This is a genomic window from Streptosporangium sp. NBC_01469 (genome assembly GCF_036227305.1).
Classification (GTDB): Bacteria; Actinomycetota; Actinomycetes; order Streptosporangiales; family Streptosporangiaceae; genus Streptosporangium.
Genome location: NZ_CP109465.1, coordinates 1 through 115,343 on the forward strand (window position 1 = coordinate 1; position 115,343 = coordinate 115,343).

Annotated in this window: 98 protein-coding genes, 2 tRNA genes and 3 rRNA genes; 37 read left to right on the plus strand and 66 right to left on the minus strand. The window is 69.7% G+C overall.

All coding sequences use genetic code 11. The annotated features are described in order from the left end of the window. Position 1 precedes the first annotated feature (1 nt). The 3 genes from rrf to OG587_RS00015 all read right to left on the minus strand — a co-directional run bounded on the left by rrf (position 2) and on the right by OG587_RS00015 (position 5,278). Positions 2-118: ribosomal RNA gene (gene rrf, locus OG587_RS00005) — 5S ribosomal RNA — on the minus strand. 82 nt (positions 119-200) lie between these two features. After that, a 23S ribosomal RNA gene (locus OG587_RS00010) occupies positions 201-3,327 on the minus strand. Between the two features lie 427 nt (positions 3,328-3,754). Next, positions 3,755-5,278 (minus strand): 16S ribosomal RNA (locus tag OG587_RS00015). Together the 16S, 23S and 5S rRNA genes form the textbook arrangement of a ribosomal RNA operon. Before the next feature lie 650 nt (positions 5,279-5,928). Here OG587_RS00015 and OG587_RS00020 point away from each other — a divergent pair. Together OG587_RS00020 and OG587_RS00025 are read left to right on the plus strand one after the other, a co-directional pair. After that, entirely contained in the window at positions 5,929-6,339 is a 411-nt protein-coding gene (locus OG587_RS00020; protein WP_329085624.1) for a hypothetical protein, read from the plus strand. A 53-nt stretch (positions 6,340-6,392) separates the two neighbouring features. Further along, positions 6,393-6,626, plus strand: coding sequence for a hypothetical protein (locus OG587_RS00025; RefSeq protein WP_329085625.1), 234 nt, complete (start codon positions 6,393-6,395; stop codon positions 6,624-6,626). Between the two features lie 122 nt (positions 6,627-6,748). On the opposite strand, the gene OG587_RS00030 is transcribed toward OG587_RS00025, so the two are convergent. The 8 genes from OG587_RS00030 to OG587_RS00065 form a co-directional block, all read right to left on the minus strand. Then, positions 6,749-7,177, minus strand: coding sequence for a PH domain-containing protein (locus tag OG587_RS00030; protein WP_329085626.1), 429 nt, complete (start codon positions 7,175-7,177; stop codon positions 6,749-6,751). 165 nt (positions 7,178-7,342) lie between these two features. Next, positions 7,343-7,419, minus strand: a tRNA-Met gene (locus OG587_RS00035). Positions 7,420-7,498: 79 nt separating this feature from the next. Continuing rightward, on the minus strand, positions 7,499-7,834 hold the full coding sequence (locus OG587_RS00040) for a hypothetical protein (protein WP_329085627.1): 336 nt from the start codon (positions 7,832-7,834) through the stop codon (positions 7,499-7,501). Between the two features lie 405 nt (positions 7,835-8,239). Further along, positions 8,240-8,313, minus strand: a tRNA-Met gene (locus OG587_RS00045). A 74-nt stretch (positions 8,314-8,387) separates the two neighbouring features. Continuing rightward, a complete protein-coding gene (locus tag OG587_RS00050) occupies positions 8,388-11,333 on the minus strand; it encodes a UPF0182 family membrane protein (RefSeq protein WP_329085628.1) in 2,946 nt (981 codons plus the stop codon). Between the two features lie 300 nt (positions 11,334-11,633). After that, a complete protein-coding gene (locus OG587_RS00055; RefSeq protein ID WP_329085629.1) occupies positions 11,634-12,680 on the minus strand; it encodes a YlbL family protein in 1,047 nt (348 codons plus the stop codon). A 68-nt stretch (positions 12,681-12,748) separates the two neighbouring features. Further along, positions 12,749-13,174: a molybdenum cofactor biosynthesis protein MoaE gene (locus OG587_RS00060; RefSeq protein WP_329085630.1), complete on the minus strand. Its 426-nt coding sequence runs from the start codon at positions 13,172-13,174 to the stop codon at positions 12,749-12,751. A 117-nt stretch (positions 13,175-13,291) separates the two neighbouring features. After that, complete coding sequence (locus OG587_RS00065) at positions 13,292-14,365, minus strand: NAD-dependent epimerase/dehydratase family protein (RefSeq protein WP_329093680.1); 1,074 nt, start codon at positions 14,363-14,365, stop codon at positions 13,292-13,294. Positions 14,366-14,444: 79 nt separating this feature from the next. On the opposite strand from OG587_RS00065, the gene OG587_RS00070 reads away from it, so the two are divergent. From OG587_RS00070 to OG587_RS00080, 3 genes are all read left to right on the plus strand, one after another. Then, entirely contained in the window at positions 14,445-15,767 is a 1,323-nt protein-coding gene (locus OG587_RS00070) for a zinc-dependent metalloprotease (RefSeq protein ID WP_329085631.1), read from the plus strand. Then, on the plus strand, positions 15,764-16,309 hold the full coding sequence (locus OG587_RS00075; RefSeq protein ID WP_329085632.1) for an NUDIX hydrolase: 546 nt from the start codon (positions 15,764-15,766) through the stop codon (positions 16,307-16,309). Before OG587_RS00070 ends, OG587_RS00075 begins: the two co-directional genes overlap by 4 nt. A gap of 160 nt (positions 16,310-16,469) precedes the next feature. Continuing rightward, positions 16,470-17,474 (plus strand): endonuclease/exonuclease/phosphatase family protein, encoded by a 1,005-nt coding sequence (locus OG587_RS00080; protein ID WP_329085633.1) that lies wholly within the window; start codon positions 16,470-16,472, stop codon positions 17,472-17,474. Between the two features lie 126 nt (positions 17,475-17,600). On the opposite strand, the gene OG587_RS00085 is transcribed toward OG587_RS00080, so the two are convergent. The 3 genes from OG587_RS00085 to OG587_RS00095 all read right to left on the minus strand — a co-directional run bounded on the left by OG587_RS00085 (position 17,601) and on the right by OG587_RS00095 (position 19,639). Beyond that, positions 17,601-18,182 carry a hypothetical protein gene (locus OG587_RS00085; protein WP_329085636.1) on the minus strand — a complete coding sequence of 194 codons (582 nt, stop codon included), beginning with the start codon at positions 18,180-18,182 and terminating at the stop codon, positions 17,601-17,603. Between the two features lie 14 nt (positions 18,183-18,196). Continuing rightward, on the minus strand, positions 18,197-18,712 hold the full coding sequence (locus tag OG587_RS00090) for a M48 metallopeptidase family protein (RefSeq protein WP_329085638.1): 516 nt from the start codon (positions 18,710-18,712) through the stop codon (positions 18,197-18,199). Positions 18,713-18,853: 141 nt separating this feature from the next. After that, positions 18,854-19,639: an enoyl-CoA hydratase/isomerase family protein gene (locus OG587_RS00095; RefSeq protein ID WP_329085640.1), complete on the minus strand. Its 786-nt coding sequence runs from the start codon at positions 19,637-19,639 to the stop codon at positions 18,854-18,856. A gap of 199 nt (positions 19,640-19,838) precedes the next feature. On the opposite strand from OG587_RS00095, the gene OG587_RS00100 reads away from it, so the two are divergent. Continuing rightward, entirely contained in the window at positions 19,839-20,939 is a 1,101-nt protein-coding gene (locus OG587_RS00100; RefSeq protein WP_329085642.1) for a ThiF family adenylyltransferase, read from the plus strand. 63 nt (positions 20,940-21,002) lie between these two features. Beyond that, the gene (locus OG587_RS00105) at positions 21,003-22,340 is read left to right on the plus strand and encodes an ABC1 kinase family protein (RefSeq protein WP_329085644.1); all 1,338 of its coding nucleotides are present in this window, start codon (positions 21,003-21,005) and stop codon (positions 22,338-22,340) included. 347 nt (positions 22,341-22,687) lie between these two features. Here the strand turns inward: OG587_RS00105 and OG587_RS00110 are convergent, their stop codons facing one another. From OG587_RS00110 to OG587_RS00130, 5 genes are all read right to left on the minus strand, one after another. After that, complete coding sequence (locus tag OG587_RS00110) at positions 22,688-22,882, minus strand: hypothetical protein (protein ID WP_329085646.1); 195 nt, start codon at positions 22,880-22,882, stop codon at positions 22,688-22,690. 89 nt (positions 22,883-22,971) lie between these two features. Beyond that, complete coding sequence (locus tag OG587_RS00115) at positions 22,972-23,241, minus strand: WhiB family transcriptional regulator (RefSeq protein ID WP_329085648.1); 270 nt, start codon at positions 23,239-23,241, stop codon at positions 22,972-22,974. 128 nt (positions 23,242-23,369) lie between these two features. Continuing rightward, a complete protein-coding gene (locus OG587_RS00120) occupies positions 23,370-23,669 on the minus strand; it encodes a hypothetical protein (protein WP_329085649.1) in 300 nt (99 codons plus the stop codon). 115 nt (positions 23,670-23,784) lie between these two features. Next, a complete protein-coding gene (gene tesB, locus OG587_RS00125) occupies positions 23,785-24,651 on the minus strand; it encodes an acyl-CoA thioesterase II (RefSeq protein WP_329085650.1) in 867 nt (288 codons plus the stop codon). Beyond that, a complete protein-coding gene (locus tag OG587_RS00130) occupies positions 24,648-26,720 on the minus strand; it encodes an ATP-dependent DNA helicase UvrD2 (protein WP_329085651.1) in 2,073 nt (690 codons plus the stop codon). The genes tesB and OG587_RS00130 overlap by 4 nt, the downstream gene beginning before the upstream one ends. A gap of 176 nt (positions 26,721-26,896) precedes the next feature. Between OG587_RS00130 and OG587_RS00135 the strand changes: the two genes are divergently transcribed. Both OG587_RS00135 and OG587_RS00140 read left to right on the plus strand, forming a co-directional pair. Beyond that, positions 26,897-28,072, plus strand: a complete 1,176-nt coding sequence (locus OG587_RS00135; RefSeq protein ID WP_329085653.1) for an alpha/beta hydrolase — start codon at positions 26,897-26,899, stop codon at positions 28,070-28,072. Positions 28,073-28,130: 58 nt separating this feature from the next. Continuing rightward, on the plus strand, positions 28,131-28,385 hold the full coding sequence (locus OG587_RS00140; RefSeq protein WP_329085656.1) for a glutaredoxin family protein: 255 nt from the start codon (positions 28,131-28,133) through the stop codon (positions 28,383-28,385). A 397-nt stretch (positions 28,386-28,782) separates the two neighbouring features. Here the strand turns inward: OG587_RS00140 and nudC are convergent, their stop codons facing one another. From nudC to OG587_RS00175, 7 genes are all read right to left on the minus strand, one after another. Further along, on the minus strand, positions 28,783-29,760 hold the full coding sequence (gene nudC, locus OG587_RS00145; protein ID WP_329085658.1) for an NAD(+) diphosphatase: 978 nt from the start codon (positions 29,758-29,760) through the stop codon (positions 28,783-28,785). 355 nt (positions 29,761-30,115) lie between these two features. Next, entirely contained in the window at positions 30,116-30,724 is a 609-nt protein-coding gene (locus OG587_RS00150; protein ID WP_329085659.1) for a class F sortase, read from the minus strand. A 2-nt stretch (positions 30,725-30,726) separates the two neighbouring features. After that, positions 30,727-31,446 (minus strand): hypothetical protein, encoded by a 720-nt coding sequence (locus tag OG587_RS00155; RefSeq protein ID WP_329085661.1) that lies wholly within the window; start codon positions 31,444-31,446, stop codon positions 30,727-30,729. A gap of 219 nt (positions 31,447-31,665) precedes the next feature. Next, positions 31,666-32,328, minus strand: a complete 663-nt coding sequence (locus tag OG587_RS00160; protein ID WP_329085662.1) for a response regulator transcription factor — start codon at positions 32,326-32,328, stop codon at positions 31,666-31,668. A gap of 76 nt (positions 32,329-32,404) precedes the next feature. Further along, positions 32,405-33,793 carry a sensor histidine kinase gene (locus OG587_RS00165; protein ID WP_329085664.1) on the minus strand — a complete coding sequence of 463 codons (1,389 nt, stop codon included), beginning with the start codon at positions 33,791-33,793 and terminating at the stop codon, positions 32,405-32,407. Then, positions 33,790-33,951, minus strand: a complete 162-nt coding sequence (locus OG587_RS00170) for a hypothetical protein (RefSeq protein WP_329085667.1) — start codon at positions 33,949-33,951, stop codon at positions 33,790-33,792. Before OG587_RS00170 ends, OG587_RS00165 begins: the two co-directional genes overlap by 4 nt. Further along, positions 33,941-34,342, minus strand: coding sequence for a hypothetical protein (locus OG587_RS00175; protein WP_329085669.1), 402 nt, complete (start codon positions 34,340-34,342; stop codon positions 33,941-33,943). The genes OG587_RS00170 and OG587_RS00175 overlap by 11 nt, the downstream gene beginning before the upstream one ends. Positions 34,343-34,518: 176 nt before the next feature. Here OG587_RS00175 and OG587_RS00180 point away from each other — a divergent pair, with 176 nt between their 5' ends. Genes OG587_RS00180 through OG587_RS00190 form a run of 3 tightly spaced genes read left to right on the plus strand, consistent with a single transcriptional unit; the run spans position 34,519 to position 38,986 of the window. Next, positions 34,519-35,676: an ATP-grasp domain-containing protein gene (locus OG587_RS00180; protein ID WP_329085671.1), complete on the plus strand. Its 1,158-nt coding sequence runs from the start codon at positions 34,519-34,521 to the stop codon at positions 35,674-35,676. Next, a complete protein-coding gene (locus tag OG587_RS00185; protein WP_329085673.1) occupies positions 35,673-37,385 on the plus strand; it encodes an IucA/IucC family protein in 1,713 nt (570 codons plus the stop codon). The genes OG587_RS00180 and OG587_RS00185 overlap by 4 nt, the downstream gene beginning before the upstream one ends. Then, a complete protein-coding gene (locus OG587_RS00190; protein ID WP_329085675.1) occupies positions 37,382-38,986 on the plus strand; it encodes an IucA/IucC family protein in 1,605 nt (534 codons plus the stop codon). The genes OG587_RS00185 and OG587_RS00190 overlap by 4 nt, the downstream gene beginning before the upstream one ends. 201 nt (positions 38,987-39,187) lie before the next feature. On the opposite strand, the gene OG587_RS00195 is transcribed toward OG587_RS00190, so the two are convergent. Both OG587_RS00195 and OG587_RS00200 read right to left on the minus strand, forming a co-directional pair. After that, complete coding sequence (locus OG587_RS00195; protein ID WP_329085677.1) at positions 39,188-42,445, minus strand: penicillin acylase family protein; 3,258 nt, start codon at positions 42,443-42,445, stop codon at positions 39,188-39,190. 113 nt (positions 42,446-42,558) lie between these two features. Continuing rightward, entirely contained in the window at positions 42,559-43,362 is an 804-nt protein-coding gene (locus tag OG587_RS00200; protein WP_329085678.1) for an ATP-binding protein, read from the minus strand. Between the two features lie 712 nt (positions 43,363-44,074). Between OG587_RS00200 and OG587_RS00205 the strand changes: the two genes are divergently transcribed. Together OG587_RS00205 and OG587_RS00210 are read left to right on the plus strand one after the other, a co-directional pair. Then, positions 44,075-44,950, plus strand: a complete 876-nt coding sequence (locus tag OG587_RS00205; protein ID WP_329085680.1) for a helix-turn-helix domain-containing protein — start codon at positions 44,075-44,077, stop codon at positions 44,948-44,950. A 26-nt stretch (positions 44,951-44,976) separates the two neighbouring features. Further along, positions 44,977-45,177 (plus strand): DUF397 domain-containing protein, encoded by a 201-nt coding sequence (locus tag OG587_RS00210; RefSeq protein ID WP_329085682.1) that lies wholly within the window; start codon positions 44,977-44,979, stop codon positions 45,175-45,177. Positions 45,178-45,307: 130 nt separating this feature from the next. Here OG587_RS00210 and OG587_RS00215 read toward each other — a convergent pair whose 3' ends face one another. Genes OG587_RS00215 through OG587_RS00225 form a run of 3 tightly spaced genes read right to left on the minus strand, consistent with a single transcriptional unit; the run spans position 45,308 to position 46,918 of the window. Next, on the minus strand, positions 45,308-46,171 hold the full coding sequence (locus tag OG587_RS00215; RefSeq protein ID WP_329085683.1) for a helix-turn-helix domain-containing protein: 864 nt from the start codon (positions 46,169-46,171) through the stop codon (positions 45,308-45,310). 14 nt (positions 46,172-46,185) lie between these two features. Beyond that, positions 46,186-46,632 (minus strand): DUF6879 family protein, encoded by a 447-nt coding sequence (locus OG587_RS00220; protein ID WP_329085684.1) that lies wholly within the window; start codon positions 46,630-46,632, stop codon positions 46,186-46,188. Between the two features lie 40 nt (positions 46,633-46,672). Next, on the minus strand, positions 46,673-46,918 hold the full coding sequence (locus OG587_RS00225) for a hypothetical protein (RefSeq protein ID WP_329085686.1): 246 nt from the start codon (positions 46,916-46,918) through the stop codon (positions 46,673-46,675). Between the two features lie 372 nt (positions 46,919-47,290). On the opposite strand from OG587_RS00225, the gene OG587_RS00230 reads away from it, so the two are divergent. Continuing rightward, a complete protein-coding gene (locus OG587_RS00230) occupies positions 47,291-47,803 on the plus strand; it encodes a DUF6879 family protein (protein WP_329085687.1) in 513 nt (170 codons plus the stop codon). A 37-nt stretch (positions 47,804-47,840) separates the two neighbouring features. On the opposite strand, the gene OG587_RS00235 is transcribed toward OG587_RS00230, so the two are convergent. Both OG587_RS00235 and OG587_RS00240 read right to left on the minus strand, forming a co-directional pair. Then, on the minus strand, positions 47,841-48,752 hold the full coding sequence (locus OG587_RS00235) for a hypothetical protein (RefSeq protein WP_329085688.1): 912 nt from the start codon (positions 48,750-48,752) through the stop codon (positions 47,841-47,843). A 384-nt stretch (positions 48,753-49,136) separates the two neighbouring features. Then, positions 49,137-49,766 carry a pyridoxamine 5'-phosphate oxidase family protein gene (locus tag OG587_RS00240; RefSeq protein WP_329085690.1) on the minus strand — a complete coding sequence of 210 codons (630 nt, stop codon included), beginning with the start codon at positions 49,764-49,766 and terminating at the stop codon, positions 49,137-49,139. 258 nt (positions 49,767-50,024) lie between these two features. Here OG587_RS00240 and OG587_RS00245 point away from each other — a divergent pair, with 258 nt between their 5' ends. Further along, positions 50,025-50,828 (plus strand): SAM-dependent methyltransferase, encoded by an 804-nt coding sequence (locus OG587_RS00245; RefSeq protein ID WP_329085692.1) that lies wholly within the window; start codon positions 50,025-50,027, stop codon positions 50,826-50,828. Between the two features lie 117 nt (positions 50,829-50,945). On the opposite strand, the gene OG587_RS00250 is transcribed toward OG587_RS00245, so the two are convergent. The 5 genes from OG587_RS00250 to OG587_RS00270 form a co-directional block, all read right to left on the minus strand. Then, on the minus strand, positions 50,946-51,740 hold the full coding sequence (locus OG587_RS00250) for an SAM-dependent methyltransferase (RefSeq protein WP_329085694.1): 795 nt from the start codon (positions 51,738-51,740) through the stop codon (positions 50,946-50,948). 268 nt (positions 51,741-52,008) lie between these two features. Then, positions 52,009-53,202: a cytochrome P450 gene (locus tag OG587_RS00255; RefSeq protein WP_329085696.1), complete on the minus strand. Its 1,194-nt coding sequence runs from the start codon at positions 53,200-53,202 to the stop codon at positions 52,009-52,011. A 32-nt stretch (positions 53,203-53,234) separates the two neighbouring features. Beyond that, on the minus strand, positions 53,235-53,942 hold the full coding sequence (locus OG587_RS00260; RefSeq protein ID WP_329085699.1) for a TetR/AcrR family transcriptional regulator: 708 nt from the start codon (positions 53,940-53,942) through the stop codon (positions 53,235-53,237). Between the two features lie 113 nt (positions 53,943-54,055). Continuing rightward, a complete protein-coding gene (locus OG587_RS00265) occupies positions 54,056-55,501 on the minus strand; it encodes an MFS transporter (RefSeq protein WP_329085701.1) in 1,446 nt (481 codons plus the stop codon). A 249-nt stretch (positions 55,502-55,750) separates the two neighbouring features. Then, entirely contained in the window at positions 55,751-56,392 is a 642-nt protein-coding gene (locus tag OG587_RS00270; RefSeq protein WP_329085702.1) for a TetR/AcrR family transcriptional regulator, read from the minus strand. Positions 56,393-56,502: 110 nt separating this feature from the next. On the opposite strand from OG587_RS00270, the gene OG587_RS00275 reads away from it, so the two are divergent. Then, positions 56,503-57,126: an NADPH-dependent FMN reductase gene (locus tag OG587_RS00275; protein ID WP_329085703.1), complete on the plus strand. Its 624-nt coding sequence runs from the start codon at positions 56,503-56,505 to the stop codon at positions 57,124-57,126. Positions 57,127-57,202: 76 nt separating this feature from the next. Here the strand turns inward: OG587_RS00275 and OG587_RS00280 are convergent, their stop codons facing one another. Continuing rightward, positions 57,203-57,418, minus strand: a complete 216-nt coding sequence (locus tag OG587_RS00280; protein ID WP_329085705.1) for a hypothetical protein — start codon at positions 57,416-57,418, stop codon at positions 57,203-57,205. Between the two features lie 154 nt (positions 57,419-57,572). Between OG587_RS00280 and OG587_RS00285 the strand changes: the two genes are divergently transcribed. Genes OG587_RS00285 through OG587_RS00295 form a run of 3 tightly spaced genes read left to right on the plus strand, consistent with a single transcriptional unit; the run spans position 57,573 to position 61,848 of the window. Beyond that, entirely contained in the window at positions 57,573-58,652 is a 1,080-nt protein-coding gene (locus OG587_RS00285; RefSeq protein ID WP_329085707.1) for a glycosyltransferase, read from the plus strand. Further along, a complete protein-coding gene (gene asnB, locus OG587_RS00290; protein WP_329085708.1) occupies positions 58,640-60,547 on the plus strand; it encodes an asparagine synthase (glutamine-hydrolyzing) in 1,908 nt (635 codons plus the stop codon). The genes OG587_RS00285 and asnB overlap by 13 nt, the downstream gene beginning before the upstream one ends. Then, positions 60,544-61,848 carry a lipopolysaccharide biosynthesis protein gene (locus OG587_RS00295; protein ID WP_329085710.1) on the plus strand — a complete coding sequence of 435 codons (1,305 nt, stop codon included), beginning with the start codon at positions 60,544-60,546 and terminating at the stop codon, positions 61,846-61,848. The genes asnB and OG587_RS00295 overlap by 4 nt, the downstream gene beginning before the upstream one ends. Here the strand turns inward: OG587_RS00295 and OG587_RS00300 are convergent. The 13 genes from OG587_RS00300 to OG587_RS00360 all read right to left on the minus strand — a co-directional run bounded on the left by OG587_RS00300 (position 61,756) and on the right by OG587_RS00360 (position 82,184). Then, positions 61,756-62,673, minus strand: a complete 918-nt coding sequence (locus OG587_RS00300; protein ID WP_329085711.1) for a class I SAM-dependent methyltransferase — start codon at positions 62,671-62,673, stop codon at positions 61,756-61,758. The two genes, OG587_RS00295 and OG587_RS00300, sit on opposite strands and share 93 nt — an antisense overlap. Positions 62,674-62,685: 12 nt before the next feature. Then, positions 62,686-63,255 (minus strand): hypothetical protein, encoded by a 570-nt coding sequence (locus OG587_RS00305; RefSeq protein ID WP_329085713.1) that lies wholly within the window; start codon positions 63,253-63,255, stop codon positions 62,686-62,688. A gap of 398 nt (positions 63,256-63,653) precedes the next feature. After that, entirely contained in the window at positions 63,654-67,589 is a 3,936-nt protein-coding gene (locus OG587_RS00310; RefSeq protein ID WP_329085715.1) for a UvrD-helicase domain-containing protein, read from the minus strand. Between the two features lie 132 nt (positions 67,590-67,721). Continuing rightward, complete coding sequence (locus tag OG587_RS00315) at positions 67,722-70,940, minus strand: ATP-dependent helicase (protein ID WP_443075377.1); 3,219 nt, start codon at positions 70,938-70,940, stop codon at positions 67,722-67,724. 397 nt (positions 70,941-71,337) lie between these two features. Then, positions 71,338-74,238, minus strand: a complete 2,901-nt coding sequence (locus OG587_RS00320; RefSeq protein ID WP_329085717.1) for a CDP-glycerol glycerophosphotransferase family protein — start codon at positions 74,236-74,238, stop codon at positions 71,338-71,340. A 147-nt stretch (positions 74,239-74,385) separates the two neighbouring features. Continuing rightward, a complete protein-coding gene (locus OG587_RS00325; RefSeq protein WP_329085718.1) occupies positions 74,386-74,694 on the minus strand; it encodes an MGMT family protein in 309 nt (102 codons plus the stop codon). Beyond that, positions 74,682-75,032, minus strand: a complete 351-nt coding sequence (locus OG587_RS00330) for a hypothetical protein (RefSeq protein WP_329085720.1) — start codon at positions 75,030-75,032, stop codon at positions 74,682-74,684. The genes OG587_RS00325 and OG587_RS00330 overlap by 13 nt, the downstream gene beginning before the upstream one ends. Before the next feature lie 129 nt (positions 75,033-75,161). Next, a complete protein-coding gene (locus OG587_RS00335) occupies positions 75,162-76,475 on the minus strand; it encodes a S8 family peptidase (RefSeq protein WP_329085722.1) in 1,314 nt (437 codons plus the stop codon). Next, positions 76,469-77,437 (minus strand): hypothetical protein, encoded by a 969-nt coding sequence (locus OG587_RS00340; protein ID WP_329085724.1) that lies wholly within the window; start codon positions 77,435-77,437, stop codon positions 76,469-76,471. Before OG587_RS00340 ends, OG587_RS00335 begins: the two co-directional genes overlap by 7 nt. Before the next feature lie 254 nt (positions 77,438-77,691). Further along, a complete protein-coding gene (locus OG587_RS00345) occupies positions 77,692-79,095 on the minus strand; it encodes a S8 family serine peptidase (RefSeq protein ID WP_329085725.1) in 1,404 nt (467 codons plus the stop codon). Continuing rightward, positions 79,089-79,823 carry a hypothetical protein gene (locus tag OG587_RS00350; protein ID WP_329085726.1) on the minus strand — a complete coding sequence of 245 codons (735 nt, stop codon included), beginning with the start codon at positions 79,821-79,823 and terminating at the stop codon, positions 79,089-79,091. Before OG587_RS00350 ends, OG587_RS00345 begins: the two co-directional genes overlap by 7 nt. Positions 79,824-80,016: 193 nt before the next feature. Continuing rightward, positions 80,017-81,198, minus strand: coding sequence for an adenylyltransferase/sulfurtransferase MoeZ (gene moeZ, locus OG587_RS00355; protein WP_329085727.1), 1,182 nt, complete (start codon positions 81,196-81,198; stop codon positions 80,017-80,019). Positions 81,199-81,275: 77 nt separating this feature from the next. After that, complete coding sequence (locus OG587_RS00360) at positions 81,276-82,184, minus strand: alpha/beta fold hydrolase (RefSeq protein ID WP_329085728.1); 909 nt, start codon at positions 82,182-82,184, stop codon at positions 81,276-81,278. Between the two features lie 458 nt (positions 82,185-82,642). Here OG587_RS00360 and OG587_RS00365 point away from each other — a divergent pair, with 458 nt between their 5' ends. The 6 genes from OG587_RS00365 to OG587_RS00390 all read left to right on the plus strand — a co-directional run bounded on the left by OG587_RS00365 (position 82,643) and on the right by OG587_RS00390 (position 87,093). After that, positions 82,643-82,978 (plus strand): hypothetical protein, encoded by a 336-nt coding sequence (locus OG587_RS00365; protein WP_329085729.1) that lies wholly within the window; start codon positions 82,643-82,645, stop codon positions 82,976-82,978. A 667-nt stretch (positions 82,979-83,645) separates the two neighbouring features. After that, on the plus strand, positions 83,646-83,966 hold the full coding sequence (locus OG587_RS00370) for a hypothetical protein (protein WP_329085730.1): 321 nt from the start codon (positions 83,646-83,648) through the stop codon (positions 83,964-83,966). Between the two features lie 751 nt (positions 83,967-84,717). Next, a complete protein-coding gene (locus tag OG587_RS00375) occupies positions 84,718-85,083 on the plus strand; it encodes a hypothetical protein (RefSeq protein WP_329085731.1) in 366 nt (121 codons plus the stop codon). Positions 85,084-85,693: 610 nt separating this feature from the next. Then, positions 85,694-85,990: a hypothetical protein gene (locus OG587_RS00380; RefSeq protein WP_329085732.1), complete on the plus strand. Its 297-nt coding sequence runs from the start codon at positions 85,694-85,696 to the stop codon at positions 85,988-85,990. Between the two features lie 60 nt (positions 85,991-86,050). Then, positions 86,051-86,680, plus strand: a complete 630-nt coding sequence (locus tag OG587_RS00385) for a TetR/AcrR family transcriptional regulator (protein ID WP_329085733.1) — start codon at positions 86,051-86,053, stop codon at positions 86,678-86,680. A 182-nt stretch (positions 86,681-86,862) separates the two neighbouring features. Continuing rightward, on the plus strand, positions 86,863-87,093 hold the full coding sequence (locus OG587_RS00390) for a DUF3107 domain-containing protein (RefSeq protein ID WP_329085734.1): 231 nt from the start codon (positions 86,863-86,865) through the stop codon (positions 87,091-87,093). A 664-nt stretch (positions 87,094-87,757) separates the two neighbouring features. Here OG587_RS00390 and OG587_RS00395 read toward each other — a convergent pair. Then, positions 87,758-88,408: a ferritin-like fold-containing protein gene (locus OG587_RS00395; RefSeq protein ID WP_329085735.1), complete on the minus strand. Its 651-nt coding sequence runs from the start codon at positions 88,406-88,408 to the stop codon at positions 87,758-87,760. Positions 88,409-88,778: 370 nt separating this feature from the next. Between OG587_RS00395 and OG587_RS00400 the strand changes: the two genes are divergently transcribed. The 3 genes from OG587_RS00400 to OG587_RS00410 all read left to right on the plus strand — a co-directional run bounded on the left by OG587_RS00400 (position 88,779) and on the right by OG587_RS00410 (position 92,640). Further along, on the plus strand, positions 88,779-90,683 hold the full coding sequence (locus tag OG587_RS00400; RefSeq protein ID WP_329085736.1) for a DEAD/DEAH box helicase: 1,905 nt from the start codon (positions 88,779-88,781) through the stop codon (positions 90,681-90,683). Between the two features lie 112 nt (positions 90,684-90,795). Beyond that, a complete protein-coding gene (locus tag OG587_RS00405) occupies positions 90,796-91,668 on the plus strand; it encodes an alpha/beta fold hydrolase (RefSeq protein ID WP_329085737.1) in 873 nt (290 codons plus the stop codon). A 54-nt stretch (positions 91,669-91,722) separates the two neighbouring features. Further along, a complete protein-coding gene (locus OG587_RS00410) occupies positions 91,723-92,640 on the plus strand; it encodes an oxygenase MpaB family protein (RefSeq protein WP_329085738.1) in 918 nt (305 codons plus the stop codon). Positions 92,641-92,681: 41 nt separating this feature from the next. On the opposite strand, the gene OG587_RS00415 is transcribed toward OG587_RS00410, so the two are convergent. The 3 genes from OG587_RS00415 to OG587_RS00425 all read right to left on the minus strand — a co-directional run bounded on the left by OG587_RS00415 (position 92,682) and on the right by OG587_RS00425 (position 95,154). After that, on the minus strand, positions 92,682-93,587 hold the full coding sequence (locus OG587_RS00415; RefSeq protein WP_329085739.1) for a RecB family exonuclease: 906 nt from the start codon (positions 93,585-93,587) through the stop codon (positions 92,682-92,684). Next, positions 93,588-94,313 carry an MBL fold metallo-hydrolase gene (locus OG587_RS00420; protein ID WP_329085740.1) on the minus strand — a complete coding sequence of 242 codons (726 nt, stop codon included), beginning with the start codon at positions 94,311-94,313 and terminating at the stop codon, positions 93,588-93,590. Between the two features lie 142 nt (positions 94,314-94,455). Beyond that, positions 94,456-95,154 (minus strand): DUF6758 family protein, encoded by a 699-nt coding sequence (locus OG587_RS00425; RefSeq protein WP_329085741.1) that lies wholly within the window; start codon positions 95,152-95,154, stop codon positions 94,456-94,458. A gap of 17 nt (positions 95,155-95,171) precedes the next feature. On the opposite strand from OG587_RS00425, the gene OG587_RS00430 reads away from it, so the two are divergent. Further along, the gene (locus tag OG587_RS00430; protein ID WP_329085742.1) at positions 95,172-95,591 is read left to right on the plus strand and encodes an NUDIX hydrolase; all 420 of its coding nucleotides are present in this window, start codon (positions 95,172-95,174) and stop codon (positions 95,589-95,591) included. Positions 95,592-95,628: 37 nt separating this feature from the next. Here the strand turns inward: OG587_RS00430 and OG587_RS00435 are convergent, their stop codons facing one another. Beyond that, complete coding sequence (locus OG587_RS00435; protein WP_329085744.1) at positions 95,629-98,871, minus strand: hypothetical protein; 3,243 nt, start codon at positions 98,869-98,871, stop codon at positions 95,629-95,631. A 798-nt stretch (positions 98,872-99,669) separates the two neighbouring features. Here OG587_RS00435 and OG587_RS00440 point away from each other — a divergent pair. Together OG587_RS00440 and OG587_RS00445 are read left to right on the plus strand one after the other, a co-directional pair. Further along, a complete protein-coding gene (locus OG587_RS00440) occupies positions 99,670-100,338 on the plus strand; it encodes a hypothetical protein (RefSeq protein ID WP_329085746.1) in 669 nt (222 codons plus the stop codon). Beyond that, the gene (locus tag OG587_RS00445; protein WP_329085748.1) at positions 100,338-100,904 is read left to right on the plus strand and encodes a DUF6529 family protein; all 567 of its coding nucleotides are present in this window, start codon (positions 100,338-100,340) and stop codon (positions 100,902-100,904) included. The genes OG587_RS00440 and OG587_RS00445 overlap by 1 nt, the downstream gene beginning before the upstream one ends. Here the strand turns inward: OG587_RS00445 and OG587_RS00450 are convergent. Beyond that, a complete protein-coding gene (locus OG587_RS00450; RefSeq protein ID WP_329085749.1) occupies positions 100,894-101,835 on the minus strand; it encodes an HpcH/HpaI aldolase/citrate lyase family protein in 942 nt (313 codons plus the stop codon). The genes OG587_RS00445 and OG587_RS00450 overlap by 11 nt on opposite strands. A 330-nt stretch (positions 101,836-102,165) precedes the next feature. Here OG587_RS00450 and OG587_RS00455 point away from each other — a divergent pair, with 330 nt between their 5' ends. Both OG587_RS00455 and OG587_RS00460 read left to right on the plus strand, forming a co-directional pair. Then, complete coding sequence (locus OG587_RS00455; protein ID WP_329085750.1) at positions 102,166-102,741, plus strand: biotin transporter BioY; 576 nt, start codon at positions 102,166-102,168, stop codon at positions 102,739-102,741. Between the two features lie 60 nt (positions 102,742-102,801). Continuing rightward, complete coding sequence (locus OG587_RS00460) at positions 102,802-103,164, plus strand: hypothetical protein (RefSeq protein ID WP_329085751.1); 363 nt, start codon at positions 102,802-102,804, stop codon at positions 103,162-103,164. Between the two features lie 106 nt (positions 103,165-103,270). On the opposite strand, the gene OG587_RS00465 is transcribed toward OG587_RS00460, so the two are convergent. Beyond that, positions 103,271-104,215 carry an EamA family transporter gene (locus tag OG587_RS00465; protein WP_329085753.1) on the minus strand — a complete coding sequence of 315 codons (945 nt, stop codon included), beginning with the start codon at positions 104,213-104,215 and terminating at the stop codon, positions 103,271-103,273. 139 nt (positions 104,216-104,354) lie between these two features. On the opposite strand from OG587_RS00465, the gene OG587_RS00470 reads away from it, so the two are divergent. Further along, positions 104,355-105,599, plus strand: coding sequence for a magnesium transporter MgtE N-terminal domain-containing protein (locus tag OG587_RS00470; protein WP_329085754.1), 1,245 nt, complete (start codon positions 104,355-104,357; stop codon positions 105,597-105,599). Further along, a complete protein-coding gene (locus tag OG587_RS00475; protein WP_329085755.1) occupies positions 105,592-106,071 on the plus strand; it encodes a DUF1003 domain-containing protein in 480 nt (159 codons plus the stop codon). The genes OG587_RS00470 and OG587_RS00475 overlap by 8 nt, the downstream gene beginning before the upstream one ends. A 150-nt stretch (positions 106,072-106,221) precedes the next feature. Here OG587_RS00475 and OG587_RS00480 read toward each other — a convergent pair whose 3' ends face one another. Together OG587_RS00480 and OG587_RS00485 are read right to left on the minus strand one after the other, a co-directional pair. Then, positions 106,222-108,141 (minus strand): Xaa-Pro dipeptidyl-peptidase, encoded by a 1,920-nt coding sequence (locus tag OG587_RS00480; protein ID WP_329085756.1) that lies wholly within the window; start codon positions 108,139-108,141, stop codon positions 106,222-106,224. 579 nt (positions 108,142-108,720) lie between these two features. Next, complete coding sequence (locus tag OG587_RS00485) at positions 108,721-109,206, minus strand: MarR family winged helix-turn-helix transcriptional regulator (RefSeq protein ID WP_329085757.1); 486 nt, start codon at positions 109,204-109,206, stop codon at positions 108,721-108,723. 265 nt (positions 109,207-109,471) lie between these two features. On the opposite strand from OG587_RS00485, the gene OG587_RS00490 reads away from it, so the two are divergent. Continuing rightward, positions 109,472-110,614 carry an Mrp/NBP35 family ATP-binding protein gene (locus OG587_RS00490; protein ID WP_329085758.1) on the plus strand — a complete coding sequence of 381 codons (1,143 nt, stop codon included), beginning with the start codon at positions 109,472-109,474 and terminating at the stop codon, positions 110,612-110,614. A 162-nt stretch (positions 110,615-110,776) separates the two neighbouring features. Here the strand turns inward: OG587_RS00490 and OG587_RS00495 are convergent, their stop codons facing one another. The 5 genes from OG587_RS00495 to sigE all read right to left on the minus strand — a co-directional run bounded on the left by OG587_RS00495 (position 110,777) and on the right by sigE (position 115,247). Further along, complete coding sequence (locus OG587_RS00495; RefSeq protein ID WP_329085760.1) at positions 110,777-111,133, minus strand: sec-independent translocase; 357 nt, start codon at positions 111,131-111,133, stop codon at positions 110,777-110,779. Between the two features lie 104 nt (positions 111,134-111,237). Continuing rightward, complete coding sequence (locus OG587_RS00500; RefSeq protein WP_329085762.1) at positions 111,238-112,869, minus strand: S1C family serine protease; 1,632 nt, start codon at positions 112,867-112,869, stop codon at positions 111,238-111,240. 95 nt (positions 112,870-112,964) lie between these two features. Then, complete coding sequence (locus tag OG587_RS00505; RefSeq protein ID WP_329085764.1) at positions 112,965-114,035, minus strand: sigma-E factor regulatory protein RseB domain-containing protein; 1,071 nt, start codon at positions 114,033-114,035, stop codon at positions 112,965-112,967. Beyond that, positions 114,032-114,562: an anti-sigma factor family protein gene (locus OG587_RS00510; RefSeq protein ID WP_329085766.1), complete on the minus strand. Its 531-nt coding sequence runs from the start codon at positions 114,560-114,562 to the stop codon at positions 114,032-114,034. Before OG587_RS00510 ends, OG587_RS00505 begins: the two co-directional genes overlap by 4 nt. A gap of 52 nt (positions 114,563-114,614) precedes the next feature. Continuing rightward, the gene (gene sigE, locus OG587_RS00515) at positions 114,615-115,247 is read right to left on the minus strand and encodes an RNA polymerase sigma factor SigE (protein WP_329085768.1); all 633 of its coding nucleotides are present in this window, start codon (positions 115,245-115,247) and stop codon (positions 114,615-114,617) included. Positions 115,248-115,343: the final 96 nt, after the last annotated feature.

The window sequence follows — 115,343 nt, forward strand, 5'->3', positions numbered from 1 at the left end:
TGTCCGGCGGTGACCTACTCTCCCACACCGTCCCCGGTGCAGTACCATCGGCGCTGAAGAGCTTAACTTCCGGGTTCGGAATGTAACCGGGTGTTTCCCCTTCGCCATAACCGCCGTAACCCTATGAAACACACAAACCAATGTTTGTTGTCTCAGAATTGCGTAGTGGACGCGAGCAAGACATGCAAGCATGTTGCTTTGTGGTCAAGTCCTCGGCCTATTAGTACTGGTCAGCTCCACACATTACTGCGCTTCCACTTCCAGCCTATCAACCCGGTCGTCTACCGGGAGCCTTACCCACTCTCATGGTGGGAGACCTCATCTCAAGGCGAGCTTCCCGCTTAGATGCTTTCAGCGGTTATCCCTTCCGAACGTAGCCAACCAGCCGTGCTCCTGGCGGAACAACTGGCACACCAGAGGTTCGTCCGTCCCGGTCCTCTCGTACTAGGGACAGCTCCTTTCAAGTCTCCTGCGCGCGCAGCGGATAGGGACCGAACTGTCTCGCGACGTTCTAAACCCAGCTCGCGTACCGCTTTAATGGGCGAACAGCCCAACCCTTGGGACCTACTCCAGCCCCAGGATGCGACGAGCCGACATCGAGGTGCCAAACCATCCCGTCGATATGGACTCTTGGGGAAGATCAGCCTGTTATCCCCGGGGTACCTTTTAGCCGTTGAGCGACGGCGCTTCCACATGCCACCGCCGGATCACTAGTCCCAGCTTTCGCTCCTGCTCGACCCGTCGGTCTCACAGTCAAGCTCCCTTGTGCACTTACACTCGACACCTGATTGCCAACCAGGCTGAGGGAACCTTTGGGCGCCTCCGTTACTCTTTAGGAGGCAACCGCCCCAGTTAAACTACCCACCAGACACTGTCCCTGATCCGGATCACGGACCGAAGTTAGACGTTCAAAACGACCAGAGTGGTATTTCACCAATGACTCCACCACCACTAGCGTGATAGCTTCACCGTCTCCCACCTATCCTACACAAGACGTTCCAAACGCCAATGTCAAGCTATAGTGAAGGTCCCGGGGTCTTTCCGTCCTGCTGCGCGTAACGAGCATCTTTACTCGTAGTGCAATTTCGCCGGGTCTGCGGTTGAGACAGCGGGGAAGTCGTTACGCCATTCGTGCAGGTCGGAACTTACCCGACAAGGAATTTCGCTACCTTAGGATGGTTATAGTTACCACCGCCGTTTACTGGCGCTTAAGTTCTCAGCTTCGCACACCAAAGTGCACTAACCGGTCCCCTTAACGTTCCAGCACCGGGCAGGCGTCAGTCCGTATACATCGTCTTACGACTTCGCACGGACCTGTGTTTTTAGTAAACAGTCGCTTCCCCCTGGCCTCTGCGACCCCCACCAGCTCAGAGCGCGAAGCTCATCACCAGCGAAGGCCCCCCTTCTCCCGAAGTTACGGGGGCAATTTGCCGAGTTCCTTAACCACAGTTCACCCGATCGCCTTAGTATTCTCTACCTGACCACCTGAGTCGGTTTAGGGTACGGGCCGCCACGACACTCACTAGAGGCTTTTCTCGGCAGCATAGGATCACCCACTTCGCCACAATCGGCTCGGCATCACATCTCAGGATACATGAACCGCGGATTTACCTACGGTTCTCCCTACATGCTTACCCCAGGACTACCATCGCCTGGGCTGGGCTACCTTCCTGCGTCACCCCATCGCTTACCTACTACCAGTTCAGGCCAGGCGTTCACCCTCACCCCAAGCCCGAAGGCTCAAGGGGGTTAAGGACCCTTAGTATCACTGGATTCAGTATTGGCGCATCGTAGCGGGTACGGGAATATCAACCCGTTGTCCATCGACTACGCCTGTCGGCCTCGCCTTAGGTCCCGACTTACCCTGGGCGGATTAGCCTGCCCCAGGAACCCTTGGTCATCCGGCGCAGAAGTTTCTCACTTCTGATTCGCTACTCATGCCTGCATTCTCACTCGCACAGCCTCCACAGCTGGATCACTCCGCTGCTTCCCCGGCCGCACGACGCTCCCCTACCCATCCACACACCTAAACCACAAAGGCTCGGTACATGTGTGAATGCCACGACTTCGGCGGTGTACTTGAGCCCCGCTACATTGTCGGCGCAGAATCACTTGACCAGTGAGCTATTACGCACTCTTTCAAGGGTGGCTGCTTCTAAGCCAACCTCCTGGTTGTCACTGCGACTCCACATCCTTTCCCACTTAGCACACGCTTAGGGGCCTTAGTCGGTGGTCTGGGCTGTTTCCCTCTCGACTACGGAGCTTATCCCCCGCAGTCTCACTGCTACGCTCTCACTTACCGGCATTCGGAGTTTGGCTGACGTCAGTAACCTTGTCGGGCCCATTAGCCATCCAGTGCTCTACCTCCGGCAAGAAACACGTAACGCTGCACCTAAATGCATTTCGGGGAGAACCAGCTATCACGGAGTTTGATTGGCCTTTCACCCCTAAACACAGGTCATCCCCCAGGTTTTCAACCCTGGTGGGTTCGGTCCTCCACGCGGTCTTACCCGCGCTTCAACCTGCCCATGCCTAGATCACTCCGCTTCGGGTCTACAGCATGCGACTCAAACGCCCTATTCAGACTCGCTTTCGCTACGGCTCCCCCACACGGGTTAACCTCGCCACACACCATAACTCGCAGGCTCATTCTTCAAAAGGCACGCAGTCACATCACAAACAAGGCGAACCTCGTTTACGCTCCTACGGCTTGTAGGCACACGGTTTCAGGTACTATTTCACGACCCCTCACCGGGGCGCTTTTCACCTTTCCCTCACGGTACTTGTTCACTATCGGTCATCAGGGAGTATTTAGGCTTACCAGGTGGTCCTGGCAGATTCACACAGGATTTCTCGGGCCCCGTGCTACTTGGGATCCCCTCAAACAGTCCAACCAATTTCGCCTACCCGACTCTCACGGTCTACGGCGCAACTTCCCAGAAGCTTCGACTATCGGAAGGATTTCTAACTGTCTGGAGAAACGGCAGTTCCTCCCAGAGGGTCCCACAACCCCGCAAACGCAACGCCTGCCGGCTATCACACGCCTACGGTTTAGCCTGATCCGCTTTCGCTCACCACTACTCACGGAATCACTAAATTGTTTTCTCTTCCTACGGGTACTGAGATGTTTCACTTCCCCGCGTTACCACCAACCGCCCTATACATTCAGGCGGAGGCAACACCACATGACTGGTGCTAGGTTTCCCCATTCGGACATCCCCGGATCAAAGTCTGGTTGGCGACTCCCCGGGGCTTAACGCAGCCTCCCACGTCCTTCATCGGCTCCTGATGCCAAGGCATCCACCGTGTGCCCTAAAAAACTTGGCCACAAAGATGCTCGCGTCCACTATGCAAATCTCAAACAACAAACAGCGACCAAACCACACCCGCCACCAACACCCACCACCACACACAAAACATGCGCAGCTGTGAACTGGTCTGACAGGAGGTCGGCCCCGCACGAGGCAAAACAGACACCCACCCCGAACCCGGGGCAGGCACCAGGGCCACCACCAACCGGCAGCAGCCCCGAACATGGTCCGTTTCCTCAGGACCCAACAGTGTGTTCAACCAGTCCCACCCGCGCGGCACCCCGTTCCCACTCCCTCCAAGGAGGGCGGTACTAGCGGTCCCGGCCGTCAGGCCCGGTTGAGTAGCCAATGCTCCACTAATGAGCGTGCCGAGCGTGAGACGTTCGCTCACGAACACGGCGTAGACCCCCACAGCTTGCGCCATGGAAGCCGGTGCTCCTTAGAAAGGAGGTGATCCAGCCGCACCTTCCGGTACGGCTACCTTGTTACGACTTCGTCCCAATCGCCAGCCCCACCTTCGACCGCTCCCCCCAGACAAGCTGGTTGGGCCACGGGCTTCGGGTGTTGCCGACTTTCGTGACGTGACGGGCGGTGTGTACAAGGCCCGGGAACGTATTCACCGCAGCGTTGCTGATCTGCGATTACTAGCGACTCCGACTTCATGGGGTCGAGTTGCAGACCCCAATCCGAACTGAGACCGGCTTTTAGGGATTCGCTCCACCTTGCGGTATCGCAACCCTCTGTACCGGCCATTGTAGCATGTTTGCAGCCCAAGACATAAGGGGCATGATGACTTGACGTCATCCCCACCTTCCTCCGAGTTGACCCCGGCAGTCTCCAATGAGTCCCCACCACCCCCGAAGGAGCGTGCTGGCAACATTGAACAAGGGTTGCGCTCGTTGCGGGACTTAACCCAACATCTCACGACACGAGCTGACGACAGCCATGCACCACCTGTCACCCAGTCCGAAGAGGCACCCATCTCTGAGTGTTTCCGGGCGATGTCAAGCCTTGGTAAGGTTCTTCGCGTTGCGTCGAATTAAGCAACATGCTCCGCCGCTTGTGCGGGCCCCCGTCAATTCCTTTGAGTTTTAGCCTTGCGGCCGTACTCCCCAGGCGGGGCGCTTAATGCGTTAGCTACGGCGCGGAAACCGTGGAAGGTCCCCACACCTAGCGCCCAACGTTTACAGCGTGGACTACCAGGGTATCTAATCCTGTTCGCTCCCCACGCTTTCGCTCCTCAGCGTCAGGTAAGGCCCAGAGAACCGCCTTCGCCACCGGTGTTCCTCCTGATATCTGCGCATTTCACCGCTACACCAGGAATTCCGTTCTCCCCTACCTACCTCTAGCCAGCCCGTATCGAATGCAGACCTGGAGTTAAGCCCCAAGCTTTCACACCCGACGTGACAAGCCACCTACGAGCTCTTTACGCCCAATAATTCCGGACAACGCTTGCGCCCTACGTATTACCGCGGCTGCTGGCACGTAGTTAGCCGGCGCTTCTTCTGCAGGTACACGTCAACTTCGTCCCTGCTGAAAGAGGTTTACAACCCGAAGGCCGTCATCCCCCACGCGGCGTCGCTGCGTCAGGCTTTCGCCCATTGCGCAATATTCCCCACTGCTGCCTCCCGTAGGAGTCTGGGCCGTGTCTCAGTCCCAGTGTGGCCGGTCGCCCTCTCAGGCCGGCTACCCGTCGTCGCCTTGGTAGGCCATTACCCCACCAACAAGCTGATAGGCCGCGAGTCCATCCCCAACCGAAAAACTTTCCACACACCAACGATGCCGTCATGTGTCATATCCGGTATTAGACCCAGTTTCCCGGGCTTATCCCAGAGTCAGGGGCAGGTTACTCACGTGTTACTCACCCGTTCGCCGCTCGAGTACCCCGAAGGGCCTTTCCGCTCGACTTGCATGTGTTAAGCACGCCGCCAGCGTTCGTCCTGAGCCAGGATCAAACTCTCCAAACAATGTCTGAACAGTCCTTACCCAGCTGAAAGCACCCACCACACATGGTGGATGTAATCAACCAAAGGAATCCATCCCCCACCCGAAAAGAGTGGTAGGACGGGGTTGTGCTTCATGCACTGGCTTTTAACACACTGTTGAGTTCTCAAGAAACGGACGCGTACACCATCACCCTGACCCGACCAACCGGCCGACCAGAACTCCGGGGCGTTCCATTTCGTATTACTATCTTATCGGGAGTGCCGGTTTCGTGTCAAACTGTCGGATTTTCCGACCCTCGACTCGAACCCGCCGAACCCGCTAGGATTGCGACCACCCCGTTTCCAGGGCAACCCCTCTAACTTACTCCAACATCCGGTCGCTGTCCAATCGTGCGGACGCGCCCGGCTTGCCGGGATGGAGAGAGGGTTTTGCCGGGCAGTTCGTCCGCCCCTGGAGGTTTAAACCTGGGGGTTCGTTGCCCTGCGGAAAGAACACTACCAGGACTCTCACGTCACAGAGACAACTTGCCAACCATCCCAGCGGCTCGCGCGTCCCAAACAGTCATAGGAAGTCGAAGCGCGCAACCAGACGTCAAGCCATTCGCAATCGACTCTGGATACGAAGTAGGCGCGAGGGTCAGATTCCTGACTCCGCCGTGGAGGTGAGCACCATGACCCGCTCGGAGTTCGACGACATCCGCGCGCACATCGACGCGGAGGCCGACCACCCAGGTGACCTACTGAGGGTTGCCAGGTCTCTGCTGAACGACCTTGAAGACGCACGTATGAGAGAGGCGACCCTCCGCGCCTACTATCTGCGTCTCCTCACCGCGGCTCGGGCAACGGTCGCCGCGGAGGCGGCCGGCTACCCGGAGCCCTTGACCTTCCTCACCGACGAGCTCGCCAAGCGCGGCCAGCTCCCGACATCCGAGGACGAGGTGAACCGGATCCTCGCCGACGCCCACACCGCGGCGGCACTGCTGGCCTGTCTCGAGGAGAATCCTCTTGGAGCGACCCCGATGCACACCGGCGGGGCTCGCGCGCGGAGGTGTGCCGGCACAAGCCGTAGCCTCCCACGATGAGGCGTTCCGCGTCATTGACCTGGGCTTGAACCAAGATCTGTAAGACTCCAGGCATGTTGCAGCGAGGGCTGAATTGGGCTGCGGCGACCCTCGTGGGCGTCTTCGGCTTTGTCTGGACCGGTGTAGTGATGTTCGCGGCCGTCGAGACCTCGACGTGGACCTGGGTCGGGCAGGTCTGCTTCGGGGCCTTCCTCACCTTCTGGGCTTTCTACAAGGCGAGCCTGCTGGTGCGCCGCACCAAGCCCAGTTTCGTCCCGAGACATCGCCGGGTGAGGGTCAGAGCCTGAGATACGCATCGCGGGCCGGGGCCCGGCGGCCGCCCACCGGCGCCGGGCCCCGGCCCGGAGCCTGAGGGCACAGCCGGGGACGGGCCCGGGAACGGGCCCCCGGCCGCCGAGGGCCGGACAGGCTACGAACCCGTCCGGAACGAGCGGAGCTCGTCGGCCACCTGCCGGCACGGCACCCCCAGGTCGAACCGGCTGAGGAGGTGGACGCCCTCCCCCGTGTCGATCTCCAGGAGTTCCGTACGCGAGGTGAAACGGGTCCGCGTGTCCACCCGGATGCGCTCGACGGATCTCCACGGCACCCGTTCGGATCCGGCGAAGCCCCTCACCACGATGAGGCCCTCGCCGTCGGCGGTCAGCCGTACCGGAGCGAGGACGTCGCGCACCGCCAGCGCCGCCAGGATCGCGGACGCGGCACCCGCCAAGATCGCCCCCCGAGGGTCGCCGAGGGTCAGGACCGTGAGCACCGCGAAGGCGAGCGCGCCGACGATCTTCATGATGAGGAGGTCTCGGCGCACGCGCCAGCGCAGGACAGGTTCGGATGTTTCGGCCACAGCGGCACGCTACCTCTCGGGCTCGGGCACCTTTCGCGCTCAGGCACCTCCCGTACGCCCGGCGCGTACGACTTGCCTTTCCCGCGCGTACGACGGTGTGATGCCCGGCGCTGGAGGCCGGAAATGCGGAAGGCCCTGATCTCTGGGAGATCAGGGCCTTCCGATTGGTAGCGGGGACAGGATTTGAACCTGCGACCTCTGGGTTATGAGCCCAGCGAGCTACCGAACTGCTCCACCCCGCGTCGGTGTGTGTTTGAACAGTATCCGGAATCCCCCTCCGGCTGCAAATCGGCCCGGGAACGCGGGGTGGCGCGCCTCGCGCTATCCCGCCCGGGGGGACTCTGGCCGCGGTGTGATCACCCAGACCAGCATGCCCACGGTGAGGGCGATGAGCCCGAGGGCCAGGGGCACGTGGACGACGGTGATGCCCCCGCCGCCGGTCATCGACTGCGCGAAGCCGCCGACGAAGAGGACGAGGCTGGCCAGGGCGGGCCAGACCGGGCCGCGGCCGGGCCGCCAGAGCAGCACCGCGGTCACCAGCTGGACGAGCCCGAGCACATGGACGGGCAGGGAACCCATGCCGTGCAGGCTCAGGGCGTCCGTGGCGCCACCGAGGACCTGCCCTGCGGTCAGGCCCTGCAAAACGATCACAAGCACCTGTAGGGCCAGTACAGCCCCGAGGACGACTCGTGTCCTGGACCCGCGGGGTCCGGACCGGCCAGGCTCGGGGCCGGCCTTGCCCCCGGTCGAGGTGCCGTCGGATGTGGGATCCGTGTGCATTCCATCTGCCTTTCGCCGCTCGACTCAAGTCTGGAATCGGCGGAAGAGGCGGGTGAGACCCCCGCCGTCTCCCGTACGGCTCAAGAGTTGTCCCGGACACGTGGCCGGGTCGTCAGACCGTGGGCGGTGAATGCCCTACACCCGTCGGCGTAGGCGGCGCCCGGTGAGAGGCCTGACGGGCCTTTCAGAGACGGGCATTTGAAAGGAGACGGGCACTTGATAAGGAAAAGGGCAACACAAAAGGCCCCGGTCGCCGTTTCCGGCGACCGGGGCCTTCTTTTGTAGCGGGGACAGGATTTGAACCTGCGACCTCTGGGTTATGAGCCCAGCGAGCTACCGAGCTGCTCCACCCCGCGTCGGTGTATGTCTTAACCATACCCGGCTTTGGTGATGGACGCGAATCGGATGCCCCTGGGCCCCCGGACGTCTCCTAGGGATTCGGTGTGGGCGTCGGTGTGACCGATGGGACCGGTGTGGCGGACGGTGTCGCCGACGGCGCCGGGGATCCCGACGACGAGGGCGACGGGGTGGGCGTGGGGGCCGACGTCGCCTCGGTGCCCTTCAGCTTCGACAGCGCCGCCTGGAGCTCCTTCTGGGCGTTGCCGTAGTCGGTCCAGTTCGGCGGGTTGGCCCGGAGGGCGGCCTGCGCCTTGTCGTACGCCTTCTGCGCCTCGTCGATGGCCTGGGCCAGCGCGGTGGCGGGCTTGGCCTCCTCCGGCTTGGCCTCGCCGGGCTTGGTCTCCTGCTGCGGCGCGGTCTGGGTGCCGTCGCCGAAGACCTGCTCCAGCGCGCCCTTGAGCGTGTCGGCCGAACCGACCTTGCTGCCGTAGGCCACCAGGACGCGGCGGAGGATCGGGTACGGCTCCTGGCCGGAGGCGGCCGCGATCTCCACGTAGACAGGTTCGACGTAGACCAGGCCGTCGGCGAACGGCAGGGTCAGCAGGTTGCCGTAGCGGACCTTCGCCTGACCGAGTCCGAGCAGGTTGAGCTCGCCGGAGAACTTGTTCTGGAAGTTGTTCTGCACCTGGCCGGGACCGGGGATCGTGGTGTTGGACGGCATGCGCAGGATGCGCAGCTTCCCGTAGTCGTCTCCCGGGGTGGCGTCCACGGCCATGAACGCGGCCAGGTTGGGCCCCTGGCGCGGCACGAACGTGGTGGTCAGCGAGAACGAGGGCGCCATGGTCTTCGGCATCTTGACCGACAGGTAGTACGGCGGCTGCTTGGTGTCGCGGTCGCCGGACGGGTCGTTCGGGACGTTCCAGAAGTCCTGGCCGCTGTAGAAGGCGTTCGGGTCGGAGATGTGGTACTGGGAGAGCACGTCACGCTGGACCTTGAACAGCGCCTCCGGGTAGCGAAGGTGCTGCCTGAGCTCGGTCGACATCTCCGTCTGCGGCTTGATGACGCCGGGGAAGGCCTTGCGCCAGGTCTGCAGGATGGGGTCCTTCTCGTCCCAGGCGTACAGGCTGACGGTGCCGTCGTAGGCGTCGACCATGGCCTTCACCGAGTTGCGCATGTAGTTGATCTGGTCGCGCGGCTGCGGGACCACCAGGCGCGGGTCGGTGATGGTGTCGCGCGTCATCGCCTCCAGGCTCTTGCTCTGGGAGTACGGGTAGGCGTTGGACGTGGTGTACGCGTCGGCGATCCAGACCACCCTGCCGCCGACGATGGCCGGGTAGGGGTTGTCGTCCAGGCTCAGGAACGGCGCCACCTTGGCGATCCGCTCCTGCGGGTTGCGCTCGTAAAGGATCTTGGAGTTCGCGTTGACGTCACCCGACAGCAGCAGGTTGATCTCGCCGTACTTGGCGGCGTAGAGCATCCGGTTGAGGAAGGACCCGACCGGGACCCCGCCCTTGCCGTCGTAGGTGGTGTTCTTCTGGCCGGTGCCGCCGCTCTCGGGGTAGTCGAGCTCCTGCTTCTGCTGGCCGGTGCCGCCGACGACGACGTACTCGGTCGAGCCGGGTGCCTCGCCGAAGTAGATCCGCGACTCCTTGAGCTTTGTCCGGTCCACCAGGGCGCCGGTGACCGGCATGTCCTTGGCGTCGAAGTTGGGCAGGCCCTCGGAGTCGACCTCGTTGCCGGGCGCGGCCACGAAACCGTTGCCGTGGGTGTAGACGAGGTGCCGGTTGATCCAGTTGTTCTGCTCGGCCGGCGGTCCGGTGAGCTCTCGCACGGCCACGACGGTGTCGCGCATCGTGCCGTTCGCGTCGGGGTAGCGGTCGACGTCGAGCGGCTCGTGGAAGTCGTAGTAACCGCGGATCCGCTGCTTCTGCTGGTAGGTCTTGGCGACCAGGCTCGGGTCGAGCAGGCGCACGCCGGAGATGGAGCTGTCGGCGGTGACGCTGACCTTGCTCGGGTCACCCTGAGCCGTGTAGTCGATCACCTCGGCGTCGTTGACGTCGTAGGCTTTTCGGGTCGCGTCGATGTTGCGCTTGATGTACTCCTGCTCCTTGCCCTGCTGGTTCGGCTTGACCTGGAACTGCTCGACCAGGGCCGGGTAGACCCCGCCGATCAGGATGGCCGAGAGCACCAGGAGGCCGAAGCCGACGCCGGGCAGCATGCCGCCGGATCGCACGACCCCGGCGAAGAACAGGACCGCGCAGATCAGGGCGATGATCGCCAGGATGCTCTTGGCGGGAAGCACCGCGTTGACGTCGGTGTAGGAGGCTCCGTGCCGGAATCCCCGGTCGGAGAAGACCAGCCCGTACCGGTCGACCCAGTAGGCGATCGCCTTCAGCAGCACGAAGATGCCGAGCAGCACCGACAGGTGCGCCCTGGCGCCGCGCGAGGCGTGCACGCCGGGCGACTGGAGCCGGAACCCGCCGTACAGGTAGTGCACGACCGCCGCCAGCAGGGCGGAGAGCACCACCGCGACGAACAGGAAGTTCAGCACCATCCGGATGAATGGATAGGTGAACATGAAGAAGGAGATGTCCATCTTGAACTGCGGGTCGGTCTCACCGAACGGCGTCGCGTTGATGAACTCCAGCCAGGTCTTCCACTGGCCGGAGAAGGACGATCCCGAGAACAGGCCGAGCACCGCCACGCCGACCAGGAAGATCAGCTTGCGGTGCGGGTCGAGGGCCATCCGGTACCGGTCGGCGCCGCTGGCGCCGCCGAACATCCCCGGACCGAACATCGGCCTCATGCGGTACGCCATCAGCATGTTGCCGCCGACGATCCCGACCATCAGCAGTGCGCCGACGGCGAACAGCAGGATCTGCGTGACGACCACACCGGAGAAGACGGCCGTGTAATTGACCGATTCGTACCAAAGGTAATCAGTGAAAATACCGGCAAAAAGGAAGAACAAGGCAACTATTGCGACCAGCGCGATCGCGACGGGAACTAGCAGTCGTGGCCGGCGGGGCAAGCGCATTGCCCTGCCGGCTCCGGGGGTCCGGAAGCTCAAGGCCAACCCCTTGTCGTAAGAGCACGGTCCGTGTCTGGCAACCTACACCGGCGAGAGTTGGGTCGCGTTCAGCCTTTCGGGCACGGTCCGGCCACAACACCCGCTGGTCTCGGGTCCACAGGTCCAACGTACGAGAGCCCTGATGAGTGCCCCGTGACGAGGTCCGGGACCGGAAAACCAGATCTTTTTACCTAATCGGATGCCGCGTCCCGCTTTTCGGGCTTCTTCTTCCGCCCGATTCCGGGGTCGGCCCGCCCGGTTCGGGGGTCAGCCGGCCGGGCAGCTCGGCACGGAACCCGAGCCGGTGCGGATCGCGTCGACCGCCTGGACGGCCTCGCGCAGGGTCGCGACCTTGACCAGCCTGAGGCCGGACGGAATCGCCTTGACCGCCTCGGCGCAGTTCTCCGCGGGGGTCAGGAAGACCGTCGCCCCCGCCTTCCTGGCGCCGACCATCTTCTGCTGGATGCCGCCGATCGGGCCGACCTGGCCCTCCGCGGTGATCGTTCCGGTCCCGGCGATGGACCTGCCGCCGGTCAACGCCCCGGGGGTGAGCTTGTCGACGATGCCCAGGGAGAACATCATCCCCGCGCTCGGCCCGCCGACGTCACCGACGTTGATCTTGACCTGGAAGGGGAACTTGTAGCCGACCCGCATGGTGATGCCCACGATGGGGGTACCGTCCTTGCCCGCGGCGGTCGGGACGGCGACGGTCACGCTCTGGGCGCCCCGGTTGACGACGAAACTGACCTGCTCACCCGGCTTGTGCCTGCGGACCGAAGCGGAGACGGTCTCGCGGTCGGACACGGGCGTGCCGTCCACCGAGACGATCTCGTCGCCGATCTTGAACTTCCCGTCGGCCGGCAGGCCCTTCTCGGTGGAGGCCACGGTCACGACCGAGCTGTAGGGGATCTTCAACTCCGTCAGCGCCGCCGCGGTCGCGTCGTCCTGGGAGTTCGTCATCTCCTGGGTGTTCTGTTCCTCGACCTCCTTCGCGGTGGTCGCCGGAGGGAAGATCGTCTCCTCGGGCACGACCGCGATGGCGGGATCGATCCATCCCTTGAGCGCGCTGAAAAGGTCGATCCTGGTGCCGGGGCCGCCCTGGTAGGCGACGGTGACGAGGCTGAGCTTGCCCTCCGTCGGGTACGTCTGGTGCCCCTCGACGCTGATCACCGGCTTGCCGTCGACGTCGCCGATGGTGTTCTCGGTCGGCCCGGGGCTCAGCACGACGTACGGCACCGGCAGCAGGCCGCCGACCAGCGCGAACATGAGCGTGAGGAAGCCCGCCACCATGAGGGTCAGCGCTCGTCGGGACATGGACAAAGCCTATGCCGTACGACAGGTCATGAAACCGCACCCGGACGCCGCCGCGCCGACGGCCGATCTCACTCGCAGGCCCCCACCCACTCGGAGGAGCCATCGGTGAAAACCTGGTTCTTCCAGATGGGGACCTGGCTCTTGAGGTCGTCGATCAACCTGCGGGAGGCCTCGAACGCCTCGCCCCGATGTGGCGCGGCGACCGCCACGACGACCGCGACGTCACCGAGTTCCAGGTCGCCGACCCGGTGGACGGCGGCCAGCGCGGTCACGGGGAAGTCCGTGGCGATCTTCTCGGCCACCCGGCGAAGCTCGTCCACGGCGCTCGGATGCGCCGAGTAGGACAGGCTCGTGACCGGCTTGCCGTGGTCCTGTTCGCGTACCGTGCCGACGAAGACGGTCGTGCCGCCCGCGGCATGGTCACCGACGGCGGCGAGCACCTCGTCGACGGACAGCGCGCTGTCGCGAATATCGAGCAACCGGATGACATCCACGCCGCAAAGCGTACCGCCAGGGAGAAACGACCTCCGGCCGCGTACCTGCTTGGGGGCGGGCCCCGAGGTTCCCCGCCCTCCGCCTGGACGTACGAGCCCGTACGCCCCGCGCGGACGTCAGGTGCGGCGCTTCTTGCGGGCGGCGCGGACGATCGCCGCGGTGCCGAGGACGGCGACGGTGGCGCCGGCCGCGGTGAGCGTGGCCTCCTTGCCGGACAGACGGCGGCCCACGACGGCGTGCTTGCCCTCGCGCAGCTCCAGGAGCTGCTCGAACGCGGCCTCGTTGGTCCACAGCGGCTTCCATCCGGCCTCGCGCAGCGCGGTGCAGTCGACCACCCACGGGTAGACGACGTAGTGCAGATCGGCGGCCGGGGCCGGGGTGACGCCGAGGCGGTGCAGGCGCTGGGCGGTGCCGAAGGTCAGCCCGGCGGGCAGCTCCAGCCTGCGCAGCCCGGAGATCTCCTCCACCTGCTCCTGCTCCAGCCAGCCCTCGCCACCGACGGCCACCACCCCCGAGACCGTGCCGAGCGCCGCCATCTCAAGGGCCGAGACGAGGTCGTCCACGTGGCAGAACTGCCAGCGGGGGTCGCATCCCTTGACGGTCAGCAGCCGGGGCGCCTCGAAGTGCCGGGTCACCACGCTGTCGACGCCGGGGCCGACCACGGCGGCGGGCCGGACCACGGTCACGCCGAGACCGGGGTGGCTGCGCAGGGAGCGCCGGGCGAGCGCCTCGATCTCCAGATGGTCGCCGACCATGCCCGTGTCGGGCTCGGCGGCGACCGGCGACCCCTCCGGCAGCGGGACCGGATTGTCGGGAACGGCGCCGTACACCATCGCGCTGGTGACCAGCACGACCCGCCGCACCCGGGCGGCGGCGCTGGCGGTGAGCACCGTCTGGGCCGCTCGCAGATTGTAGGCGCGCCGCTCCGCAGGGTTGGCGTCGAGCGCGTAGTCGGCCGCCAGATGCACGAGCACGTCAATATCAGATATGCGGTTCGCCAAGAGCGGATCTCGGACATCGAGGACCCGCCAGGTGACGTCGGGAACATCACCACGCTGCTCGTCGATGGCCACGACCCTGCGGAAATCCGCAGACGAGGCGACCTTCGCGAGGAAGGCACGGCCTAGGCCCGAGGCGGCGCCGGTGACGGCGACGACGGGGGGCCGGGAGCGTTTCGAGGTAGGCACCAGGTCCTCACTTTGCACTGACCCGCCATGCGACGGATAACGTGGCGGATGTGGACTCCTCCATCCTGCACGAGGTAGAGCGGTGACTGACTTGCCAGGTCGGGAAAACGACCCCAACGAGAATCCGTTCGCCATGTTCGGCAACCCGGAGCAGATCGCAGCGGCAATGCGCCAGTTCGCCGACATGCTCTCCGCTCCGCCGACCTCAGGTCCCGTCAACTGGGACATGGCGAAGAACATCGCACGGCACGTGGTGGTCGCCGAGGGCGATCCAAGTGTCATGGAAGGCGAGCGGCGCCAGATCGTCGACGCCCTGAATCTGGCCGACCTATGGCTCAACGAGGCCACCTCCCTGCCGAGCGGGGTGAGCAACCCCCAGGCGTGGAGCCGTTCCGAGTGGATCGAGAAGACCGTCCCGGTCTGGCAGAAGCTCTGTGACCCGATCGCCGCCCGCATGGTCGAGACCATGAGCGGCACGCTCGGCGCCACCGGTCTGCCCGCGGAGGCCCAGGCCATGGCCGGGCCGCTGATGGGGATGATGAAACAGATGGGCGGCATGATGGTCGGCCAGCAGATCGGCCAGGCCGTCGGCTCGCTCGCCCTCGAGGTGATCGGCTCCACCGACATCGGCCTGCCGCTGTCGGACAACGCCGCCCTGCTGCCCGGCGGCGTCGCGGCGTTCAGCCAGGGCCTGGAGATCCCCGCCGAGGAGATCCGCCTCTACCTCGCCCTGCGCGAGGCGGCCCACCACCGGCTTTTCCAGCACGTGCCGTGGCTGCGCGCGCACCTGCTCGGAGCCGTGGAGGAGTACGCCAGGGGCATCACGGTGGACGCGTCCGCACTGGAGGAGCAGCTCCGCGGGCTCGACATCAACAATCCCGAGCAGCTCCAGCAGGCGCTGAGCGGCGGCAACCTGCTCAAGCCCGAGGAGACCGAGCGGCAGAAGGCCGCCCTGTCCCGGCTGGAGACCATGCTCGCCCTGGTCGAGGGCTGGGTCGGTACCGTCGTGGACGGCGCCGCGGACGGCAAGCTCCCCTCGGCGACCGCGCTGTCGGAGACCGTACGGCGCCGCAGGGCGACCGGCGGCCCCGCCGAGCAGACCTTCGCCACGCTCGTCGGCCTCGAGCTCAGGCCCCGCCGCCTGCGCGAGGCCGCCGCCCTGTGGCAGGCCCTGGAGGCCGACAGGGGCGTCGACGGCCGCGACGCGGTCTGGAACCACCCCGACCTGATGCCCACCGCCGACGACCTCGACAACCCCGAGAGGTTCGTACGGGGCGAGCCCGAGCTCGACCTGTCGTCCCTGGAGGGGACCCGGCCTCCGGCCGCCCCCGGCGAGGAGGGCGACGACGGGAAGGGCCACGAGGACGACGGTGGCCGGGACAGTGGCCGGGACGGCGGCGCGTGAGCCTGCGCGCCGACGCGAAGGACGTGCTCACGGGGTGGACCGCGCCCACGGCGGAGGAGGAGATCCTCCGCAAGGAGTTCCTGGAGCACGTCCACGCCAATGACGACGCGATGTGGCGCGAGTGCGTCACCGGCCACCTGACGGCCACGACCGCGGTGCTCTCCCACGACGGCGAGCGGGTGCTGCTGACGCTGCACCCCAAGGCCGGGATGTGGCTGCCCATGGGAGGCCACTGCGAGCGCGGCGACGCCTCCCTGGAGGCGGTGGCGCTGCGTGAGGCCACCGAGGAGTCCGGCATCCCGGGCCTGCGGCTGCTGCCGGGCCCGCTCGCGCTCGACCGGCACGTGGTCTGGTGCCACCCGCCGCACAGCAGCCACCTCGACGTCGAGTACGGCGCCGTCGCCCCCGCCGACGTCGAGGCCGTGATCAGTGCCGAGTCGCTCGACCTGCGCTGGTTCCCGGTGGAGGAGATCCCCGAGCTCTCCGACGAGGCGACCCGCCGCCTGGCCCGCCGCGCCCGCGAGGTCCTGCGCTCCGGGTAATCGAACGCTCGCCTTCGCACGGTTCCGCGACCGGTTCCGGCCTGCTCGGGGCATGTCCCGAGGGCGTTGGACCGTTTTACGCTTGTCTCACCTTTCCCCGGATACCTTCGTCCTCATCAGGCTGTACGAAGCGGATCGGGGCACTGTGAGCGTGGACATCGTGGCTGACAGGGGCGCCGAGGGCACCGGGGGCACCGTCGTGCCGCCGGCGCGGCGACGGCGGCGCCGGAGGATTCCCAAAACCCTCGCCTGGGCCGCGGTGACCCCGTTCGCCGCCTGGGCGATGGCCCGGGTGGCCGGGCTCGAACGCGACTCGCTGACCATCCAGCTCATGACCGGCACCCCGTACGTGGCCGCGGCCTCGCTCGCACCGGTGCTGCTGTCCGCGCTGACCCGCACCCGGGCGGTGACGGCGGTGGCGCTGGTCACCACCGCGGCGCTCGGCCTCAGCGTGCTTCCCAGGGCCCTCCGTTCCGGGGATCCCGTGGTGGGAACGCCCCTGCGGGTGCTGACGCTCAACACGCTGTTCGGGCACGCCGAGCCCGAAGCGGTGATGGACCTGGTCAGGCGGCTGGACCCGGACGTGTTCAGCACCCAGGAGCTGACCCCGGGGATGGTCGAGAAGTTCCAGACGGCCGGGCTGGAGAAGATCATGCCGTACCAGGTGCTGGAGCCGGAGTGGAGCGCCGGCGGCAGCGGCCTGTACTCGCGGTATCCGCTGACCGCCAGGAAGAACCTGTTCGAGGCGATCGGGCACAACATGCCCGCCGCGTCGATGACCGTGCCCGGCGCCATGCCCGTCGAGATCGTCGACGTGCATCCCTTCCCGCCGCTGGGCAGGCAGGTGTACGACTGGACGGCGGCGCTGGACGCCCTGCCCTCCGCCGCGCCCGACACGATCCGCATCCTCGCGGGCGACTTCAACGCCAGCCTCGACCACGCGGCCATGCGCCGTTTCCTGAGCCGCGGCTATCTGGACGCGGCCGACAGCGCCGGGGAGGGCCTCACCCCCACCTGGCCGGTCAACAAGCGCGTCCCGGCGCTGATCACGATCGACCACGTCGTGGCGGACCTGCGGGTGGGGGTGAACGCGGTCAGCGTGCACACCGTTCCCGGTACCGACCATCGGGCGGTCTTCGCGGACCTGCGCCTGCCCCCGTCCTGACGGCCCCTTCGGTTTCCCTGACTTCCTTGGGCTGCGGACCCGCTTGGCCTGCTTGGGCGCTCAGGGCGCCCGAACGGCTACGGCACCCGGTCACTCCTGAGCTCCTGAGCTCCTGAGCTCCTGAGATCAGGATGAGAGCAGGGCCCGGGTGTTGTCCCAGCCCTCCAGACCGGGGTCGAGGAGACGGATGTCGCCAGGAGTGCGCAGGCGGTGCCAGCCGGGGCCCCTCGCGACCATGCGGCTGCCGGGCGCGGAGGCGCGTAGTGCCTTGACCGGGTCGAGGTCGTCGAAGCCCACCGCGGCCCAGTCCGGATAGGGCAGGTGGGCGGCGAACGCCACCGTGCCGCCCCCGGTATCCGGGCAGACGGCGATCCTGGCCCGGCCCAGCTCGCGGAAGAGCTTGCCGATGAGCAACGGGGGCAGGTCGGGCGCGTCGGCGCTCAGCAGGACCGCCTGCCGACCGTACGGCAGGGCCGCGAAGGCGGCCTCGACCAGGGCACTCCCTGAAAGATCGGGAATCTCGACGACCGGGGTGCCCGGCCAGACGATCTCTTCCATGCCGGGGACGCTCGTCACCACGACAGGTGAGACGAAGTCGAGCCCGGCGACGAGCTCGTAGGCGTCTTCGGCGACGGCCGTGAGGAAGTCGGCCGCGTCGACTCCCGGGGGGGCCGCGTCCGCCACGGAGGGCGTGACGAGGACGGCCACCACTCGATCTTCCGTCAACATTCCTCCGCGGAACCGTGAGCCGCCGTGGAGAATCCCTCCAGGAAGCCCCGCGCCCGCTCGGCCTTGGGATATCGTTCCACAAGCGCCCAGAAGCGTGAGCCGTGGCTCGGCACCAGCAGGTGAACGAGCTCATGCATGATCACATAGTCGACCACCCACGACGGCATGCCCCGCAGCCGCGTGGAGATCCTGATGGTCCCGTGGTCAGGGGTGCACGAGCCCCAGCGGTGTTGCTGGTTCTCCACCCAGCGTACGCTCGACGGCTTCGCCTCTCCGCCCAGATAGCGGGCCGACAGATCGACGGCCCGATCAAGGAGATCGTCGTCGGAGGGACGTCTGCGCTGTTCCTTGGCCGCGAGGCGATCGAGCATACGGCGCACCCATTGTTCCTCATCGGTGCTACTCAGACCGGCGGGGAGGAGCACGATCGTTTTCTCGCCGTCGCGGTACGCAGAAACCGTCCGCCGGCGGCGAGAACTGCGGCGGACCTCGACTGTCTCGGGGGGCACATATGAACGGTAGCCGAGAATGACGAATTCACACCAGGGGGTAGAACACGTTCCCGCTGGTCAATCCCCGTTCGCCGATTGTTCAGCACGGGTGATCAACTATGACCGTGACTTATCTAATTAACCTGGATATCAGCCGTCTCATGCGTTGCCGAAACGCGGGACCCGCTGTTCTCTCTGGGCTGCCAGCCCTTCAAGCATGTCGTCGGAGATCATCGTGACCGGCTGGGCGAGGGACTCCCAGCGCAGCGCGGCGTCGAGGTCCGCGTGCCCGCCACCCGCTAGAGCGATCTTGGTGAGCCGGGTGGCGACCGGCGCGTTGGCCGCGGTGCGCGACGCGATCCCCATCACCTCGGCCATCAGCGACTCGCGAGGAAACGCCCTGGTCACCAGCCCCGCGGGCGCGGCCTCCGCCCCCGTCAACGTCCGCCCCGTGAGCAGCATCTCCCTGGCCACGCCCACTCCGGCGACCCTGGGCAGCAGGTAGGTGGCCGCCATGCCGGGATGCAGGCCGAGTGAGGTGAAGGGGACGAGCAGTTTGGCCTCCTCCGCGGCGTAGACCAGGTCGCAGGCGAGGGCGAGGCACAGCCCCGCCCCGACGGCCGCGCCGTTGACGGCGGCGATGGTCGGCACCTCCAGATCGGCGATCGCCAGCCAGGTCCGGTAGAAGCCGAGCATCCGCTCACGCAGGGCGGGAACTCCCTCGGCGGCCCGCTCGGCGAGCCAGGACAGGTCGCCCCCGGAACAGAACGCGTTTCCCGCCCCGGTGACGACGACACATCGGAGGTCGCGGTCCGCCGCGAGATCGGCGATGGCCAGCCGCCACCGTGCGGTCATTCCATCGGTCATCGCGTTGCGCCGGTCGGGGCGGTTCAGAGTGAGCACCGCGACGCCGTCGGCACGCCGGTCGATCAAGAGCTCGTCCATGCCGGGGAGCGTAACCCACCGTCTCCCGACCACCGCTCAGGGGCGGGTTATCCACAGGGTGGGAGTTATCCACAGGCGGCGGGAAAGGCGTCCGGGATCTTGAGGGGGCATGCCACGCTGGCACACCCGGCAGGCCACTCCACCTGCTCACCCCTCATCCCCTGCTCACCGGCAGGCTGCTCCCAAGAAAGGCTCTCCGATGAGACCACGTCTGAAGCCCGCTCTGCGCCGCGTCGCCCGTGACGGACGCACCCTGCAGTTCGGTCTGCACCCCCGCCACGCGGTGGTGCTGACCGATCTCGAACCGGAGGTCCGCCGCTGGGTGGAGAGCCTCGACGGCGTACGGGATCTCGCGGGCGTGCTGGCCGGCGCCGCCGAGGCGGGTCTCGGCGAGGAGCGCGGCCGGACCCTGCTCGACCTACTGGTCAGCCGTGGCGTGGTGGACGACGCGAGTGCGGGTCCCGGCCCGCTGCGCGCGCTCGCGATGGCCGAGCGTGACCGGCTCCAGCCTGATCTCGACGCGCTCTCCCTCACTCCCGGCACGATCGACGGCGGGCTCGCCACACTGGAGCGCAGGCGAGAGGCCCAGGTGCGGGTCTACGGCGCGGGCCGGGTGGGCGCGCAGGTCGTCGGCCTGCTCGCCGCCTCCGGGGTCGGCCGGATCTGCGTCATCGATCCCGGTACGGCCCGCCGACGGGATGTCGTCCCCGGCGGGCTCGACTGGACGGAGGTGGGGATGAGCAGGCAGGACGGTGCGGTCGCGATGGCCAAGCGGCTGGCGCCCGGTCTCACCGCATGGACCGGCGACGGAGCGGCCCAGCTGGCCGACGGAGCGAGGCCGCCGGACCTGGCGGTGCTCGCTCCGGTGGTGCCCCTGGACGGCCTTCTCGTCAAGGAGCTCGTCGAGTGGGAGATCCCGCACCTGCTGGTCACCGCCTTCGAGGGCTCCGGGTCGGTCGGCCCTCTGGTGCTGCCCGGACGGAGCACGTGCCTGCACTGCCTGGATCTGACCCGGCGAGATCGCGACCCCGGCTGGCCCGTCGTCAGCGCCCGGTTGGGCGGCTTCCCCGCGGGAGAAATCGCGTGTGGGACAGTGCTGTCGACGCTGGTGGCGGCGTCGGCGGCAGGCCACGCACTTGCTGTGATCGACGGCCGTGAGCCCGCTGTGACCAACAGCACAATGGAAGTATTGCCAGATTGGAGCTGGAAGAGGCGATCCTGGAGTGTTCATCCTCAATGTCGTTGCTTCCGAAACGAGTTGGGTTCGCTAACAATGGTCGCGTCGGCTACCTGCCGCTGACGGACACACAGCGAAGGGAGGGAGCGGCGTCTCGCTGTACCAGCGGATGCGCCGCTAACCAAGGTGAGTGACCTTCCGCGCCGCGCCGTTGCGCGCTCCGCCAAGCTGGCCGCCCTGCCGATCGGGTTCGCCGGACGCACCGCTCTCGGTCTCGGGAAACGCATCGGGGGTAAGTCCGCCGAGATCGTCGCCCAGGAAATTCAGGAACGCACCGCCGAGCAGATCTTCAAGGTTCTCGGAGAGCTCAAGGGCGGGGCGATGAAGCTCGGCCAGGCGCTGTCCATCTTCGAGGCGGCGCTGCCCGCCGAGGTCGCCGGCCCCTACCGCGCGACCCTGACCAAACTCCAGGACGCGGCACCACCGCTTCCCGCGGCGACCGTGCACAAGGTTCTCGTCGAGCAGCTGGGCGACGACTGGCGGGAGAACTTCCTGTCGTTCGACGACAGACCCACCGCCGCCGCGTCGATCGGGCAGGTGCACAAGGCGGTCTGGCACGACGGCCGGACGGTCGCGGTCAAAATCCAGTATCCGGGGGCGGGTAAGGCCCTGCTCTCCGACTTCACCCAGCTGTCCCGGCTCGGCAAGCTCTTCGGGGTGTTGCTGCCCGGCCTCGACATCAAGACCGTCCTGAGCGAGTTGCGCGAGCGAGTGGTCGAGGAGCTCGACTATCTCCACGAGGCCGAGGCGCAGCACGCCTTCGCCCTGGAGTTCAAGGACGACCCCGACTTCCTGATCCCGGATGTGATCGCCGCCAACGAGCAGGTGCTCGTCTCCGAATGGGTCGACGGCACCCCGCTGTCGCGGATCATCACCGACGGCACCCAGGAAGAGCGTGACCGGGCCGGGCTCCAGCTCGTCCGTTTCCTGTTCTCCTCGCCCGCGCGGCTGGGCATGCTCCACGCCGACCCCCATCCGGGCAACTTCCGGATCGTCGAGGACGGCCGGATGTGCGTGCTCGACTTCGGCGCGGTCAACCGGATGCCCCACGGATATCCGCCGGTCTTCGGGAAGCTGACCCGCATCTTCAACAACGGCGACATGGCGACCGTGGTCCAGGGCCTGCGCGACGAGGGCTTCATCCAGCCGCACATCGAGATCGACCCCGAGGCCCTGCGGGCGTTCCTCGCCCCCTACGTCGAGCCGACCGCCGTGGAGGAGTTCTCGTTCAGCAGGGAGTGGCTCCAGCGGCAGGCGGCCAAGGCCACCGATCTACGTCCCGGCAATGTGGTGCGCCAGCTCAACCTGCCCGCCTCGTACGTCCTCATCCATCGCGTGCACGCGGCGGGGGTCGGCGTCCTCTGCCAGCTCGGCGCCACTGCCCGCTTCCGCGAGGAGGTCATCCGCTGGGTCCCCGGATTCACCGACGAGGATTCGGGAGAGCCCACCCTCACCAGCGCCTGAGGGATATTTTCCTTCCCACGACATCCGGCGACCCCCCGCACCCCCGCACCCCCTCGCCCCCGCGACGTCCGCGAACATCCCACGGCGTCCGCCGACCCCCGCGACGTCGGGCGACGTTCCGCGATGTCGGGTGACCTCGGACGACACCCCGCTGCGGGGTGGGATCGGCGAGACGCCTGAGGGGTGGCCCGCCGAAGCGGGTCACCCCTCATTGTTCGTTCGTCTCGCTTTTCTGGTCCGTCTCGTTCTGCTGTCTGTCTGTTTTCCGTGCGGCTTCGCATGTGTCTCGTGCGTCTTCTACACGTCGCCGCCGGCCCTTACCGGTCAGGTCAGACAGATCAGACAGATCAGACGAGGCGCAGGATCGCGCTCCGCAGGCGCTCCGAGGCGCGTTCCGCGTTGCGCTGGGCGCGTTGGAGGCGCTGAAGGCCGGCGGCCCTGCGATGCTCCTCCGCCTCGCGGTGGAGGGTCCGTATTCGGTCACGGACCAGTTCTTCTTGCATAGACGGCAGGTCGAGGCCTCTGGCGGTGAAGTAACTCATCGGGATGGTCCTTTCGGAAACGTGCGGCTCGTGGTCGGTCGGTTCTCGGTGGGTCGGGTTCTCGGTGGGTCGGGCAGCGACCGGATTGTTCAGGCAGCGACCGGGTTCTTGCGGGGACGCCCGCGCGGACGCTTCCGGGGGACGATCGCCCCCCGCAGAACAAGCTCGCCACCCCAGACACCCCACGGCTCCTCGCGCTCCAGCGCGCGGGCCAGGCAGGCCTCACGAATCGGGCAGCCCCCGCAGAGCGCCTTGGCGAACTCCACGTCCTCCGGAGACTCGGCGAACCACAGGTCGGGGTCGGTACGACAGGGGATTGTGGCTTCGTCGATCAGGTCCATGACCGTCTGGGCCCCCATCTGCTTCACCTCTCAGCTAGGTGTTGATCTTCGGTTACCTCTTGGGGTGGGGGTCAGGAATGACGCGGACAAACAAGAAGGCCGCGGATCCTGGGTGCGGATCCGCGGCCTGAAGGCTTTTTCCTCGGTCAGGTTATGACCGGAGGATGCCCCCAGGGTTGCGGACCGCGCAGTCCACCGTTTCCGATGTGCTTGGTCGTAGCTGCGTAGCTGTCGCCCACTCGGTTCCGAACGGCCGGGACGTCCGTCGCCGGGAGGGCGGTCGGAGCAAACCAGCGGCCGGTTTCGGCCTGGAAGAAGGCGGAATTGGCCTGCAGAGCCGGAGCTGCCGCGCCGTCGGCGAGGATGATCTGGCCGCCGCAAGGCAGAGCGGTGTTACGGCGCACGGAAGTGAGCCCCATCTGGGACGACATCAGGATGTTCTTCACAGTGGACTCACCTCCATTCGTGGATCGTCGGACAGTAGCGTCCGACTTGCTTGACCATGACCCTAAACCCCGGCCCGGGGAGTGGGCAACATATTTTCTACCTGCGGCTTTGCGACTATCTCACGCGGATCATCGCCTCCTGCACTACCGACACGGCCAGTTCTCCGGACCGGGTGAACATCTCCCCCTTGGCGAGTCCCCTCGCCGCCCCCGACCACGGCGACTCCTGGGCGTAGAGCATCCACTCGTCCACCCGAAAAGGACGGTGGAACCACATCGCGTGGTCCAGCGACGCACCGGAGAGGTTGGACGCGCCCCACGCGAGGCCGTGGGTCAGCAGCACGGTGTCGACCAGGGTGAAATCGGAGGCGTAGGCGGCGAGCACCACGTGCAGCAGCGGGTCGTCGGGCAGTTCCGCGTCGTAGCGGAACCACACGTTGGTGTTCGAACCGCGAAGCTCCGGGTCGCGGTAGGCCTCCCAGGTGAGGGGGGTCACGTAGCGGGCGTCCACCGGCCTCGGCCTGGACGCCCACTCGCGCAGCGGCGACTCCGCCCCCACGGCCTGGAGCATCCGGTCCTGGAAGAGCGGCAGGCCCTCGGGGTCGACCACCTGGGGCATCGTGGCCGCCTGGTGCTCGACGCCGGTCTCCGTCACGTGGAAGGAGGCCGACATGGTGAATATCGCCTTGCCGTGCTGGATGGCCACCACCCGCCGGGTGGTGAAGGACCGGCCGTCACGGACCCGCTCGACGTTGTAGACGATCGGGATGGCCGGGTCGCCGGGACGGATGAAGTAGGCGTGCAGCGAATGGACGTCGCGGTCGTCGGGCACCGTCCGTCCCGCGGCGACCAGTGCCTGGGCGGCCACCTGGCCACCGAAGACACGCTGGATGCGCTCCTCCGGGCTGCGCCCCCTGAAGATGTCGAGCTCGATCTGCTCCAGGTCGAGCAGGTCCAGGAGCTCCTTTAACGCCTCGTTCACGCGCCCTCCGTCTGGTTCGCGGCGGTACGGCACAGTTCGAGCACCGCCTCGCCATAACGGTCCAGTTTGACCCGTCCGATTCCGGTGATCGCCAGCAGGTCCTGTTCCGAGAGCGGCGCCCGTTCGGCGATGGCCTGGAGGGTGACGTCGGTGAAGATCGCCCACTGGGGGATCTTCTCGTGTTTCGCCACTCCCGTACGCCAGGACTTGAGCGCCCCGAGCAGTGCCTCGTCGTAGTCGGCGGGGCAGCCGGCACACCTGCCGAGCTTCTGCTCCGCGGCGGCCGCCAGGGTCTTGCCGCAGACCCGGCAGCTGATCGGCGCGGCGACCGGGCGGCGATCGGCCGCCGCGGCCGGGGCCGCGGTGCGGCCTTTCTGCGCGGAACGGCCGGTGAGCCCGTCCAGGAAGCGGGAGGGTTTGCGGGAACGCCGCCCGCCGGGCGAGCGCGCCAGTGCCCACGACAGCGACAGGTGGGCGCGGGCACGGGTGACGCCGACGTACAGGAGGCGGCGTTCCTCCTCGACCTGCTCGGCCGTCTCGGCGTAGATGATCGGCAACATGCCCTCGGTGACGCCGACGAGGAAGACCGCGTCCCACTCCAGGCCCTTGGCCGCGTGCAGCGAGGCCAGGGTGACTCCCTCGACCGGCGGCGCGTGCTGCTCTCCGGCCCGGCGCTCCAGTTCGGCCACGAAGGCGGGCAGGTCGGCGCCCGTGGCGGCGAGGTCCTCGGCGAGGTCGGCCAAGGCCTTCAACGACTCCCACTTCTCGCGGGCCTTGCCGCCGCCGGGAGCCTCGGGGGTGAGCCCGACGCCGGACAGGATGTGGTGCACGGTCGAGACGAGCGTGTCATCGGGCTCGGCCGAGCGGGCGGCACCGCGCAGCAGCACGACCGCCTGGCGGACCTCGGGACGCTCGAAGAAGCGGTCGGCGCCGCGCAGCACGTACGGCAGACCGGCCTTGGCGAAGGCCTGCTCGTACGTCTCGGACTGGGCGTTGACCCGGAACAGCACGGCGATCTCGCGGGTCGGCACGCCGCCGCCGACGAGCTTCCTCACCGCCCGCGCCACGCCCTCCGCCTCGGCGGTCTCGTCGTCGTACTCGGTGAAGACCGGTTCGGGACCGTCCGGGCGCTGGGCGATCAGGGCGAGTTTGTGCGGGGTCCGCGCCCTGTCGAGCACTCGGTTCGCCAGGGAGACGACCTGGGGGGTGGAGCGGTAGTCACGGACCAGCTTGATCACGGTGGCGTTGGGGTGCTCGACCGAGAAGCCGGTCAGGTAGCGGGGGGTCGCGCCGGTGAAGGAGTAGATCGTCTGGTTGGGGTCGCCGACCACACACAGGTCGTCGCGCCCGCCGAGCCAGGTGTCGAGCAACAGCTTCTGCAGCGGGTTGACGTCCTGGTACTCGTCGACCACGAAGTAGCGATACTGCTGGCGAATCTGGGAGGCCACCTCGCGGTGCTCGGTCATCACGGCCGCGGTGAGCTCCAGGATGGTCTCGAAGTCGACCAGGTGCCGGTCTCGGCGGAGGGTCTCGTAGGCCTCGTAGAGCCGGAAGACCTCCTCGGCGGGGACGGGCGAGGTGCGGCCCGCCTTCCTGGCGGCCTCCGCGTAGTCCTCGGGGGCGATCTGGGTGACCTTGGCCCATTCGATCTCGGAGGCGATGTCGCGCAGTTCGGAACGGTCCTGGTTCTTGCGCAGGGAGCGACAGGCGTCGATCAGCAGCGGCAGCTTCGACTCGATCACCCTGGGCGGGTCGCCGCCGATGACCCGCGGCCAGAAGTAGGTGAGCTGGCGCAGCGCTGCGGCGTGGAAGGTGCGCGCCTGCACGCCCGGCGTGCCGAGCTGCCGCAGCCGCTGCCTGAGCTCACCGGCCGCACGTGTGGTGAACGTCACCGCCAGCACGCCCTGGGCGTCGACCACCCCGCTGCGGACCGCGTGCGCGATGCGGTGGGTGATGGCGCGGGTCTTGCCGGTCCCGGCTCCGGCGAGGACGCAGACCGGTCCTCGGACGGCTTCGGCCACCTCACGCTGCTCGGGATCCAGTGCCGCCAGAACGTTGTCGGGCTCCACGGAGCCTCCTTACACGCAGTCGAACGGACCGGGCGGCAACATCCTCCCAGTCACTGGCCAAGCATCAGTCATTCTGGCAACATGCCGCCGTCAACCTATGTGGTTCGTCGAGATGCGCAAAGCGGGCTTTTTACTCCACAATGGGGGCCGAACGATTCCGGGGAAGGAAGAGGCCCGTGCGAACTGGGGTAACCGTGGGTGCGCTCGCCCTGGCGGCGGCGATGATCGGACCCGTGGTGGTGTACACGACCGCACACGCCCACACACTCTCGGCTCCGACCCAGCCCGGCGGCACACCCAGCCCGGCGAAGGCCGTCGGCGAGAGGGCCTCCGCCGGTGCGACGAAGGCCGGCGCGAGCAAGGTGGACATCGGCGCGTACGGCACGGCGAAGGCCAGTGTCGGAGTGGCCGACATCGGCAAGGCCGATACGAACACGACCGAGACCAGGACCGCTTCCGGAGCCGCCTCCGGGGCCGGCAAAGCCGGTACGGGCACGGCCGCGCCGGGGAAGAGCGGCGCGGGCAATCCGACGCCCCCTCCGGTGGCCCAGCCCGACCCGCTGGTCCAGGGCACCGTCATCAACACCGTCGCGTACGGTCCGTACGTCCGCCAGCGCATGGACGTCTGGCACCAGACCGACGAGCTGAAGCGGCCGGGTGTCTTCCTGATCCACGGCGGCTGGTGGTCGTCGGGCGACAAGAAGTACATGACCGAGATAAGCCGGAGCTACGCCGAGCAGGGCTACGTCGTCTTCAACATCAACTACCGCCTCTCCACCGACGCCTCCTGGCCGGCCCAGCGCACCGACACCCTCGACGCCATCGCCACCGCGCGGCGGCACGCGGCGCTGTGGTCCTTCGACCCGAACAACTACGTGATCGTCGGCTTCTCCGCCGGAGGCCACCTGGCCGGTGCCGCGGGCACCTACAAGAACGGCCTGCCCGGCCTGCGCGGCGTGGTCGGCATCTCCCCGGTGATCTCCCCGCTCACGGCGTACACCGAGGGCACCGACACCTTCGACCTGGAGAAGCGCAAGCTTCGCGAGTCGGCCATCAGGCTCGCCGGGGGCTGTGAGCCCACCGGCAAGTGCGCCAAGATCTGGGCGAGCATGGAGGTGCCGTGGCACGCGAGCCGTGGTGACGCGCCCATGCTGGTCGTGCACTCGGAGGACGAGTTCGTGTCGCCGGAGCACGGCAAGCAGCTCAAGGAGCACCTGCGCCAGGTCGGCGTGCCGGTGACGCTGTTGACCGCGCCCGGCATCGAGCACAGCTCGCCTCTTTACCGGCTGCCCGGCGTGGCGGAGCGGGTTCAGGAGTGGGTCGCGGGGAAGCTGCTCTCACCGGGAAGATGAACGGCCCTCGCTTTGTTGCCAATGGCGCCGGACATCACATGAGGGGATTTCTCACGACATGGCGCTGACTGTGTACACCACGACCTGGTGCGGCCCCTGCAAGCGACTGAAGAGCCAGCTCAGTCGCGAGGGGATCTCCTACAACGAGATCGACATCGAGAGCAACCCGGACGCCGCCACGTTCGTCATGAGCGTCAACAACGGTAACCAGGTCGTTCCCACCGTCGTGGTCGACTCCCCCACCGGCCGGGTCGTCAGGACCAACCCGTCGGTGATCGAGCTCAAGCGCATTCTGGCGGGCGCGGGCGTGTAGCCGCCCCCGGCGGGCATCGGAGCCCGGGTCCCGCGCGAAAGGCGGGTGTTCTCGGGCTCCATACGAAGGAGCGGGCGTCCTCGGGCTTCACGCGAAGGAGCAGGTGTTCCCAGGCTCCACGTGAAGGAGCGGGCGTTCTTGACGACCGTGCGCGGGGCAACCGCCCCGGCGGCACCCGAGCCCCGGTTCCGTTCCCACGGACACCGGGGCTCCCCTGCGTATCGGGACTCCCACGAACACCGGAACCCCCGCGTGCCCGGACTTTTACGAACACTGGAGCTTCCGCGTACCGAGACGCCCACGAACGCCGGAACTCCCGCGTACCGGGACGGCCTCGACCTCGCGGCCCGGCGACCCGCCGGTGGGTGGCGGGCTCTCCTCGCGGCGGGCGGTGAGGCTACCAGTCGCCGGTCAGCGGTTCGCCGTACCAGGTCTCGATGAGCCTGCGGGCGATCGACACCTCGGACGGCAGGCGCACCTCGCCGCTCTTCGTCGCGGCCAGCAGCTCGGCACGGCTGAACCAGTGGGCCTCGGCGATCTCCTCGGGATCGAGGACGAACTCCGTCGACGTGGCCCGCGCGAAGAAGCCGAGCATCAGGCTGCGCGGGAACGGCCAGGGCTGGCTGCCCATGTAGCGCGGCTCGGCGACGCGCACACCGACCTCCTCGGCCACCTCGCGCGCCACGGCGTGCTCCAGCGACTCGCCCGGCTCGACGAACCCGGCCAGCACCGACAGCCGCCCCTCGGGCCACTGCGGCCCCCTGGCCAGCAGACACCTGTCATCGTCGTCGTGAATCAGCATGATCACCGCGGGGTCGACCCGGGGGAAGTGCTGGCTGCCGTCCCTGGGGCAGACGCGCACGTGCCCGCCCGCGCGCACCTCGGTGGCGCTCCCGCACCGGGGACAGAACTCGTGGGTGGAGTGCCAGGCGTCCAGGGCGACCGCGTACACCAGCAGCCCGGCGTCCAGGTCCCCCAGCAACGACCCCACCTGGCGGAGCCCGGTGGTGAGGGTCTGGCCCTCCTCCAGCTCCGAGGGGGCGAGCGAGGAGACGATCCGCTTGAGGGAACCGGTGTGGGTGCTGTCGGCCAGCGGCGCCGCCACGGCGAAGTACGCGATGCCCTCGGCGTCGACACCGAGCAGGTAGCGCTCTCCGTCCGGCGCGTCGGCCGTGGGCAGCAGGACCAGCTTGGCCTCTCCGCCGCTACGCCGGACCAGCGCCTGCCCGTCGTCGACGACCACGACCCTGGTCGCGGTGTCCGCCCAGGCCCTTTCGAGCCACTCGGCGTCGCCGCGAAGCGCCGCCGACCGGTCAATGGCACTGCGCGCGAGCAGCAGCGGTCCCAACAGTCCTTCTTGTGCCGTGATCTCCACGCCGTTCCGCCTCCCCAACCGAGTGCACATACTATGCCGCCGGACGAGGCCCCTCTCCGCGTGTCTCGGCGTACGGACCGGGAGGGGTATCGCGCGTCCCGGCACATCACCGGCTTTTCCCTCCCCCCTCCCCCTTTGTCCGGTTCTCCCCGCCCTCGGTTCTTCCGGTTCCGGGCTCCCCGGGGTTTCACTTGGTTCTTCGGAGTTTTTCCAGGCTTTTCCAGCTTCTTCCGCGTTTTCCGGCACGACCGAGGTGCGAGCAGACATACCGACAGAGACGCGGGTACCGGGGGTTTTCTCCCGGTACCCGCGTCTCTCGTGACGCCCCACCCGCTGTGCCGGTGGTGCCGCGCCGTCAGCTTGCGAACACGATCACGTTGTCCCGGTAGCTGCGCCGCTTGCGGTCGAAGGTTCCACCACAGGTGATGAGCCTCAGCTCGGCTCCCTTGGAGGATCCGTACACCTGCCCGTCGGGGATCCGGCTCTTCGGGAAGCGGGCCAGGCGCCGGACGGTGAACGTCACCGTGCTTCCGTCGGCCCTGTCGACGTGGACGCGGTGTCCCGGACGGAGTTTCCCGAGCCGGTAAAAGACAGCGGGCCCCGTCCTGGAGTCCACGTGCCCGGCGATGACCGCCGCACCGGCCTCGCCGGGCTCGGGACCGGCCTTGTTCCAGCCCACCCGGTCGAAGCGAGCCGGAGCGACCAGCTTGTTCCTCGCGTCCAGCTTCAACGCGATCACCGTGGTGGAGACCCCGATCGCCGGTACGCGGAGCCGCACGGGGTTGGCGACCTCACCCCTGGCGGGAGGCCGTACGACCTGGGTGACCGTGGAAGCTCCGGAAACCGTGGAGGCCGTGGAGGTTGTGGAGGTGCTGTGCGCGGCGACCTCGGTGGAGCACGCGGTCAGGGCCACGAGGGCGGAGAGAGTGGAGAGAGCGGCCACGAGGGCACCGGGGGTCCGCACGGTCAGCTCCCCGAGGTGAATCGGCGGCTGAACCAGAAGCCGCCACCCGCCAGCAGCGCGCTACCGGCCAGTCCCACCGGCACCCAGAGCGGCATGCCCTCCTTCTCAGCCGTCCCGCCGAACCCGGTCTCCACCCCGCCGGCCGGAGCGCGGTCGTCATCATCGTCGTCGTCACGGGAGGTGCCACCCTGACCGGTGTCCACCCCACCCGCAGGCGCACGGTCATCGTCGTCGTCATCGTCACGCGACGCACCACCCTGACCGGTGTCCACCCCACCCGCAGGCGCACGGTCATCGTCATCATCGTCGTCATCGTCACGCGACGCACCACCCTGACCGGTGTCCACCCCACCCGCAGGCGCACGGTCATCGTCATCATCGTCGTCGTCACGCGACGCACCACCCTGACCGGTGTCCACCCCACCCGCAGGCGCACGGTCATCGTCATCATCGTCGTCGTCACGCGACGCACCACCCTGACCGGTGTCCACCCCACCCGCAGGCGCACGGTCATCGTCGTCGTCATCATCGTCACGCGATGTACTGCCCTGGCCGGTTTCCACGCCGCCCCGGGGGAGGTCGTCGTCCCGATCGTCGGCGGGTCCGGCTCGCCGGTCGTCCTTGTCGTCGCGGTCATCACGATCGTCGTCACCGCCGTCGTCGTCATCACCGCCTCTGTCGTCGTCGTCATCATCGTCGTCATCGTCCGCGACGTGGGTCACCGCCGTGGGCGAGGCCGGGAACGCGGACGCCTGGGCCGCCGGGATGCCGGCGAGGACGCCGGTGGTCCCGAGTCCGAGGGTGATCGCGATGGCGAGCAGGGTCCGCCGTAGTACCAGGCTCATCTGGCCCTCCTGAAGGTCGTTCCGCACCTTCTGTGCGGATGACTCAAGATTTCCGGTGGCCGGTGGACCCATCATGAGCGTGGGATGAGAGGACTCTCACCCGACTCGCAGGCGGTAGCCGGAACCCCTGACGGTCTCGATCCGCTGGTTTCCCAGCTTGCGACGCAGGTAGCGGACGTAGACGTCCACCACGTTCGAGCCGGGGTCGAAGTCGAACCCCCACACGTGGCTGAGCAGCTGCTGGCGGGTGAGAACCTGGTCGGGATGGCGGCAGAAGATCTCCGCGAGGGCGAACTCGCGGGTGGACAGGTCGACGGAGCGGTCGCCCACGTGAGCCCGCCGGGTCCGCAGGTCCAGGGCGAGGTCACCGACGCGCAGGACGGTCGTCTCGGGAACGCGTTCCGGGCGCAGGCGGAGCCGTACCCGCGCCAGCAGTTCCTCGAAGGAGAAGGGCTTGGCGAGGTAGTCGTCGGCACCTCCCTCAAGGCCCGCGACGGTGTCGGCGACGCTGTCACGGGCGGTGAGGATGATCACGGGAATGGTCGCCATCTCCTGCCGGAGCCGTCGCAGGACCGTGAAACCGTCGCTCAGGGGAAGCCCGATGTCCAGGATCATCAGGTCGAAGCGACCGGCGCGGGCGTACTCGTACGCCGCGACCCCGTCCGCGACGACGGTGGTCGTGAACCCGTTGCCTCTCAGGCCCTTCTCCAGGAAGGACGCGATCCGGCCCTCGTCCTCGGCTATCAGGATGCGGTTCACCCTTGGCTCCTCCCTCGGGGACTGTCACGGTCGCGTCTTCCGCACCGCGCGGCGGGGTTCTTCTCGTACGGGGACATCAGTCCTCGTACGGGGACGTCAGGGGGATCTCCTCGTACGGGAAGGAGATCAGGAAGAGCGCCCCGCCCCCGTTCGCCTCGCGGACCCGCACGATGCCCCGGTGTGCCTCGGCGATGGAGCGGACGATGGCGAGGCCGAGTCCCGCGCCGTCGTGCGACCCGGTGCGGGCCGCGCCCCGGACGAAGCGGTTGAAGATCCGTTCGCGGTCCTGCTCCGGCACGCCGGGACCGGTGTCGCGCACCCACAGCTCCACCTGGCCTTCCCGTACGGCGGAACCGACCGCGATCAGGTCGCCGGGACCGGTGTGCCGCACGGCGTTGGCCACGAGCTGTATCAGCGCCTGGGTGAGACGCTGCCTGTCGGCCGTGACCTGTTCCTCGGCCACCTCGTCCACCCGCCAGCGGCGCTCTCCCAGGGCTCGGGCCTTGGCCACGACCTCGACGGTGAGGTCGGCGAGCTCGACCTCACCGGGGGTGACGAAGCCCGGCTGCTCGGACCTGGCGAGCATGATCAGGTCGTCGACGAGCCTGTTCATCCGTCCCAGCTCGTCGGTGACCAGGGCCAGGGTGGCCGCCCGTTCCCCGGGGTCGTCGCCCATGAGTTCGAGGTGGCCGCGGACGACCGTGATCGGGGTGCGCAGCTCGTGGCCGGCGTCGTCGAGGAAGTCGCGCTGCACGGCGAAGGCACGTTCCAGCCGGTCGAGCATGTGGTTGAAGGTCGCGGCCAGCGCGGAGACGTCGTCGTCGCCGGAGACGGCGAGGCGCCGGCTGAGATCGCTGGAGCCACCGATCCGCTCCGCCGTCTGGCGGACCAGCCGTACGGGGGCGAGAACCCTTCCCGCGACGAACCAGCCGGCGGCCCCGGCCAGGAGCAGCGCCGCCAGCGCGGTGAGGCCCAGCACGCGCACCGCCTCGACGATCTCCTGGCGTTCGAGGTCGTAGAAGACGATGGCCACGAAGGAGCCCTCGATCTCGCCGTCGGCGATCACGGGCATGACCGCCCAGCGGACGCGCCCGGCCGTACTGGTGGCCCAGTCCTGCTCGGGCTCGGTCGCGGCGGCCATCCGCGCCACGAGCGCCCGGTCGGTGTCCAGTACGGCCGGGGGGTCGGCGTACGTGACCCATCGGGCCTTACCGTCCACGATCACGAAGAAGGTCTCGTGGCGGTCGGGCGCGTTGACCGCCATGTAGTCCTCAAGCATCGCCCTCGGAGAGGCGGACGAACTCTCTGCGTACTTGCGGAGTTTCTCCATCTCGTTGGCCAGCTCGGCGTTCACCCGGTTTTCGAGCGTGGCCAGCAGGATGGTCCAGGTGGCGAACACCGAGACGCTCAGGGCGAGGCCGACGACCACGAGCATCCAGCCCACGATGCGGGCCCGTGCGCTCACCGTCCGGCCGTCGCCTCTGCCGCCGCCGCTCCGGCCACCGCCGTCCCGGCCGTCGCCTCCCCGGTGACCGCCTTCCCGATGAGCGCCGCTTCGGCCGTCCTGGGCACCGTCGCGCCGGGGACCGCCGTCACCTCGGTGGCCGCCGCCTCAGTCGTCATCGCCACCACCGTCATCGTCGTCGTCATCTCCGCCTCGCGGCGGCGGCGGTGGCTTCACCCGTTCGGCCCGCTCCCTTCCGGTCACGCTGGACGCCCCGAGCTCGCCGGAGGTCGCGGAACCGGGAGATGTCCGATCGCCCCGCACCTTCGGATCGCCGGGGGCCCCGGAGCCGTCCGAGGCCCGGGGGTCGGCCGGTGCCGTGGAGTCTCCGGAGGGCGGCGGCTGCGCGGTGCCCGTCTCGGCCGTCTCGCTCCCACGGTCCCGGTCGACCACGACGGCGTTCCCGAGATCACCCGGGTTGCGTTGGACCAGAACCACGACCGCGACCATCGCGACCGCGGTGGCGAGTATCCCGATCATCAGGGAGACGGTGGATGTCCTGCGGCTCATGCCTCCACGCTAGGCGCCGCCACGGGAGATCAGGCTGTGATGGAGATGAGAAGACTCTCATCATCGGGCGACACGGACATGTAATGTCAATAGGCCGATCGCCCCCGCGTGATGATCGACCTCAGGCTAGGATCACCGAGTTAGGTTAGCCTTGCCTGATATCGGGGGTCCCTGCATTGCGGCTGTACCTCACCGCGCTGAAACCGACCGACTCGGTCACCGACGGCTTCCTCCCGGCGGCACGCGCGCTCGGCTGCGAGGTCACGATCCTCACCGACCGCCCCGAGCAGTACCGCGGCTCCGGGGCCGAGGTGCTCCGCTGCGACGTGCGCGACGCGCGGGCGGTGATCGACACCGTCGCGCACCACCGCGTCCCGGACGCGATCTTCTCCAACTCCGACCACATCCAGGCGGAGACCGCGCTCGCCGCCGCGTACTTCGGCCTCCCCGGCAAGGACTGGCGGGCCTGCGTCGACACCAAGAACAAAGCGCTCACCCGGAGGCGGCTGGCCGCCGCCGGGGTCGAGACCGTCCGTTCCGCGCGGCTGGCACCGGCCGACCCACCGCCCGCGGACATGCCGTTCCCCGCGGTCGTGAAGCCGCGCGAGGGCGTGGCCAGCGAGGACGTCGTACTGGTCCGCGACGCGGGCGAGCTCGCGGCGGCCGTCGCGGCCATCCGGGACAGACGGCCGGGAGAGACCCTGGTCGTGGAGGAGTATCTCGACGGCCCGCTGCACACGATGGAGACGCTCGGCGACGGCGAGCGGGTCAGGGTGCTCGGCGGTTTCCGCACCACCCTCGGGCCACTGCCGCACTTCGTGGAGGAACGGCTCGACTGGGAGCCGCCTCCCGGCCGTGACCACGTGCTGCGGGCGCTGGAGGCGCTGCGGGTGGGGTTCGGTGCCTGCCACACCGAGTACGTGATGACCCCGGCCGGGCCGCGGATCGTCGAGGTCAACTACCGGGTGATCGGCGACCACTGCGACTTCCTGCTGGCGAGCATGCTGGACGCGCCCCTGTTCGAGCTCGTGCTCAGGGTGCATCTCGGGGCGGCGCCGAAGCTCCCCGACCGGACCGAGGGGCACGCGACCGCGCTGAGCCTGGTCGCCGACCGTCCGGGGACCGTGGTGAGTGCTCCCGGCACGGTCGTTCCCGCGCCCGGCGACCCGGTCCGGATCTGGCACCGGCCGCTGCGCGCCGTGGGCGACCGGATCGACCTGAGCAACACCAACCGCGACTACATGGGCATCGTCCGCGCCATCGGACCCGATCGGGCACGTGTGGACGCGGCCGTCGCCGCGTTCACGGCGGAGAACCCGTGGGTGATCGCATGAGCCGGGAACCATACCTCGCCACCCGGGTGCTGAACGCGCTCCTGCGCGAGGACTACGGCGGCCTGGCCGGGCGGGTGACCCGCGGCAAGGACGGCGTCGCGCTGGTCCTGCCGGGGGGCAGGCGGGTACGGCTGACCCCCGGCTCGCTGTTCCAGGACTTCGTGGCGGCCCCGGAGGAGTCGCTCCGCCTGGAAGAGGTCCTGCACGCCCTGCGGGAGATCTCCGCCCCCGCCGACGCCGCCGGGGTCGAGTCGTTCGTCACGGAGTGCCGCGAGGCACTGCGCGCCCTCGACCTTCACGACGTCCACCGCGAGGAGGTGCTCGCCAGGCTGTACGCGACCGTCGCCGCCCCGCGCCCCGGTCTCACGCGTGCGACGGAGAACGGGACCGGACGCGCGACGGGAGACGGGGCCTCGCGCACGGCGGGCAGTGGGAGCGGAGGCGAGAGCGGGCATGGAAGCGGGCGGGGCGGCATGTGGTACGAGACGCTGGCCGCGTTCCTCGACCACCCGGTCTACCCGACGGCCCGGTGCCGGATCGGCCTGTCCGACGAGGATCTGACCGCGTACGCGCCGGAGTTCGCGCCCGCCTTCGAGCTGCGATGGGCCGCGGTGCCTCGGGAGCGGCTCACCGGGACGGAGATGCCGGGGGCACCCGGATTCCCCGCCGTCGGCCTGGCCGGGGAGCTCGCGGAGACCCACGTGCTGTTCCCCGTACACCCGCTGACGGTCCCCACGGTCGGGGAGATCCCGTGGACGATCGTGGCCCCGCTGGCGTACCTGGAGGTCAGGCCCACGCTGTCGATGCGCACGGTCGAGATCGCCCCGGGCACGCACCTGAAGCTGCCGCTGACCACCAGCACCCTCGGGCTGCGCAACCGGAGGTCGCTCAAGCCGGAGACGCTGGCCGACGGGGCACGGGCCGAGTTGCTCCTGCGGGCCATGCCCGATCCCGAGGTGCTCCTGGCCGACGAGCAGACGTACGGGCACGCCGGGCATGAGTACCTGGGCTGGCTCCTGCGCCGCCATCCCGCGGGGGAGGTCGTCCCGGTCGCGGCGCTTCCGGCGCCGCTGCCCGGGGGCGGGCTGGTCGTGGAGGAGCTCGCCGGGCGGTGGTTCGGCGGGGACGTCACCCGGCTGCTCGGCCGGTACCTGCGGATGCTGTTCCGCTTCCACGTGCGGCTCTTCGTCAGGTACGGCACGGCGCTGGAGGCCCACCAGCAGAACCTCTCGCTGGTGTTCGACGCCGAGGCCACGGGCGAAGACACTGTACGGCTGCTCGTCAAGGACAACGACGGCCTGCTGACCTCGCCCGACAGGCTGAGGGACGCCGGGCTCGCGGTGCCGGACCTCACCGACGCGCGGATGTTCACCGACGACCCGCACGCGCTCGCCGACGTGTTCGTGACCATCACCCTGCACCTGGCCGCGGCGGCCGTGACGTTCGGCGCGCTGCCGCCGCCGAGGGCCTTCGAGCTGGTCCGCGACACGCTCGCCGAAGCGCTCGACGAGTACGGGGAGGATCCGATGGCCCGGCTGCTGCGGGCCAGGACCCTCGACGCCGCCCGGCTCGTGGGCAAGTCGATGATCACCGCCGGAACCCTGGTGGACAAGACGCGCACCGGTGCGCGGGACGTGAACAAGTTCTATGGCACGAGCGGCCCGAACTATCTCCGCCAGCCTCCCCAGATCACGCGAAGGACGACATGACCAGCCTCGCCCTCGGCTCACCCGCCGCCGTCGCCGTCGCCGAGGAGGCCTCGCTGTCGGCGCTGCTGCGCTGCTGCGTGAGGGAGATCTCGGGGCCTCAGGGGCAGGTCGGCCACGAGGATCCGTACCTGCTGCTGCGCGTCGCGGGCACCCGCCTGCGGGTCCGCGCGCACGGCGGGCTCGCGCTGCGCTTCGAGGGGCGGCCCGAGTGGCTGGAGAACGGCTCCTGGCGGCCGCTCTCGGCGGACGTGCTCGTCCGGCTGGTGGAGACCGAACTCGGCGAGGACAACGACGAGTTCGCCGCCCAGGTGGCCGCGAGCAGGGACGCCATGGCGGCGCTGATCGCGGCCCGGCGGGAGGTGCCGCCGCCCGCCGACCCGTGGCTCGCCTCGGAACAGGCGCTGGTCTTCGGGCACCCGTTCCATCCCAGCCCGAAGGCGCGCGGTGGCGAGGGCTGGCTGCGCTACGCGCCCGAGGCGCACGCGAGCTTCCCGCTGCGACTGCTCGGGGTCAGGGACGACGTGCTGGCCGAGGCGGGTGACAGCGGCTCGCTCGACGAGCTCGGCCAGGCGCCGCCCGGCTACTCGCTGCTGCCCGCGCACCCGTGGCAGCTGGAGCTGCTCGCGGCGGAGCTGGCCGCGCCGCTGGCCGACGGCCGTCTGGTCGACCTGGGCGACAGCGCCCGGAGGGCGGTTCCCACGTCGTCGGTCCGCACGGTCTACGAGCCGCTGATCGACCGGTGCCTGAAGTTCAGCCTGGACGTGCGGATCACCAACTGCCTGCGGAAGAACTCCTGGTACGAGCTGGCGGGCGCGGTCGAGCTGAGCCGTCGCCTCGAACCGGTGTTCCTCGACCTGGAGGCCGCCTTCCCCGGCACCCGCTGGCTGCCCGAGCCGGGCTACCGCTCCGCGGAGCTGGGCACCCGGCTGCTGGAGGGGCTCGGCGTGATCGTCAGGCTCGGCCCGTGGTCGGTCTGCAGGCCGGGGGTGACCCCCCTGCTGAGCGGCGCGCTGGCCGCCGGGCGGCAGGGGGCCGACGCGGTTCCAGGCGACGTACCAACCATGGCCGGGTGGCCGGTGGCCGATCCGGTGCGCTGGTGGCGGGCGTACGTGGAGCGCGTGGCGCCGCCGGTGCTCGACGCCTACCTCGACCACGGCGTGGTGCTGGAACCCCACCTGCAGAACGTCCTGATCGGCGTGGACGCGGACGGGCTGCCCGTGGAGGCCGTCTTCCGCGACCTGGAGGGCACGAAGCTCGTCGCCGGGCGGCACGACCTGTCCGGACTGCCCGGCCGGGTCGCCGAGGCGCTCACCTACGACGCGGCCTCCGGCTGGAACCGGGTGGTCTACTGCCTGATGGTCAACCACCTCGCCGAGATCGCCGCCTCTCTCGCGGGGACCGGGTCCACACGGGAGCTGTGGGCGGTGGCAGGGGAGGTCCTGGCGGAGTACGCGGCGTCGCGCGGGTGGCCCCGGCCGCTGTCGGACCTGCTGTCGGGGGCGCCGCTACCGGCCAAGGCCAACCTGTCGGTCCGGTGGGCGCGCTCGGCGGACCGCTCCGCGGAGTACGTGACGGTCGCCAACCCGCTGGCCACGGCCTGAGCAGCGGGCGCCCTTCCCACGGGATCCGGCCTCCGGCCTGGCAGCGGGCTCAGGCCCGATGTGGGAGACGGCGGCGACCGTCACCGCCGTCTCCCCGAACGGTGACGGTCGCCGCCATCTTCCCGGACGGTGACGGTCGCCGCCGTCTCCCGGGGCGGTGACCGTCACCGTCGTCCTTCACCCTCTACGGCAGGGTGTTCGTCACCGGGGGTAGACCTCCAGCTCGTAGAGGGAGTAGCCGTAGGACGTCCCCCGCGTGACACCCTGCATGCGGACGTACCGGGCGCTGGTCGGGGTGAACCTCACGTTGTCCACGCCCCCGTTTCCGGTGGTGGTGGAGTAGACGGTGGTCCAGGTGGAGCCGTCGGTCGAGGTCTGGATCGAGTACGCGGACCCATAGGCCGCCTCCCAGCGCAGCAGGGCCCTGGCCACGGTCGTGGCCGACCCGAGATCGACCTGGAGGTACTGGTTGTCGCTGGACGAGCTCGACCACCGGGTGGTCGGGTCGCCGTCGACGGACCTGCTCGCCGGGTAGAAGAGCTGGGTGCTCGACGCCCTGGCGGTCCTCCCTTCCGCCACGTTGGCGATCGCGTCGCCCCGGTGGGCGGGGAACGACACGACCTGCTGGTAGGTCGGCCGGTTCTGCCAGGAGATCAGCGAGTGCGTGATCCCGCCGAGCGGCGACTGCTCGACGGCGTCGGAGCACCACTGGTCGCCCGCCGAGCACACGTCGTCCGCCGGGTAGGTCGTGGCCGCGGGCTCGGCGAGCGCCGCCGCCAGGCTCTCCAGCAGGACGGTACGGCAGCCCGCCACCGTGCCGTTCCCGCAGTACTTGGCGGGCAGCGGCCCGGAGACCGGGTCGCCGAGCACGCTCCTGACGTCCTTGCTCACGTAGCCCCACCAGCCGTACTGGAACGCCGACCCCTTGTGCGCCTGGGCCTCGTTCGCGGAGGTGGGCAGGGTGGATAGGTCGCCCTGCTGGTGGCCGGAGGGTGACTCGTTGATCTGGATGGCGTTCACCACCGACTGGTAGAGACCGTCACCCAGCCCCGGCCTGAACTGCGCGCGGACGAGCTTGGGCCACCACGCGTCGAACGCGCGGATCGCCTCGGCGTGGGCGTACGCCCTGCTGCCCGGCGAGGTCTCCAGCCTCCTCGATCCCGACGACGTCCAGGCCGCCAGCTTGGCGACCGCCGAGGCGAGGGCGGGGTCGGTCACGGCCACGCTGTTGATCACCCGGAGCAGGTCGGGCAGGACCTTCCTGCCTCGCAGGTCGGTCACGGCGGCATCGGCCATGATCTTCGTGGTGCCCGCCCGGTCGAGCTTGCCGCTTCCCGACAGGGCCGCCTTGATCGGGGCGTCCAGCAGGTCGGCCCGGTGAACGGGGCCGAAGCTGAAGTTGCCGTCCGCGGCGCCGTAGTCCTTGGCCTGCTTGTTGTTCCAGCTGACGAAGTAGTCCTGGTTGACCGCCTGCGGGTGGGTGGCGGGGGCCGTGTAGGTCGCGGTGTTGGCGGCCGGGTCGAAGCCCGCCCACTCGTGGGCCGCGTCGGCCGTCATCGGCAGGTTCGGGTCGGACACCGCGGACCTGACCGGGGTGTTGCCCGACATGAAGTACGCCGAGTCCCTGGAGTTGACGTAGAACCAGTTGAACGCGAAGCCGATGGTGGAGGCCGAGTTCGTGAACGCCGCCGGGTCCCCCATCTGGGCCGGGTCGTTGAACATCTGGAAGCCGATCGCCGAGTCGACCTCGTGGTGGTACGTCGACCGCAGCGTGGCGAAGGCGGTGGGCTGCCCGCCGACGGTGCCGCGCCAGCTCACCAGCCCGTACTTCGTGCGCTGGATGACGAGGTCGTACGATCCGACGGCGGTGGAGTCAGCGACGGTGGGCTTCCACGAGTTGGTCTTCCGCAGCGTCTCCATCTCCGTGCAGACGCCCCGGTAGAGGTAGTGGTTGGACGCGGTGGTGACCGCGCCGCCGCCGGGCGCGCAGAGCTGGAGGGCGTACGTGTCGGTGATGTCCTGGCCGCTGGAGGTCGCGCTCCAGGCGTAGTCGGTGCCCCGGCCGAGCAGCACGTAGAGGTTGAGCCCGGCGAAGGCGGCGCCGCGCGCCCGGATGCCGGGTCCGGAGAGCTCCTGCAGCATGAGCAGCTGGGGGGCGAAGTAGCCCGTCTGCGGGCCGAACACCGCGACCGGGTTCCCGGTCGCCGACTTGGCCGCCGACACCACCACGGCGTTGGACATGCCGGGCTTGGAGTTGTCGACGAGCAGCCCGTCGAGCACGCCCTTCTGCGCCGTGGCCGCGACCGAGGTGGCGGAGCCGGTCTCGTTCGCGGTGACGTCCACCGGTGCCGTCGACGGGTCGGGGAGGACGACCCCGGTGGCTCCGGCGGGCGCGTTACCGAACGGGAAGCTCTGGCCGTTGTGCAGGGTGAGCGTCGTCTCGGGGTCGTTCTGTGCCCGGAACGCCGACCAGACCTGGTCGCCGGCCGCGGTGCCGTACTTGGCGCGGGCCGCGACCCGCACCAGCGCGGACTGCATCTCCGCTCCCCCGCCGCCGCCGAACAGTCCGCCGATCACCCCGGAGATCGCGACCAGGTCGGTCATGGTGAAGTCCACCGGCCCGCCCGCGTTGGTGATCGCGTCGAGGTGCCCGGTCAGGACGTACTCGCCGGGACAGTTGCGGTCCGCCATGCAGCGGTCGATGTAGGCGTTGATGCCGGCGATGTAGTGCTGCACGTCGGTGTAGAGCCGCGCGCCCCGGGGGCCGGAGTCCCTGAGCCTGGTGATCTGCGCCTGGAGGTCCGCCTCGGTGTAGGGGGAGTTGCGCCAGGCGCTCTGCTCCAGCGCCCGGTTGCCCGGCGCGCCACCGGCGAACGGCGTCAGCTCGCCGCGGCCCACGTGCCGCATCAGGTCCATCACCCACAGGCGGTCCTGCGCGCCCGCGTACCCGGCGCCGAACATCGTGCCCTCGCGGGTCGTCCCGGTGATGTGCGGGACACCGGTCGCCTTGTCCCTGACGATCGTCACGTCCGATCGCGGGCTCGTGGTGCTCTCCACCTGCCCGGCGGGCACCCCGAACGAGGCGTCGTTGAAGAAGTCGGCGATCTGGTCGTTGGTCAGGCCGGTGTAGCCGGACAGGAGGTTCGCGTACCTGCCGAGCTGGTCGTCGCTGTGCTTCGGCCTGGTACCCAGGGTCTGGTGGGCGAGGATCCCGGCCAGGGTCGCGTTGCCGTTCTGCCCCGGGGGCAGGATGTCGGCGCACTCGCCGAGGCAGTAGTCGTCAGGAGGGAGAACGGCCGCCGCCGTGGTTTCGGACGCGGTCTTGAACGCGGTCTCGGACACGGTTTCGGACGCGGTTTTGGACGCGGCAGCGGATGCGGGCACGACGGGGGATGCCAGCGCGATGACCAGCAGCAACCCGGAGGCCGCCGTGGTCACCCGCCGGAGACGTGCATGCATAGGAGGATCCCCTAAACATGAGGCGAACTCGGATGTTGAGAGGAACATACGTTCCGGCCAACACCGAATCAATGGCGGCTGTGATAATCGCCCGTATCATTTTTGACTCGTTGTCAGAACGTCCGGTCGACCCTTTCGCGGACCGGGGAGGATGGAATCAGGCCCGCACAATCAGCGGAACGGGACATACCAGACCGCGAGCGGGAACCCTCCCACGCGGCCCACACCGTCTTGCCGGTTTCGGCGGGAACGACTCCCCAGCGGTCGGCCAGCGCCTCTACGATCGCGAGCCCCCTGCCGTGGGAGGCGTCCTGACCGAGGTCGAGCAGGCGGGGACGCCCGGAGCCGTGATCGGTCACCCGCACACAGACTCCCCGGGCCATACTCCACAGCGACAACCGGATCGGCGCCTCCCCGTACACCGTGGCGTTCGCCACCAACTCGCCGACCACCAGAACCACGTCGTCGACGAACTCGGACGGCAGGCCCCAGCCGGTGAAGGTGTCCCGCGTCATCCGTCGGGCCTCGCCGACGGTCGCCGGGTCACGGGGAATGTCCCAGCAGACGGTCCGGAGTCCGTCGGGGGTGCCTGCGATCATCGGATCTCCTTGCCCGTGCCAGTGGGATTCCGTCTGCCCGTGGGATTCCGGCACCAGCCGCACGCCGGACGGCGTCGCCGGTTCCGCCTCTTCGGTCTCGCGCATCAGCGCGCACAACTCCTCGGCCGTACCCGCCTGCACGACCAGCGGCTCGCCTCCCACCGCAATGGCGTAGAACCGGCGCCCGCCCACCCCGTACATGACCAGCCAGCCCACCTCAGCCTGATCCAGCAGGGCCGCGACCTCCCGCTGCTCGCGGTCCCACAGCCGTGGGCCTCGCTGATCGACGGGCTCTCCCCGCCGATGCCGCCCGTTCACGCCGCTTTCCCTTGCCGCAGCATGCCCGGGTACGCCCTCCGCCCGCCCAAGGCGAGCTCGTCCGGTGGCCGACCTCGCCCGTACGACGCGAGCGACTTGGCGACCACCGGCTCCGCAGGCCGGGCGTGACGTCCGTGACCGGAAAACGGCCACGTCTCCCCCGGCGGGCGCACCGATGCCGAACCGGACAACCGCCCGGCGAACCCCAGCCGCCACCACTCCGCCAGCCTCGCCCGGAACTGCGCGGGCGTCGGCCGCTCGTAGGCGTGCGCCTGCCGGTGCGGTAGGCACCGGTCATCGTGCGCGTACGGCGAATGCCCACACCACCGGCACCCCAACGGCGCGGGCGGCCGGTCACCACTGAAACGCATCCGGATGATCCGGACTGCTCTTGTAAAGTCGACCATGGGACGGACCTCCAGTGTCCGGTTCAAGAAGTCCGTCGGGTGTTGGTAGCACCCGGCGGACTTCGCCTTCCGTAGGTGTTTGTCCTGCCGAAAACGCGCCGCCAGAGCGATCGCAATCCTGACCTGATCAGCCCCGGCGTCCGACGTAGTGTGCCGTTCACCGAAGCTCGCAACCTCTTGCCGCCCCTTCCAGCATTTCGTCCATTGGGAGCTCTTCAATGGACGAGACTCTCTGTAATCATGCATCAGCTCTCAGTGAGATGCAATAGTGCATAGCAACAAGTGCAAGAGCGAAGGAGACGAGCATGCCCAGCAGCAACGTTGAGCCCCATGGCCCGAGCCCGACCCTGCGTGCCCGCCGCCTGGCGGTGGAACTGACCAGCCGCCGCGATGCCGCCGGGCTGACTCGCGAAGAAGCCGCTCGCCGGTTGGAATGGTCACCCTCGACCATCTTCCGCATCGAGACCGGCCGCACCCGGCCACAGCCCCGAAGTGTGCGTGAACTACTTGACCTCTACGGCGTCACAGGCGCTGAGCGTGACGGTCTCATCCAACTCGCCCGCGACGCTCGGCAGCCCGGCTGGTGGCACTCCTTCCGCGACGTGCTACCGAATCCGTATGAGGTCTACATCGGCCTCGAAGCCGGAGCGGCCTCACTACGCAACTTCGAACCGATGATCATCCCCGGCCTGCTTCAGACAGCCGATTACGCCAGAGCGTCGGTCAAGGGCGGCGCGGAAGAACTCGACGCCGACGAAATAGACCGTCTGGTAGAGGTCCGTCTCACCCGTCAGCAGATCCTCACCCGGCAAGACCGCCCTCGACTCTGGGCCATCATCGACGAGGCCGTCATCCATCGGGTTGTCGGCAGCCCGGCAATAATGCGCGAGCAGTTGCATCAGCTGATCGCCGCTGCCGAAGAAGGTAAGACCACCCTGCAAGTCGTGCCGTTCAGCGGAGGCGCCCACGCGGGCACTACCGGCCCGTTCGTCATCTTCGGCTTCCCTGAGCCGACCGATCCCCATGTGGTCTATGTGGAGACCCTCGCCGGTGACCTATATCTCGAAAAGCATGCCGATGTCGCCCGCTATACCATCGCCTTTGAACGGCTGCGCGCCACGGCACTGTCACCCGACGACTCCACGGACCTCATGAAACGAGCAGCCGACAGCTTGACATAGAGCGCGACGCAAAGAAGGAGCCCGGGATGCACCCCGCCCCCTCCCATCTGAAGTGGCAAAAGAGCACCTACAGCAGCCAGAGCGGCAACTGCGTCGAGGTCGCGAACCTGCCCGGAGGCGGCAGGGCCGTACGAGACAGCAAGGACCCCAACGGCCCCACACTGGACTTCACCGCTGATGAGTGGCGCACGTTCATTGGCTACGTGAAGAACAGTGAGATCGCCTGATCGAACCACCGGCCCTGACGCCGACTCCACCGCAAGGAGTCTCGGCCAGACAGTCTCATCTCTGCGTGGGGTTCCGCAGCCGTCTGCATGGAGGGCATGCCACGACGGGTGAAATGGGCCGCTCCGATCCTCAGCGAGTATGCGGAGGATCGACGGTCTCGCTCGCCGCTGTGATCAGAGCACGGGCATGAAGACCGTAGACGGCGACTTCGGCCAGCTTCGCGAAGCCCTTCTTGTACAGGGCGACCTCTGAGGGCTGAGTGACGGAAAGGGACGCCGTAAGCAGTTCTACCTGGACCAGATCCTCATCGAAAACGTTGAAGCCCTCCAATGCCCAGATGCGACGCTCGGCCGTGAAAGGAATCACTCCCAGGGATATCGAGGGCAGCGACATGACTGTCAGCAGATGAGCGAGCTGCCCGGCCATCACCTCGGCGTCGCCGATGCGGTAACGCAACACCGACTCCTCAATCAGCAAGGCGAAACGACGGTTACCTTCGTACAGGACGCGTGAGCGTGCGATCCGGGCGGCAACGGCTTTCTCCGTGTCGTCGCGTACGCCATGAAACGCTCCGAACGCCGCCAGAAGGGCGTGGGCGTACTCAGAGGTCTGGAGAAATCCGGGTATCACATGGGAGCAGTACACGCGAAAGTGGCGAGTAGCTTCGTAAAGCGGGACCTTGGAGTCCTGGAGCCGGCGGAGTCCTGATTTCTGGAGTCGGCGCCATTCGACATACATCGAATCGACCGCCCGCGATGTGGCGATCAGATCGTTTATCTGGTCTTGAGCGTCGCACGCCGTACACCACGCCCGGATGTCGGCATCGGAGGGGAGCGTACGGGCGTGTTCGATCCGGGAACACTTGGACTCGTGCCACCCCGCGGCCTCCGCGATCGCACGGGCGGTCAGACCCGCATCAAGGCGAATCTCACGGAGGCGGTCGGCCAGGGCCTGGCGGGCCTGCTGGCTACCGGAATGCGGCGAGGTGGACACAAGCGCAGTGATCTTCAGACGGGCCGGTACGCCGCGTGGTCGACGGCGCGTTCCCAGACGGAGTCGAAGGCGGAAAGACACAGTTTGATCAGCGCGGGATCGCTGGTCAGCTCCTCGCCCAGGTAGTCGCCGTCACCAGAGAAAAAGCCGAATCGGACCAGATGGTCGTCGAACACCCAGAAATCATTCCCAGGTAGCGCAAGATCTGAGGCCTGCCTGCGAGGCAGCCATCGCACCGACTCGCCGGCCGCGATGTTCAGCGGGGTTGTGAGGTCGTATTCATGCCGTATGTATTCGGTCACCGGCTCAGAGACGATGCGAGCCCGGCGAACGCCCACTCCCCGGGCGACCGTCGCACCCACCAGCTCCAGCCACTCACGCCAGTAAGCGTCCACGTCGATGGTCCCGTCCACCTTCCAGCGAAGGTAGGCGGGATCGTCAGGGGTGTAGACGTCGCGCATCTCCAGGTGTACGGCGGAGCGTCGCGCGGTGGCAATCATCTCAGCGAATGTCATCGGTGAGCTCGTCACCACACGCCTCCAGCAGGAAGGGCACCATACGTCTGGGAAGTCGAACGATCTTCTCATGGGCCAGGATCGGACTACGAGCCGAAACCTCTGCCAGCTCCGCCGGATCGGTGACTTCCCAGCCCTGAATGACGATCGACCCGTCGCTGTTGTCGATCCACACCGACGGACAGTTGTTACCTCCGGTGTCGGGGTCGATTCCGATGAACCGTAGCGCCATGGCCATCTCCCTTGCCTGGGGTATGCGCGGACTTACGCAGTTGCGAGCTTGACCGGAGATTCCAGCTCAGTCAATGGCATTCTACGGTCCAAAGAAAATTTACTCCGCACCCCAAAGGTCCATCTTGGGAAATATGGGTCACTATCGGATGGATCGCTTATTCGTCAACTGCCGGCAGAGTGCTGACGACCTCACCAAAAACCCATCCGCACATTCGTGCAAGTTCATTGTTTGCCGAGCAAGCCGCCATCTAGCGTCGAATGCGAATGTTTCCAACTCCCCCGACCCTGGATTCCACACGCCATATCTCACGTCGAAAGGAACATCTTGGTCGACCTGCATACTTGATCTGCCCGGCATTGGAGGCGTGTGGTGACGGTGGAAGCGACGTTCGATGACGTGTTCGGCCAGTGCCGCCGTTTCGCGTTGCATCTGGAGATGCGTGACGACTACGGCACCTCCAGTCCGGGATTCGTCGCCTGGCGCGACGGTGTTCCCTTCGACCGCGCTGACTTCGACGCCTCGTGGGTGACGTTGGTCAGTGGCGCGGTCGCTCGGGGGGTGGCCGTACGACGTGCCCGGATCGTGTCGGAACCGGTGAGCGACTACATCCGCTACGAGCACTCGGCCACCCCCTACGCCAACCTCGCCGGAGGCGAGCAGGTGCGCTGGCTCCCCCGGCGACTGGCATCCGACCTGTCCCTTCCCGGCAACGACTTCTGGCTGTTCGACGAACGGCTGATTCGGTTCGGTCACTTCTCGGGAGCCGGCGAGCCCACTGGTCACGAGTTGTGCGACGACCCCGCCGTGATCAAGCTGTGCCTGACGGCGTTCGAGGCCGCCTGGGAACGAGGCGTTGATCACACGGAGTATCGGCCCATCTGACACATGACCGCACGTGTCCCTCTCCCCCTGGTTCAGGTCAAGGGGAGGGGGCGGCCCGCCGCAACTCGCGGCGTACTTTCAGGCCCACATCGACCAGGGCAAACAGTACGAAAAACACAGCCAGCAACTCCGCCCACCGGTTGAGCGGCTCCGCCTGGAAGATGGCGCCCGCGAGTACGAGCCAGGTGAGGACACAGCACATCGCGAACGTCAGGCCGATGTCGACTCGCAGCGTCAGCGACCGCCATCGCCCCTGCACGACCAGGACCACGTAGAGAGCCAGGTGCGCGACCAGTATCCCCAGCAGCAACGGACCGTGATGACTGAGAAAGTTCTCGTCAACGGCGAGAAGCCGATGGATCCTGACCGCCATGCGCTCCCCGAAGAGGGAGTCGACCAGCGCTCCGGCGTTGATCAGCATGGACAGCAGGCAGACGTCCACAATGATCACGAAAATGTAGCCGGCCCGGCTGATCTGATCGCCGTTCTTCCTCCGGGGTGTCCATGTGGCCGCCCCCGACTGGCGCCGCCGCAGCCAGGCCATCACGGCGAAACAAACCACGAGCAGTCCCGGCCACCACAGGAAGCTCAGCCCGAAGAGCCTCAACCACCCCGTCAGCAGGGCGCCTGCCTCCGCCGCCGAACTCACCGGAAATCTCATCAAAACGGGCGTCGACGTGAACAGCCAGAAGAAGCTCATACCGGCTGCGGTCAGCCAGAGGAACCTGCGGGAATCGGCCGGATCGATGATCGTGAAAACCGGCCCGTACCGCGCGGCCACCTCGGCGGGCCGGCCGAAACCTACGAGCAACTCCCGCGTCATCGCCTCGTCGGCGGCCCGTCCCGCGTCCGCGGCCTTGGCCGCGAGTGCGTCCACCAGCAGTGCGCGCAACTCCGATGCCACATCGCGTCGCTTCCGGCGTGGCAGCAACTGAACCACGTCGTCCACGTAGCCATTGATGAACTCGTCAGGGGATATGGCGCTATCCACCCTTCAGGGAGGGGTAATGATGTCGTTTCAGGCCGCGCCAGGCGAGTGTCAGCCACCGATACAAGACCCTCCGCGCTGAACAAATCGTAGCGGTGTGGCGAGCCCGTCGATCAGCCCTCGCGCGCCTCTGCCAGGATCACGGCCGACCAGCGGCCATCTCACCGATATGCCCGCGCCGAAAGCCTCAGTGGCGCCTTTTGCGAGACGTTCAGGCCAACACCGAATCAACGGCCGCTGTGACAATCGCCCCCGCTGTCAGGGGGCGGCGACCTTCTCGCGGAGCGCGGCGTTCCCCACCGACTCACCCGGTCCGCCCCGTATCCCCGTCGGCGGCCCGCCCGATCAGCCGTACATCCCCTCCGCGTAGGAGGGGCCGTAGTAGCGCTCCAGCTCCTCGATCGGGTCCTCCGGTCGTTCCAGTGCCTGGGCGATGCGTGCCCGCGAGGGCAGGGCGTCCGGGTTCCAGCTCTCCGGGCGCCACAGTTCCGAGCGGAGGAACGCCTTGGCGCAGTGGTGGAAGATCTGCTCGATCTCGACCACGATCGCGAGCTGCGGACGGTGTCCCTTGACCACCATCCGGTCGAAGAAGGGGGCCTCGCGCACCAGGCTCACCCTGCCGTTGACGCGCAGGGTGTCGCCGCGACCGGGGACGAAGTAGATCAGGCCGACGTGCGGGTTGCGCAGGATGTTGTGGAATCCGTCCGCCCTGCGGTTGCCGGGCCGTTCGGGGACCGCGATCGTCGAGTCGTCCAGGACCAGCGTGAATCCGGGCGGGTCACCCTTGGGCGAGACGTCACAGCGGCCGTCGGCGTCCGAGGTCGCGACGAGGCAGAACGGCGAGGCGGCCAGCCAGGCCCGGTCCAGCGCGTGCAGGGTCCGCCGCTCCTTCGCGATCACGGCCGGCTTGGGGGTGCCGAGCAGCTCCCGCAACTCCTCCGCGGAGTCGATCGATTCCCAGCCCTGGGTCTCCATGGCCCTCCTTCGATGAGAAAGCACGGAAAACCCATTTCATCATTGCTGTCCCGTATTTCGTGAGGGTGGTCGGAGGGCGGAGCGGGACGAGCGCCGGGGCGGCCCGCCTGGGAGGGGCGCCATGCGTGACCGGTTCGACGGACAACCGTGCGCGTCTCGCCCCCTCTTCCGGATCAGCGATCACCACATCTCGCTGCCAAAACGCGAAAGGTTCTCTAAGATCAAACCCAGACAAATGCTGGATAGTCTGGAGAAAGCGTGGATGATCAGGCTTCGCCGGCCGGGGTCGACCCGAGCGTGCCCAACATCGCCCGGATGTACGACTACTACCTGGACGGCAAGGACAACTTCGCCGCCGACAGGGCAGCGGCCGAGCAGATTCTGAAGCTCTTCCCCGACACTCGCGACTCCGCGCGGGAGAACCGGGCGTTCCTCGCACGCGCCGTACGCCATGTCGTCGAGTCGGGTGTCCAGCAGATCGTGGATCTGGGCTCCGGGCTGCCCACGCGGGGCAACACGCACGAGATCGCGCACGGGATCGCGCCCGACACCCGCGTGGTCTACGTGGACTACGACGCCGTCGTGTGCGCGCACAGCCGGGCGCTCCTGGGGAACGGCGACAACGTCACCGTCGTGCAGGCCGACGTGCGTACCCCGGAGACGCTGCTGGCCGAGCTGCGCGAGCACGTCGACTTCGACCGGCCCGTGGCGTTCCTGCTGCTCGCCATCCTGCACTTCGTCCCGGACGAGAACCCCGACGGCGCGGGCGCGTACCAGATCATCGAGCGGCTGCGCGAGGTGAGCGCGCCGGGCAGCCACCTCGTTCTCAGTCACGCGATCGACGCCCGCCCCGACAGCACGCCGGAGGCGCTGGAGATCTACAAGCGGGCCACCGCGGCGCTGAGCCTGCGCACGCACGCGGAGATCGTCCGCTTCTTCGACGGCTATGAGCTGGCCGAGCCCGGCCTGGTGTTCCCCCAGGACTGGCGCCCCACCGACCCGCCCCTGTTCGGCGAGCGGAAAGCTCCGGTCGGCTACGTCGGAGTGGGCCGCAAGTCCTGACGGTCACGCCCTCCCGTCCCGCGTGACGTGCCGGGCGGGCGAACAGGATTCCGTGCCGCACGGGAGCGTCTCTCGTGCGGCCGTCGGCGGATCGCCCTGCTCTCGGACGATGACCGGTCAGGCTTTGCGGCCGACTCCGCCGAACGCGTCCACCTCGTGCGGCGAACCCCATGTGCTGTGCTCGGGACGCCACCGCGACACCGACACCACGCCGGGGTCCAGCACTTCCAGACCCTCGAAGAACTGGGCGATCTGCTCGGGGGTCCGCAGCCGGTAGTCGTAGGCGCGGCCCTCCTCCACGAGCTGCTCCACCTCCTTGGCCGCGTCCGGGATCACCACGTTCGTACCGTCCTCGAACACCAGGTAGCTCCCCGAGGGCAGCGCGTCCATGAACCGGCGGACAAGAGCCCGCGCCTCGTCGTTGTCGTAGACGGTGCCCATCACCCCGAACAGCATCAACGCGATCGGCTGGGTGAAGTCCAGGGTGTCGGCCGCGGCCCGCAGGATCGCCTCCGGATCGCGGGCGTCGGCCTCGATGTAGGCGCACTCCCCCTCGGGGCTGCTGGAGAGCAGCGCCTGGGCGTGCGTGAGCACCAGCGGGTCGTTGTCGACATAGACGATCCGGCACGTCGGGTCCGCCCGCTGCGCGACGTCGTGGGTGTGCTCAAGGGTGGGAAGCCCGGTGCCGACATCGAGGAACTGCCGGATTCCGGCCTCGTTCACCAGGAAGCGAACGGCACGGCCCTGGAACGCGCGCGCCTGCCGCACGACGCTCTCCATCTGCGGATAGCTCTGGAGGATGTACTCCGCGGCGATCCTGTCGGCCTCGTAGTTGTTCTTGCCGCCGCCCAGGTAATCCCACACCCGGGCCTGGTGCGGCACGTTGGGATTGATGCCGGAGATATCGGTCATGGCGTTCTCTTCTGTTGTGATCAATTTCTGCACAACATAAGGGGTTCGCCGGTATGGTGCGTCCGCTTCGCCGGATGCTTTCATCCAGATTCGCCCTCGGCGTGACGAACGGACGCCCACGGACCGCGCCTCCGGGCCTGACACGCCCGCGCGCGTGGCCGTACCACCGTACGGCCACACGGTAGGGCACCGAGAGGCGGCGACCGCCGTGGGGAGGCGGACACCCCTCACGACGATCGCCGGCCTCGGAGGCGACAGGGCTGCCGGCTCAGGAACCGGAGGTGAGCAGCGGCAGCCTTTGTACCCCGGTCATGCTCGGGCTCGGGATGAACCGCGGCGGGTCGTCCGGATCGGTGCGCAGGTGAGGAAAGCGGTCGAGCAGGATGTTGAGCGCGACCTTGCCCTCCAGGCGTGCCAGCGGCGCGCCGATGCAGAAGTGAATGCCCCTGCCGAAGCCGAGGTGGGGGTTGGGGACGCGGGAGGGGTCGAACACGTCGGGGTCGGCGAACTCCCTCGGGTCGCGGTTCGCCGCCGCGACCCACACCATGAGCAGCCGGTCGGCGGGAACGTGCTGCCCGCCGAGCTCGACGTCGGTGTTGGTGACCCGGCCGAGGGTGGCGAACGGGCTGAAGAAGCGCAGGGACTCCTCGATCACGGCGGGGATCGTCGACCGGTCCTCGCGGGTCCTGGCGAGCTGCCCGGGATGGGCGTCCAGGCACAGCACCGTGTTGCCCAGCAGCATGGTCGTGGTGATGTGCCCGGCCACGAGCAGGATGTTCGCGAAGTTCACCACCTCGGCCTGGGTGAGACGCTCGCCGTCGACCTCGGCCTCGACGAGTTTGGTGAGGAGGTCGGCGCGCGGGTGGCGCCTGCGGTCGTTGGCGTGCTCGCCGATGTAGTCGGCGAGGTGCTTGAACTGCTCCATGGCGACCGCCATGCTGTGCTCCTGCTCCTCGCTCTGGTTGACGAGGGAGAACTGCTGGGTGTTCTCGAACATCCTGTCCACCCACTGCTTGAACAGGTGGCGGTCGCTGCCGGGCACCCCCAGGAGCTCCGCGATGACGATGACCGGCAGCGGGTAGGCGAGGTCGGTCACCAGCTCCAGGCGGTCCGGGTCGGCCACCTCGTCGAGCAGCTCGCGGGTCAGCTCGGCGATCCGCGGTTCGAGGTCCGCGACGACCTTCGGGGTGAAGGCGTGGCTGACGAGCTTGCGCAGCTTGCCGTGCGTGGGCGGGTCCATCTGCGTCAGCATGCCCTCGCTGCTCATCTCGAGGCTGGGCAGCACACGGGCGGTGTCGGAGGAGAACGTCTTGGGGTCGCCGAGGATCCGCAGCGCCTCGGGGTAACCGAAGACGTTCCACATCCCGGTGGCGGCGTCGAAGCTCACCGGCTGGTCCGGATGCCGTCCGCGCAGCCAGAAGTGCCCCTCGTGCAGGCCCCATGTGTCGGCGATGGTGGTCATGGTTTGCCTTTCTCGTCGGGACGGGTCCGGGATCAGCCGGGCTCGTGCGTGCGTTCGTACTCGTAGATCCAGGTGCGGTAGGGCGGGATCAGGGCCTCGAAGACGGCGATGACCTCCGAGGCGGCCTTGGCCAGCTCCTCGGGATCCGGCGGCTCGGGCGGTTCGAAGGCGTTTTTGACGATGAACGAGATCGACTCGGCCTTGGCCCGCGTGTCCACCTCGATGCCCATCAGGTCCGCGGCGTTGTTGAGGTGGAACCCCGTCATCATCGCGCTCAGCGTGTACGACAGGTTCGGCACGTCGTCGCGGAGCAGGCCGTGCCGGATCATCAGGTCGTAGAACCGCTCGGAGGCGAGCAGCTCCTGGCTGTGCAGGAAGGCGTCGGCGAACCTGCTCTGCCTCCGCTGCAGGTACGCCTCGGACAGCGCCCGCAGCACCGACCTGTCGCCCACCATGAGGAAGGACTCCGACACGAAACGGTGCGGCAGCAGCATCGCCGGATCCCGGCGCAGTCCGTCGAGGAGCTTCTCGACGTACGAGATGGACTCGCGTAGCAGCACGGCCTCGAACAGCTGCTGCTTGGTGCGCCAGTGCAGGTAGACCGTGCCCTTGCCGATGCCAGCGAGCTGGGCGATGTCCTCGATCGTCACCTTCCGGTAGCCGAGGCGCACGAGCAGCTCGGCCGCCGCGTCGAGGATCCGGTCGGCGCGACCGTCGGCCTGCCCTGCTCGCTCCGCCATCCGGCACCTCTCACCCTGATCACTCTGACTTCGTGACCAATTATGAAATCTGGTCAACAAGTCAGAGAGTAGACCTCCCTCCGAGCGCGGGCAACCCCTTCACGCCGGTGTGTCTACTTCCCGGTATGGGTGAGGGCGTCCGCCCCGCCAGGCACGACGGGCTCTCGCCTGGACGGGGCAAGCAGGGCCCACACCGCGACCGCGGCGACGGCGCAGAGGGCCGCCACGAACCACAGCGCGATGTGCCAGGCGTCGGTGAACTGCGTGGCGTGAAGGGAGCGGCCGGGGCCGGTGAGGTCGCCCGCGGCGACCCGTGCCGCGGGCCCGACGGCCCCGATCCTGGCCTGGAGCAGGTTGATGAGGGCGGTGCCGAACAGGGTGATGACCAGCGTGGCACCCCCGGCTCGGACGGTGTTGAGGAAACCGGCGGCCATGCCGAGCCGGTCCGGTTCCACCTGGTTCATGGCCTGGGCGTCGGTGGTACCGACCACCAGTCCCATGCCGGTCCCGATCGCCACCAGCGGGCCCAGCAGCCCGAGGGCGTCGATGCCGGGGTGCAGGACGGTGAGCCAGGCGTTGCCCGCCGCGATCATCAGCAGGCTGACGGTGATGAGGGTACGGGCCGGGACGCCGCGATTGATCAGCTGGGCTCCGACCTGGGGCATGAGCAGGACCGGCGCGGTCAGCATCAGCATGGTGAGCCCCGCGGCCTGAGCCGAGGCACCGTTCACGCCCTGGAGATAGGTGGGCAGGAACGTCGTCACCCCGGCGGGCCCGGCCGCGACGAAGAGGCAGGCCAGGCACCAGGCCATGAACCGCCGGTCGCGGAGCATGGTCAGGTCCAGCACCGGGTGCGGGCTGCGGTGCTCGATCATCGTGAACACCACCAGCGAGACCAGTCCGGCGGCGACGGGCGCGAGCACGAGCACGCTCCCCCACCCGGCCTCGGAGGCCTGGTTGAAGCCGAACATCACCAGCGCGAGCGCGGCGATGAGGGTGACGGCGCCGGGCAGGTCGATCCGGGGCCGCGTCGCCGCCCGCGATTCGGTCATGAAGACCGTACCGGCCCAGATGAGCACGCCCACGACGGCGAAGGCGGCGAAGGTGGCGCGCCAGCCGAGCGATCCCACCAGCCAGCCGGACAGGGTCGGGCCGATCGCCATTCCCGCGCCGGCGGTGGTGCCCATCGCCGCGAACGCCCGGGTGCGCGCGGGACCGGTGAAGGTGGCGCCCAGGATGGCGCCCCCGCAGGCCATCACCCCGGCGGCGCCCACACCCGACAGCGTCCGCGCCGCGTCCAGCAGCAGGATGTCGGACGCGATCGCACTCGTCAGGGCCCCGGCCGTGTAGACGGCGGCACCGGCGGCGAAGACGCGGCGGCGGCCGAACAGGTCACCCAGCGAGCCGGCCACCAGCATCGTGGACGAGGCGGTCAGGAAGTAGCCGATGACCACCCACTGCAGGGACGCGCCCGAGGCGTTCAGGTCGGCGCCGATCCGCGGCAGCGCGACGCTCGTACCGGACATCAGCATCGGGAGGGTGAGGAAACCCAGTAGCACCGCCGCCAGCGTCACCCCCGGACGCCCCCGGCGGGTCGATCCCTGCCCCCTCACCGGCCTTCGAGCCCGTCGTCGAGACTGTGGCCGCCGAGGTTCGTCGCCCCGAGGAGTGGTTCGGAGATCCTCGGCCCGGTCTGGCCCGGCAGTCGGTGGCGCATTCGTCGTCCCTCGTCGTCCCTCGTCATCCCTCGTCATCACGGTTCGGATCGGCCATGCCATCGCGTCGTCAAAGACAGTCGGCGGAGACGGTCAGCGGAGATAGCCGTGCAGGAAGGCGCGGACACCGGAGGTGACCATCTCGTCGATCTCCCGCTCTTCGAGGACGGCGCCCTGGTAGGACGGGTTGGCGACCGAGATCAGCAGCATGAAGTGGATGGCCGCCCGATCGGGGTCGTCGACGCGGAGCAGTCCCCGATCGGCCAGCTGTCGCATGCGGTCGGCGAGCTCGCGGCGGACCCGCAGCGGCCCGGTCTCCTGCCACGCGTCGATCGCGGCCCGCGGGATGTGTCCCGACTCGGCGTTGATCTGCCGGACCAGGGCGAAGTGCTCGGCGTACTCGCCGGTCGTCGGCGTCGCGAAGGCCTGGGCGAACTCGACGAGGTCGGGTTCCAGGTCGGTGACCTTGCGCAGGTAGCGGTCGATGATGGCGATCTGGGCGTCGGCGACCCGGGTGGCGCTCTCCTGGATGACGTTCTGGAAAAGCTGCGCCTTGTCCTGGAAGTGGTTGTAGAGGGTGCGCGAGGACACCCCGGCCTCGGCAGAGATCGTGTCGGTGGTCGCGCGGGTGTAGCCGTCGCGCGCGAACACCGTCAGAGCACCGGCCAGGATCGCCCGGCGCTTGTCCGCCAGCCCTCCGCGCGAGCGTGTTCTCGCCGTGTCGCTTCCGGTCACCCTGCACCTCCAAAGGATTACAGCCACTGATTTACCTTTTACACTACAGGCTGTACCTTACCCACAGATGCCTCGCCCGCCAAGGGCGGCCAACTAAAGGAGGAAGGCACATGACCCGGATTGCCATCATCATCGGGAGCACCCGTCCCCGCCGCAGGACGGCGGTCGTGGCCCGGTGGGTCGCCGAGGTGGCCGCACGCCACCCCGCCGCCACGGCCGGTGAGGCGACCTTCGAGGTCGTCGACCTGGCCGAGTACGGGCTGTCGGTGCTGGACGAGCCCACGCCCGCGCTGTTCGGCGAATACCTCAACGCGCACACCACGCGATGGGCCGCGACGATCGACTCGTTCGACGGATTCGTCTTCGTCACCCCCGAGTACAACCACGCCGTCCCCGCCGCACTGAAGAACGCGATCGACTTCCTGTTCGCGGAGTGGAACAACAAGGCGGCGGGGTTCGTCAGCCACGGGGTGCACGGCGGCGTCCGTGCCGTGGAGCACCTTCGGCTGACGATGACCGAACTCCAGGTCGCCAACGTACGCACCCAGGTCGCACTGTCGGCGTTCACCGACTTCGAGATCACCGACCCGGCCGATCCCGGCGTGATCGCGCCGGATGAGCACCAGGAGCCGACCCTGATCGAGATGCTGGACGAGGTCATCGCGTGGTCGCGGGCACTCAAGCCGCTGCGCGACGCCACGGCGGGCAGCGAAGCGGTCGCGGTGCCCGCCTGACGCGAGGTCCTCTCTGGTCGGTCCCTCGCGGCACGCGCCGAGGGCGACGGCGCCCGGCCCAGCGGTACGCGGCGTTTCAGCCGAGGGCGGGGACCGACCCGACGAGGGTGACAAGGCCGCGCTCGTCGAGGAGGTTGACGGGGCGGACCGTCTCGTTGAGCAGGACATAGTGGAAGGCCGCGCTCACCCGATCCAGGGGGACGGAGGCCAGGTGGGACCAGGCCGGCCGGTAGGCGGCGAGCTGGACCGAGGGGCACCCCGTAACCCCGTCAGGAAGCGCCCGCCGATCCACGACACGCTCGCCGGTTGCGGCAATCCCCCACACACCAGCGCCCGTCACTCAAAGTAGCATCATGAAAGCTCAGAGTCGCAACGGGGCTATCTCGCCTGAGAAAACAGAACCCGATATACCACGTCGTGTCGTACTGCTGATCGGGCAGTTGAGAGTGGGCGGCACCGAGAAGCAGATCTTCCTCCTGGCCACGGGCCTGGCCCGCAGCGGTGTGAAGGTCGACGTGGTGACGTTGCACTCGGACGGCCCATACCGTGACGCACTGGAACTCGAGGGCATCCCGGTGCACAACGCGGAGTTCATCGGGTTGTCGACGGGGCCGCTGGCCCTTCCGCGCAACCTGCTCGCGGCGGCGCACCTGGTCAGGTTGATGCGGCGGCTCAGGCCGGACGTGCTGCACGCCTTTCTCTACCACGCCTATGTGGTCGGCGCGCCGATCGCCTGGCTGGCCGGGGTTCCCGTCATCGTGGCGGGGCGGCGCAGCCTGAGTGTCTTCAAACGGGTCCGGTACGGGAGCCACACGCTGGAGCGCGTCGCCACCCGGCTGACGCGGCACGTGGTGGCCAACGCCGTGGCCGTGGCGGAGGACGCCAGAAGGGTGGAGGGTCTCACCCCGGAGAAGATCAGCGTGATCTACAACGGCCTGCCGGAGTCGGCCTTCCTGCCCGCCGTGCCCGCGTCGATCGTCACCGACCTGCCGGTCGTGTGCTGTGTGGCCAGTTTGAGGGCGCACAAGGGGCACCGCTGCCTCGTCGAGGCCGTGGCGTTGCTGGCCGCCCGGGGCACGCCGTGCACGCTGGTGCTCGCGGGCGAGGGACCCGAGCGTGACGCCCTGGCGCGGCAGGCCGCGAGCCTGGGCGTGGACCTGCGCCTTCTGGGCCTTCGCCGGGACATCGAGGCCTTGATGCGCCGGGCGTCGGTGGTGGTGCTCGCCTCGCTCCACGAGGGGATGAGCAACGCGGTCATGGAGGCGATGGCGGCGGGTAAACCAATCGTCGCCACCGCGGTGGGCGGGACCTGCGAGCTGCTGAACGGGCGCGGGCTGCTGATTCCCCCGCAGGACCCTCAGGCGCTGGCCGAGTCCCTGGAGCGCGTGTTGCGCGACCCTGGCCTGGGGGTGTCCCTCGGCGGTGCCGCGCGCGCCTGGGCGCTGGACAACCTCGATGTGGACTCCATGATCGACAGGCATCTGGCGCTGTACCGGCATCTGCTGGAGGAGCGATGTGCGCGATAGCCGGCGCCGTCTGCCCGGCCGGAGTGGATCCGGACACGGTCCGCGACATGTGCGAGACGATCGCGCACCGCGGCCCCGACGGCGCCGGCCTGCACGTGGAGCACTCGGCCGTGCTCGGGACGCGCCGTCTGGCCGTCGTCGACGTGGCCGGTGGCGACCAGCCCGTCTACAGCGAGGACGGTCACGTCGTCGCGGTGTTCAACGGCGAGATCTACAACTTCGCCGAGTTGCGGGCCGAGTTGCTGGCCAAAGGACACCGTCTGACCACGAGCGGCGACTCCGAGTGCCTGGTCCACCTGTACGAGGAGTACGGCGATGCCCTGGTGCACCGGCTGCGTGGCATGTTCGCCTTCGCCGTGTGGGACGGGCGCAGGCGCAGGTTGCTGCTGGCTCGTGACCGGGTGGGCAAGAAGCCGCTGTACTGGGGGATGCGGTCCGGCTCGCTGCGTTTCGCCTCCGAGCTGAAGGCGCTGGTCCGTGACCCGCGCTGGCGCGGCGAGATCGACCCGATCGCCCTGCACCACTATCTGACGTTCCAGTACGTGCCGGCGCCCTGGTCGATCTTCGAGGGCATCGGCAAGCTCCCGCCGGGCTCGACCCTGGTGTGGCAGGAAGGCCGGGTACGCGTCGACCGCTACTGGCGGCTGGACGCCACCCCCCGCCCGGTCGCCGCCGTCGAGGATGAGGCCGAACGGCTGCGCGAGCTGCTGGTGGAGGCGACCCGGCTGCGGATGGTCGGCGAGCGCCCGATCGGCGCCTTCCTGTCGGGGGGCGTCGACTCCTCCGCGGTCGTCGCGGCGATGGCACGGCAGTCCTCGCGACCGATCCGCACCTTCTGCGTCGGCTTCGAGAAGGCCGCCTTCGACGAGCGCGAGCACGCGCGAGAGGTGGCCGCCCTGTATGGCACCGACCACTCGGAGCTGACCCTTTCCGCTCCTCCGCTGGACGTGTTTCCCGCGCTGGCCTGGCACTTCGACGAGCCGTTCGCCGACTCCTCGGCGATGCCCAGCCTCCTCGTCGCCCGGATGAGCAGCCGGGAGGTGACGGTGGTGCTCACCGGGGACGGCGGGGACGAGTCCTTCGGCGGCTACCGCCGTTACGTGTTGCTGCGGCGGGCCTCCCGGCTGCGGCTGCCGTCGATGACGTCGCCGTTGCTGGGGGCGGCGGGCAAGAGCGTGCAGGCCCTGTCACGCCGAGGGTCGATGCTCCGCAAGGCGGGGTGGGGCATGGAGCTGGCCGGGTTGTCGACCCCTGACCGGTATACACGACTGATGTCCTACTTCACCGAAAAACAGAAGTGGGAGGTCTACACCCCGTGGCAACGTGACCGGGTGGCGGGCGTCCGCAGCGGGGACATCATCGAGCGGGCCTTCGAGGAGTCGTCCGCCGGCTGCGACCTCACCCAGTTCATGGACGTCGACGTCAACACCTATCTGCCCGGCGATCTGCTGGTGAAGACCGACATCAGCACGATGGCCTACTCGATCGAGGCGCGCTCCCCCTTCCTGGACCACGTCCTGATGGAGTGGGCCGCGGGCCTGCCCGGCGAACTGAAGGTCCGCGGCGGGACGACGAAGTACCTCCTCAAGCGCGCCCTGGCGGACTGGCTCCCCGCTCACCTGCTGCGACGCCCGAAGATGGGCTTCGGGGTACCGCTGGCCTCCTGGCTCAGGGCCGGGCTGCGTCCCCTGGCGCACGACCTGCTCACCGACGCCACCGCCCGGGATCGGGGCATCTTCGATCCGCGGGTCGTCGCCCGCCTGCTCGCCCAGCACGCCGCCGGCCGGGACCACTCCGAGCGCATCTGGGCTCTGCTGCAGTTCGAGCTCTGGCACCGGACCCATCTGCCCGCGCGGCCGGACATGGATCGCCGTTTACGATCGTGGCTCACGTGAGCGCCCCGGCCGCGGCGGGGCGCCGGGACGCGACCGCCACCCGCCTGGCCCACCTGCTCCTGACCCGCCTGACGCTCGCCGTGGCCGGAGGCCTCACCAGCGTCGTCGTGGCCCGCGCCCTGGGGCCGGGCGACCGCGGCGCCTACTGGGTGATCGTCACCGTCGCGACCACGGCGGCGGCGATGGGAAACCTGTCGGTGGAGAAGTCACAGACGGCCCTGTGGACGCGGGAGGACAACCGGCCGGCGATCGCGGCGAACGCCCTGTGGCTGGGGCTCGCCGCGGGCGCGGCGGCGGCGGGGGTCTCGTTCTTCGCGACCGTGCTCCTTCCCGGCGCCCCGGCGGACCGCTCCGCGCTGATCTGGGGGCTGGCCGCGGTGCCCGTCATGATGGCGATCGTCTACGTCAACAACGTGCACGTCCTGCGCGCCCGCACCGGGGTCGTCAACCGGGGCTCGCTGGCCGGAGCCGCCCTCCAGTGCTTCGCCCTGGTGGCTCTGGGAATTCCCGGGTGGCTCACCGTCGAGGGGGTAGTGATCATCTGGACCCTCTCCGTCGTGGTGAACCTGCTGCTCCTGCTGCCGTCCCTGCCCGTGTGCCGGCCACGCGAGAGGCGGCTGATCGCCCGCACGCTGTCGTGCGGGCTGCGCCATCACCCGGGCTACGTCTGTCATTTCCTGCTGCTGCGGCTCGACATCCTGATCCTGAACGCCATGAGCACGCCCGCCGCGGTGGGGATCTACTCCATGGCGGTGACACCGGCCGAGCTCCTGCGGGCCGTGACCGGCACGGTGGTCCAGGTCGCCCTGCCTCGCCAGATGGAGTCGAGTCAGGAGACGGCCGCGGCGTACACGGCACGGACGATCCGGATCACCGCCGTCCTCGCCACCACGTCGGTCGTCCTTTTCTGCCTGACGGGACCGTTCCTGGTGGTCGCCGCGGCCGGCCCGGCCTTCGCGGGATGCGTCGTCCCGATGCTGGTGCTCGCACCGGGCGTGGCGGCCGCCGCGTCGGCGGCCCCGGCCGCGGCCTATCTGCTCCGCCTCGACCTGCCGGTCCGCACCTCGCTGATGTACGGCGCGGCGCTGCTGACGAACCTCGCCCTGAACGCCCTGCTGATCCCCCGGACGGGCGTCGTGGGGTGTGCCCTGGCGTCCACGATCGCCTACACGGCCCTCGCCGCGACCCAGGTGAGCTGGTTCGCGCGATCAGCCGGAGTGCCCCTGAGACGGTTGGTCCCGGGTGCCGCCGAGGTGCGCGAGATCGCCCGCCGGGTCCTCGGGCTCCTGCGCGCCGGCTGACCCGCCCGGCCGCCGGAGCAGGTACTCGTTGCAGCCGAGTCCGCCCGCGCACGTCTTGAGGAGCAGGAGGCTGAGACCGTGCGCGTGGGCGCGGGCGAGGACCTGCTCGGGCCTGGAGACCTCGAACGGGTAACCACCCACCCAGTCGAGCATGTCGTGCCAGCGCGACATGCCCCGCGGCCGGACCGGCGCGAGACGCGCTTGGCCTTGGAGCAGCCGCGCGACGGTGACCAGGGGCCAGGCCCGGTAGATGTAGGCCGAGCTTCCGGCGATCAGGGCGCCGCGGGTCACCGGTCCCGACCGGTTGTAGCGCCGCTTCACGGCGGTCCACATCCGGCTCTGCCTGCCCTGGTCGTTGTAGAGCGAGACGAACAGCAGCCCGCCGGGGGTGACGAGCCCGACGGCGGCGTCGAAGGCCCGCCACATGGCCCCGGTGTGGTGCAGCACTCCCCAGGCGTACACCACGTCGAAGGTCCCCAGCCGCGCGAGATGGCCGGCGTCCAGGATCGACCCCCGTTCGATCGTCCAGGAGGCGTCGGGAGCGAAGGCGTGCCGCAGCCGCACCGCGGACTCCACCGCCTCGGCGTCGACGTCGAAGGAGTGCACGCGGGCTCCGAGGCGATGCGCGGCGAGTGAGAAAAGGCCACTGCCGCAGCCCACGTCGAGGAAGGTACGCCCGGCGAGATCCTCGACGCCCAGGGTCGCCCGCAGCGAGTCGATCGCGCTCCGGACGCGTCCTTCGTCGACAAGGTCGACGAAGGACTTCCAGTTACGGCCGAAGGCGAACCTCTCACCCCGCCGCACCTGCAGAAGATTGCTGTCCATTGTTGTCTCCCGTCATGTTCCGTGCGTCGTGCGCGGCGCTGTCCGGTGAGCCGTCACGCGTGCCGCTTCGAGATGTCGCGTTCCGAGCAGCGTCCCCAGGCAGACCCAGAACTGCGTACTGGCCATCAGGTTCGACAGCGTGTTGCCGAACAGCAGCACGACCGCGTAAGCCGTGACCACCCCGGCCAGGATGTGCTCATGCGCGCCCGCGGCCCGCCGGACCGCCCGGCAGATGAGCAGAATCAGCAGCGACGCCGAGACGATGCCCGACTCGGCCGCCAGCCGCAGATAGTCGTTGCGGGTGTTGGCGCAGACGGCCAAGATGATCAGGCCGGTCGTCACCTGCGTCATGTCATGCAGGGCCAGGCGGCCCGTAGCTCCCTGCCCGGCCATGAGCGGGCCGCCGCGCCATGGGTGCCGCACCAGCACGAGCCCGCAGAGCGCGAAGAGCGCCGCGGCCGTCGGCCACGGGCGCCACACCATCGCGGCGACGAGGAAAGGCGTCACGACCATCGCCAGCACGATGACGCCGTTCGGCGAAGGCCGCTTCAGTGACACGATCCCCGCCATCGCAGCCGACACTTCACCACCTCGCCGTTTTGCCCACCCACTCACGTCAATCTCGCCGCAAAGAGTGCGCACAACCGGGCGTGTTACCGGAAGGACCTCGAATGACGATCTATAACTTATCGCAGTTGATCGATTACGCGGAGAAGGCAACGCGGGCACAGCCAGGCGAGTAGCAATTGGAAACAGGTCCACAAAACAAGCAGCGAACACCGAATACCCGGCGTCGGTGAAATAGATCCCAGTAAATCCGTTTCGGCCGCCGCATCCACTGACAAGCACCTCGAAAGACGGAGTTCCGCAGTGAACCCGCTCTCCCGTCTGTGGCTCCCACGAAAGAACCGGCTACTCATCGTGCATGCCAAAGGCTCTCCACCGACGTCACCGCGCACGCCTCCCGGCCGCCCCCGCTGTCAGCCGAGTCCGGGGACCGACTCGACGAGGGCGACGAGACCGCGCTCGTCGAGGAGGTTGACGGGGCGGACCGTCTCGTTGAGCAGGACGTAGTGGAAGGCCGCGCTCACCTGATCCAGGGGAACCGAGGCCAGGTGGGACCAGGCCAGCCGGTAGGCGGCGAGCTGGACCGAGGCGGCGGCCTCGGCCTTCTTCCCGTCCGGGCGGCGGCCGGTCTTCCAGTCGACGACCTCGTAGCGGCCTTCGGAGACCCGGAAGACCGCGTCCATCCGGCCGCGGACCACCCGGTCGGCGATCATGGTTTCGAAGGGGACCTCGACGTCGAGCGGTTCCCTGCCCGCCCACTCACTCTCCTCGAAGCGGGCACGCAGCTCGTCGAGATGGGCGTCGGTCTCCTCGAAGTCGTCGGACGCGCCGGGCAGCTCGAACTCGTCCATCAGCCGCTGCTGGCCCCAGCGCCCCTCCAGCCAGCGGTGGAAGGAGGTGCCCCTGCGCGCCAGCGGGGCGGGCTTCTTGGGCACCGGGCGGCGGATCTGCCGGGCCAGCGCCTTGGCGTCGGAGGCGAGGGTGACGAGGGAGGACACGGTCAGGTGGGTGGGCAGCTCCACCCGGCCGCCACCGCGCCGCCGGTTCAGCTCGCGCTCCCTGAGCAGGAGCTCGATGTCGCGCTCCCACGCCTTCGCCCGCTCCCTGTCCCACCCTCGCAGGTCGGCCACGGGAACCGGCCGCCGGCCGGGCAGCTCACCGGACTCGGCCTCGAACCCGGCCCAGGGCTCAGACTCGGCTTCGGGCTCAGGCTCGGATTCGGGTTTGAGCTCGGGCTCGGACTCGGGTTTGAGCTCGGGCGTAGGCGCGGGTTTGAGCTCGGGCGTAGGCGCGGGTTTCGCACCCGCCGCCGCCGGCTTGGCGCCGCCCTCGGATACCGCTCGCGCCCCGGACACCCCGGACATCGGCTCGGACACCGTTTCCGGCCCGGCCCCGGCCTCGGACAGCGTCCTGGACACCGCTCCCGGCTCGCTCTCGGGCCCAGGATCGGACGCCGCTCCCCGCTCGGGTACGGCCCCCGCGCCGGGCCCAGCCGGTTCGCTCCGCCGGGCGGCGGACACGGCTTCGGACGCCCCGGGAAGAGCGCCCGCGTCCTCCGGATCGGCGGGGAACGGCACGTCCTCGTCCTCCGGGCTCTCCGGGAAGGGCTCGTCCTCCGGGAAGGACTCGTCCCACGGGTCGCCGGGGAAGGGCACGTCCGCCTCCTCGGGGAAACCCTCCCCGCCCCGCGCGGCCCCGGGGAACTCGGGAAAGGGAACATCCTCGTACGAGGACGCGGACGAGGACGCGGACGCAGACCCGGAACCGGTCGCGGGAGTCGCGCCCCCGGCCATCGCCGCGAGGGCGGCCTCGACCATGGTGGCGCCGTCGAGCACGGCCGCGTAGCGGACGTCCTCCGGGGCGATCGGCCAGACGGACTCGGCGGGCTCGGCGAGAAGCGGGTTGGCGGCGCCCTCCTCCACCTCGGGGGCCCAGAAGGCCACCCGGCCGCAGGTCTCGCGGATCTCCACCAGGAAGTCGGACGGTTCCAGCGGCTTGGCCGCGGTGCCCCAGCGGTAGCCGGAGGCGATCAGGAGGTAGTGGGCGCGGGTGACGGCGACGTACGCCAGGCGGCGCTCCTCCAGCAGGTCGCGGTCGCGGCAGCGCTCGTCGAAATCGGCGAGTTCCTCCTTGGAGAGCCCGGTCAGCCCCGGCAGGTCCGAGGCGTCGCCGCGCAGCGGGTAGGGCAGCTTGCGGGGGTTCTCCGTCCACTTCGGGCTGGTCGTGGCGCGGGCGGGGAACATGGTGCCGACGGTGAGCGTCCCGGCCTTGGACAGCGCCTGCGACAGGCCGGGCACCACGACGACCGGCCACTCCAGGCCCTTGGAGGCGTGCACGGTCATCAGCTTCACGCTGTTGCTCTCGCCCACCCGCCCGGCGTCCAGCCCGTTCTCCTCCTCGTCGGCCGCCTTCAGGAACGCCAGGAACGCGCCCAGCGTCGGGTCCTCGGAGTCTCCGGCGAACCGGGCGGCGGCGTCCAGGAAGGCGTCGAGGTCGGCGCGGGCGGCGAACGGGCCGACGGCCGTCCCCCTGGCCGCCACCTCGATGTCCAGGCCGAGCCTGCGCTCGATCTCCAGGATCAGGTCGGGCAGCGGCTGGCCGGTATGGGAGCGCAGGAGGCGCAACTCCTGGGCCATGGCGACCAGCCGCACCCGGGCCAGGGGGGAGAACAGGTCCTGCCACGCGGGCCGGTCGGGCAGCTCGTCGAGGGCGTCGACCAGGCTGCCGCGCTCCTCGGCCATGTCCGCCACGACCTGGTCCAGTGGGTCGGCCACCGGCGAGGCACCCTCGCGGGTCTCCCGATTCAGGTCGCGGGCCTGCTCCCCCAGCTCCTTGAGGTCGGCGGGGCCGATCCGCCATCGGGGGCCGGACAGCAGCCGCACCAGGGCGTCCCCGGCGCTCGGATCGTAGATCACCCGCAGGGTGGAGACGATGTCGGCGACCTCGGGCACGGTGAGCAGGCCGCCCAGGCCGACGACCTCGACCGGGATGCCGCGCGCCTCCAGCGCCCTGCGCAGCGCGGGGAACTGCGAGCGCTTGCGCGCCAGGATCGCCACGTCGTGCGGCTGGAGGCACTGCGGCCCGCCCCAGGCGCTCTGCTTGGCCCGCTTGCGCTCGCCCTCTCCCCAGGGCATGCCGTCGGGCGCGCTCTCCGCGCCCAGCACCCTCGCGATCCCCGAGGCGATCCACTCCGCCTCGCCGTCGGCGGTCTCGTGGAAGGCGCACACCACCCGGCCGCGATCGACCCGGTTGCCACCGGGCACCAGGACCGGCACCTCCCTGGCCTCCATCCGCAGCGGCAGCTGGAGCCGGGCGGCGACGTCCAGCACGGCGTCGCCGTTGCGGAAGCTGACCGACAGGCGGTTGATCGGGGCGAGCTCTCCGGACGCGGTCCTGAAATCGCCGGGGAAACGGGTCAGGTTGCCCGCGGAGGCGCCGCGCCAGCCGTAGATGGACTGGCAGGGGTCGCCCACGGCCGTCACCGGGTGGCCTCCGCCGAACAGGGCGCGCAGCAGGACGAGCTGGGCGTGGCTGGTGTCCTGGTACTCGTCCAGGAGGACCACGGCGAACCGCCCGCGCTCGATCTCGCCGACGTCGGCGTGCTTGGCGGCGATCCGGGCGGCCAGCGCCATCTGGTCGCCGTGGTCGACGACCTCCCTGCCCCGCTTGAGCCGGTCGTACGCCTCGACCAGCGGCAGCAGCTGCTCCCTGGCCCGCTGGACGACCAGCGGCCTGCGCTGGTCCTTGATCGGCGTACCGGGCAGCTCGTCGTACCGCCGGGCGAGCCAGGCGCCGACGTCGCGCACGTCCTGCGGGGTGCGCAGGTGCTCGGCCAGCTCACCGGCGAGCTCCAGCACCGCCCGGGTGACGGTCGCCGGGCTCCACTCGACCTGCTCCATCGGCCCGTCGTACGCGCTGACCACCCGTCCCGCGAGCTGCCAGGAGACGGCCGGGGAGACCAGGCGCATGGTCGGCTCCAGCGCCTCACGCAGGGCGTGGTCGGTGACCAGGCGGGCCGCGTAGGCGTGGTACGTCGAGATGGTCGGCTCGCCCTCCATCAGGTCGGCGGGCACCTGCTTGGTCTCGACCAGGCCGTTGAGCCGCTCGCGCACGCGCGCGGCCAGCTCTCCGGCGGCCTTCCTGGTGAAGGTGAGCCCGAGGATCTGCTCGGGGCGGACCAGCCCGTTGGCGACCAGCCAGACGACGCGCCCGGCCATGGTCTCGCTCTTGCCGGACCCGGCTCCGGCCATCACGACCATCGGTTCGAGACCGGCCTCGATCACGGTGGCCTGTTCGGGGGTCGGCGGCAGGATGCCCAGCTTGGCGGCCAGCTGGACCGGGCTCAGCACGTGGCGCCCCCGTGCCGGGCCGCACGGCGCGGGCCTGACCCTCCGGTACGCGCGACACGACCGGGCGCGGGGCGCGGGCTCCCCGTACGCGTGACACGGTTCAGCACGGGGCGTCCCCCGGGGTCGGGCGGCTCAGCACACCTGATCTCCGTTCTTGCTGACCGGGCAGCTCGCCCGCACGGCGCAGGTGCGGCAGCCGTCGTTCACCTTGGCCTGGAAGAACGGCCCCGACATGCCGATCGCGACGGTGTCGACCATGTCGCGGGCCCAGCCGGGATCCGGGTCGTCCGCCAGGGGAGGCTGCGTCTGCTCCTTGGCGGCCTTCTTGCCCGCCGCGTCGCCCACCTGGACCAGGGCCGCGCCGCCCGGCTCGGTCATGCCGTGCCGCTGGAAGGCGCCCAGCAGCGCGGCGAGCTGGTAGACGCCGAGCTGTGGGTGGCGTTCGAGATCGGCGTCCTTGGGACCGTTCTTGCCGGTCTTGATGTCGATGATCACGGCCCGGCCCTCGCCGTCGCGCTCGACCCGGTCGACCCTGCCCTTGATCTGCACGCCCTCGGAGACCATGGCCGTGAACGCCTCCTCCAGGCCGACCAGCTCCCTGGGGTTCTCCTCGTGCCAGCGGACGAACTTGGAGATCATCTCCTCGGCGACCCTGCGCTGCTTGCGGTTGTACCAGACACCGCCGAAGTCGAGTTCGTGCCAGACGTCGTCCAGGCGCTTGCCGAGGGTCTCCTCGGTGGGCATGCCCGTCGCGGCGAGGACGGCGAGCGCGTGCACGACCGTGCCCAGGCCGCGGGCCACGTCGGTGCCGCCCGCGCCCACGGAGGTCTCCAGCAGCCAGCGCAGGCCGCACTTGCTGAAGCTCTCCACCGCCGAGGGCGAGACGCGCACGATGTCGTCGGGCCAGCTGAGCGGGCGGTCGTCGGAGATGGGGGTGAGGGCGTACCACTCGTTGGGGTGGGCGCCGGGCACCCCGGAGGCGGCGAGCCTGGCCAGGTGCTCGGCCGCGGACCTGCGGAGCGGCTCGGGCCTGGTGGAGTCGGCGACCGCCGAGCGCAGGTCGGCCACGAGCGCGGACATGCTGAGCCAGCGGGAACGCTCGTCGACGCCCGCGTCCTCGGCCGAGCCGGGCACCAGCTCGGTGAGGAAGCGGGAGGGCCGCTCCTCGGTGTCGTCGCCGCCCACGGCGGTGACGATGAGCCTCTTCCTCGCCCTGGTCGCGGCCACGTAGAACAGGCGGCGCTCCTCGGCCAGCAGCTGGGAGGCGAGGGCGGCGGAGACGGCCGCCGGGTTCTCGTGCTCGGAGCCCTCGGCCCTGGCGACCATGTCGTCGGTGCTCAGGATGGACCCGCGCAGCCGCAGGTCCGGCCAGGCGCCCTCCTGGACCCCGGCGACGACCACCACGTCCCACTCCAGGCCCTTGGAGCGGTGCGCGGTGAGGATGCGGACCGTGTCTCCGTCGGGGGCCCGCTCGGCGAGGGAGTCGCCGGGGATCTCCTGGGCGACCAGGTCCTCGACGAACACGTCCACCCCGGCGTGCGGGAGCCGGTCGACGAACCTGGCCGTGTGGTCGAACAGCGCCACGACGGCGTCGAGGTCGCGGTCGGCCATGGTGCCCCTGACACCGCCCCTGAGGCTGACGTCGGTCCACTTCCTGGCCAGGCCGGTGGCCTGCCAGACGGCCCACAGCACGTCCTCGGCGGTGCCTCCCTGCCGTACGGCCTCGGTGGCGGCGGAGATGAGACCGGCGAGCCGCTCGGCGGGCAGCGCCACGTGCGGCTCCACCCTGACCAGCTCCCGCGCGTCCTTCAGCGCCGCGACCATCAGCTCGCCCGAGGAGCGCGGGCCCGGAACCTCGCGCTCCACCATCTCGTCCACGTCCACGTCGTGCTCGTCGGGGTTGGCCAGCGCCTCGTGCTCGGCGATCCGCAGCGCGCGGCGCAGGCGGCGCACCCCGATCATGTCGGTGCCGCCGAGCGCCCCGGTCAGCAGCTCCTCCGCGACCCCCTCGTCGAGGGTCTCCGGGTGCAGCGCCACCTGGATGAGCCTGATCAGCGGCCGTACGCCCGGCTCCTGGAACAGCGGCACCTCGCCGCCGCCGACCACGACCGGCACCCCGGCGGTGACCAGGGCGCGGCGCAGCAGCGGCACCTGGCGCGTCGCCGACCGCACCAGCACGGCCATCCGCGACCAGGGGACGCCGTCCAGCAGGTGCGCCCTGCGGAGCGTGTCGGCCACGATCGCCGCCTCCTGGGTGGCGCCGTCGGCCACCAGCACCCGCACGTCGCCGGGCTCGGCGTCCGGCAGGGCGCGCAGGTCGCGGTGGGCGGCGCCGCCGGGGGTGGCGGGCAGGCGGGTGGTGACGCGGCGGGTGGCCCTCAGCAGCTCCCGGCCGCTGCGGCGGCAGACGCGCAGCGCGACGACGGGGGCCTTCGCGCCGTCGGCGTCGCGGAACCGATCGGGGAAACTCATGATCCCGCGGACGTCGGCGCCGCGGAATCCGTAGATCGACTGGTCGGGGTCGCCGACCGCGACCAGGTCGCGGCCCTCCCCCGCCAGCTGCTGGAGCAGGAACTCCTGCGCGGGGTCGGTGTCCTGGTACTCGTCGACGAAGACGGCGTCGTACGCCGACCGCTCGCGGGCGCGCACCTCGGGGTCGGAGAGCAGCGCCCCCGCCGCGCGGATCAGCTCCGCGTAGTCGAGGACCGGTTCGAGGTCGAGGTCGAACCTGGCCTGGTAACGGTCGGCGAACTTTCCAGCGGCCGTCCAGTCCAGACGACCGTGGCGGCGGCCCAGCTCTCTCAGCTCGGGCCCGTCGAGGCCGCGCTCGGCGGCGCGGGCCAGGAAGTCGCGGAGCTCCTGGGCGAAACCGCGCGTCTTGAGCGCCTCGTGCATGTCGTCGGGCCAGTGCGTGGCGCCGTCCTCCAGCTCGCCGTGGAGCAGGCGGCGGATCTCCAGGAGCTGCTCGGGGCCGGTCAGCAGGCGCGGCGGCACCCCTCCGGCGAGCACGGCCTCGCGGCGGAGCAGCGCGTAGGCGTAGCTGTGGAAGGTGAGGGCGAGGGGGGTGCGGGTGGTGCGGCGCATCCGGGCGGTGATGCGCTCGCGCAGCTCCTCGGCGGCCTTGCGGCTGAAGGTGAGGACGAGCACCCTCTCGGGGTCGACGCCCCGGCGCTCGATCCTGTCGACGACGGTCTCGACGATCGTGGTGGTCTTGCCGGTGCCGGGCCCCGCGAGCACGAGGAGCGGGCCGCTCTCATGGGCCACCACCGCCCGCTGGTGCTCGTCGAGCGCAGGGGCAACAGCCCTCCCCGCACCCTCACGACGTATCAGCCGCCAGTCCTGACCACTCACAACTCGCCATTCCACCAGATCCCGGACGATGATCGTGCCGAGTCGGCGGGTACGGCATGGCGGATTCTTCACCGGACGCGGCGGGCGGCGGGCGGTTCACGGGAGAACCGGTGGCCGGAGCACCGCGTGGACCTGGGACGGAGCCTCCGGAGGGCGGGCTGACGGGCGGTCGGGCGGTTAGGCGGGCCCCTCGCGGAACCGCCGGGAACCGGCCGGGGATCGCGAGACGGCCCGGGAACGGGCCCGGAGCGGAGACCCGGGAACAAGCCCCGGAACAAGACCTCGGAACAAGCCCGGGGACGGAGCCGGGAGCGAGCCCCGGGACGACTCCCGGGGGCCGTTTCAGGGAAACGGCCCCCGGGAGGGCGTCCGGATCACCCGGACCGGTGCGGAACGGTCAGGTCGAGAAGACGCGGTCGACGAGCCTCGCCGTCGCCTTGCCGTCGTCGCGGGGCGCGTAGGTGCGCTGGAAGAGGTCGTACTTCTCGGCGTGGGTGGCGACCACCTCGTCGATCGACCGCAGGGCCTGGATGACCTCCGCCCCGGTGGACAGCAGCGGGCCGGGGGCCTCGGCGGCCAGGTCGAGGTAGACGCCCCGCTTGGACGAGTAACGCTGCAGGTCGTAGGTGAAGAAGAGCATCGGCCTGCCGGTCGCCGCGAAGTCGAACATGACCGACGAGTAGTCCGTGATCAGCACGTCCGCGATCAACATCAGATCCGTGATATCCGGATATGTCGTGACGTCGCGGCCGAGACCGGCGCGCACGTTCGGCGCCGCCTGCATCGAGTGACCCCGGATCAGGAACTCGTAGCCGGGACCGAGCATCCGGTGCGCCTCGGCCAGGTCCAGGCGGATCGAGGCGTTCTTGCGGTCGTAGTCGCGGTAGGTCGGCGCGTAGAGCACCACCTTGGCGCCCTCGGCGACGCCGAGCCGCGCGCGCACCGCCGCGGCCAGCTCCTCGCGGTCGGGGGCCACGAGCACGTCGTTGCGCGGGTAACCGCTCTCCAGGACCTCGCCCTGGTAGCCGAACGCCTTGCGCAGGACGCGGGTCGCCCAGGGGCTCTGGGAGACCAGCAGATCCCAGCCCCGCACCTCGACGGCCTGCCGGTGCCAGGCCGGCGGCTTGGGGTCGCGGGACATGTGCGGCAGGTCGTTGCCCAGGCGCTTGACCGGGGTGCCGTGCCAGGTCTGCACCACCACCTGGTCCTCGCGGGACCGGAACCACGGCGGCAGGAAGCCGTTGGTCACCACGTAACGCGAGCGGGCCAGCACCGCGTAGTGCTCGCGGCTGCCCGCGCGCACCACGGTCGGGCCGGTGCCCGCGCCGAAGCCGAGCTCCTGGGGGCCGGGAGGCACGAACGCGCCGTCCTTGACCACCCAGATGTGCTCACCGGCGTCGCCGCGCCGCACGCGCTCCTCGTAGACCGCGCGGACGCTGCCCTCGTACTGCCGCCCGTCGTAGGCGACGTAGACGGTCGCGTCGTTCAGCTCGCGGGTCCGCTCGGCGGGGTAGAAGTGCCGGCGCAGGGCGAACAGGCCGCCGGCGCCCTTCTCGTCGTCGGGAAGGTGCTCGGCGACGGACAGCACCGGGATGTCGAAGCGGGTGGAGATCAGGCGGTATTCGCGGCCGTCACGGATCTTCGTGTCCTCGTCCAGCCCGTCGAGGATGGCGTGGTCGACGCGGAACGGGACGATCTGCCCGGCCGCGTCGCGGACCGCCATGCTCCAGGTGCCGCTGCTCAGCGGGGCCGTGTCGCCGAAGCGGGGCATCGCGGCGGGCGCGAGCCCGACCGTGAAGCGGGAGTCCTCGCGCTTCAGGGGGATGGCGTGGATCAGCCCGCTGCGGTGCTTGAGGGTGAGCGCGGCCTCGCCGGAGCCGGGGTAGGAGCCCTCCAGGGTGAGCACGCCCCGCTCGTCCCAGGTCGCCGCGGTGATGACCGGGCGGATCCGGTGCGCGGAGACGCTCACGCGGTCGCGCCGGTCGCGCAGCACGGTGATCTCCCGGTCGCCGACGACCGTACGGCTCTCCTGAGCCTTGCCGATCATGACGGAGGCCGCGGGGTCGCCCTTGGGCTCGATCCAGAGCCTGCCGCCGTCGCGTTCCTGCAGCAGGGAGGCCGTCGCGAGCGGCACGACGACGGTGGTGCCGCCCTCGGCGGGGGTGAAGTCCGCGGCGATCCGGTGGCCGTCCAGGCGGGCCTGCCCCCTGGTGACGCCCTTGCCCGGCAGGAAGACCTCGACCTCCAGGCGCTCGCCGTTCAACCGCACGCCGGCCAGCTCGGCCCGGGTGGGCTGCAGCACGACCTGGAGGGCGCGGTCGGAGGTCCAGACGGGACGGATCCACCAGCCCTTGCCGAGGTCCAGCCCCCCGGGGCGCTCGGTGCGGCCGGTGGAGGGACCGCGCAGGAGACCGCCGGCGCGGGCGCCCCGGCTCCAGATCACGATCTCGGTACGCCAGGTGGTGGTGTCCTGGACGGTCGCGCGGCGGCGCAGCAGGCGCTTGCCCCCGCGCACCACGGCCCGTACGGCCGAACGCCAGCGCAGCGGCCAGGGGCTCATCTCGGCGGTGAAACCGGACCAGTCGTAGTTGCAGCCCGCCTCCTCCGCGCCGTGGGTCGCCTCGGGGTGGAAGACCCTGCGGGTGCGAAGCCGCACCGGCGGCAGCCAGCGCGGTCCGCGCAGCACCACCGTGGCCCGGTTGAGGCGGCGGCTGCGCACGGACAGCCCGGCCAGGTAGGCGTGGCCGCTGACGTGCAGCCTCCCGCCCGACCAGGAGATGTCCTCGATCTGGGTCACCGGGATGAGGTCGGCCGCCCGCAGCCGGTACAGGGTCTCGGGCAGCTCGTCCTGGAGCGGCAGGTCCGCGTACCAGCGGAGGCTCTTGCGGACGCGCCTGGACGGCTCGGCCGCGGCGGTCACGAGCCTCTGCAGCTCGTCGCCTTCGGCGAGGTCGTCGATCCCCCGATGTTCGATCAGGTGGAAGGCGATCCTGCGGGCGACCGGCAGGTCGCGCTTGGCCTTCGCGTCGACACCGGTCACGTACGGCTTCAGGAGCGTGACGAACTCGCGGCGCCTGGCGGCGCCCCGCTTGGCCGCGATCTCCAGCCGGGACCCCAGGGGGCCGGCCAGCGCGGCGGCGTCGAAGCGGCGGCGCTCAGCCGGTTTCAGCCCGTCCGCCAGCACCGCGGCCATGATCGAGTCGAGTGGTTCTCCCCGGTCGCAGAGATCCTGGACAGCCCGCAGACGGTCAGCGACGGGGTCGCCGCTGACTCGTGCGGGAGTGGCACCGGTGGCCATGGGGAAAGCACCGCCTTTCGGACAGAGCGCTGTCCTAGGCCATGTTAGTGCGCCACAGCAGGGCCGGTTACGCCGTGATTTACGGGCTTGCGGGATTTACAGGCAGTTGTGATCTAGCAGGTTTCCCGCTCCGCACCGTCGCACCGTCTACGGATTTCCGTCCCATCTGGCCGCCCGCATGTCGGCGCGGGCGCCCCGCAGCGGGGTCCGCTCCTCGCGCCAGCTCGCCAGGCATCGCTGCTCGTGGCCGGGCGGCGGGGTACCGTCGGCGTGCACGACGCGCCACCAGGGCACGCCCCCGCCCCAGGTGGACATCACCCTGCCGACCTGGCGCGGGCCCCCCTCGCCGAGATACTCGGCGATGTCGCCGTAGGACATCACCATTCCGGGCGGGATGCGCTCGACCAGGTCGAGCACCCGCTCCGCGTACGGGGTGGGGTGGCCTACTGACTCCATACGGTCGGTCCGGCGGAGAGGATCTCGTCGAGTTTGCCGAACTCGTAGGCCGCCGAGCCGTTCAGCTGCTCGACCAGGCCGCCGCGGATCGCGTAGGACTCGCCGTCCTCGCCGACCAGCCGGGCTCCAAGGAGGGCGGACACGCGCGCCAGCTGGGCCACCTGCCAGTCGGATCCGGGGGCGCCGGAAAGTTGCCCGTTCCATAGCGCTATGGCATGGACCGCGCCATTATGACGGGCCAGAATCTCCCCCGACTCCTGCGAGCCCCTGAACTCGAACCCCGCCTGCCCCAGCACAGTCGCGAGTTCCGCGAAGGCGAGAGGCGCAGGGCGCTCCACGCGCAACTCGTACCCCATAACGCGCGAGACTAGCGAACCTTCCCGGTTTTCCGGAGCGTGAATCCCGGCATCCCGGATACCGCATCCGAACGGTGTCCAAAACGCGTTCGAATCGCAGTCGAATTGCGGTTATCTTCGCGACCTCCCGTGCCGGATCGGCTCGGGGGACGCCATCATCGGCCCTCCCCTGCCGGAATGCCGATTGAGCATCGCCACGGCCGCCGCGAACGCCAGCAGGCCGCCCGCGAGGCCCGCGCCGTACAGCCAGAGGCGCGCGGGCTCGGGGCCCGGCCTGCTGGGCTCGGTGGGCAGGGTGCCGTCGCCGAAGTGCTTGCCGTCGGGGACCTGGACCTCCGCGGCCCCGGCCACGAGCCGGCCCGCCTTGGCCAGGGCGGCCGCGGCGTCGACGACGCCGAACCCGACGTGGTCGTCGTAACCGGCGACGGGACGCGCCGTGGCTGTGGAGGTGAGGGCCTGCGACACCATTTGAGGCGATATATCCGGATATTTTGCTTTTATGAGGGCGACAACTCCGGCCACCAGCGCGGTCGCCGAACTGGTCCCTTCCGAAGACCCGTACTCTCCTCCCGGAACGACCACCGGCACGTCGACACCCGGCGCCGAGACCAGGACCGACAGGTTGTCGCTGCTGAACGTCGCCGGCCTGCCCAGGTCGTCCACCGCGCCCACACCGATGACCCCGGAGTATCCGGCGGGGAAGTTCCAGAAGGAGGTGGCGTTGTCCATGGCGTACCGGGAATCTCCGTCGTTGCCCACGGCGGCGACGAGCACCACGCCCCTGGACAGCGCGTAGGCGACCGCCTCCCGCTCGCTCCTGTGCGGCCCGTAGGCACCCAGCGACATGCTGACGACCTTGGCCCCGTGATCGGTGGCGTAGCGGATCGCGCGGGCCAGGGGGCTGTCGTTGCGCGAGCGCAGATCCTCGTTCGGCAGGGCGGAGCCGTCCTCGGGCCGCTCCTCGACGATCAACGGCAGCGAGAGGATCCTGGCCTCGGGCGCGACGCCGAGAAGGCCCTCCTCCCCCTTGCCCGCCCCGGCGATGAGCGAGGCCATGGCGGTGCCGTGCCTCCCGGCGTCCGGCGTGTCCCTGTCGAACCGGACCGAACCCATGTCGGGCCCGGAGATCACCCGCCCCTGCAGCTCGGCGACCTGGTCGTCCACCCCGCTGTCGACCAGTGCCACGATGACGCCCGAGCCCTTGGTGACCTTCCACGCCTCCTCGGTGTTGAGCATCTCCAGCACCCAGCGCTGGTCCTCGCGGACATCCGCGGTCCCCCCGGGCGACACCGACCCGGGGGACGCCGGCTCAGGCTGCGCGGTCGACACGGTCCCGGCGAGCGCCGGGGCGGCGACCGGCACCGGACCCGCCACCGAGAGCGCGGCCAGCGCTCCCGCCGCCCAGAACCTCCGGAACCTCAGCACACGTTCCCCTGGGTGCACTGGGGCACGGCGCTGGGCTCGTCGCCGAGGGCGTGGGCGATGCGCCCCGCGACCGCCTGGGCCGCGGGCCACAGCTCGCTGTGCAGGATCTCCTCGGGGGCGACCGCCTGGCGGGTGCGGCCGTCGGTGTAGCCGGCCGTGGAGAAGACGATGTAGGGACCGACGCCCACCCAGGCGTTGCGCTGGCGTTGCGCGGCCCCGAACAGCTCGGTCGCCGTGCCGGGGAAGGCCACCGGGCGCACCCCCACCCGATCGTCCACGGCCAGCTGGGCGGAGGCGGCGATCCTCCGCTCCTCGTCGCCGAGCACGGCGATGCCCACGGTGAAGGCGAACGAGGACGTCTGGTCGACGTAGGTGGCCCGCAGCAGGGTGCGGCAGCCGTATTCGGAGAGCACCGACCCCACCGGCGCGTCCGTTCCCGCCGCGCAGGCGACCTCGGGGGCGAGACCGACCCTGCGGGCGTACTGCTGGACCCTGCCCAGGCCGATGTACTGCAACTCGACGGGGAAGACCAGGTCGGCGGTCCAGGTGTGCCAGCGCCTGGCGATGTCGTCCTGGATGTAGCGGGCCTGCTCGGCGGCGGTCAGCGGGCGCGAGCTCGTCTCGCGCACCAGCCCGACCGTGCCGGTCAGCACGTTGGTGGCGGCGATGGCGAGGATCGTGCCCATCAGGATCAGGAAGATCGTACGGAAACGGATGCCCTGTTCCAGGGTCTCCAGCTCGGCGCGTTTGACCGCCGTACGGTCGTGGCCCGCCGCCGGCCAGGACCGCACGCGGGACCGCCTGGCGGGGGAGCCCGGCACGGGCGCCCGGCGGACCCGGCTGCTTCCGGCACCGCCGATGCCGCCCACCCGGGAGCCGGACGGCGGCCAGCCGCCGCGCGCGCGGGGGGCGGGGGTTCCCAGAGGCCGCTCCGGCTCCTGGGACCGCCCTTGCTGCGACATACTCCGATGCTACGTCGAAGGACCTCCCCGCCCTATCGGCGGCGGGTATTTTCGCGACACTCCCCATGACCGGAGCCGGCGCCCCTGACCGGAACCGGACTCCGGTTCCGGTTCCGGTCAGGGGCCGGGCCAAGGTCCATCCCAGGGGCAGGACCGGAGTCCGGGCCAGGCAGCGGACCGGAGTCCGTGCCAGGGCCGGTGCAGGGTCCGGGCCGGGCTCCGAAATCCGAAATCCGGCCGGCGTCGCCGGGCGCTCAGGGCCAGGGAGCCGTGATCGGATCCGGCACGGGTTCCTCGAAGATCTCCGACGAGCGCGTACGGCCGACGAACACGGCGAGCGCGATCAGGGAGACGACCGCGCCGAGCCCGGCGGCCACGGCCACCCCGCCGTACAGGGTGATCCGGTCCCGGTCGCGGTGGACCACCCGCACCGGCTCGACCGCCAGGCCCAGCGGGCGGGCGGGGTCGTGCCCACCGGCGCCCCCGGCCCCCTCGGCGGTGAGGGTGTGCCGGGAGATCCTGGCGGCGGCGGCGAGTGCCCGGGTGGCGTTGACGACACCGAAGCCCGTACCGGTGTCGTAGCCGCCGGTGGGCCGCCGGGTGGCTCCCGCGGTGATCGCCTGCACGACCAGCACGGGCGACATCCTTGGATACCTGGCCTTGATGAGCGCGGCGACGCCCGACACCAGGGCGGTCGCCTGCGAGGTGCCCCGGCCGACCCAGTACTCGTCACCCGGACCGGCGCCGAGGATGTCCACCCCCGGCGCGGCCACCAGGACCGAGGGGTTCCGGTTGGAGAACGAGGCCCGGCGCAGCCCTCGGTCCGTCGCGGCGACCGAGACCACCCCGGGGAAGGCCGCCGGATAGGAGTAGGGGGCGTAACCGCTGGCGTCCGGCTCCTCGGCGCCCTCGTTGCCCGCCGCCGCGACGAGCACGACCCCCTTGGAGATCGCGTAGCGGATCGCCGACCGCTCCTCCCGGGTCGCCAGCTCCTTGGAGATCGACATGTTGATCACGTCGGCACCGCGGTCCACCGCGTGCCTGATGCCCCTGGCCACCACGTTCTCGTATCGCTCGGCGGTGTTGAACTCCCGGAAGCCGGGCTCCTCGTCCTCCAGGATGACCCGCACCGACAGCACCCTCGCGCGGGGCGCGACGCCGATCACCCCGTCGGCGCCGCCCGGCCCGTGTCCGTGCCCGGCGATCAGCGACGCCATGTACGTGCCGTGCAGCCTCAGGGGGCTCACCCCCGGCGGGTTGGCCCCGACCGTGAAGTCCTTGCCTTCGATCACCGAACCGGTCAGGTCGCGGTGGTCGCGGTCCACCCCGGAGTCGAGCACGGCCACGGTCACGCCCCTGCCCTCGGAGATCCGCCAGGCGGCGGGCAGGTCGAGGGTCCGCAGCACCTCCCGCTGGCTGTCCCTGACGTCGTCGGCCCGCGCTGCCGGAACCGGGGCCAGGACCGCGGGCACCGCCAGGACCGCGAGCACCACCGGCACCACCCGCGTCACCGCGTTCCTCAGCGCCCTCCGGATCACCGGCAGCCTCAGCGTCACCGGCACCGGCGGCATCGCCGGTGCCGCCGGTGCCCTCGGCCTCCTCGACCCCGCCCTCGCGGGCGGTCCGGTGGCGGGGAGACGCCTCGGTGTGGTCAGCATCGCCACTCCGTGGAGACGCAGTCGGGGCGGGCGGGGGTGGACAGGTCGGCGAGGATGCGGTCGGCGATGTCCCCGGTGAACGCGAACAGGGTGGGCCGCTGCTCGCCGACCGCCCTGGCGGGCCGGCCGTCGGTCTGGCCGACCGTGGCCATCACCACGTACGGGCCCGCCTGCCGGGCGAGGCCCGCCTGGCGCCCCGCGGAGACGAACCTGTCGGTGACGGTGCCGGGGAAGGCCAGCGCCCTCAGGCCGGGCGAGGGCCTGCCGCCCCTGGGCAGCGCCGCCCTGGCCCTGGTGGCGCCGAGCTCGTCCGCGAAGGCCGCGACGCCGACGGTGACGACGATCCCCTGGAGCGCGTCGATGTAGGTGGCCCGCAGGACGCCCAGGCAGCCCGCCCGCCGCAGCGCCTTGCGCAGCGGGGCGTCGACCGCGCCGTCGCAGCGGGTCTCCGGCGAGATGCCCACCCGGCGGGCCTTCTCCTCGCCGCCCTGCTCCGGGGCGTAGGGGACGGTCTCGGGGAAGACACGCCCGGCGGGCCAGGCCTGCCAGCGCCTGGCCACCTCGTCGAGGGCGGCCCGGTCGAGCTCCGCCTGGGTCGGCCCCCGGGTGAGTTCCGTCGCCGCGGCACTGCTCGCCACCCCGGCCACGATCGCGCAGAACAGCGTCAGGGCCGAAGCCACGACCAGCGTCGGCCATGAACGCCGCCGCTGACGTGGGACTTCATTCACGTCCCCGACCTTAATGCGGTGAGGCGGGTGTCATCCGCCGTTCCGTCCAGATCCGTCAGCGTGGAGAGCACTTGGTGACCTCGGCGGAACCCTGACGGAACTCTGGTGGACCCCTGGTGGAACCTTCCGAACGGCGAGCGCCCCGCGGAGCGCGTGCTCCACGGGGCGCGGGTCGCACCGGACACGTGGGCCCTCAGTAGGCGGGCAGGCTAGGGTCGACCGTCTTGATCCAGCTGAGCACGCCGCCGCCCACGTGGACGGCGTCGGAGAAGCCGGCGCTCTTGACGATCGCCAGGACCTCGGCGGAGCGGGCACCGGACTTGCAGTGCAGGACGATCTTCTTGTCCTGCGGGAGCTTCTCCAGCGCGGAGCCGTTGAGGAACTCGCCCTTGGGGATGAGCACGGCGCCGGGGATGGACACGATCTCGTACTCGTTCGGCTCGCGGACGTCGATCACGTAGATGCTCTCGCCCCTGTCCTGCCAGGACTTGAGCTCGGCGGCGGTGATCGTGGAGCCGGAGGCGGCCTCCTGGGCCTCCTCGGAGACCGCGCCGCAGAACGCCTCGTAGTCGTCGAGCAGTTGGGTGACCGTCGGGTTCTTGCCGCAGAGCACGCACTCGGGGTCCTTGCGGACCTTGACCGAGCGGTAGTTCATCTCCAGGGCGTCGTAGATCATCAGACGGCCGACCAGCGGCTCGCCGATGCCCGCGAGGAGCTTGATGGCCTCGTTGACCTGGATGGAGCCGATCGACGCGCACAGCACGCCGAGCACGCCGCCCTCGGCGCACGAGGGGACCATGCCGGGCGGCGGGGGCTCGGGGTAGAGGCAGCGGTAGCAGGGGCCGTGCTCGGCCCAGAAGACGCTGGCCTGGCCGTCGAAGCGGTAGATCGAACCCCAGACGTACGGCTTGCCGAGGAGGACGGCCGCGTCGTTGACCATGTAGCGGGTGGCGAAGTTGTCGGTGCCGTCCACGATCAGGTCGTAGGCGGCGAAGATCTCCATCACGTTGTCCGTGGTGAGCGCCTCGTTGTGGACGACCACGTTGACCAGGGGGTTGATCTCCCTGACGCTGTCGGCGGCGCTCTCCGCCTTGGGGCGGCCGACGTCGGACTGGCCGTGGATGACCTGCCGCTGCAGGTTGGATTCGTCGACCACGTCGAAGTCGATGACGCCGAGGGTGCCCACTCCCGCGGCCGCGAGATAGAGCAGCGCGGGGGAACCCAGGCCTCCGGCGCCCACACAGAGCACCTTGGCGTTCTTCAGGCGCTTCTGCCCGGCCATGCCGACGTCCGGGATGATCAGGTGGCGCGAGTAACGGCGCACCTCGTCGACGGTCAGCTCGGCTGCCGGCTCTACCAGCGGTGGCAACGACACAGTTCTGCTCCCGTTTCAGGGGTCCTTGATGCGGCTGGCGCAGCACTCTCCACTCACAACCTAACCCGGTGCCCCTGTCATTCCCCAACCGGCGCGAGGACCGTCTCGGCGATCAGGAGCCCGGCCTCGCGGGCCACCCGCTCGGGGAACTCCATCTGGGCCACGTGCCCCGCGTCGGGCAGCAGCACCAGCCTCACGTGCGGGAACGTCCGGAGGGCGCGGGCGGCCATCCGGGGGTTGACGAGCCGGTCGTGGCGGCCGTGGACGACCAGCGTGGACGCGCTCACCTGGGCCGCCTGCCGCCACAGGTTCGTCTCTCCGCGCCTGAAGTACTCGGCGACGATGCCGCGGGCCGAGTTGATCAGCGCGTCGACCGCGTACGGGAGGCCGTCCCTGCGGCGCAGCTCCTCGGCCGCCTCCCTGAGCCGGTCCGGGTGGATCCGCCCCATGTCGGCGTAACACATGGCGAGCGTGACGCCGAGCCTGCGCTCGGCGGGCACGAGGGTCAGCCGGCCCGCGGCCCACTCGCCGATCCGCGGCACGGTGGACAGCGCCACCCGCGCCGGGCCGTACCGGGGCAGGAGGTCGGGCAGGGCCGGCGAGATCAGGGTCAGCGAGCGGACCAGGTCGGGGCGGGTGGCGGCGACCCGCACCGAGACGGCGCCGCCCAGGGAGTTGCCGAACAGGTGTACGGGGGTGTCGGAGACCCGCTCGATCAGGGCGGTGACCGTCCGGGCGTGGGCGTCGACGGAGTAGTCGCCGTCGGGCGGCTCCGGCGAGTATCCGGCACCGGGCAGGTCGAGGGCGTGCCCCGTCACCACCCCGGACAGCTCGCCCATCAGATCGGTCCAGTTGGTCGCGGAGCCCGCGAGGCCGTGCACGTAGACGGCGGTCTCGGCGGGCCCTCGCGGTGTCGACCGGACGTGGACCCGCTGGTCGCCGAGGTCGATCGTCTCGCCCGGCCAGATGGGGATTGGGTTGTTCACCTCTCGCCTCCTGTCGTTCCACTGCCCTTCCACGATAGTTCGGCCCGTGACATGCCAGGCGACAGCCTCCGGATACCACAAAAGGCACATAAGACCATTTTCGCCAGATGTCTTTTATTACACGATTTATCAGCATTAGCTCGATGGCACCTCACCTTCGTTCGCGGCCGCCGAGGCCCGCCCACAGCGGCCGGCCCCCATTCCCCGCACCCATCCGACTCTTCCTCGAAGAACAAATACGACATTAAAGACATTTCACTTCAAAATAATCAATAAGGGCCCAAGATATGCTACAAATAGATAAGGGGAGCGTAAAAGCCTTCGACTCCTGTTTCTCGACAGACATGGGTGGAAATCATGACAAGCAGGGATGGCTCACCACTCGCCGTCTCCGGCAATTCCGACTTATGCGGAAAATGTCGAAAATCGGGGTAACCGATCATTCAAGGGGGAAACGCATGCCCAAGTTCAAGAGTGTCCTCGCGGGGCTCGCGATCAGCACGGTGCTGACCGGCGGAGTCGTCGGTGTGGGCGCGGCGACCGCCGTCACGAGCGCCAACGCGATGACCACCGCGGTCACCGCCGCCGCCTTCCCGACCTGCGGTGGCGGCTGTGGCTGGCGTCGCGGCTGCGGCTGCCGCTGCGGCGGCCGCGGCCACCGCCACCACGAGCGCCACCGCACCCACCACCGCTTCAGGTTGATCATCAACAACCACAACCACAACCACAACCACCTGCGCAATGACAGCCGCAGCGACCGCCTCGTGCCGCTCTTCGCCGGCGAGGACGACTAGTCGCCGGACCGAGGCCGCATACCCCGATCGGGGCGCGGCGCGGTCGGATAAGGAGACCACACACGGCCGGATCCGCGATTTCCCGCGGCCCCGAAACCGTGACGGAGAGACAGGACCCCCGTATTCGCCACAGCCCGGCTTCTCACCCGGAAACACCGGTCAAACAGCGACAACGGAAACTTGAGGAGAAATCCCCAAGACCCTGACTCTCAACACAGTGCGAGTTCTCATTCCATGAAGTCAAAACGAGGCCCCGCGGTTTTCGAACCGCGGGGCCTTCCCGCGTCACCCCCGGCTTCCGGCACACCGCCTTCCCCCTCCCCCTCTCCCATCCGACTCCGTCCCCCTCCCATCACCTCGACGTCACCTGACGCCGTCACGCGAGAGCGGCACCGGCTCATTCACCGGCAGCGTCCGGCACCCTCCCCACCCCCAAAGAACAAATGCGACATTAAATACATTTCACTTCAAAACGACCAATAAGCATCCATCATCGACGATAAATAGCTAAGAGGAGTGCAAAAGCCTTCGATCTCTGTTTGTCAGCAGACATGCGAGGAAACCATGACAACCAGGGATGGCTCATCACCGGCCATCCCTGACAATTTCCAATTTATGCGGAAATGTCGAAAACAGGGGTAATCAGTCCTTTCAAGGGGGAAACGCAATGCCCAAGTTCAAGAGTGTCATGGCAGGGCTCGCGATCAGCGCGGCGCTGACCGGCGGAGTCGTCGGTATGGGCGCGGCGACCACTGTCACGAGCGCCGGCGCGATGACCACCGCGGTCACCGCCGCCGCCTTCCCGACCTGCGGCGGCGGCGAGCGCGGCGGCTGCTGCTGCGGCTCCCGTGGCAGCTTCCACCGCCACCGTTTCCACGAGCGTAGGCACTTCAGGCTGCGCCTCAACAACCGCAACCACAACGACAACGAGCTGTTCAACCGCAACCGCAGCGAGCGCCTCGTGCCGCTTGGCGGCGGCGAGGAATAGCCACCGGACCGAGGCCGCATACCCCGATCGGGGCGCGGCGCGGTCGGAGAAGGAGACCACACACGGCCGGATCCGCGATTTCCCGCGGCCCCGAAACCGTGACGGAGAGACAGGACCCCCGTATTCGCCACAGCCCGGCTTCTCACCCGGAAACACCGGCCAAACAGCGACAACGGAAACTTGAGGAGAAATCCCCAAGACCCTGACTCTCAACACAGTGCGAGTTCTCATTCCATGAAGTCAAAACGAGGCCCCGCGGTTTTCGAACCGCGGGGCCTTCCCGCGTCACCCCCCGGCTTCCGGCACACCGCCTTCCCCCTCCCCCTCCACCCCCGTCACCTCGACGCCGGAGCACAGCGGCGGATCGCACGCAGGAAGGGCCGACGACCTTCCCGAGGAGCTTTCTCCGGAACGCCCGAGGTCGAAGCCGTGGAGCGACACCGGCCGACGCGTGAGAGCGGCACCGGCTCACCATTCGACAGCACCCGGCGCCCCACCTTCCCCCTCAAAGAACAAATGCGACATTAAATACATTTCACTTCAAAGCGGCCAATAGGTATCCATCATCGACGATAAATAGCTAAGAATAGCGTAAAAGCCTTCGATCTCTGTTTGTCGGCAGACATACGAGGAAACCATGACAACCAGGGATGGCTCATCACCGGCTATCCCCAACCATCTATGGCAATTCCCGACCTATACGGGAAATGCCGAAAATTGGTAAAATCGATCCTTTCAAGGGGGAAACGCAATGCCCAAGTTCAAGAGTGTCCTCGCGGGGCTCGCGATCAGCACGGCGCTGACCGGCGGAGTCGTCGCCATGGGCGCGGCGACCACTGTCACGAGCGCCGGCGCGATGACCACCGCGGTCACCGCCGGCACCTTCGCGACGTGGGGCGGCGGCGGCTGCTGCGGCCGTGACCGCCACCGCTTCCACCACCGCCGTCACGAGCGCTTCCGGGTGTTCCACAACAACGACACCTTCAACCGCAACCGTCTGCACAACGACACCCGCTCCGACCGCGTCGTGCCCCTTATCCAGCGCGAGCGCAGGCGCGACGGTGAGGGGCCTGCGGCAGCTGCGGCACCTGCGGCCCCACCCGCCGCCGCGTCCTGATCCACGCTTGACACAGGATCGGAATACGAGGTCGGCAACGGCTGGAACCGTGTTTCAGAGCGGCTCCTGAACCGTTACCGAGAGGCAGGGATCCCGTATTCACCAGGATCACGTTCCTCCACGGAGAAACGCCGGTCCGAACGGTGATCACGGAAAGCCGGGGATAATCTTCCCGGGATTCCGACTCTCAATACAGTGCGAGTTCTCATTTCTCACGAATTGCAGGCGGGGGCTCCGCGGTTTTCCGACCGCGGAGCCCCCGCCCTGTGACATCCGGCGCCCGGCGGCGGCCCTTCTCCCTCCCCGGCCCCCTGCCCCCTCAAACCACCCCCCTCCCTCATGCCACAGGCGGCGCGACACCCCCGACCCTCTCGACGTGGCTCTTCCGGTCCGGCACCTCACTCCAGGTGTCGAACACATGTTCGTAGATATCGTCAGACAGATGTGAAACACCGCCGATGCGGCAGGTACTGCCATGGGCAATCCGATGCCGCGTCTTTCTCAACGCGCGGCATCCGAGGTCGTACGCTGGGCGATGTCCGACGTTTGCAGGAACCGGGCCAGGAGAGGGAACATGCCGAAGCCCGGATGACGACAGGGGATGTCAGACATGAACGCGCGCGGCGACAGATCGCACGGGGGAACGGTCGACGGCCTTCCCGAGGAACCCTCGATCGAGACACCCGAGGCCGACGCCGCCGAGCAACACCGGCCGGTGCGTGAGAACGGCTCCGAAGCGCCCGTCGACCTCCCCGCGGAGGTCGATCCCTCCGACGCCGCCGAGCGGAGCCGCACGGTGCGCGAGGAAGAGTCGGAGTGGCCCGACTCCATCCTCCTGGAGGCCGATCCCTCGGACGCCTTCGAGCAGCGACGCACCGTCGAGTTCGACGAGGACGATTATCGTTGACCCGGGTTACCCACGCGTAGGATGGCCCCAGACGCCAGGAGCTTGACACGAGGAGACCACGTGACCGCTACCCCGGACGCCAAGCCCCGGGGCACCCGGCTGCCCCGGACAGCCCGCCGCCGCCAGCTGCTCAGCGCGGCGCAGGAGGTGTTCGTGGAGAACGGCTACCACGCGGCCGCGATGGACGAGATCGCCGAGCGGGCAGGTGTCAGCAAGCCGGTCCTCTACCAGCACTTCCCGGGCAAGCAGGAGCTCTACCTGGCCCTGCTCGACCTGCACGTGGACGACATGATCGCCCGCTGTCGCGACGCCCTCGCCTCCACCACGGACAACAAGCAGCGCGTCCAGGCCGCGATCGGCGCCTTCTTCGACTTCGTCTCCAGCCAGGGTGAGGCGTTCCGGCTGGTGTTCGAGTCGGACCTGCGCAACGTCGCCCCGGTCCGCCAGCGCATGGAGCGCAACCTCCGCGAGAGCGCCGAAATGATCAGCCAGGTCATCCAGGAGGACACCGGCTGCTCCAGCGACGAGGCGCGCCTGCTCGGCGTCGGGCTCGTCGGCATGGCCGAGGTGAGCGCCCGTTACTGGATCAGCAGCAACGGCTCCATTCCCAAGGACGCGGCCACCCAGCTCATCGCCCGCCTGTCATGGCGCGGCATCTCCGGTTTCCCCCGCACCGTCGCCGATCACTGACAGACTCCGGTCCCCGCACCGTCGCCGACCACCGGCGACCCCCTCAGGCACCCCCGCCTCCGGGCCGGCTGTTCGCTTGCCGCGATCAGCTGTTCGCTTCGCGCGATCAACCGGCGCGTCGGGTCTCCGATGGGGCGACCATGGGACGAGCAACCCTCATCGAAAGATCGAAAGGGAGCACGATGGAAATCAAGATCGGCGTACGTTCCGTACACCGTGAACTCGTAGTGGAGACCGACCTCACTGCCGAGCAGCTCGAGGGCGAGATCAGCGCGGCCCTCGCGTCCAGCAGCGGTGCCTTCACCATCACCGACGTCAACGGCCGGAAGATCATCGTCCCGGTCGCCTCACTCGGCTTCATCGAGATCGGCGAGGAGGAGGCGCGTCCCGTCGGCTTCGGCGGCACGCTCTGACGGATCCCGGGCTCGCGCCGGGTCGTCGTCCTTCGCCGGCATGGCGCGGTCCGCGGATCCGGTGCGAGCGTGCCGCCGAAGCCGACGGGAGGAACGCCGGGATCGGATCCACCCGGCGGTGACGTCCCGCTCGGGAACACTCGCCCTCAGGTGCCGGAGCACTCGTCCCGCTCGCCGAGCCCGCAGCAGCGCGGGCGTCTGACGCGGCGGAGATGCTCCCGTCCCCGGCTCACCGCCGGGCAGCCCGCGCCTCCCCTGCGCAGCACGGGACGCGAAGTCCAGCGGTTCGGCCCACATCTCGTCAAGGAACTGCCATAGCGGCGCGAGGCCCTCATGTCTCGCACGCTACAGCCGTTCGGCGTCTCACGCGTCGTGATCCGCGGACCGGCTTGCCCGCTCCGCCCCTGGCGAACAGGCTCCGGGACGGTTCGGAAACCCTGAGTCAGGCTCCGTGACCGCCTGTCAGGCCCGCGCGTCCGGTCGGCCGCGAAACCCTGCCGCGGACACCCCGCCGGCCCCCGCACACCCGGCCCGCCAAAGCCCGGCCGCCAAAGCCCGGCCGCCACACGAACGCTCCGGTCGGCGCGAACACCCGCCCGGCGCCGCCCCACCCCTCCAGACCCCTCCAGCCTCCTTCAGCCGCGCGAACTGCCCGCCCGCCACGCTAGGGGCCCGGGGTGAGTCCCAGGGCGGCCATCCGGTGGCCGTGCTTCTCCGTCAGCCGGGCGAACATCCGGCCGATGTCCTCCCCGGCCGCCTCCACCAGCAGGGCCGCGAGGTCCGGCCTGGCCGCGGCCACGTGCTGTCCCTGGCTCAGCGCCTCCCCCACCAGGCGCCTGGCCCACAGTGCCAGCCGCCCGGCCTGCCTGGGGTCCTCCTGGAGCGCCGCGCGGACCCGCTCGACGGCGAACTGCGACCGCCCCTCGTCCGCGAGGACCTCGTCGACGAGGTTCCGCGTCTCGTCGTCCACGCCGATGGCCGCCTCGCGGTAGAAGTCGAGCGCGATCCCCGTACCGACGTACGCCTTCACCAGAGCCTCCAGCCAGTCTCCCGGGAAGGTCTGGGCGTGCCAGTCGTCCAGCGGCTTGGCGAACGGCGCCATCGCCTCCTCGGGATCCGTCCCGAGGGAGGCGAGCCGGTCACGGAGCAACTCGAAGTGCGCGTACTCGGCCGCCGCGAGGCCGCCGAGAGCCGCCTGATCGGTCAGCGAGGGGGCGTATCTGGTGGCGTCCTCGGCGAGTCTGAGGAACGCGGTCAACTCGGCGTACGCGAGGACGCCCAGCAGGTCGGAGACGCCGGGAGGGGAATCGCTCATGGACGCAGCCTACGAGCTGAGCGACCTCGCGATTCACCGGGAATAAGAAGAAATCGGTTCTCCGTTGTGGTATCGAGTACACTGCTCTGTGAAAGTGCGACCGCACCGTGTTAATCCGGGATATCCACGCCCGGACGCCCCCAAAAGTCGGCGTGACGCCGCAGCGGTCGCTGATGACATGAGAGGGCTGGACCTTCCGCGAGGACCCGGCACGGGGAACACGTTTTCTGCCCGTGGTCCCGGCAGGCCTGCCTTCAACGGAGAATTTAGGCAGGCCAAGCTGACGACGTTCCGAGACCTCGGAGTCACCCCAGAGATCGCCGATGCCCTTGAGACCGAGGGCATCATCGCGCCGTTCCCGATCCAGGAAATGGCACTTCCCCTGGCCCTCAACGGCCAGGACATCATCGGCCAGGCGCGCACCGGCACCGGCAAGACCTACGCCTTCGGCGTGGCGATGCTGCAACGTGTCGGCAAGCCGAGGAAGAACCGCAAGAAGCCCCGCGGGCTGGTCGTCGTACCGACCCGCGAGCTCGCCGTCCAGGTCACCGAGGACCTTGTGACGGCGGCCGGCAAGCTCGGCTCGCGGATCCTCACCGTGTACGGCGGGCGCGCCTACGAACCCCAGATCGAGGCGCTCAAGCAGGGCGTCGACGTCATCGTCGGCACCCCGGGCCGTCTGCTCGACCTGGTCAAGCAGAAGCACCTGGACCTCAGCCAGATCGGGATGCTCGTCCTGGACGAGGCCGACCGGATGCTCGACCTGGGCTTCCTGCCCGACATCGAGCGCATCATCAAGCTCATCCCCGCGGAGCGGCAGACGATGCTGTTCTCCGCGACCCTGCCGGGCGAGATCGTCGCCCTGTCCAGGCGTTACCTCACCCGCCCCACCCACGTGCGGGCGGAGAACAACGACATCGAGTCCGAGGCGACCCCGCAGACGACGCAGTTCGTCTGGCGCACGCACCGGATGGACAAGATCGAGATCGTCGGCCGCCTGCTGCAGTGCGAGGGCCGCGGGCTCACAATGATCTTCTGTGAGACCAAGCGCGCCTGCGACATGGTCGTCGAGCAGCTCAAGGAGCGCGGCTTCGCCGCCGCGGCCGTCCACGGCGACCTCGGTCAGGGCCAGCGCGAGCAGGCCCTGCGGGCCTTCCGCAACGGCAAGATCGACGTGCTGGTCGCGACCGACGTCGCGGCGCGTGGCATCGACGTCGACGACGTCACCCACGTCGTCAACTACGACTGCCCGCAGGACGAGAAGGCGTACGTGCACCGGATCGGCCGCACCGGCCGGGCCGGCAAGACGGGCGTCGCGGTGACCTTCGTCGAGTGGGAGGACCTCACTCGCTGGAAGGTCATCAACAACGCGCTCTCGCTCGCCTTCCCCGAGCCGGTCGAGACCTACTCGACCTCCCCGCACGTCTTCAGCGACCTGGGCATCCCCGAGGGCACCAAGGGCGTGCTGCCGCGCGCCAACCGCTCCCGGGCGGGCCTGGCCGCCGAGGAGGTCGAGGATCTCGGCGAGACGGGCCGCATCCGCTCCCGCTCTCCCCGTAAGGGACGCGAGGACGACTCCCGCAAGGGACGCGAGGACGATCGCGAGGAGCGTCGCGAGCGCCCCGCGCGCACGTCCCGCGAACGTCGTCGCACCCGTGGGGGCCGTACCGGCGAGGACACCCCCGTGCCGGTCGCGGCCGAGGAGGTCCAGACCCCTGTCGTCGAGATCGCCGAGGTGGAGACGGACGTGGCAGCCCGCAAGGACATCCGTGACGAGCAGCCCGCCGAGACCGCGCCCCGCAGGGGCCGGGCTCGCAAGGCCGGGCTGAATCCCGAGGTGAGCCTCGTCGGCACGGCAGAGGCCCCGGTGGCTCCGGTTCACCCGGAGCCCGTGGCGGAGGAGCCGGTTCGCCGGCAGCGCCGCGGCAGGCGCGAGCAGGTGGCGGACATCCCGGTGACCCCGGCGGTCCCGGAGACCCCTTCGGCTCCGTCGTGGGCCGAGGAGCAGGTGGCGGAGTTCACTGACCCCAGAGAGGACGACGACACCATGGCTGAGCGCTGGGACGACGAACCCGTGGCGGAGGCCCTCGTAACCCGGCCTCAGCCTGAGAAGATCATCCCCCCGAGCCCGTTCTCGGTGATCTTCAAGTCGCCGGACCTGGCGTCGGAGGATGACGAGATCGCCCCCTCGGCGGCCTCGGAACGCGTGCAGAGCCGTCGTCGCCCACCGGTGCGCAGCGGCCAGCCGCAGCGGGGAATGCGTCGCCCTAACTAGCAAGTACCACCATGAAAAGGGGCGCGACCATATCGGTGGCGCCCCTTTTCACGCTCCCGGCCCCTTCCGGACGCACGGAGCGATGTCACCAAGAGAGGTATCGTGGGGCCACGTGAGTACGCCGCGTTTTCTGACCCTGCCTCCTGGCGTCCGCTCTCGCCAGATCGAGACGGCGGTGGGCGCCTTCGCCGTACTGGAGGCTCTGCCCGTCAGCGGCATCCCCGAGCGGTGGCCCGCCCTGCTGGTGCCCGGCCTGACCGGCAGCAAGGAAGACTTCATCGCGGTCCTGCAGACGCTCGCGCAGTCGGGACGCCAGGTCGTCGCGATCGACATGCGCGGCCAGTTCGAGACGAACGGCCCTGACGACAGGAGCGCCTACACCTGCGCCGCGCTCGGCAACGACGTCGACGTCCTGGCCCAGGTGGTCGGCCACGGCGGCCCGATCCACCTGGTCGGCCACTCGTTCGGCGGCCTGGTCACCCGGGAGGCGGTCATCGACGGCCGCACCCGGTTCGTGTCCTACACGCTCATGAGCTCCGGGCCCGCCGCGATCGTCGGGCCCCGCGAGCGCGCGGGCCGCTTCATGATCTCGGAGCTGCCCGGCATCGGCCTGGAGCACCTGTGGCACACCCGGATGGAGCCCGAGGCCCTGGCCTCCGGGGTGTCCGACGAGATCATCTCCTTCCTGCGCAAGCGGCTGTTCGCCAACTCGGCCGTCGGCATGCTCACGATGGCCGAGGAGGTGCTCACCGCGCCGGACCGGTGCGACGAGCTCACCCAGGTCGAGGTCGACACCCTGGTCCTGTACGGCGAGCACGACGACGGCTGGCCGCCGCGCATGCAGTCGGAGATGGCCCGCCGGCTGAACGCCGACTGCGTGGTCGTCCCCGGCTCGGCCCACTCCCCGGCGGTGGAGGCCCCGGAGACCACGGCCGCCGCCCTCATCCGCTTCTGGAACGCCGCCGAGAGCCGTCTGAGGAGCTGAGCCGAGTGCCCCCGTTGGACGGGTCATCGGCCGCCGTGTAACCATTTGCTGACCATGGCGAGCATCGAGGACATCGTCGTCCAGCCTCCTCACACCGTGACGTGGCTGGTGCACATCGACCGCTCCATGTGGATCGGCGGGGTCAGTGGCCTCATGCTCCAGGCCCTGCACCCGCTCGCGATGCGCGGGGTCTGGCAGAACTCCGACTTCCGGCGGGATCCGTTCGGGAGGCTCCACCGCACGGCGGACTTCGTGGGCAGGGTCACCTTCGGCAGCCCCGCGGAGGCCGACGAGATCGGCCGCCGCGTCCGGGGGATCCACCGGCGGCTGCGCTTCGACGACCCCGGCACCGGCCGGATCCACCGGGTGGACGACCCGGAGTTGCTGCTCTGGGTGCACTGCGCGGAGGTCTCCTCCTACCTGTCCGTGGCGCGGCGGGCGGGCCTGGGGCTCAGCGACCGCCAGGCCGACCGCTACCTCGCCGAGCAGCGCCGCAGCGCCACCTACGTCGGCCTGCACGCCGAGGACGTGCCGGGCTCCGTGGCGGAGCTGGAGGGCTATTTCGCCTCGACGCGTCCGCTGCTGAGGGTCACCCCCGAGGCCGTGTCCACGGTCCGTTTCCTGATGTGGCCGCGCCTGCCCGCCGAGCTGCGCGCCCTCGCCCCCGGCAAACCCGCCTACTTCCCCTTCGGGGCGCTCTGCTACTACGCACTGCCCGGCTGGGCCAGGCGGATGTACGGCGTGCTGCCCGAGGTGCCGCCGGGTGCGGTGACCGCGGCGCTGAGAGCGTTCCGGCTGGTCATGGACACGCTTCCCGAACACGTCCACGACCGGGCCTTCATGCCCGCCACCCGCGAGATGCTCGCCGCCTCGCGCGAGCGGCTCGGCGCGGCGGGCTACGACATGGCCGGGGGGCTCAGGGGGCTGACCGACCCGCGCCGCTGGCCGTCCCGTCCCTCCCCGCGACGCTGACGGCGCGCCGTCCTCTCCCGGACCGGATCCCGGGCGCGGGGTCAGTCGGCGAGGGCCGCCCAGGGCTCGCGCTCGTCGCCCGCGGCCTGCCCCTCGGGGCAGTGGCGACGGAAGTCGCACCACGAGCACAGGGGGCCCGTACGGGGCGGGAAGGCCGCGTCGATCTCGGGGGGCACCGCGGGCGGGGTGCGGTCGCCGCCGCGCGCCTTGGCCGGGGCGGCTCCCCGGGGCCGGGTCGTGGCCGACCACCCCTTGTAACGCTCGTCGGCCTCGGACGCCTCGACGGCGATCTCCTCGGCATTGCCCAGGTGGCGGGCGAGCGACTCGTCGGTGTGCTCCCACTCCACGATCGAGGCGGTCGGCAGGTGGTGGAGCTCGACCCGGTGGCAGGGCCGGTGCATCATCCGGGAGGAGGCGATGGCGTAGACCGCCAGCGCGAGCGAGGAACGGGCGTCGTCGGTGGTCAGCGGGCGGCGGCCGGTCTTGTAGTCGACCACGACCAGCTCCTCACCGCGCCGGTCGAGCCGGTCCACGCGGCCGGAGAGCGCCAGGACGGAGGTGCGCGTGGCGACCGTGCGCTCGACGCCGACCGGCTCGGCGGAGGGGTCGAGGCTCGCCACGTATCCGGAGACCATCTCCGTGGCACGGTCACGCCAGGTCCGCGACTGCTCCGCGTCGCGGAACCCCTCGTTGATCCATCCCTTGGCGAGCAGGCTCCCCGCGAGCTCGGGCGTACGCCGCTCGTGTGGCTCGCGCCACCAGGCGGCCAGCGCGTTGTGCACGCTGGCGCCCACGCTGTTGTGGGCCCACGGCGGGCCCTTCTGTGGCGCGGGCCGGTCCAGGTAGGTGAACCGGTAGCGGCGGGGGCAGTCGAGCCAGTTGTTCAGCCGCGACGGCGTGCAGGCGTAGAGCCGCCGCGGCATGCCCTCCAGGGGAAGCTGGTCCATCTAGAGCAGATCGTTCCGGGGATTCAGCCGGATCCCCGCCGCACGCGTGCCGTCGGTCAGCGGACCCTCCTCTTCCGCCGGCGCGTTGGCGTCGCGGGTGAGCGAGCCGGAGAGCCAGGCGTCGAACTGGGGCTCCAGATCGCCGATGGTCGTCTCCTCTCCGTGCGCGGGCAGCACCCGGGTGCGGTGCGGCAGGGTGAACAGCCGCCCTCCGATGGCCGTCAGCTGGTCGGCCAGGGCGGGATACTCACCGCCGATCCTGCCGGGGCCGTCGGCCTGGAGGGTCTTGCCGGTGAAGACCGCGTCCAGGGCCTCGCAGTACAGCGAGACGCCGCCGTGGGAGATGCCCGGGGTGGACATGACCTCCAGCTGGACGCCGCCGACCTCGAACAGGCCCTCGTCCTCCATGTCGATGTCCGGCCAGGTGTCCGGCCAGGTCAGCCGCCACAGTGGCCGGTCCTTCGGGTGGAGGGCGACCACCGCCTCGTCTCTGGCCGCGACCTCGATGGCCGCGCCCACGTGGTCGGGCAGGCCGTGGGTGCAGATGATCGCCAGCACCTCCCGCTCGCCGACCTTCTCCAGGATCCTCTCCGCGTCGCGCGCGGCGTCGATGACGATGACATCCTCGTCGTCGCCCAGGATCCACGTGTTGTTCTCGACCTTGTGCTCGACGCCGTCGACATCGACGACGCCCTCGGTCACCACTCGCTCGATACGCGCTGTCACGCTTCCGAACTTTACTGCCTCCCCCCGCCCCCCGGTTCGGACGGAACGGTCAAGGCTCCGAATATGGGGTGGGCGGGCAGGCAGATGAGGACGGGGCCGGGGCCGGGGCGGCCCGCGCGGGAACGCGGGCGCACCGGCGGTGTCAGGACGCCGGGACGTCCAGGCGCGGGGAGAACGCCCCGAAGGGCAGGTCGAGGGCCTGGTCGCGGTCGCGCAGGTCGCGCAGCGACAGCCCGGCCAGGGTGATGAGGTAACCGGCCTCGGCGGGCCACACGACCACCCAGAGCCAGTTTCCCAGCGCCTCACCCGCGTAGACGGCCCGGTCGGGGGCGGCGGTGACGCACCACAGGGCGCACGGATGGCCCCTGACCTCGATCTTGGCGTGCGGCGGGCCCTTGTCGAACCCGGTACCGGGATCGGTGCCCTCCAGTCCCGCGAACGTCGCGCCGAGCCCTACCCCGGGCTCCTCGGCGATGATCAGCAGGTCGGCGGGGCCCTGGGTCAGCGAGGGGCCGGAGACCGCGACCACGGTGGCCCGCACGCCGCTGCGCTCGTCGCCCGCCTCGGCGAACCCCGTGACCAGCCACCCCGTGGGCAGCGGCCAGGGAACCCAGACGGGGACGCGGGAATCTCGGATGACGGCCTCCACCGCGGCGGAGGACGGAGGTCTGGGTGGCTGGAACGGCAGGACATCACCGTGCGGACCGCATCTCCAGGAGCTTGACCAAGCACTCGGCGGACGAAGCGGGCCGAAACACCGTGGGCACGTAGGGGCGGCTTTCACGCCTACCCACGCTGCTTCTTCCGCGGCCCATCCGTCAAGAGGCTGGGTCGTTATCACAACGTAATCTTGTTCACGTGCGCGTAAATTGTGTCGGAGCGATCATCCTTGACGGCTCGGGACGGTTGCTTCTGGTCCGCCGTGGCCGCCCGCCCGGTGCGGGCCTGTGGTCCATCCCCGGGGGGCGGGTCGAATCCGGGGAGTCCGACCCCGAGGCGGTCGTCAGGGAGGTCCTCGAGGAGACCGGGCTGACGGTCGTCCCCGGGCGCCTGGCCGGGACCGTCGACCGCCCCGGTCCCGGCGGCGCCGTCTACGAGATCCGCGACTATCTCGCCGAGGTCTCCGGCGGCACGCTCGCCGCCGGGGACGACGCCGCGGACGCCCGCTGGTTCACCCGCGAGGAGCTTTCGCGACTCCCCCTCACCCCCGGCCTGCTGGACGCGCTGGTCGAGTGGGCGGTCATCGCGCCCGGGGTGAGCGCCGTGGGACCGCCGTGAGCGGCACAGGGCGGGCGTGGAGCGCCGCGGTTCCCCGTCATCGTGACGAGGTGAGCGTGGAACGCCACAGGGTGAGGTGGTCGGCGCTGTAGGTGGTGGAGCGGCCCAGGGCCACGACCTGGCCGCCGGAGACCGCCACCGCGCCGAGCCACTGGGCGCCGTCACCGTCCAGGCTGTCCTGGCTGGGGGTGTGGCGCTGCCAGTTCAGCCCGTCCTCGGAGGTCCAGGCCGCGCTGTCACCGGCCCCCGCCACCCCGTGCCAGCCGACGGCCACCACACCCTCCGGCGTCGCGGCGAGATCCTGGACGGCGGACGCCCGGTCCGCGGGAAACCAGGAGAACTCCCAGCTCGCCCCGTTGTCGTCCGACACCGCGCCGAAGGCCTTCCTGCCGTCCTCGGTCTGGGCCGTACCCGCCGCGACGACGTAGCCGCCGTACAGGACCACGTGCCGCAGGCCCGCGGACGTCGCCCCCGGGGGCAGGACCGGCTTGCGCGCGGTCCAGTTGACCCCGTCGGCCGACACCCAGACCACACCGGTCTCGCGCTCGGCCGTGCCGGTGCCGCCGACGGCCACGTACCCGGACGAGGTCGCCGAGACGTCGTGCAGCCGCACGCCCGTACCGCCCGCGGGAAGTTTGGCCGCCCTGGAGTAGCGCTTGAGGTCGGCGGAGAACCACAGGACGGGCACGGTGGCGGCGGGGCCGCGGTCCTCGCCCGCCATGACGTAGCCGGACGGCCCCGCCGCCACCGCGTGCGGGGCGAGGAAGTCGTGGTCGCCCGCCGGGGCGAGGGGGCCCAGCACCGGCACCCTGCGCCAGCTCTGGCCGTCGGAGGAGGTGAGCAGCAGCGGCTCGGTGGAGGAGGCGTCGGTCATCGTGCTGCCCGCGGCCAGCCAGCCCCGCCTGCCGTGCGCGACGTCGGCGAGCGCCTGCCGCCTGGGACCGCCGAAGAGCTGCGCCGGGCCGCCCGCCTTCCAGCTCTCTCCGGCGGTGCTGCTCCAGATCCCGGCGTCGCCGGAGACGGCGCCCACCGCGACGAACCTGCCGTCCCCGGCGGCCACCCCGGCCGTCTCGCGGGCGGCTCTGGCGAGGCCCTGGATCCCGCTCAGGGAGACCGGCTTCGGCTCGCCGCCCTTGGGCGCGGTGATGAGGACCACCCGGTTGTCCACGTCCGCGGCGCGCTCGTCGCCGCCGACGACGAGCGTGCCGGTGTCGGACAGCGCGAGTGCCCGCAGCGAGCCCGGCACCTCGCCGAGATCGGTGGTCTTGTTCCAGTCGCGGCCGTCCGCGCTGGTGTGGACGGTGTAGCGCTCGAAGCCGGACTCGACGACCGCGGCCACCCCCGCCGAGGAGGAGGCGAGACGCTTGACACCCGTGCCCTCAGGCCCCAGGCCGGTGATGGCGCCGCAGGCCTTCCAGTCGGCGCCCTCGGGCGAGCAGTAGACGCGGACCTCGCCCTTGTCGCTGCGCTGCTGGGTCGGTACGAGCACGAACCCACCGGCGGCCACGGCCAGCGCCCCCGGCTCGGGGATGACGTCGTTGAGCGAGGCGCCGGTCCGCTGCCAGCTCCTGCCTCCGTCGGCCGAACGCAGGATGACCGAGGTGGACTGCCCCTGGGCCGGATCGGCCAGCGCGACGACCACGTCGCCCTTGGCGACGACCGCCTTGATGCCGCGCACCTTGTCCGGCATGCCGATCTCCCGGGTCCCCACCCGGTCCCAGGAACGCCCGTCGGGTGAGACCCAGGCGACGGCGCCGGTGGTGCCGTCGTCCAGCACCGCGGCGCCGACCGCGACGAAGCCCGAGTCGGTCCTGGCCAGATCCATGATCTTGTCCCCGCGCGCGAAGGCGCCCAGCTCGCCGGGGTCGACCGCGCTCCAGCCGTAGCCGTCGGAACTGGTCCACAGGCCGTGCCCGGAACCGAGGGGGTCGTTGCCCGCGGCCAGCCAGAGACCGTCACCGCCCGCCACCCGGCCCACCGTGGTCGGCCCCGTCTCATACCCCGCGGGGCCGGTCACCTTGCCCAGCTGCCAGGTCGTACCACCGTCGGGAGAGACCAGGAACAGCGGCCTGGGAACCGGGCTGGTGGTGTCACTGCCGACCGCGACCATGACGGAACCCACCGACGCCACCGCGTTGAGCACCTGGTTGGAGCCGTTGCCGCCGACACCGGCCTGCGGCACGAAGTTGTCGTCGCCCGACGTCACCTCGTCGCCGACCAGCCGGAGGCCGGTGGCGAACGGGCTGCTCACCCAGCCCCACAGGACCAGGCCGCCGCCGACCGCGACGGTGAGGACCAGGACCATCAGGAACGGGATCACCAGCCCACGGCCGCGCCTGCGCCTGGTCGGGCTGGAGCGGCGCACGGCGGAGGGCGCGGCGGCCTGTCGGTGGTGCCGCCCGCCGTTCGGCCCCCGCCTGCCGGGCGGGCCCTGCGCGACGAGCAGGTCGGGCCTGGCGGGCCTGCCGCCGGGCGGGCGCCCCACCCGTCGTACGGGCTCGAAGTCGTCCTCGACCGGCATGGAGGGCCGCTCGGGGGCGGGGGGCCGGTCGGGCTCGGGACCGGGCACCGATCCGGCGTCAGGACCGGACGGCGCTCCGGGCTCGGGTCCGCGGTCCGGCGGCGGTTCCGGTGCCGGTTCCGGCGTCGCCGCGATGCTCGGCTCGACCCTGATCCGATCCTCGGGCTGGGGCGACTGGGGCTGCTGGGGCGGCGGGGGCTCTGTCCGGCCGCTCCGCCCCGGCTCGCGGGGCGGACCCGAGGCGACGAGGAGATCGGGCCGGTCAGCCCTTCTCCTGCCTCTGCGCTCGGGAGCCGGCCCGGAGGCGACGAGGAGGTCCGGGCGGTCCACCAGGCGCGGCCGGCCCTGCTCGGGCGTGGCGTGGCGTCCCTGCCCTGCGGGCCTCTCCTCCGTGGCCGGAGGGTCGGCGGGGGGCTCCGGCGGGAGCGGCGGCCCGGAGGACTGGGGCGCGGGAGGCTGGGGCGCGGGGGCGTAGGGGCGGGTGTACGGGCGGCGGCGCTCACTTCCGAGGCCCTCGGGACGGGCCTGTGGCGGCTCGCTGTCGTCGGGGGTCGGCGCCGCGAACGGCGGGAGCATCCACGGGGAGGCCATGGGGAGCCCTCGCGCCCCGTCGTCGGAGGGACCCGGCGGGGAGTGCTGGATCGTCGGCGGGGACGTCTGGGGCTCCTGGGACCTGCCTTCGTGTATGGCGTCGTCGTGCACGCCGTCGTCATCCGCCGGCCACTCTTGCGAGCGCGGGTCGTGGGGGCCCGAGGCCACGCTCAGCACCTCCTTGCAGGAAGCCCGTCCCAGCCCGGGGTCACCGCCCCGGACCGTTCCAGTCGTCTCCGTAACAGCAGGCCGCAACCCCTATGGATGCGGCAAATCGCACGCGACCCTACTACTACCCCGTTCTACGGAAACGATCACCTCCCGCGGCCGGATACCCGGTCCTCGGCCGTACACAGTCAAGAGCAACACGTCCGGGCCGCGATGACGAGACCTCTCTAGTCAGATTTATCAACTGAGCGCCGGAATTGTCAGGTTTTATCCTTTAATTTTGAAAAACATCAGCCCCTGGAAGATCCCCCTGAATCCCCCGTCGCGGGGATCGGCGGACCGGCGAGACTCGAAGATCACATCGGCGCCGTCCGCCCGCGTCCTCGAAGGACCGCCGGACGGCGGGAGACGTTCCCCCGGCCCCGGCGGCGCGGACCACCGGGCCTCCGGCTCCCAGACGGGCCACCGGGCTTTCCCGCCCTCGAACGGGACATCGAGCCTTCGACCCTCAAACGGAACACTGGGCTCCAGCCCTTAAGCGGGACATCGGACTCCCGCCCCTCAAGCGGGACATCGGGCCTCCGACCCTCGGGCGGGAGATCGGACTCCCGGCTCTCAACTAGAGCTTTTCCTATGAATCCTCATGAAATGACACCTCGATCCCCATAGAGTCGCGGATCACCAGCCCGCCTCCGGCGAGAACCCGGTTTCGTCCCTCCGTGTGCGGATTAGTTCACAGACTCCCGGAACGACGGCGTGTACACCTGACTTCACAACCCACCACCCCAGGGAGCAGATATGACACGGCTGGGGCCCGTATACACACTGGCGGCAGGAGCGGTGATGGCCGTCGCCCTCGGCGTGGCCAGCGCCACCACCTCACCCACCACACAGACCGTCAACGCGCAGGACGACGTACCCGCCCCGGTGGCCCAGGCCACCACGGAGGCGTCGCCCGCGCCGGAGCCTGAGGCCGTCAAGACGGCCAGGCCCACCCCCGCCAAGGTCGACTACGCCGGGCGGGTCACCGGCAACGGCGGGCTGATCGCCATCTCCATCAGGAACGGCAAGGCGGTCGGCTACTTCTGCGACGGCAAGATCGAGGCCTGGATGAAGGGCAAGGCCGCCGACGGCAAGGTCACCCTGTCCGGCCGCGGCAACGCCTCGCTCACCGCCCAGCTCGGCGGCGGCAGGGCCGCGGGGACCCTCGGGTTCGGCGGCAGGAAGTGGAGCTTCAAGGCTCCGACCGTGAAGAAGCCCTCCGGCCTCTACCGGGCGACCGCGCTCGTCCGCGGTGCCGAGGTCCGCGCCGGATGGATCTACCTCGACGACGGCACCAGGGTCGGCCTCACCCTCGTGGGCGACGAGGTCGCCGACGTGCCGATCCCCGAGCCGGGCGAGAACGCCGTCGTGAACGGCGTGGAAGTCGATCCCCAGGACGTCGACGAGTTCATCGAGGGGTTCTGATGAGTGACACACAGATCACGCCGGTCCAGCACCGGCAGCCGAACAACATCGCCCCGCTCCTCGTCCCGCTCGTCGTCGGCGGGCTGGTGGCGGTCGGGCTGGGCGTCTACGGGCGGGTCCACGCGCCCACCGGGTACGCGATCGGGCTCGCCGGGTTCTCCGGGGCGCTGGCCATGAAGTCCTGGCTCACCACCGGCGCGTTCCTGCTGGCGCTGGTCCAGCTCTTCTCCGCCCTGGTCATGTGGGGCCGGATCAAGCTGGACGTGTCGTGGATCGGCACCCTGCACCGCTGGTCGGGGCGGGTGGCGTTCATCCTGACGATCCCGGTCGCGCTCCACTGCCTGTACGCGCTGGGCACCCAGTTCGACGTGCCGCGCGTGATGATCCACTCGCTGCTCGGCTGCTTCTTCTACGGCGTCTTCACCGCGAAGATGCTGTCCCTGCCCAAGCGGGGGCTGCCCGGCTGGACCCTACCGGTCCTCGGCGGGCTGACCTTCGTCGCCCTGACCGGTCTCTGGCTGACCTCGTCGTTCTGGTTCTTCACCACCATCGGGGTCAAGCTGTAGGCGGGGTGAAGGCCGTGGTGCGCCGCAGGCCGGCGGCCCTGCCCTTCGCCGCGACCACCAGCGCCATCTTCCTGGACGCCTCGTCGATCATCTCGTCGCCGAGCATGACCGCGCCGCGCATCTCGACCGTCGTGTAGTACTCGTACGCGTCGAGGATCAGCTCGGCGTGGTCATAGTCCTCCTGCGGCGGCGAGAACACCTCGTTCGCGGCCTCGATCTGGGAGGGGTGGAGCACCCACTTCCCGTCGAACCCGAGCGCCGCGGCCCGCCCCGCCACCCGGCGGAAACCGTCGAGATCCCTGATCGCCAGGTACGGGCCGTCGATGGCCTGCAGGTCGTGCGTCCTGGCGGCCATCAGGATGCGCATCAGGATGTAGTGGTAGGCGTCGCCCTCGGTGTAGCCGGGCGGCTGCTCACCGACCACCAGGGTCCGCATGTTGATCGAGGCCATGAAGTCGGCCGGGCCGAACACGAGCGTCTCCAGGCGCGGGGACGCGCCGCCGATGGCGTCCACGTTGACCAGGCCCCTGGCGTTCTCGATCTGGGCCTCGATGCCGATCCGTCCGACCGGGAGGCCGTTCGCCCTCTCGATCTGGGTGAGCAGCGTGTCGAGCCACATCACCTGGGCCGCGTCCTCCACCTTGGGCAGCATCAGGCAGTCGACGAACTCCCCCGCGCCCTCCACGACCTCGATGACGTCCCGGTAGGTCCACTGGGTGCCGAGGTCGTTGACCCGGACGACCCTCGTCCTGCCCGACCAGTCGCCCTCCCGCAGGGCGGCCACGATGTTCTTGCGCGCGCCCTCCTTGGCGAGCGGCGCGACGGAGTCCTCCAGGTCGAGGAAGACCTCGTCGGCGGGGAGTCCCTGGGCCTTCTCCAGGAACCTGGGGTTGCTGCCGGGCACCGCGAGACACGAACGTCGGGAACGCATGGGGAACACGCTAACGCCCGGCGGGAACCGGACGACAGGCCGGGCGACGCCGGACGGCCTCCGCGCCGGGACGCGGCGGAAGAAGGGCCGGCAACCGCCGGGACGAGCCGGACGACAGGCCGGGTGACGCTGCGACCTCCGCGCCTGGACGAGGCGGACGACAGGCCAGGCGGGCTGTGACCTTCGCGCCGGGACGAGGGCCGAGGGGCCGGGCGGCGCTGTGGCCTCCGCACAAAGACCCCGCCCTGTTCTTGGCGGCGATCTCGTAGGACCCTTGCCAGGGATGTCAGAAGAATGGACATCAAGAATCCGTCAAGGGAGACACGCACGATGGCAAACGCTTCTTCGGTGGCCAGGCCCGCCGTACTGTCCGATCTCATCCCGGCCTCCCGTGTCCGCGACGTCGCCCTCGTGGTCGGCGGCGCCGCCCTCACCGGCCTGGCCGCGCAGCTCAGCTTCCCGCTGCCCGGCTCGCCGGTGCCGGTCAGCGGCCAGACCTTCGCGGTCGTACTGGTCGGCGCCGCCCTCGGCATGAACCGCGCGGTGCTGAGCATGGCGCTCTACATGCTGGCCGGCGTCGCGGGCGTGCCGTGGTTCGCCGACGGAGCCTCCGGCTTCGGCGGAGCGTCCTTCGGGTATGTCATCGGCTTCATCGCGGCGGCGGCCGTCGTCGGCAAGCTCGCCGAGCGCGGCGGCGACCGCACCGTGCCGCGCACGATCGGCACGATGATCCTGGGCAACCTGGTCATCTACGCCTTCGGCCTGCCGGTTCTCATCGCCGTCGCCCAGATGGATCTCGCCACGGGCCTCGCCCTGGGCGTGGTGCCCTTCCTGCTCGGTGACGCCCTCAAGATCGTCGTCGCGGCGGGACTGCTCCCGGCGGCCTGGAAGCTCTCCCGGCACTGACCCGGCGGCGTGTATGGCCTGTACCGCCATTCGGGAAGGCACAGGCCGTACATTCGTCTCATGGGCGTGATCGAGGAGGGCGCGAAGAAGTCGAGCGTCCTGTGGCTGTCGCTGGACCGGCCCCGGCTGGCCTGGCACACCTGGCACGACGGCGCGATCTACCTGGTCACCGGCGGGGGCGAGCAGCCGCTGCCGGGGCTGGCCGAGGCCGGGGAGGTACGGGTGACGCTGCGCAGCAAGGACAACGGCGGGCGCCTGGTGGCCTTCGACGCCTCCGTGGAGGTGGTGGACCAGGCTCAGGCCCCCGACGCGGTGGCCGCGCTCGCCAAGGAGCGGCTCAACGCCCCCGACGGCACGAGGCTTCTGGAGCGCTGGGCCGCGGCCTCCAAGGTGATACGGCTCGTCCCGCGTGAGCCCGCCTGACGGCTCGTCCCGCGCGAACCCGCCCGACGGTTCGCCCCGTACGAGCCCGCCCGACGGATCCGGCACACCGGGTGCCGCTCCCGGTCGATCGTTCCGGTGCCGCGGCTCACCCCGCGCGAGCCGGTTCCCTGACCTCCAGGACGGGCGAGGGCAGCGCGGCCGTGGCCCGCTGGGCCAGGTAGGCGCCGACCAGGACGATCACGCCACCCGCGATCTGGAAGGGGCCGAGCGCCTCGCCCAGCAGGATCCAGGCGACCACCGCCCCGGCGATGACCTCCAGAGAGGCGACCGTGGAGCCGATGGCGGCCGACAGGCGGCGTACCGCGAGGACGCCGAGGATGTAGGCGACGGCCGTGGCGACCACGATCAGCCAGACCAGCGCCCCGACGACCGGCAGCGTCTGGCCGCCCGCGGGGGTGGCCGTCCCGCTGATCGCCCCCCAGGAGATGTTCCACGGCTGAGAGATCGGCAGGAGCACCACGGCGGCGCCGAGCAGACCCCAGGCGATCAGGCCCAGCGGGTCGACGTCGTCGCCGAAGCTGTCACTGAGCAGGAAGTATCCGGCGCAGCACGCCATCGCGACGAGGGCCAGCAGCAGGCCCACCGGGTCGAGGGCGAGCCCCGACCAGATCTCCACCACGATGCCGAGCCCGACCACGGCGACGACGGCGCCGGTGAAGGCCGCCCGCGGCAGCCGTACCCGCCGGACGAACCGCACCCAGAGCACCACCAGCACCGGCGAGGTGTACTCGATCAGCAGGGTGACGCCGACCGGCAGCCGGGTGATCGCCGCGAAGAACAGCGCCTGCACACCGGCGACCGCGATCACCGCGTACGCCAGGAGGAACGGCAGCCGCGAGCGGGGGATGCGCAGGGCCGAGGGCCGGGCGACCGCGAGGATGCCGACGAGCAGCAGCCCGGCGCCCGCCATGCGGACCCAGACCGCCTCCAGCGGGGCCAGCCCCGCCGCACCCAGGTATTTGGCCATGGGCCCCGAGAAGGCGAAGCACAGGGACGACGCGAGCGCGATCAGCAGTCCTGCACGTCTCATGACCCACCGTTTCCGTAATTACCGTTAAGCGGCTTTGATGCTGTCATGTCGGGATATTGAGCAGCAAGTGCATTCCGGAATGTGAGCCGGGGAGCGTGGCAGCGACCGGCCGGTCCGGGACGCGGCCTACGCTTCAGATGTGAGGATCTTCATCGCGCGTCTCGCCGGAACCCCGGTCTTCGACCCCGCCGGGGACCAGATCGGCCGGGTTCGTGACGTCGTGGTGGCCATCGCCGGAAGCGCGCCGCCGCACGTGCACGGCCTGGTCGTCGAGGTGCAGCCCCGGCGGAGGGTCTTCCTGCCGATCACCCGGATAAGGTCCGCCAAGGCCGGCGCCGTCGTCTTCAGCGGCCAGCTCAACATGCGCAGGTTCGAGCAGCGGGCGACCGAGACCCTGGCCATCGCCGAGCTGCTCGACCTCGGCGTGGAGGTCGAGGGCGAGCGGATGACGGTCCTGGACCTGGCCATGGAGGAGAACAGGCGCTCGGAGTGGCTGATCACCAAGGTGGCGGTGATCGGGAGCCCTCCCGGCATGGGACTGCGCCGGCGCGGCGCGACCAAGATCGTCGACTGGGGTGAGGTCCGCGGCTTCGGCGCCGTCCAGAAGGACCAGGGCGCGGCCAACCTGCTGGTCGCCTTCGAGTCGATGCGCGCCGCCGACCTGGCCGGCGCCCTGCACGAGCTGCCCGACAAGCGGCGGGTCGAGGTGGCGGCGGCCCTCGACGACGTACGGCTCGCGGACGTGCTCGAGGAGCTTCCCGAGCGGGACCAGATCGGCATCCTGAGCAGGCTCGCCCCCGAGCGGGCCGCGGACGTGCTGGAGGAGATGAACCCCGACGACGCGGCCGACCTGCTCCAGGACCTCCCCGCCGAGCAGGCCGAGGCACTGATGGCGCTGATGGAGCCCGAGGAGGCCGCGCCGGTCAGGCGGCTGCTGATCTACCCGGAGAACACCGCGGGCGGGATGATGACGAGCGAGCCGGTGGTCCTGCCGCCGAACGCGACGGTCGCCGAGGCGCTGGCCAGCATCCGCCAGAGCGACATCACCCCGTCGGTGGCCGCGCAGGTCTACGTGGCCCGGCCGCCCGTCGAGACGCCCACCGGCCGCTTTCTCGGCCTGGCCCACTTCCAGCGGCTGCTGCGCGAGCCCCCCTCGACCCTGCTCGGCGGCATCCTGGACACCTCCCTCGACCCGATCAGGCCGGGGTTCACCCTGAACCAGGTGACCTCCTACCTGGCCCACTACAACCTCGTGGCGGCTCCCGTGGTGAACGAGGCGGGACGCCTGGTCGGCGCCGTCACCGTGGACGACGTGCTCGACCACCTGCTGCCGGACGACTGGCGCGAGCGGGACGACCGGCCGAGAGAGGGCGGGAATGCCTGACCGCCTCGACCAGCCCAGGCAGCCCGGCCTGCGGCTGCGCCCCCACTACGACCCCGAGGCGTTCGGGCGGCTGTCGGAGCAGATCGCCCGCTTCCTCGGCACCGCCAGGTTCCTCGTCTACATGACGGGTTTCGTCGCCCTCTGGGTCCTGTGGAATGTCCTCGCCCCCCAGTCGCTGAAGTTCGACCCCTACCCGTTCATCTTCCTGACGCTGATCCTGTCGCTCCAGGCCTCGTACGCGGCGCCACTGATCCTGCTCGCCCAGAACCGGCAGGACGACCGCGACCGGGTCCAGAACGAGCACGACCGCAGGGCGGCGGAGCGGAACCAGGCCGACCTGGACTACCTCACCCGGGAGATCGCCGCCCTGCGCATGGCGCTCGGCGAGGTGGCCACCCGCGACTACATCCGCTCGGAGCTGCAACGCCTGCAGGAGGACCTCCAGGAGCCCCAGGAGTCCGTGGAACCGTGAGCCGGACCCCCCGGACCCCCGATGCCTTCCCGTCCGGCGGAGGCGCGTTCCGGGCCCCGCGGCCGGCGGTTACGCGGGACGGGGTGTGAGCCGGGCGTCCCGCCCCGCTCACACCCCGCGGACCTTCGGAGGATCAGAGACTCCCGAAGATCAGAAGAACGTGTTCTCCGGCTCCGGCAGGTCCAGCAACTGCGGACCACTCCACCTGCTCGTGTCCTTCGGCACGTCGGTGCTCCGCAGGGTGCTGAGCGCCAGCGGGAGGAGCACCTTGCTCCCGGCCAGGTCGACGGTGACGTTCGCGCCGGTGGCCCTCTCGTCGCTGTAGGTCGAGTCGGTGCCCGCGATCACGAGGGCCAGCCTGTGCCCCTTCTTGAAGACGTAGTCCTGCGGCAGCGTCTCCCAGCTCACCCTGCCGTACGTGCCCGCGGGAAGCGGCGAGGGCGCGCTGAGCGAGTCGCGGTTCTGCACGTCGATCCAGCCCCGGGCGACGATCTCCAGCGGGCGGGTGGCCCGGTTGGTGACGACCTGCCTGTAGCAGGCGTCGTCGGAGGCCGTGCTCTCGCCGTGGCAGCTCTCCTCGGCGAGCGTGGTGATGCCCTGGCCCCGCCGCCAGTCGATCCGGGTGTCCTCGCCGAAGTCGACGAGGAGCGCGGTCAGGTTCGAGGTGGGCTTGTCGAGCGCGACGCGCAGGTCCACCACGGGCGTGCCGGACAGACGCAGATCCAGCGGCAGCTCGCCGGTGGTGAAGGCCACCCTCCCCGGCTTGGCCGTGCCGACGTCGGCCACCATGGCCTCCTCGGACTGGCGGATGTCGGTGAACGTGGCGGTCTGGCCCCTCTTCGCCGGTACGAGGCCGAACGAGCCGTCGGCCGCGGGGCGGAAGGGGATCTTCAGGGCGAGCGGGGCGGGCCAGTCACGCTGGGTGGTCCAGCGGTCGAGGCTGCTCTGCACGTCGGCGCGGGGCTCGCGCATGATGCCGTTCTGCACGCCGAGCAGCCAGTAGTCGAACCAGCGGTGCAGCGTGTCGACCCAGAGGTCACGGCGTCCCTCGAAGTCGAAGGGGTCCACGTGCTGGTACTGCCCGACCCAGATCTTGCGGGGCACGTTCCTGTCGGCCAGGGCCTTCCACCACGTGGAGAAGTTGTCGGGCATGACGTTGAGGTCGTTGACCGTGTGCACGGCGAAGACGCTGGCGCGCACCTTGGAGACGTCGGCCAGCGAGCCCGCGATGTAGTCGCGCTCGGCCCAGAAGCCGTTGTAGTTCCCGGTGTCGTCGCCGTCCTGGGCGTCCAGGCGCGACCACGTGGCCGCGCACTTGGCGGTGGGGTCGCTGTCGACGTAGTCCCCCAGCCACGACATGTAGTCGTAGTTGTAGACCACTCCGTTGGAGCGCTGGTACTTGTACCAAGAGCTGATCGCGGAGATCGGGACGATCGTCTCCAGTCCCCGCACGCCGGTCGCCGCCACGGCGTTGGCCAGCGTGCCGTCGTACGACTTGCCGATCATCGCGGCCTTGCCGGTGGTCCAGTCCGCGACCGCGGGTGTGCCGTCGGGGCGGTAGGCGGTGGCGCGGCCGTTCAGCCAGTCGATGACGGCCTTGCCGCCCAGCACGTCGGCCTGCCCGCCGACGTCGGGGCAGCCGTCGGACCTGGTGGTCCCGATCATGTCGACGTTGAGGACGGCGTAACCGCGCGGCACGAAGTAGTTGTCGTAGTACAGGGGGAATTTCGTCACGTTGCCGGCGGCGTCGTAGACCTTCCGCTCAGCCTCGTTCCCCCGGCCGGAGTTGTCGTAGTACGGGCTCTCGTCGATGATCACCGGCACCTTGAGCCCGGGACCGGACTCCTTCGGCCTGATGATGTCGACACGGACCCGGTCCGGCTTCCCGTCGGAGTCGCTGTCGACGCTGGACTCGACGTAGACGTGCTCACGGACGGCGTCGGCGTACGAGAAGACCGGCTGGGTCCGCCCCCGCTCGACGGTGAGAGAGGGTTGGGTGGCCGCGTGAGCCGGGGCGACGCCCGCCACGACCACCGTGAGGGCGATGAGGGCTGCTCGTAACTTTGGCATCGAGCCTCCGCATTAGGGGGGAATATCCGTAATCTCCACGAGTGTCCGTATGACCGGCAAGATCCTTTATGCGTTCGAAATCACTCTGGGGCTGGTATGTGACATAGCGCTCGACGGCCTTGTCCGGAGAAAGGTCAAGGCGGGGCGAGCCGGGTCACGGGGAGGTGAGAAACGCCGGCCGGAAGGGGCGGGCCCGGTCCCCGAGGGGGCCGCCGACGGTGACTTCACGCCGGAACGGCTCGGCGAAAGGCCGCGGTAGCCGGTGCGGGCGACGGCGACGGCGACGGTGCGAAGCCGTGGGGCCGAGGCTCGGCAGAGGCGGAGGCTCGGTACAGGTGGCCATCCGCGGAGGCCCTGGAGGCCTCCGACGCACGTGGTACCGGCACGAGGCCGTGCGGCTGGCGGTGTCGGCGCGAGGCCGTGAGGTTCGGTGCGAGCCCGGTACAGGGCGGTGTCAACGCGAGGTCGTGCGGCTCAAAGGCGGTGTCGGCGCGAGGCCGTGAGGTTCGGCACGGGTTGGTGTCGGCCCGTGGCCGTGGGACTCAGGGGCGGTGTCGGCCCGCGCGGCTCAGTGCGAGCTCAGTACGGGTCCGTGGGGGCCGGAGGGTCCGGGAAGAGCTTGTTCAGCATGGCCGCGCACTGCCGCAGCTCGTCGGCTTCGAGCACGTCCAGGAACTGGGCGCGGATCCCGCGCAGGTAGGTGGGGCTGGCCTCGGCCAGCCGCGCGGCGCCCCCGTCCGTCAGGACCGCGAACAGGCCCCGCGCGTCGCTGCTGCAGGCCTCGCGCTCGACCAGGCCGTCGCGCTGGAGACGGTCGATGAGCCGGGTCAGCCCGCTGCGCGACAGCAGCACCCTGTCGGCCAGGTCGTTCATCCTCAGCCGCCGCTCGGGCGCCTCGGACAGCTGCAGCAGGACCTCGTACGAAGCCAGGGCCAGATCGTGCTCGACCAGCAGGTCGGCCTCCAGAACCCGGGTGATGCGGACCTGGGCCCGCTGGAGCATGCGCCAGACCACCAGCTCCTCCGAGCCGATGCTCTCTCTTGACTCGCCCGCCGTGAGGGTCACGGAGTAACCTTAGAACGTTGCACGCGCACCTACACAGCGAATTGTCCGAATCCAGCGACCATCGCCGGTTTCGGAATTCCTTCCGACGTCCCCGGGTTCATACCATGGGCTCACGACGCCGACCGTTCCCTGACGGGATCGGCCTCCTGCCAAGCCACGCCGGCGCGACGACGGGCAGATCCTGCCCGTGAGACGCCTCATCGATAACAGACAAGGAGGGACGGCATCCTCGTCGCCCCAGGGTGACGTGACTGCCGACACTTCGATGGCACCTACCACGGAACTGGTGATGGCCGCCCTCGCGACCGTCAACGACCCTGAGATCCGTCGGCCGATCACCGAACTCGACATGGTCAAGAGCGTCGACATCTCCCCCGAGGGAGCCGTACGTGTCGCGATCTACCTGACGGTGTCCGGCTGTCCCATGAAGGACACCATCACCCGGGACGTCACCGGCGCCGTTTCCAAGGTCGACGGGGTGACCGGCGTCTCCATCGAGATGGACGTCATGAGCACCGAGCAGCGCAAGACGCTGCAGACCAAGCTGCGCGGCAACAAGGGGCCCGAGAAGGAGATCCCCTTCGCCCAGCCCGGCTCGCTGACCCGCGTCTTCGCGGTCGCCTCGGGCAAGGGCGGCGTCGGCAAGTCGTCCGTCACCGTCAACCTGGCCGCCGCGATGGCCGCGAGCGGCCTGAAGGTCGGCGTCGTCGACGCCGACATCTACGGCCACAGCATTCCCCGCATGCTCGGCATCTCCGACCGCCCCACCAAGGTCGAGGACATGATCATGCCGCCGGTGGCGCATGACATCAAGGTCATCTCGGTCGGCATGTTCAAGCCGGAGGGCAACACCCCGGTCGTGTGGCGCGGCCCGATGCTCGACCGTGCCCTGCACCAGTTCCTCGCCGACGTCTACTGGGGCGACCTGGACGTGCTGCTGATGGACCTGCCCCCGGGCACCGGTGACATCGCGATCTCCGTGGCGCAGCGGATGCCGTCGGCGGAGCTCCTGGTGGTGACCACCCCGCAGCAGGCCGCCGCCGAGGTCGCCGAGCGCGCGGGATCGATCGCCGTCCAGACCCACCAGCAGATCGCCGGGGTCATCGAGAACATGTCGTGGCTGCCCTGCCCGCACTGCGACGAGCGGATCTCGGTCTTCGGCGAGGGCGGCGGCCAGACCGTGGCCGACGCGCTGACCCGCACCCTGGGTTCCCGCGTGCCGCTCCTGGGCCAGGTGCCCATCGACATGCGCCTGCGTGAGGGCAGCGACGAGGGCAAGCCGCTCGTGCTGACCGACCCGGACGCCCCGGCCGCGACCGAGCTGAGCCGCATCGCCGCGTCCCTCAGCAAGAAGTCGGCCAGCCTCAAGGGCCTCCAGCTCGGCATCTCGCCCACCCGGCGCGGCTGAGAGCCCGAGGGGCCGGGAGACCGGTCCCTCGAGGCCCGGAACGGCCTCTCCCGCGACACGACGACGGCGGCGACCCCTTGTCGGGGCTGCCGCCGTCGTCGTGTGAGGCGCGTGTGGGGCGCGCGAGACGAGAGTCCACGCGACGTTCGACGACCGGGTCGGCTAGGTCGCGTCGGAGTCGTACGGGGGGATCTCGCCGTAGCCCAGCTCGTCGGCGCCGCTCATCGCGTGGGCGGCCGGCTCGGCGGTGGCGGTGGCGGTGCCGTTCCAGTCGTCCTCGAGGTCGGCGGTGAGGTGCTTGCGGACGAAGTTCTTCGGGTTGAGGTCGGCCGGGTCGAAGTCGGCGAAATCGGGCCCGAGCCCCGTCCGCAGGTCGTCCCTCGCGCTGTTGGCCATCCGACGCAGGTTGCGCAGGGTCTTGCCCGCCTGCGAGGCGGCCTGGGGCAGCTTTTCCGGGCCGAAGACGAGAAGGGCGATCACCACCAGCGCCACGATCTCAGGCCAGCCGAGTCCGAACACGGTGATCTCCTACCGGGAGGATGCCAGAAGCACCTCTCCGGCCATACACCGGAGAGGTTCCACACTAACGCCCCGACTCGTGAGCACGCGCCCCACCCCGCCACTCAGGAGGGTGCGGGCGAAGGCTGGTCAGGTGCGGTACCGACGGTCACGGTCGCGGTCTTCTCCTGGCCGCCACGCTGGTACTTGATCGCGAGCTTCTCACCGGGAGCCCTGTTGCGGATCATGGCGATCAGCTCGTTGCCGTCCTGGAGCACGACGCCCTCGACCTCCAGGATGACGTCTCCGGGCTTGAGGCCCGCCTGGGCGGCGGGGCCGTTCGGCTCGACCGGCTGCGAGCCCTGCCTGGACTCGGTGGCGATGCGCACCCCGACGCCCTGGTAGGTCGGGTCGATGGCGACGCCGATGCGCGACTTCTTGGCCTTGCCCGTGGTGATCAGCTCCTGGGCGACCCGGCGGGCGTGGTTCACCGGGATGGCGAAGCCGAGGCCGATGCTGCCGCTCTGGCCGCCGACCGACCTGCCGAGCGTGGCGATCGCCGAGTTGACGCCGATGACCTCGCCGTTGACGTTGACCAGCGGGCCCCCCGAGTTGCCGGGGTTGATGGCCGCGTCGGTCTGCACGGCGCTGAGCCAGGTGGTGTCGGAGCTGTTCTCCTCACCCGCCTGGACGGGGCGGTTGAGCGAGCTGACGATGCCGGAGGTCACGGTGCCGGTCAGGCCCAGCGGAGATCCGATGGCGATGACCGGGTCGCCCACGACCACGTTGTCGGAGTTGCCGAGGACGATCTCGGGGGCGCCGAAGGTCTCCGCGGGCTTGACCACGGCCAGGTCGGACTCGGGGTCACGGCCCACGACGACGGCCGAGGTGGACTTGCGGTTGTTAAACTGGATCTGGATCTGGCCGCTCGGGTCGGCACTGGCCACCACGTGGTTGTTGGTCACCACGTAGCCGCCCTTGATCAGGAAGCCGGAGCCGGTGCTGGAACTCGCCCCGCCCTCGACGGCGAGCGACACCACGCTGGGCAGGACCTTCGAGGCCACGCCCGCGACCGACTCGGGGGGCCGGACGTTGGAACCCGTCGGCGCCCCGCCCAGGCTGAAGGAGGGGTCGCGCCCCGAGCCCGTGGGCTTGGTGAGGAGGTAGGTGCCGACACTGCCCAGCGTGGAGGCCAGCAGCGCGACCACCACGGCGAGGATCACCAGCGTGGCGGTGCGCGGCCCGCGCCGGACGGGCGCGGGCGGCGGACCGCCGAAGCCTCCGGGGCCTCCCGGACCCCCCGGGCCCGTGGGAGGGGGCGCCCAGCCGGGCCCCATGCCGAACGCCTGGGCGGGCGGCGGGGGCGGGGCGGGCTGGGATGAGAAGACCGCCGTGTCGTACCTGGGCCTGCCCGAGGGGTCGCCCCAGTTCTCCCCCGTGGGGCCGGGGCCCTGGACACCCTCGCCGGGCGGCACGTCCCTGCCGTCGTGGCGAAGCGGTTCGGGATGCTCCTGCGGCCGGCCCCACCGGTCACGGTCGGGCTGGGCGCCCGGCTGGCTCCAGCCGTCGTCGCGGGGCTGCTCGGCCTGGAAGGGCGCGGCCTCCCCTGCGGGCAGGAACTCCGGGCGGGAGAACTCGGGGCCGGAGGAGTCGGCGCGGCGGGACTCGGGAGTGCCGTGGCCGCCGTCGGCGAAGTCCGACGGCGTACGCCCCTCAGCATCGTTCGCCTCGTGGGTAGTACGGGCATCGTCGGTCATCGAATACTCACTACTCCTTGCCTCGCAGGCGGCCGCTCGCCGAGTCAACCCGGCAATCTTCCCCCGAGCGGCATACGAGATGTGTAAAGCACGCGTTATCCGAAGGGATTGACCCAGGAGAGCAGACGGCTCGCACCGCGGCCGAGCCGCGTCCAGAGATCGGGAACGGGCTCGTGCGGCAACGCCGCGACAGCGGTGTCGACCATGTCGGCCGGCGCGTCGGCAAAGACGGTGTAGACATGACCCCCACTCGCCCAGATCGTCTCCTGCCCAGCTGGGTCTCGAACCCAGATCGTATGCCCCTTACGCCGCTCCGCATGCCAACCTTGGAGACGTTCCTCATCAAGCATCCCAGACTGGATAAAAACCGACACGACTGACAATCCATCTGAGTACCCCAGATACAAGTATCCAGGAGGGGTGTTGTGCGCGGCGAACAGCTCCAGGCGTCCCGGCAGTGCCCGGGGGAAACTCCAGCCACCGGCCGCCAGGCGGGGCAGTTCGGCCAGGTCAAGACCACCGGCGGCCAGCGCGGGCGCCGCGCTCCTCGCCACCGGATCGAGGGTCAGATCGACGAAGGCCCCGGCGCTGACGACCCGGCCCTCGGCGTCCATGAGCTCGCGGCGCAGCACCGGACCGCCGGCCTCGTCGAGCCAGTAGCGGGCGGCGGCCGTGCCGTCGGGCCGCAGGACGTTCACGAGGCGGGCCGGGCGCCCGCAGGCGAAGCCCTCCCCCGCGGCCACGACCCGGTAGTTGCGGGCCAGGACCTCGAGCATCGCCTCGGACGGGCTGGACATGCCCCCGGCGGGGGTGCCGGGGTCGGCGTTCCGTACCGAGCCCGAGGCGTTCCGTACTGAGCCGGAGGGCCCCGAGGCCCCCGAGGGCGCGGCGCGCACCGTCAGTCCCTTTCCCGGGACGTTGCGCACCTCCAGCACCGCGGAGGCGGCGCCGGAGGCGCCCCAGGAGGTGACGTACTGGGTGCCGGAGTATCCGCGGGACCGGCCGGCGACCGCCGCCTCGCGGAGCAGGTGCAGACCGCTGTCCTCGCTCTCGACGTCGTCCGGCGGCACGACGTGCGGGGACCGGACGGCGTGTGCCGTGCCGCCCGCCACCAGCCCCAGCAGCATGACAGCGGCCAGGAAGACCGTGGCGGGCAGCCGGATCACGGAGAGGGGGAGAGGGTCGGCGTCGCCGACCCGCCATAGGGCGCGGTGTTCCTGTGCTGGTTGGCGAACATGTCGACCGGCGGCACGACACGCGGATTGGGGTCGGCCCCGCCTACCACGAACAGGGTCCCGATCGCCACGGCCGCCGAGGCGACGCCCACCGCGACATAGCCCGCCCGCCGCGCTCGGCGAGGCCCTCCGGCACGGCCTCGGGGCCGGTTGTCGGGGGGAGCGATGCTGTGCATGCTCGGAATGGGCGCGCCACCGAAGGTGCGTGAGGCCGGAAAGGGGCGCTCACGCGGCGGCAACGGGCCGCCGGGCTCCGCCATGCGGAGCAGGGACATCGTCAGGTCGGTCGGCATCGCCGGACCGTCGAGGGACCGCAACCGGCTCTTCAGCGCCCGCATGGCGTCGACCTCGGCCCTGCAGGTGGCGCAGAAGGTGAGGTGAGACAGGGCACGGTCGCGCTCGTGGTGATTCAGCTCACCGTCGACCAGCGCGGAAACGCGTTCTCCAAGGTGACTCATGCGCACTCCTTGCCAAGTGGCTCGTCGTGACATTCGTCATGACTGTGGTTTCTCATGCGAATTCCTCCCCGTGAGTAACGCTCGGGGGGAATTGGTCGTTCCGCGGCGCGCGATGCTCCAGCGCCTCACGCAGCTGCGCCCGCCCACGGTGGATCCGGCTGCGGACGGTGCCGAGCTTCACGCCCAGCGTCGCCGCGATCTCCTCGTAGGACAGCCCCTCGATGTCACACAGAACGACGGCCGCGCGGAACTCGGGCGCGAGCGCGTCGAGTGCCGCCTGGATGTCGGGCTCCAGATGGGTGTCGTCGTACACCTGTGCGGGAGAAGGCTCGCGCCCGCGCAGCCGCTCGGCGGCGTCGTCGGCGAGCCCCTCGAACCTGATGCGCTGCTTGCGCCGCGCCATGTCGAGGAACAGGTTGGTGGTGATGCGGTGCAGCCAGCCCTCGAAAGTGCCTGGCGTGTAGTTCGACAACGACCTGAAGACCCGGACGAAGACCTCCTGTGTGAGATCCTCCGCATCGTGCACGTTCCCGGTCAGCCGATAGGCCAGCCGGTAGACGCGCGCCGAGTGCGTCCGGACCACCTCCTCCCATGTGGGAGGTGTCCAATCAGACACGGGAGCTTCGGCCTGGTGGTCGGACTCCTCCACCAGCACTCCTCTCTCCGGGACCACCGCTATCGCCATAGTGCCTGGTTTCGTCCCTTCGTGCGCACTGACTACCTTCAGGACCGGCAAAGGCCGCTTAAACCGTGCAACGCACCGGGGGTGACATGAGTTCCC

Bases quoted from the DNA above. Each gene is read 5' to 3' on its own strand.
- OG587_RS00020 (WP_329085624.1), top strand. From the start codon at position 5,929: ATGACCCGCTCGGAGTTCGACGACATCCGCGCGCACATCGACGCGGAG.
- OG587_RS00025 (WP_329085625.1), top strand. From the start codon at position 6,393: ATGTTGCAGCGAGGGCTGAATTGGGCTGCGGCGACCCTCGTGGGCGTC.
- OG587_RS00050 (WP_329085628.1), bottom strand. From the start codon at position 11,333: ATGCGCTTGCCCCGCCGGCCACGACTGCTAGTTCCCGTCGCGATCGCG.
- OG587_RS00055 (WP_329085629.1), bottom strand. From the start codon at position 12,680: ATGTCCCGACGAGCGCTGACCCTCATGGTGGCGGGCTTCCTCACGCTC.
- OG587_RS00095 (WP_329085640.1), bottom strand. From the start codon at position 19,639: ATGGACGAGCTCTTGATCGACCGGCGTGCCGACGGCGTCGCGGTGCTC.
- OG587_RS00100 (WP_329085642.1), top strand. From the start codon at position 19,839: ATGAGACCACGTCTGAAGCCCGCTCTGCGCCGCGTCGCCCGTGACGGA.
- OG587_RS00110 (WP_329085646.1), bottom strand. From the start codon at position 22,882: ATGAGTTACTTCACCGCCAGAGGCCTCGACCTGCCGTCTATGCAAGAA.
- OG587_RS00115 (WP_329085648.1), bottom strand. From the start codon at position 23,241: ATGGGGGCCCAGACGGTCATGGACCTGATCGACGAAGCCACAATCCCC.
- OG587_RS00140 (WP_329085656.1), top strand. From the start codon at position 28,131: ATGGCGCTGACTGTGTACACCACGACCTGGTGCGGCCCCTGCAAGCGA.
- OG587_RS00170 (WP_329085667.1), bottom strand. From the start codon at position 33,951: ATGACGACTGAGGCGGCGGCCACCGAGGTGACGGCGGTCCCCGGCGCG.
- OG587_RS00175 (WP_329085669.1), bottom strand. From the start codon at position 34,342: ATGAGCCGCAGGACATCCACCGTCTCCCTGATGATCGGGATACTCGCC.
- OG587_RS00185 (WP_329085673.1), top strand. From the start codon at position 35,673: ATGAGCCGGGAACCATACCTCGCCACCCGGGTGCTGAACGCGCTCCTG.
- OG587_RS00190 (WP_329085675.1), top strand. From the start codon at position 37,382: ATGACCAGCCTCGCCCTCGGCTCACCCGCCGCCGTCGCCGTCGCCGAG.
- OG587_RS00195 (WP_329085677.1), bottom strand. From the start codon at position 42,445: ATGCATGCACGTCTCCGGCGGGTGACCACGGCGGCCTCCGGGTTGCTG.
- OG587_RS00205 (WP_329085680.1), top strand. From the start codon at position 44,075: ATGCCCAGCAGCAACGTTGAGCCCCATGGCCCGAGCCCGACCCTGCGT.
- OG587_RS00210 (WP_329085682.1), top strand. From the start codon at position 44,977: ATGCACCCCGCCCCCTCCCATCTGAAGTGGCAAAAGAGCACCTACAGC.
- OG587_RS00220 (WP_329085684.1), bottom strand. From the start codon at position 46,632: ATGCGCGACGTCTACACCCCTGACGATCCCGCCTACCTTCGCTGGAAG.
- OG587_RS00225 (WP_329085686.1), bottom strand. From the start codon at position 46,918: ATGGCGCTACGGTTCATCGGAATCGACCCCGACACCGGAGGTAACAAC.
- OG587_RS00240 (WP_329085690.1), bottom strand. From the start codon at position 49,766: ATGGAGACCCAGGGCTGGGAATCGATCGACTCCGCGGAGGAGTTGCGG.
- OG587_RS00250 (WP_329085694.1), bottom strand. From the start codon at position 51,740: ATGACCGATATCTCCGGCATCAATCCCAACGTGCCGCACCAGGCCCGG.
- OG587_RS00255 (WP_329085696.1), bottom strand. From the start codon at position 53,202: ATGACCACCATCGCCGACACATGGGGCCTGCACGAGGGGCACTTCTGG.
- OG587_RS00260 (WP_329085699.1), bottom strand. From the start codon at position 53,942: ATGGCGGAGCGAGCAGGGCAGGCCGACGGTCGCGCCGACCGGATCCTC.
- OG587_RS00275 (WP_329085703.1), top strand. From the start codon at position 56,503: ATGACCCGGATTGCCATCATCATCGGGAGCACCCGTCCCCGCCGCAGG.
- asnB (WP_329085708.1), top strand. From the start codon at position 58,640: ATGTGCGCGATAGCCGGCGCCGTCTGCCCGGCCGGAGTGGATCCGGAC.
- OG587_RS00300 (WP_329085711.1), bottom strand. From the start codon at position 62,673: ATGGACAGCAATCTTCTGCAGGTGCGGCGGGGTGAGAGGTTCGCCTTC.
- OG587_RS00320 (WP_329085717.1), bottom strand. From the start codon at position 74,238: ATGGCCACCGGTGCCACTCCCGCACGAGTCAGCGGCGACCCCGTCGCT.
- OG587_RS00325 (WP_329085718.1), bottom strand. From the start codon at position 74,694: ATGGAGTCAGTAGGCCACCCCACCCCGTACGCGGAGCGGGTGCTCGAC.
- OG587_RS00340 (WP_329085724.1), bottom strand. From the start codon at position 77,437: ATGTCGCAGCAAGGGCGGTCCCAGGAGCCGGAGCGGCCTCTGGGAACC.
- OG587_RS00345 (WP_329085725.1), bottom strand. From the start codon at position 79,095: ATGCTGACCACACCGAGGCGTCTCCCCGCCACCGGACCGCCCGCGAGG.
- OG587_RS00365 (WP_329085729.1), top strand. From the start codon at position 82,643: ATGCCCAAGTTCAAGAGTGTCCTCGCGGGGCTCGCGATCAGCACGGTG.
- OG587_RS00370 (WP_329085730.1), top strand. From the start codon at position 83,646: ATGCCCAAGTTCAAGAGTGTCATGGCAGGGCTCGCGATCAGCGCGGCG.
- OG587_RS00375 (WP_329085731.1), top strand. From the start codon at position 84,718: ATGCCCAAGTTCAAGAGTGTCCTCGCGGGGCTCGCGATCAGCACGGCG.
- OG587_RS00380 (WP_329085732.1), top strand. From the start codon at position 85,694: ATGAACGCGCGCGGCGACAGATCGCACGGGGGAACGGTCGACGGCCTT.
- OG587_RS00390 (WP_329085734.1), top strand. From the start codon at position 86,863: ATGGAAATCAAGATCGGCGTACGTTCCGTACACCGTGAACTCGTAGTG.
- OG587_RS00395 (WP_329085735.1), bottom strand. From the start codon at position 88,408: ATGAGCGATTCCCCTCCCGGCGTCTCCGACCTGCTGGGCGTCCTCGCG.
- OG587_RS00400 (WP_329085736.1), top strand. From the start codon at position 88,779: ATGGCACTTCCCCTGGCCCTCAACGGCCAGGACATCATCGGCCAGGCG.
- OG587_RS00410 (WP_329085738.1), top strand. From the start codon at position 91,723: ATGGCGAGCATCGAGGACATCGTCGTCCAGCCTCCTCACACCGTGACG.
- OG587_RS00415 (WP_329085739.1), bottom strand. From the start codon at position 93,587: ATGGACCAGCTTCCCCTGGAGGGCATGCCGCGGCGGCTCTACGCCTGC.
- OG587_RS00440 (WP_329085746.1), top strand. From the start codon at position 99,670: ATGACACGGCTGGGGCCCGTATACACACTGGCGGCAGGAGCGGTGATG.
- OG587_RS00445 (WP_329085748.1), top strand. From the start codon at position 100,338: ATGAGTGACACACAGATCACGCCGGTCCAGCACCGGCAGCCGAACAAC.
- OG587_RS00450 (WP_329085749.1), bottom strand. From the start codon at position 101,835: ATGCGTTCCCGACGTTCGTGTCTCGCGGTGCCCGGCAGCAACCCCAGG.
- OG587_RS00455 (WP_329085750.1), top strand. From the start codon at position 102,166: ATGGCAAACGCTTCTTCGGTGGCCAGGCCCGCCGTACTGTCCGATCTC.
- OG587_RS00460 (WP_329085751.1), top strand. From the start codon at position 102,802: ATGGGCGTGATCGAGGAGGGCGCGAAGAAGTCGAGCGTCCTGTGGCTG.
- OG587_RS00465 (WP_329085753.1), bottom strand. From the start codon at position 104,215: ATGAGACGTGCAGGACTGCTGATCGCGCTCGCGTCGTCCCTGTGCTTC.
- OG587_RS00475 (WP_329085755.1), top strand. From the start codon at position 105,592: ATGCCTGACCGCCTCGACCAGCCCAGGCAGCCCGGCCTGCGGCTGCGC.
- OG587_RS00480 (WP_329085756.1), bottom strand. From the start codon at position 108,141: ATGCCAAAGTTACGAGCAGCCCTCATCGCCCTCACGGTGGTCGTGGCG.
- OG587_RS00490 (WP_329085758.1), top strand. From the start codon at position 109,472: ATGGCACCTACCACGGAACTGGTGATGGCCGCCCTCGCGACCGTCAAC.
- OG587_RS00500 (WP_329085762.1), bottom strand. From the start codon at position 112,869: ATGACCGACGATGCCCGTACTACCCACGAGGCGAACGATGCTGAGGGG.
- OG587_RS00510 (WP_329085766.1), bottom strand. From the start codon at position 114,562: ATGAGTCACCTTGGAGAACGCGTTTCCGCGCTGGTCGACGGTGAGCTG.
- sigE (WP_329085768.1), bottom strand. From the start codon at position 115,247: ATGGCGATAGCGGTGGTCCCGGAGAGAGGAGTGCTGGTGGAGGAGTCC.